112 protein-coding genes, 1 tRNA gene and 4 pseudogenes are annotated in these 108,270 nt (G+C 63.1%); 60 read left to right on the top strand and 57 right to left on the bottom strand.

What is annotated here, in order from left to right:
* Positions 1 to 233 precede the first annotated feature (233 nt).
* The 3 genes from NKI24_RS19265 to lepA all read right to left on the bottom strand — a co-directional run bounded on the left by NKI24_RS19265 (position 234) and on the right by lepA (position 3,461).
* On the bottom strand, positions 234 to 605 hold the full coding sequence (locus tag NKI24_RS19265) for a hypothetical protein (protein ID WP_352747438.1): 372 nt from the start codon (positions 603 to 605) through the stop codon (positions 234 to 236).
* 279 nt (positions 606 to 884) lie between these two features.
* Positions 885 to 1,397: a hypothetical protein gene (locus NKI24_RS19260; RefSeq protein ID WP_352747427.1), complete on the bottom strand. Its 513-nt coding sequence runs from the start codon at positions 1,395 to 1,397 to the stop codon at positions 885 to 887.
* 258 nt (positions 1,398 to 1,655) lie between these two features.
* The gene (gene lepA, locus NKI24_RS19255; protein WP_352747425.1) at positions 1,656 to 3,461 is read right to left on the bottom strand and encodes a translation elongation factor 4; all 1,806 of its coding nucleotides are present in this window, start codon (positions 3,459 to 3,461) and stop codon (positions 1,656 to 1,658) included.
* A 158-nt stretch (positions 3,462 to 3,619) separates the two neighbouring features.
* On the opposite strand from lepA, the gene NKI24_RS19250 reads away from it, so the two are divergent.
* The 4 genes from NKI24_RS19250 to msrA all read left to right on the top strand — a co-directional run bounded on the left by NKI24_RS19250 (position 3,620) and on the right by msrA (position 6,824).
* Positions 3,620 to 4,684, top strand: coding sequence for a TadE/TadG family type IV pilus assembly protein (locus tag NKI24_RS19250; RefSeq protein ID WP_352745615.1), 1,065 nt, complete (start codon positions 3,620 to 3,622; stop codon positions 4,682 to 4,684).
* A gap of 213 nt (positions 4,685 to 4,897) precedes the next feature.
* The gene (locus NKI24_RS19245) at positions 4,898 to 5,608 is read left to right on the top strand and encodes a DUF1223 domain-containing protein (RefSeq protein ID WP_352747422.1); all 711 of its coding nucleotides are present in this window, start codon (positions 4,898 to 4,900) and stop codon (positions 5,606 to 5,608) included.
* A 76-nt stretch (positions 5,609 to 5,684) separates the two neighbouring features.
* A complete protein-coding gene (locus NKI24_RS19240; RefSeq protein WP_352747420.1) occupies positions 5,685 to 6,020 on the top strand; it encodes a hypothetical protein in 336 nt (111 codons plus the stop codon).
* 75 nt (positions 6,021 to 6,095) lie between these two features.
* Positions 6,096 to 6,824 carry a peptide-methionine (S)-S-oxide reductase MsrA gene (gene msrA / locus NKI24_RS19235; RefSeq protein ID WP_352745607.1) on the top strand — a complete coding sequence of 243 codons (729 nt, stop codon included), beginning with the start codon at positions 6,096 to 6,098 and terminating at the stop codon, positions 6,822 to 6,824.
* A 199-nt stretch (positions 6,825 to 7,023) separates the two neighbouring features.
* Here the strand turns inward: msrA and NKI24_RS19230 are convergent, their stop codons facing one another.
* The 3 genes from NKI24_RS19230 to NKI24_RS19220 all read right to left on the bottom strand — a co-directional run bounded on the left by NKI24_RS19230 (position 7,024) and on the right by NKI24_RS19220 (position 12,035).
* Positions 7,024 to 9,558, bottom strand: coding sequence for a mechanosensitive ion channel family protein (locus tag NKI24_RS19230; RefSeq protein WP_352747417.1), 2,535 nt, complete (start codon positions 9,556 to 9,558; stop codon positions 7,024 to 7,026).
* Between the two features lie 102 nt (positions 9,559 to 9,660).
* Positions 9,661 to 10,665 (bottom strand): cytochrome d ubiquinol oxidase subunit II, encoded by a 1,005-nt coding sequence (locus NKI24_RS19225; RefSeq protein WP_352451842.1) that lies wholly within the window; start codon positions 10,663 to 10,665, stop codon positions 9,661 to 9,663.
* Positions 10,662 to 12,035 (bottom strand): cytochrome ubiquinol oxidase subunit I, encoded by a 1,374-nt coding sequence (locus tag NKI24_RS19220; RefSeq protein WP_352451843.1) that lies wholly within the window; start codon positions 12,033 to 12,035, stop codon positions 10,662 to 10,664. Before NKI24_RS19220 ends, NKI24_RS19225 begins: the two co-directional genes overlap by 4 nt.
* A gap of 263 nt (positions 12,036 to 12,298) precedes the next feature.
* Between NKI24_RS19220 and NKI24_RS19215 the strand changes: the two genes are divergently transcribed.
* The 4 genes from NKI24_RS19215 (at position 12,299) to NKI24_RS19200 (ending at position 15,340) form a co-directional block, all read left to right on the top strand.
* On the top strand, positions 12,299 to 13,225 hold the full coding sequence (locus NKI24_RS19215) for an ABC transporter ATP-binding protein (RefSeq protein ID WP_352451844.1): 927 nt from the start codon (positions 12,299 to 12,301) through the stop codon (positions 13,223 to 13,225).
* Between the two features lie 14 nt (positions 13,226 to 13,239).
* Complete coding sequence (locus tag NKI24_RS19210) at positions 13,240 to 14,001, top strand: ABC transporter permease (protein ID WP_352451914.1); 762 nt, start codon at positions 13,240 to 13,242, stop codon at positions 13,999 to 14,001.
* Positions 14,002 to 14,171: 170 nt separating this feature from the next.
* On the top strand, positions 14,172 to 14,663 hold the full coding sequence (locus NKI24_RS19205; protein WP_352451845.1) for a MarR family winged helix-turn-helix transcriptional regulator: 492 nt from the start codon (positions 14,172 to 14,174) through the stop codon (positions 14,661 to 14,663).
* The gene (locus NKI24_RS19200; protein WP_352451846.1) at positions 14,660 to 15,340 is read left to right on the top strand and encodes a GNAT family N-acetyltransferase; all 681 of its coding nucleotides are present in this window, start codon (positions 14,660 to 14,662) and stop codon (positions 15,338 to 15,340) included. The genes NKI24_RS19205 and NKI24_RS19200 overlap by 4 nt, the downstream gene beginning before the upstream one ends.
* Positions 15,341 to 15,441: 101 nt before the next feature.
* On the opposite strand, the gene NKI24_RS19195 is transcribed toward NKI24_RS19200, so the two are convergent.
* Entirely contained in the window at positions 15,442 to 17,433 is a 1,992-nt protein-coding gene (locus NKI24_RS19195) for a PhoX family protein (RefSeq protein ID WP_352702101.1), read from the bottom strand.
* A gap of 200 nt (positions 17,434 to 17,633) precedes the next feature.
* Between NKI24_RS19195 and NKI24_RS19190 the strand changes: the two genes are divergently transcribed.
* From NKI24_RS19190 to NKI24_RS19180, 3 genes and pseudogenes are all read left to right on the top strand, one after another.
* A complete protein-coding gene (locus NKI24_RS19190; RefSeq protein ID WP_023679017.1) occupies positions 17,634 to 17,972 on the top strand; it encodes a hypothetical protein in 339 nt (112 codons plus the stop codon).
* Between the two features lie 14 nt (positions 17,973 to 17,986).
* Positions 17,987 to 18,688: a phosphatase PAP2 family protein gene (locus NKI24_RS19185; RefSeq protein WP_352451848.1), complete on the top strand. Its 702-nt coding sequence runs from the start codon at positions 17,987 to 17,989 to the stop codon at positions 18,686 to 18,688.
* A 259-nt stretch (positions 18,689 to 18,947) separates the two neighbouring features.
* Positions 18,948 to 19,172: pseudogene (locus tag NKI24_RS19180) on the top strand (sodium-independent anion transporter); the annotation flags it as partial.
* Positions 19,173 to 19,208: 36 nt separating this feature from the next.
* On the opposite strand, the gene NKI24_RS19175 reads toward NKI24_RS19180, so the two are convergent.
* Positions 19,209 to 20,069, bottom strand: a complete 861-nt coding sequence (locus NKI24_RS19175) for an SMP-30/gluconolactonase/LRE family protein (RefSeq protein WP_352451849.1) — start codon at positions 20,067 to 20,069, stop codon at positions 19,209 to 19,211.
* 115 nt (positions 20,070 to 20,184) lie between these two features.
* Here NKI24_RS19175 and NKI24_RS19170 point away from each other — a divergent pair, with 115 nt between their 5' ends.
* Positions 20,185 to 20,988, top strand: coding sequence for a helix-turn-helix domain-containing protein (locus NKI24_RS19170; RefSeq protein ID WP_352451850.1), 804 nt, complete (start codon positions 20,185 to 20,187; stop codon positions 20,986 to 20,988).
* A gap of 98 nt (positions 20,989 to 21,086) precedes the next feature.
* On the opposite strand, the pseudogene NKI24_RS19165 reads toward NKI24_RS19170, so the two are convergent.
* From NKI24_RS19165 to NKI24_RS19155, 3 genes and pseudogenes are all read right to left on the bottom strand, one after another.
* Positions 21,087 to 21,883, bottom strand: a pseudogene (locus NKI24_RS19165) (C40 family peptidase).
* A 41-nt stretch (positions 21,884 to 21,924) separates the two neighbouring features.
* Positions 21,925 to 22,866 (bottom strand): CHAD domain-containing protein, encoded by a 942-nt coding sequence (locus NKI24_RS19160; RefSeq protein WP_352747409.1) that lies wholly within the window; start codon positions 22,864 to 22,866, stop codon positions 21,925 to 21,927.
* Complete coding sequence (locus tag NKI24_RS19155) at positions 22,863 to 23,336, bottom strand: CYTH domain-containing protein (protein ID WP_023679010.1); 474 nt, start codon at positions 23,334 to 23,336, stop codon at positions 22,863 to 22,865. The genes NKI24_RS19160 and NKI24_RS19155 overlap by 4 nt, the downstream gene beginning before the upstream one ends.
* 88 nt (positions 23,337 to 23,424) lie before the next feature.
* Between NKI24_RS19155 and NKI24_RS19150 the strand changes: the two genes are divergently transcribed.
* The 4 genes from NKI24_RS19150 to NKI24_RS19135 are packed head-to-tail and all read left to right on the top strand — an operon-like array spanning position 23,425 to position 27,153.
* The gene (locus tag NKI24_RS19150; RefSeq protein WP_352451915.1) at positions 23,425 to 24,141 is read left to right on the top strand and encodes a CerR family C-terminal domain-containing protein; all 717 of its coding nucleotides are present in this window, start codon (positions 23,425 to 23,427) and stop codon (positions 24,139 to 24,141) included.
* Positions 24,138 to 25,091 carry an HlyD family secretion protein gene (locus NKI24_RS19145; RefSeq protein ID WP_352747406.1) on the top strand — a complete coding sequence of 318 codons (954 nt, stop codon included), beginning with the start codon at positions 24,138 to 24,140 and terminating at the stop codon, positions 25,089 to 25,091. The genes NKI24_RS19150 and NKI24_RS19145 overlap by 4 nt, the downstream gene beginning before the upstream one ends.
* A complete protein-coding gene (locus tag NKI24_RS19140; RefSeq protein ID WP_023679007.1) occupies positions 25,088 to 26,008 on the top strand; it encodes an ABC transporter ATP-binding protein in 921 nt (306 codons plus the stop codon). The genes NKI24_RS19145 and NKI24_RS19140 overlap by 4 nt, the downstream gene beginning before the upstream one ends.
* Before the next feature lie 8 nt (positions 26,009 to 26,016).
* The gene (locus NKI24_RS19135; RefSeq protein ID WP_352747435.1) at positions 26,017 to 27,153 is read left to right on the top strand and encodes an ABC transporter permease; all 1,137 of its coding nucleotides are present in this window, start codon (positions 26,017 to 26,019) and stop codon (positions 27,151 to 27,153) included.
* A 36-nt stretch (positions 27,154 to 27,189) separates the two neighbouring features.
* Here NKI24_RS19135 and NKI24_RS19130 read toward each other — a convergent pair whose 3' ends face one another.
* The 3 genes from NKI24_RS19130 to NKI24_RS19120 all read right to left on the bottom strand — a co-directional run bounded on the left by NKI24_RS19130 (position 27,190) and on the right by NKI24_RS19120 (position 29,437).
* The gene (locus NKI24_RS19130; protein ID WP_352747404.1) at positions 27,190 to 27,843 is read right to left on the bottom strand and encodes a glutathione S-transferase family protein; all 654 of its coding nucleotides are present in this window, start codon (positions 27,841 to 27,843) and stop codon (positions 27,190 to 27,192) included.
* A 92-nt stretch (positions 27,844 to 27,935) separates the two neighbouring features.
* The gene (locus NKI24_RS19125) at positions 27,936 to 28,913 is read right to left on the bottom strand and encodes a threonine/serine dehydratase family protein (RefSeq protein WP_352747401.1); all 978 of its coding nucleotides are present in this window, start codon (positions 28,911 to 28,913) and stop codon (positions 27,936 to 27,938) included.
* 206 nt (positions 28,914 to 29,119) lie between these two features.
* Complete coding sequence (locus tag NKI24_RS19120; protein WP_352747398.1) at positions 29,120 to 29,437, bottom strand: hypothetical protein; 318 nt, start codon at positions 29,435 to 29,437, stop codon at positions 29,120 to 29,122.
* 181 nt (positions 29,438 to 29,618) lie between these two features.
* Between NKI24_RS19120 and mbfA the strand changes: the two genes are divergently transcribed.
* Positions 29,619 to 30,602 carry an iron exporter MbfA gene (gene mbfA / locus NKI24_RS19115; protein WP_352451856.1) on the top strand — a complete coding sequence of 328 codons (984 nt, stop codon included), beginning with the start codon at positions 29,619 to 29,621 and terminating at the stop codon, positions 30,600 to 30,602.
* A 6-nt stretch (positions 30,603 to 30,608) separates the two neighbouring features.
* Here mbfA and NKI24_RS19110 read toward each other — a convergent pair whose 3' ends face one another.
* The 3 genes from NKI24_RS19110 to NKI24_RS19100 all read right to left on the bottom strand — a co-directional run bounded on the left by NKI24_RS19110 (position 30,609) and on the right by NKI24_RS19100 (position 31,595).
* A complete protein-coding gene (locus NKI24_RS19110) occupies positions 30,609 to 30,953 on the bottom strand; it encodes an antibiotic biosynthesis monooxygenase family protein (RefSeq protein ID WP_352747395.1) in 345 nt (114 codons plus the stop codon).
* Positions 30,950 to 31,282 carry an NIPSNAP family protein gene (locus NKI24_RS19105; RefSeq protein ID WP_352747392.1) on the bottom strand — a complete coding sequence of 111 codons (333 nt, stop codon included), beginning with the start codon at positions 31,280 to 31,282 and terminating at the stop codon, positions 30,950 to 30,952. Before NKI24_RS19105 ends, NKI24_RS19110 begins: the two co-directional genes overlap by 4 nt.
* Before the next feature lie 97 nt (positions 31,283 to 31,379).
* A complete protein-coding gene (locus tag NKI24_RS19100) occupies positions 31,380 to 31,595 on the bottom strand; it encodes a DUF1127 domain-containing protein (RefSeq protein WP_352747390.1) in 216 nt (71 codons plus the stop codon).
* A 69-nt stretch (positions 31,596 to 31,664) separates the two neighbouring features.
* Between NKI24_RS19100 and NKI24_RS19095 the strand changes: the two genes are divergently transcribed.
* Entirely contained in the window at positions 31,665 to 32,339 is a 675-nt protein-coding gene (locus tag NKI24_RS19095; RefSeq protein WP_352747387.1) for an ArsR/SmtB family transcription factor, read from the top strand.
* Positions 32,340 to 32,458: 119 nt separating this feature from the next.
* Here NKI24_RS19095 and ligD read toward each other — a convergent pair whose 3' ends face one another.
* The 3 genes from ligD to NKI24_RS19080 form a co-directional block, all read right to left on the bottom strand.
* Positions 32,459 to 34,960 carry a DNA ligase D gene (ligD, locus tag NKI24_RS19090; RefSeq protein WP_352451861.1) on the bottom strand — a complete coding sequence of 834 codons (2,502 nt, stop codon included), beginning with the start codon at positions 34,958 to 34,960 and terminating at the stop codon, positions 32,459 to 32,461.
* Positions 34,961 to 34,969: 9 nt separating this feature from the next.
* Complete coding sequence (gene ku, locus NKI24_RS19085) at positions 34,970 to 35,821, bottom strand: non-homologous end joining protein Ku (RefSeq protein WP_352451862.1); 852 nt, start codon at positions 35,819 to 35,821, stop codon at positions 34,970 to 34,972.
* Between the two features lie 137 nt (positions 35,822 to 35,958).
* Entirely contained in the window at positions 35,959 to 36,465 is a 507-nt protein-coding gene (locus tag NKI24_RS19080) for a YciE/YciF ferroxidase family protein (RefSeq protein WP_352451918.1), read from the bottom strand.
* Positions 36,466 to 36,872: 407 nt separating this feature from the next.
* On the opposite strand from NKI24_RS19080, the gene NKI24_RS19075 reads away from it, so the two are divergent.
* From NKI24_RS19075 to NKI24_RS19055, 5 genes and pseudogenes are all read left to right on the top strand, one after another.
* Positions 36,873 to 37,019, top strand: a complete 147-nt coding sequence (locus NKI24_RS19075; protein WP_023678994.1) for a hypothetical protein — start codon at positions 36,873 to 36,875, stop codon at positions 37,017 to 37,019.
* 257 nt (positions 37,020 to 37,276) lie between these two features.
* A complete protein-coding gene (locus tag NKI24_RS19070) occupies positions 37,277 to 37,657 on the top strand; it encodes a thiol-disulfide oxidoreductase DCC family protein (protein ID WP_245274773.1) in 381 nt (126 codons plus the stop codon).
* A 49-nt stretch (positions 37,658 to 37,706) separates the two neighbouring features.
* Positions 37,707 to 38,462, top strand: a complete 756-nt coding sequence (locus NKI24_RS19065; RefSeq protein ID WP_352747383.1) for a saccharopine dehydrogenase NADP-binding domain-containing protein — start codon at positions 37,707 to 37,709, stop codon at positions 38,460 to 38,462.
* Positions 38,420 to 39,268, top strand: coding sequence for a DUF4166 domain-containing protein (locus NKI24_RS19060; RefSeq protein ID WP_352747381.1), 849 nt, complete (start codon positions 38,420 to 38,422; stop codon positions 39,266 to 39,268). Before NKI24_RS19065 ends, NKI24_RS19060 begins: the two co-directional genes overlap by 43 nt.
* Positions 39,232 to 39,309, top strand: a pseudogene (locus tag NKI24_RS19055) (hypothetical protein); the annotation flags it as partial. The gene NKI24_RS19060 and the pseudogene NKI24_RS19055, both read left to right, overlap by 37 nt.
* A 20-nt stretch (positions 39,310 to 39,329) precedes the next feature.
* Here the strand turns inward: NKI24_RS19055 and NKI24_RS19050 are convergent.
* The 3 genes from NKI24_RS19050 to NKI24_RS19040 form a co-directional block, all read right to left on the bottom strand.
* Positions 39,330 to 39,713: a DUF1850 domain-containing protein gene (locus NKI24_RS19050; RefSeq protein ID WP_352451865.1), complete on the bottom strand. Its 384-nt coding sequence runs from the start codon at positions 39,711 to 39,713 to the stop codon at positions 39,330 to 39,332.
* The gene (locus NKI24_RS19045) at positions 39,710 to 41,806 is read right to left on the bottom strand and encodes a TRAP transporter permease (RefSeq protein ID WP_352451866.1); all 2,097 of its coding nucleotides are present in this window, start codon (positions 41,804 to 41,806) and stop codon (positions 39,710 to 39,712) included. Before NKI24_RS19045 ends, NKI24_RS19050 begins: the two co-directional genes overlap by 4 nt.
* Positions 41,807 to 41,967: 161 nt before the next feature.
* Positions 41,968 to 42,927 carry a TAXI family TRAP transporter solute-binding subunit gene (locus NKI24_RS19040; RefSeq protein WP_023678990.1) on the bottom strand — a complete coding sequence of 320 codons (960 nt, stop codon included), beginning with the start codon at positions 42,925 to 42,927 and terminating at the stop codon, positions 41,968 to 41,970.
* A gap of 259 nt (positions 42,928 to 43,186) precedes the next feature.
* Between NKI24_RS19040 and NKI24_RS19035 the strand changes: the two genes are divergently transcribed.
* Together NKI24_RS19035 and NKI24_RS19030 are read left to right on the top strand one after the other, a co-directional pair.
* Positions 43,187 to 43,555: a YciI family protein gene (locus NKI24_RS19035; RefSeq protein ID WP_023678989.1), complete on the top strand. Its 369-nt coding sequence runs from the start codon at positions 43,187 to 43,189 to the stop codon at positions 43,553 to 43,555.
* A gap of 7 nt (positions 43,556 to 43,562) precedes the next feature.
* Positions 43,563 to 44,819 carry an RNA polymerase sigma factor gene (locus NKI24_RS19030; protein WP_352747432.1) on the top strand — a complete coding sequence of 419 codons (1,257 nt, stop codon included), beginning with the start codon at positions 43,563 to 43,565 and terminating at the stop codon, positions 44,817 to 44,819.
* A gap of 15 nt (positions 44,820 to 44,834) precedes the next feature.
* Here NKI24_RS19030 and NKI24_RS19025 read toward each other — a convergent pair whose 3' ends face one another.
* From NKI24_RS19025 to hrcA, 6 genes are all read right to left on the bottom strand, one after another.
* Positions 44,835 to 45,458, bottom strand: coding sequence for a glutathione S-transferase family protein (locus tag NKI24_RS19025; RefSeq protein ID WP_352747377.1), 624 nt, complete (start codon positions 45,456 to 45,458; stop codon positions 44,835 to 44,837).
* Positions 45,459 to 45,592: 134 nt separating this feature from the next.
* On the bottom strand, positions 45,593 to 46,573 hold the full coding sequence (cysK, locus tag NKI24_RS19020) for a cysteine synthase A (RefSeq protein ID WP_352747375.1): 981 nt from the start codon (positions 46,571 to 46,573) through the stop codon (positions 45,593 to 45,595).
* Between the two features lie 165 nt (positions 46,574 to 46,738).
* A complete protein-coding gene (locus NKI24_RS19015) occupies positions 46,739 to 47,356 on the bottom strand; it encodes a LysE family translocator (RefSeq protein ID WP_352614746.1) in 618 nt (205 codons plus the stop codon).
* An 87-nt stretch (positions 47,357 to 47,443) separates the two neighbouring features.
* A complete protein-coding gene (locus NKI24_RS19010; RefSeq protein WP_352747371.1) occupies positions 47,444 to 48,799 on the bottom strand; it encodes a PQQ-dependent sugar dehydrogenase in 1,356 nt (451 codons plus the stop codon).
* Positions 48,800 to 48,899: 100 nt separating this feature from the next.
* On the bottom strand, positions 48,900 to 49,097 hold the full coding sequence (locus NKI24_RS19005) for a hypothetical protein (protein ID WP_023678983.1): 198 nt from the start codon (positions 49,095 to 49,097) through the stop codon (positions 48,900 to 48,902).
* A gap of 36 nt (positions 49,098 to 49,133) precedes the next feature.
* A complete protein-coding gene (gene hrcA, locus NKI24_RS19000; RefSeq protein ID WP_502893799.1) occupies positions 49,134 to 50,246 on the bottom strand; it encodes a heat-inducible transcriptional repressor HrcA in 1,113 nt (370 codons plus the stop codon).
* A 146-nt stretch (positions 50,247 to 50,392) separates the two neighbouring features.
* Here hrcA and rph point away from each other — a divergent pair, with 146 nt between their 5' ends.
* From rph to NKI24_RS18975, 5 genes and pseudogenes are all read left to right on the top strand, one after another.
* The gene (gene rph, locus NKI24_RS18995; RefSeq protein WP_023678981.1) at positions 50,393 to 51,109 is read left to right on the top strand and encodes a ribonuclease PH; all 717 of its coding nucleotides are present in this window, start codon (positions 50,393 to 50,395) and stop codon (positions 51,107 to 51,109) included.
* Positions 51,110 to 51,141: 32 nt separating this feature from the next.
* Positions 51,142 to 51,552 carry a VOC family protein gene (locus tag NKI24_RS18990; RefSeq protein WP_023678980.1) on the top strand — a complete coding sequence of 137 codons (411 nt, stop codon included), beginning with the start codon at positions 51,142 to 51,144 and terminating at the stop codon, positions 51,550 to 51,552.
* Positions 51,552 to 52,214, top strand: coding sequence for an RdgB/HAM1 family non-canonical purine NTP pyrophosphatase (gene rdgB, locus NKI24_RS18985; RefSeq protein ID WP_352683697.1), 663 nt, complete (start codon positions 51,552 to 51,554; stop codon positions 52,212 to 52,214). Before NKI24_RS18990 ends, rdgB begins: the two co-directional genes overlap by 1 nt.
* Positions 52,211 to 53,374 carry a radical SAM family heme chaperone HemW gene (gene hemW / locus NKI24_RS18980; RefSeq protein ID WP_352683698.1) on the top strand — a complete coding sequence of 388 codons (1,164 nt, stop codon included), beginning with the start codon at positions 52,211 to 52,213 and terminating at the stop codon, positions 53,372 to 53,374. The genes rdgB and hemW overlap by 4 nt, the downstream gene beginning before the upstream one ends.
* A gap of 4 nt (positions 53,375 to 53,378) precedes the next feature.
* Positions 53,379 to 53,694, top strand: a pseudogene (locus NKI24_RS18975) (low molecular weight protein tyrosine phosphatase family protein).
* A gap of 263 nt (positions 53,695 to 53,957) precedes the next feature.
* Here the strand turns inward: NKI24_RS18975 and NKI24_RS18970 are convergent.
* On the bottom strand, positions 53,958 to 54,143 hold the full coding sequence (locus NKI24_RS18970; protein ID WP_352747366.1) for a hypothetical protein: 186 nt from the start codon (positions 54,141 to 54,143) through the stop codon (positions 53,958 to 53,960).
* A gap of 175 nt (positions 54,144 to 54,318) precedes the next feature.
* On the opposite strand from NKI24_RS18970, the gene rsmI reads away from it, so the two are divergent.
* The 4 genes from rsmI to NKI24_RS18950 all read left to right on the top strand — a co-directional run bounded on the left by rsmI (position 54,319) and on the right by NKI24_RS18950 (position 57,096).
* On the top strand, positions 54,319 to 55,245 hold the full coding sequence (rsmI, locus tag NKI24_RS18965) for a 16S rRNA (cytidine(1402)-2'-O)-methyltransferase (protein ID WP_352747363.1): 927 nt from the start codon (positions 54,319 to 54,321) through the stop codon (positions 55,243 to 55,245).
* Positions 55,238 to 55,615 carry a YraN family protein gene (locus NKI24_RS18960; RefSeq protein WP_352683706.1) on the top strand — a complete coding sequence of 126 codons (378 nt, stop codon included), beginning with the start codon at positions 55,238 to 55,240 and terminating at the stop codon, positions 55,613 to 55,615. The genes rsmI and NKI24_RS18960 overlap by 8 nt, the downstream gene beginning before the upstream one ends.
* Before the next feature lie 204 nt (positions 55,616 to 55,819).
* Positions 55,820 to 56,776 (top strand): complex I NDUFA9 subunit family protein, encoded by a 957-nt coding sequence (locus tag NKI24_RS18955; RefSeq protein ID WP_352747359.1) that lies wholly within the window; start codon positions 55,820 to 55,822, stop codon positions 56,774 to 56,776.
* An 83-nt stretch (positions 56,777 to 56,859) separates the two neighbouring features.
* Entirely contained in the window at positions 56,860 to 57,096 is a 237-nt protein-coding gene (locus NKI24_RS18950) for a metallothionein (RefSeq protein ID WP_352747356.1), read from the top strand.
* 307 nt (positions 57,097 to 57,403) lie between these two features.
* Here NKI24_RS18950 and NKI24_RS18945 read toward each other — a convergent pair whose 3' ends face one another.
* Both NKI24_RS18945 and NKI24_RS18940 read right to left on the bottom strand, forming a co-directional pair.
* On the bottom strand, positions 57,404 to 58,654 hold the full coding sequence (locus NKI24_RS18945) for a flavin-containing monooxygenase (RefSeq protein WP_352747353.1): 1,251 nt from the start codon (positions 58,652 to 58,654) through the stop codon (positions 57,404 to 57,406).
* A 94-nt stretch (positions 58,655 to 58,748) separates the two neighbouring features.
* Positions 58,749 to 59,555, bottom strand: coding sequence for an undecaprenyl-diphosphate phosphatase (locus NKI24_RS18940; protein WP_023678969.1), 807 nt, complete (start codon positions 59,553 to 59,555; stop codon positions 58,749 to 58,751).
* A gap of 162 nt (positions 59,556 to 59,717) precedes the next feature.
* Between NKI24_RS18940 and NKI24_RS18935 the strand changes: the two genes are divergently transcribed.
* The 9 genes from NKI24_RS18935 to NKI24_RS18895 all read left to right on the top strand — a co-directional run bounded on the left by NKI24_RS18935 (position 59,718) and on the right by NKI24_RS18895 (position 68,401).
* The gene (locus NKI24_RS18935; protein ID WP_023678968.1) at positions 59,718 to 60,410 is read left to right on the top strand and encodes a glutathione S-transferase family protein; all 693 of its coding nucleotides are present in this window, start codon (positions 59,718 to 59,720) and stop codon (positions 60,408 to 60,410) included.
* Positions 60,391 to 61,551: a tRNA epoxyqueuosine(34) reductase QueG gene (gene queG / locus NKI24_RS18930; protein WP_352747350.1), complete on the top strand. Its 1,161-nt coding sequence runs from the start codon at positions 60,391 to 60,393 to the stop codon at positions 61,549 to 61,551. The genes NKI24_RS18935 and queG overlap by 20 nt, the downstream gene beginning before the upstream one ends.
* Complete coding sequence (locus NKI24_RS18925; protein ID WP_352458449.1) at positions 61,548 to 62,456, top strand: SDR family oxidoreductase; 909 nt, start codon at positions 61,548 to 61,550, stop codon at positions 62,454 to 62,456. The genes queG and NKI24_RS18925 overlap by 4 nt, the downstream gene beginning before the upstream one ends.
* A 56-nt stretch (positions 62,457 to 62,512) precedes the next feature.
* Positions 62,513 to 63,607 (top strand): penicillin-insensitive murein endopeptidase, encoded by a 1,095-nt coding sequence (mepA, locus tag NKI24_RS18920; protein ID WP_502901473.1) that lies wholly within the window; start codon positions 62,513 to 62,515, stop codon positions 63,605 to 63,607.
* 121 nt (positions 63,608 to 63,728) lie between these two features.
* On the top strand, positions 63,729 to 64,754 hold the full coding sequence (locus tag NKI24_RS18915; protein ID WP_352451886.1) for a glucokinase: 1,026 nt from the start codon (positions 63,729 to 63,731) through the stop codon (positions 64,752 to 64,754).
* A 119-nt stretch (positions 64,755 to 64,873) separates the two neighbouring features.
* Positions 64,874 to 66,733: an ABC transporter ATP-binding protein gene (locus tag NKI24_RS18910; RefSeq protein WP_352451887.1), complete on the top strand. Its 1,860-nt coding sequence runs from the start codon at positions 64,874 to 64,876 to the stop codon at positions 66,731 to 66,733.
* A complete protein-coding gene (gene dapB, locus NKI24_RS18905; RefSeq protein WP_023678962.1) occupies positions 66,730 to 67,563 on the top strand; it encodes a 4-hydroxy-tetrahydrodipicolinate reductase in 834 nt (277 codons plus the stop codon). Before NKI24_RS18910 ends, dapB begins: the two co-directional genes overlap by 4 nt.
* Before the next feature lie 59 nt (positions 67,564 to 67,622).
* On the top strand, positions 67,623 to 68,243 hold the full coding sequence (locus NKI24_RS18900; protein WP_352451888.1) for a 2,3-bisphosphoglycerate-dependent phosphoglycerate mutase: 621 nt from the start codon (positions 67,623 to 67,625) through the stop codon (positions 68,241 to 68,243).
* Between the two features lie 73 nt (positions 68,244 to 68,316).
* A tRNA-Leu gene (locus NKI24_RS18895) sits at positions 68,317 to 68,401 on the top strand.
* Positions 68,402 to 68,534: 133 nt separating this feature from the next.
* Here the strand turns inward: NKI24_RS18895 and NKI24_RS18890 are convergent.
* The 8 genes from NKI24_RS18890 to NKI24_RS18855 all read right to left on the bottom strand — a co-directional run bounded on the left by NKI24_RS18890 (position 68,535) and on the right by NKI24_RS18855 (position 75,911).
* Positions 68,535 to 69,710, bottom strand: coding sequence for a hypothetical protein (locus NKI24_RS18890; protein WP_352451889.1), 1,176 nt, complete (start codon positions 69,708 to 69,710; stop codon positions 68,535 to 68,537).
* 276 nt (positions 69,711 to 69,986) lie between these two features.
* Positions 69,987 to 70,424, bottom strand: coding sequence for a DUF4087 domain-containing protein (locus tag NKI24_RS18885; RefSeq protein ID WP_352451890.1), 438 nt, complete (start codon positions 70,422 to 70,424; stop codon positions 69,987 to 69,989).
* Positions 70,425 to 70,447: 23 nt separating this feature from the next.
* Positions 70,448 to 70,885, bottom strand: a complete 438-nt coding sequence (locus NKI24_RS18880) for a hypothetical protein (RefSeq protein WP_352747342.1) — start codon at positions 70,883 to 70,885, stop codon at positions 70,448 to 70,450.
* Between the two features lie 170 nt (positions 70,886 to 71,055).
* The gene (locus NKI24_RS18875) at positions 71,056 to 71,463 is read right to left on the bottom strand and encodes a lysozyme inhibitor LprI family protein (RefSeq protein WP_352451892.1); all 408 of its coding nucleotides are present in this window, start codon (positions 71,461 to 71,463) and stop codon (positions 71,056 to 71,058) included.
* A 105-nt stretch (positions 71,464 to 71,568) separates the two neighbouring features.
* Entirely contained in the window at positions 71,569 to 73,881 is a 2,313-nt protein-coding gene (locus tag NKI24_RS18870) for a lysozyme inhibitor LprI family protein (protein ID WP_352747339.1), read from the bottom strand.
* A gap of 38 nt (positions 73,882 to 73,919) precedes the next feature.
* Positions 73,920 to 74,915, bottom strand: a complete 996-nt coding sequence (locus NKI24_RS18865; protein ID WP_352451895.1) for a PDZ domain-containing protein — start codon at positions 74,913 to 74,915, stop codon at positions 73,920 to 73,922.
* Positions 74,916 to 75,029: 114 nt separating this feature from the next.
* Positions 75,030 to 75,470, bottom strand: a complete 441-nt coding sequence (locus NKI24_RS18860; RefSeq protein ID WP_352747335.1) for a hypothetical protein — start codon at positions 75,468 to 75,470, stop codon at positions 75,030 to 75,032.
* Between the two features lie 33 nt (positions 75,471 to 75,503).
* The gene (locus tag NKI24_RS18855) at positions 75,504 to 75,911 is read right to left on the bottom strand and encodes a hypothetical protein (protein WP_352451897.1); all 408 of its coding nucleotides are present in this window, start codon (positions 75,909 to 75,911) and stop codon (positions 75,504 to 75,506) included.
* 887 nt (positions 75,912 to 76,798) lie between these two features.
* On the opposite strand from NKI24_RS18855, the gene NKI24_RS18850 reads away from it, so the two are divergent.
* Genes NKI24_RS18850 through NKI24_RS18840 form a run of 3 tightly spaced genes read left to right on the top strand, consistent with a single transcriptional unit; the run spans position 76,799 to position 78,814 of the window.
* Positions 76,799 to 77,770, top strand: coding sequence for an ABC transporter substrate-binding protein (locus tag NKI24_RS18850; RefSeq protein ID WP_352451898.1), 972 nt, complete (start codon positions 76,799 to 76,801; stop codon positions 77,768 to 77,770).
* A complete protein-coding gene (locus tag NKI24_RS18845) occupies positions 77,767 to 78,459 on the top strand; it encodes a L,D-transpeptidase (RefSeq protein ID WP_352451899.1) in 693 nt (230 codons plus the stop codon). Before NKI24_RS18850 ends, NKI24_RS18845 begins: the two co-directional genes overlap by 4 nt.
* Positions 78,460 to 78,484: 25 nt before the next feature.
* Positions 78,485 to 78,814, top strand: coding sequence for a hypothetical protein (locus NKI24_RS18840; protein WP_352458185.1), 330 nt, complete (start codon positions 78,485 to 78,487; stop codon positions 78,812 to 78,814).
* A 122-nt stretch (positions 78,815 to 78,936) separates the two neighbouring features.
* Here the strand turns inward: NKI24_RS18840 and NKI24_RS18835 are convergent, their stop codons facing one another.
* Positions 78,937 to 80,967: a transcriptional regulator gene (locus NKI24_RS18835; RefSeq protein ID WP_352451901.1), complete on the bottom strand. Its 2,031-nt coding sequence runs from the start codon at positions 80,965 to 80,967 to the stop codon at positions 78,937 to 78,939.
* A gap of 213 nt (positions 80,968 to 81,180) precedes the next feature.
* Here NKI24_RS18835 and NKI24_RS18830 point away from each other — a divergent pair, with 213 nt between their 5' ends.
* Both NKI24_RS18830 and NKI24_RS18825 read left to right on the top strand, forming a co-directional pair.
* Positions 81,181 to 82,266, top strand: coding sequence for a PLP-dependent cysteine synthase family protein (locus tag NKI24_RS18830; RefSeq protein WP_352747330.1), 1,086 nt, complete (start codon positions 81,181 to 81,183; stop codon positions 82,264 to 82,266).
* Positions 82,267 to 82,291: 25 nt separating this feature from the next.
* A complete protein-coding gene (locus NKI24_RS18825) occupies positions 82,292 to 83,824 on the top strand; it encodes a pyridoxal phosphate-dependent decarboxylase family protein (RefSeq protein ID WP_352747327.1) in 1,533 nt (510 codons plus the stop codon).
* Between the two features lie 139 nt (positions 83,825 to 83,963).
* Here the strand turns inward: NKI24_RS18825 and NKI24_RS18820 are convergent, their stop codons facing one another.
* From NKI24_RS18820 to NKI24_RS18790, 7 genes are all read right to left on the bottom strand, one after another.
* The gene (locus tag NKI24_RS18820) at positions 83,964 to 85,604 is read right to left on the bottom strand and encodes an ABC transporter substrate-binding protein (RefSeq protein ID WP_352745508.1); all 1,641 of its coding nucleotides are present in this window, start codon (positions 85,602 to 85,604) and stop codon (positions 83,964 to 83,966) included.
* Between the two features lie 321 nt (positions 85,605 to 85,925).
* Positions 85,926 to 86,918, bottom strand: a complete 993-nt coding sequence (locus NKI24_RS18815; RefSeq protein WP_352747323.1) for an alpha/beta hydrolase — start codon at positions 86,916 to 86,918, stop codon at positions 85,926 to 85,928.
* 16 nt (positions 86,919 to 86,934) lie between these two features.
* Positions 86,935 to 87,612 carry an isochorismatase family protein gene (locus tag NKI24_RS18810; RefSeq protein WP_023678943.1) on the bottom strand — a complete coding sequence of 226 codons (678 nt, stop codon included), beginning with the start codon at positions 87,610 to 87,612 and terminating at the stop codon, positions 86,935 to 86,937.
* A 20-nt stretch (positions 87,613 to 87,632) separates the two neighbouring features.
* Entirely contained in the window at positions 87,633 to 88,937 is a 1,305-nt protein-coding gene (locus tag NKI24_RS18805; protein ID WP_352747320.1) for a M24 family metallopeptidase, read from the bottom strand.
* Between the two features lie 294 nt (positions 88,938 to 89,231).
* On the bottom strand, positions 89,232 to 90,209 hold the full coding sequence (locus NKI24_RS18800) for a GlxA family transcriptional regulator (RefSeq protein WP_352747317.1): 978 nt from the start codon (positions 90,207 to 90,209) through the stop codon (positions 89,232 to 89,234).
* A 187-nt stretch (positions 90,210 to 90,396) separates the two neighbouring features.
* Positions 90,397 to 91,578: a cystathionine gamma-synthase gene (locus NKI24_RS18795; RefSeq protein WP_352747314.1), complete on the bottom strand. Its 1,182-nt coding sequence runs from the start codon at positions 91,576 to 91,578 to the stop codon at positions 90,397 to 90,399.
* Positions 91,575 to 92,999 carry a pyridoxal-phosphate dependent enzyme gene (locus NKI24_RS18790; protein ID WP_352747311.1) on the bottom strand — a complete coding sequence of 475 codons (1,425 nt, stop codon included), beginning with the start codon at positions 92,997 to 92,999 and terminating at the stop codon, positions 91,575 to 91,577. The genes NKI24_RS18795 and NKI24_RS18790 overlap by 4 nt, the downstream gene beginning before the upstream one ends.
* A gap of 269 nt (positions 93,000 to 93,268) precedes the next feature.
* On the opposite strand from NKI24_RS18790, the gene NKI24_RS18785 reads away from it, so the two are divergent.
* On the top strand, positions 93,269 to 93,598 hold the full coding sequence (locus tag NKI24_RS18785; protein ID WP_023675896.1) for a hypothetical protein: 330 nt from the start codon (positions 93,269 to 93,271) through the stop codon (positions 93,596 to 93,598).
* Complete coding sequence (locus NKI24_RS18780; RefSeq protein ID WP_352453659.1) at positions 93,595 to 94,242, top strand: cysteine hydrolase family protein; 648 nt, start codon at positions 93,595 to 93,597, stop codon at positions 94,240 to 94,242. The genes NKI24_RS18785 and NKI24_RS18780 overlap by 4 nt, the downstream gene beginning before the upstream one ends.
* Before the next feature lie 117 nt (positions 94,243 to 94,359).
* On the opposite strand, the gene NKI24_RS18775 is transcribed toward NKI24_RS18780, so the two are convergent.
* The 4 genes from NKI24_RS18775 to NKI24_RS18760 all read right to left on the bottom strand — a co-directional run bounded on the left by NKI24_RS18775 (position 94,360) and on the right by NKI24_RS18760 (position 97,380).
* Positions 94,360 to 94,713, bottom strand: coding sequence for a winged helix-turn-helix transcriptional regulator (locus NKI24_RS18775; RefSeq protein WP_352453658.1), 354 nt, complete (start codon positions 94,711 to 94,713; stop codon positions 94,360 to 94,362).
* A gap of 335 nt (positions 94,714 to 95,048) precedes the next feature.
* Positions 95,049 to 96,395, bottom strand: coding sequence for an FAD/NAD(P)-binding protein (locus tag NKI24_RS18770; protein ID WP_352453657.1), 1,347 nt, complete (start codon positions 96,393 to 96,395; stop codon positions 95,049 to 95,051).
* Positions 96,396 to 96,444: 49 nt separating this feature from the next.
* Entirely contained in the window at positions 96,445 to 96,897 is a 453-nt protein-coding gene (locus NKI24_RS18765; protein ID WP_352453656.1) for an RrF2 family transcriptional regulator, read from the bottom strand.
* A 147-nt stretch (positions 96,898 to 97,044) separates the two neighbouring features.
* Entirely contained in the window at positions 97,045 to 97,380 is a 336-nt protein-coding gene (locus tag NKI24_RS18760) for a hypothetical protein (RefSeq protein WP_352747307.1), read from the bottom strand.
* Positions 97,381 to 97,577: 197 nt separating this feature from the next.
* Here NKI24_RS18760 and tauA point away from each other — a divergent pair, with 197 nt between their 5' ends.
* The 4 genes from tauA (at position 97,578) to NKI24_RS18740 (ending at position 100,544) form a co-directional block, all read left to right on the top strand.
* Entirely contained in the window at positions 97,578 to 98,591 is a 1,014-nt protein-coding gene (gene tauA, locus NKI24_RS18755) for a taurine ABC transporter substrate-binding protein (RefSeq protein WP_352747305.1), read from the top strand.
* 108 nt (positions 98,592 to 98,699) lie between these two features.
* Positions 98,700 to 99,473, top strand: a complete 774-nt coding sequence (locus tag NKI24_RS18750; RefSeq protein WP_352453653.1) for a taurine ABC transporter ATP-binding protein — start codon at positions 98,700 to 98,702, stop codon at positions 99,471 to 99,473.
* Entirely contained in the window at positions 99,470 to 100,336 is an 867-nt protein-coding gene (locus NKI24_RS18745; RefSeq protein WP_352453652.1) for an ABC transporter permease subunit, read from the top strand. Before NKI24_RS18750 ends, NKI24_RS18745 begins: the two co-directional genes overlap by 4 nt.
* Positions 100,337 to 100,355: 19 nt before the next feature.
* A complete protein-coding gene (locus tag NKI24_RS18740) occupies positions 100,356 to 100,544 on the top strand; it encodes a hypothetical protein (protein ID WP_352453651.1) in 189 nt (62 codons plus the stop codon).
* A gap of 59 nt (positions 100,545 to 100,603) precedes the next feature.
* On the opposite strand, the gene NKI24_RS18735 is transcribed toward NKI24_RS18740, so the two are convergent.
* Positions 100,604 to 100,789, bottom strand: a complete 186-nt coding sequence (locus NKI24_RS18735; protein ID WP_352453650.1) for a hypothetical protein — start codon at positions 100,787 to 100,789, stop codon at positions 100,604 to 100,606.
* A 307-nt stretch (positions 100,790 to 101,096) separates the two neighbouring features.
* Here NKI24_RS18735 and NKI24_RS18730 point away from each other — a divergent pair, with 307 nt between their 5' ends.
* The 3 genes from NKI24_RS18730 (at position 101,097) to NKI24_RS18720 (ending at position 103,818) form a co-directional block, all read left to right on the top strand.
* Positions 101,097 to 101,456, top strand: a complete 360-nt coding sequence (locus NKI24_RS18730) for a septal ring lytic transglycosylase RlpA family protein (RefSeq protein WP_352453649.1) — start codon at positions 101,097 to 101,099, stop codon at positions 101,454 to 101,456.
* Between the two features lie 255 nt (positions 101,457 to 101,711).
* Positions 101,712 to 102,989: a polyhydroxyalkanoate depolymerase gene (locus tag NKI24_RS18725; protein WP_352453648.1), complete on the top strand. Its 1,278-nt coding sequence runs from the start codon at positions 101,712 to 101,714 to the stop codon at positions 102,987 to 102,989.
* A 211-nt stretch (positions 102,990 to 103,200) separates the two neighbouring features.
* Positions 103,201 to 103,818, top strand: a complete 618-nt coding sequence (locus NKI24_RS18720; protein WP_352453647.1) for a transglutaminase-like cysteine peptidase — start codon at positions 103,201 to 103,203, stop codon at positions 103,816 to 103,818.
* 9 nt (positions 103,819 to 103,827) lie between these two features.
* Here the strand turns inward: NKI24_RS18720 and NKI24_RS18715 are convergent, their stop codons facing one another.
* From NKI24_RS18715 to NKI24_RS18700, 4 genes are read right to left on the bottom strand one after another with little or no spacing between them, the layout of a single operon-like run.
* Positions 103,828 to 104,196: a helix-turn-helix domain-containing protein gene (locus NKI24_RS18715; RefSeq protein WP_352453646.1), complete on the bottom strand. Its 369-nt coding sequence runs from the start codon at positions 104,194 to 104,196 to the stop codon at positions 103,828 to 103,830.
* Positions 104,197 to 104,249: 53 nt separating this feature from the next.
* Positions 104,250 to 104,783, bottom strand: coding sequence for a Smr/MutS family protein (locus NKI24_RS18710; protein WP_352453645.1), 534 nt, complete (start codon positions 104,781 to 104,783; stop codon positions 104,250 to 104,252).
* Positions 104,780 to 105,886, bottom strand: coding sequence for a murein transglycosylase A (mltA, locus tag NKI24_RS18705; RefSeq protein ID WP_352453644.1), 1,107 nt, complete (start codon positions 105,884 to 105,886; stop codon positions 104,780 to 104,782). The genes NKI24_RS18710 and mltA overlap by 4 nt, the downstream gene beginning before the upstream one ends.
* A gap of 23 nt (positions 105,887 to 105,909) precedes the next feature.
* Positions 105,910 to 106,617, bottom strand: coding sequence for a Tim44/TimA family putative adaptor protein (locus NKI24_RS18700; protein ID WP_352747429.1), 708 nt, complete (start codon positions 106,615 to 106,617; stop codon positions 105,910 to 105,912).
* 199 nt (positions 106,618 to 106,816) lie between these two features.
* Here NKI24_RS18700 and NKI24_RS18695 point away from each other — a divergent pair, with 199 nt between their 5' ends.
* The 3 genes from NKI24_RS18695 to NKI24_RS18685 form a co-directional block, all read left to right on the top strand.
* Positions 106,817 to 107,308 carry an FxsA family protein gene (locus NKI24_RS18695; protein ID WP_023675916.1) on the top strand — a complete coding sequence of 164 codons (492 nt, stop codon included), beginning with the start codon at positions 106,817 to 106,819 and terminating at the stop codon, positions 107,306 to 107,308.
* Between the two features lie 113 nt (positions 107,309 to 107,421).
* A complete protein-coding gene (gene secB / locus NKI24_RS18690) occupies positions 107,422 to 107,925 on the top strand; it encodes a protein-export chaperone SecB (RefSeq protein ID WP_352453643.1) in 504 nt (167 codons plus the stop codon).
* A 103-nt stretch (positions 107,926 to 108,028) separates the two neighbouring features.
* On the top strand, positions 108,029 to 108,270 hold a 242-nt coding region (locus tag NKI24_RS18685; RefSeq protein ID WP_352747299.1), incomplete at its 3' end, for a hypothetical protein.

Here is a 108,270-nt window from a genome sequence, read left to right as displayed (position 1 = left end):
TCCCATCAGCCATCGCATCAAGAAATGCGCCTGGAACGACGACTATCTCATCAATGCCATCACTCATATGCGATAGCCCTGCCCTCGAGGGGGAGATGGTCGCGCAGCGGCCAGAGGGGGTCGGCACGACCGGACTCGGCCTACTGCTGCAGAACAGGTTGGCGCTCTATGCGCGGCGACCCCCTCTGTCGCCTTTGGCGACATCTCCCCCTCAAGGGGGGAGATCTGCCACGTCACGGAACCAGATGGATTTCCTCGGTCTCGCCGCCACTGCAGGTGTAGCAGCAATCGTCGCACTTTTCCGTATTGCCGGGGCCGACGCCCCAATAGGTGTTCTCGTCGCCGTCGACCCAGGCGCCGTAGCAGATCGATTCGCCGTCACTGCAGGACAGCGGGATCGCCTTGGTCTCGCCGTCGTTGAGATAGTAATCCTGATTGTTGCCCGGCCAGACATGATCGCGGTCCTGGCTGTAGAGCTCGACGCGCATGGCGTTCGGATGGCTGTTCTTGATCTCGAAAGTGACATCGCCGGCATGCGCGACGGGCGCAAATAGTGCGGCAAGGCAAAGCGCCGCGACGGCGCGGCGCGCGAAAGCATAGGACAACATTGCAATTCCCCCCGGAATGAAGCGGCCTGCCCGGCCGCGAGGGGGAACATGGCATGGCGGCGGGATGGGTGGAAGGGGGTGCGCCATTTGCACATCGCGAAAGCGCAGCGTTGCCAAGGAAGACCCCTCTCCGGTTTGCTTCGCAAACCACCTCTCCCCACTTCGTGGGGCGAGGAAATGCCAATCGCCGAAGCCTCACAAGACCTGGGTTCCTCGCCCCCACAAAGTGGGAGAGGTGGCCGCGAAGCGGCCGGAGAGGGGGCGGTCCGACCGGGCTCAACGCCCGGGCTTCAACAGCGTCCAGATCCAGCCGATGAATGTGAGCACCAGGAACGGATAGCCGGCGGCGGGCAAAGGCGACGAGGTGGGCAGCAAGGGCGCACTCCAGAGGATCATGCCTGCCGACACGACAAACAGCACGGCGGCGACGAGAGCGGTCAGCCGCATCCATAGCGCGAAGGTTTTCGGCGCGCTGACCATGACCAGCGCCGCCGCCCAAAGCGAGATACCGCCGACATAGGAGGGCACGCTGGCCTCAAGCCCCGCCGCATTGCCGGAGAGCAGCAGGCTTTCGCCGGCGAGAAAGGTCAAAAATCCAGCCGCCACCCAGTCATTGCCCTGGCGCTGATATTTCATCGTCAGCAGCGCGGTCGCCACCACGAGCGCCACGCCGTCGATCGTCCAGAGCGTTTCACGAAGGGCGGCGCTCGCCACGAAGGTGCCGGCGAGTCCGAAAGCGCCGCCGATGGCGAGGCCGATCGCGGCGACGAGGTCCAGAGTGGAGCGCATGTGATGTCTCCCCCGAAGCCGCAAGGATACTTCAAGGCGGGACATTCTCCAATGATGGTCCGCTGTCCTGAAGGGTCGCAATGGCCGGCGCGTATCCAGCTAGCTGACCTGTCGCAGGCTTCTGCCCAATCTCCACTATGCAGCTTCAGCGCCGCGCTGGCGGGGGGCCCGCTGCCTCCGGCAGATCCCCCGCTTTCGAAGCCTGCCATCGATTCACTGGATCGATGGCCTGGCGCGCTGGGCGCGCCAACCGGCTTCTCAATCCCCCATCTTCAGCGCCTGGATAAACGCCTCCTGCGGGATATCCACCTTGCCGAACTGCCGCATCCGCTTCTTGCCCTCTTTCTGCTTGTCGAGCAGCTTGCGTTTGCGTGAGACGTCGCCGCCGTAGCATTTGGCGGTGACGTCCTTGCGCAGCGCCGAGATGGTCTCGCGGGCGATGACCTTGCCGCCGATCGCCGCCTGGATCGGGATCTTGAACAGATGATGCGGGATCAGCTCCTTCAGCTTCTCGCACATCTGGCGGCCGCGCTTTTCCGCCGCCGTACGGTGGACCAGCATCGACAGCGCATCGACCGGCTCTTCGTTGACCAGGATCGACATCTTGACCAGGTCGCCTTCCTTGTAGTCGGTCAAATGATAGTCGAACGAGGCGTAGCCCTTGGAGATCGACTTCAGCCGGTCGTAGAAGTCGAAGACCACCTCGTTGAGCGGCAGATCGTAGATCAGCATGGCGCGCTTGCCGACATAGGACAGGTCGGCCTGGATGCCGCGCCGGTCCTGGCAGAGTTTCAGGATGCCGCCGAGATAGTCGTCGGGGGTGAGGATGGTGGCGCGGATCCATGGCTCCTCGATGGCCTCGATCTTGACCACGTCGGGCATGTCGGCCGGGTTGTGCAGTTCCTTGACCGAGCCGTCGTTCAACAGCAGGCGGTAGACGACGCTGGGCGCGGTGGCGATGAGGTCGAGATTGAACTCGCGCTCCAGCCGCTCCTGGATGATTTCAAGATGCAGCAGGCCGAGGAAGCCGCAGCGATAGCCGAAGCCAAGTGCGGCACTGGTTTCCATTTCAAAGGAGAAGGAGGCGTCGTTGAGGCGCAGCTTGCCGACGGCGGCGCGCAGATCCTCGAAGTCGGCGGCGTCGACCGGGAACAGGCCGCAGAACACCACCGGCTGCGCCGGCTTGAAGCCGGGCAGGGCTTGTGCCGTCGGGCGCTTGTCCTCGGTGATGGTGTCGCCGACGCGAGTGTCGGCGACTTCTTTGATCGAGCCGGTGAAGAAACCGAACTCGCCGGGGCCGAGCTCGTCGACATTGATGCGGGCAGGCGTAAAGACGCCGGTGCGCTCGACCAGGTACCTGGCGCCAGTGCCCATCATGCGGATGGTCTGGCCCTTCTTCAGCACGCCGTCGATGATGCGGACCAGCACGATGACGCCGAGATAGGCGTCGTACCAGCTGTCGACCAGCATCGCCTTCAGCGGGGCCGTGATGTCGCCCTCGCGCGGCGGCGGCAGATCGTTGACGATCGCTTCCAGCACGTCGGGAATGCCTAGCCCGGTCTTGGCCGAGATCAGCACGGCGTTGGAGGCGTCGATGCCGATCACCTCCTCGACCTGTTCGCGGATGCGCTCGGGCTCGGCGGCGGGCAGGTCGACCTTGTTCAGCACCACGACGATCTCATGGTTGTTGTCGATCGCCTGGTAGACATTGGCCAGCGTCTGCGCCTCGACGCCTTGCGAGGCGTCGACGACCAGCAGTGAACCTTCGCAGGCAGCGAGCGAGCGCGACACTTCATAGGCGAAGTCGACATGGCCGGGCGTGTCGATCAGGTTGAGGATATAATCCTGGCCATTGTTGGCGTGGTACTTCAGCCGCACCGTCTGCGCCTTGATGGTGATGCCGCGCTCGCGCTCGATGTCCATCGAGTCCAGCACCTGCTCCTTCATGTCGCGCAGCTCCAGCCCGCCGGTCGACTGGATCAGCCGGTCGGCAAGCGTGGATTTGCCATGGTCGATATGGGCAACGATGGAGAAGTTGCGGATGTTTTTGATCGGCGTGGTCATGCGGCGCGCTTTAGCAGGGGCACGCTACATCGGCAAGCGGCGGGGCGCGGGTGCGGCGGCGGGGCGGCAAAGTCGTTAAACTTTGATCCATGAGATTAGAGCATAGTTCGCGCCCGGCGTGATAGCCCACCGGTCTATCGCCGTTCGGGGGGATCGGAATGCCGTTGTCAGCACGCAAATTTCTCAAATCGGTGAGCGGCTCGTTCGCGCCATTGCTCGCCATCATGCTTATCCCGATGGTTGCCGCATTGGGTTTTTCCATCGACTATACCTCTGCGGTTTCAACCAGGGTATCGATGCAGAACGCCCTCGATGCAGCGTCGCTGTCGATCACGACGCTTGCGACGGACACCTCACTGGCGGACCGCCAGGTAAAACTGCAGGAGGCATACCTGGCCAATGGCGGGCAAGGCACGGCCAAGCTCGACAGCTTCGTCGTCGCCACCGACGGCGCCGCCAGCATCAAGGCTTCGGCCGGCTTTGCCATGCCGACGAATTTCATGCAGATCGCCAGGATCAACACGGTGCAGGTCGGCGTTGCGTCGGCAGTGACAAAGCGGCCGGCATTGGTGCAAGCCACGTTCAAGGTGACCAAGATCTCGGGCTGGTGGGGCAAGACAATGACGCTCTACGGCACCAAATTCGGGGACACGGTGGCCAACAAGCTGATGAAGATCACCTACACATACAACGGTTATGGCGATCCGAAAGGCTATGGCACGGCGACCGTCTCCACCATCAACGGAGCGACGATCACTATGGTCCAACAGCAGGTGTGTACGACCACCACGGTGCTCAGCTTCTACGGCTTGCCTAGCACCACGATCGTCCAGACCGACTCATACGGCAGGAAATACGCGACCACCTGTGTCAACACAATGTATCCCGCGACCGGTGCCGGCGCGGTGATCGACGTCAGCCAGATGGACCAGCTATATCTGCAGATGGATGTCCCGTCAGGCAATCCAACGGTGCTCAAGTCGAACGATCCGGCAACATCGAACCGCCTCTACGCGAACGGCGTCGAGATCGCCAGTGGCCAAACGGTCGATATCTTCACGCTGGTGCCGTGCGGCCAGACCAGCACACAAGCGTGGGAAGACGGGGGATCGTCGGTGCCGACATCTCCGACCATCACCGATTCCAACGCCGACTTTTTCTACACAGTAACCGGCAAGTGCGCCTTCAATCAGCGGGCATCGGAAACGCTGTTGACACAATAGGCCGCCGCAGCTGAGTGCGAGGGCAAGTCGCCCGCTTAGGCTGCAGTCCATCACACCGCCGCCCCGGTCACACCGGGTGGCGTGTTGGTTGCGAGCGACCGTCTTCCCTTCGCCCCCTGTGGGAGAGCTGCGAACGATCACGAAGCGGTGATGCTGTAACGAACCGTGTGTCGGCGGCGAAGTGTGGACATGGAACCGCACAGGAGAACAGCGATGACCGGATCGGAACGAAGCACAGCCCTGATGGGGCTCGCCGCGGCACTGTTTTCCGCGACTGTGCTGTCGGCAACCAGCGCGGCCGCCGGCCAGACGATGACCGTCGTAGAGCTGTTCACCAGCCAGGGCTGCTCGTCCTGTCCGCCGGCCAACGCCAATCTGATCAAGGTCAAGGACCCGCCCGGCGTGCTGGCGCTGTCCTTCAACGTCACCTACTGGGACTATCTCGGCTGGAAGGACACATTCGGCAAAGAAGAATTCACGCAGCGCCAGGTCCGCTATGAACCGTCGCTCGGCCGTTCCGGCCCGTTCACGCCGCAAGTGGTGGTCAACGGCAGGGCCGATGCCGTCGGCGCCAGGCCGGGCGAGATCGAGCAGCTGATTTCGAGCGGCGGCCACGATGACGGACCTTCGTTGTCGCTCGCCGGCGGGAAGGTCAGCATCGGCGCCGGTCCGGTGCCCGGCGGCAGGGCCGACGTCTGGCTGGTGCGTTATGGCAAGGGCGTCGTCGAGGTGCCGGTGGCGCGCGGCGAAAACACCGGCCGCACGCTGCCGCACGCCAATGTCGTGCATTCGCTGACCAGGCTGGGCAGTTGGACCGGCGACGCCACCGCACTGCCGCTGCCGGCGGCGACGGGCGGCCTCAGCACAGCGGTGCTGGTGCAGGTGCCGGGCGGCGGGCCGATCCTTGCTGCCGCTACGAACTAGAAACCCTGCCGAAATTTTCACAACGCGCAGCGGCGTCGCCGCATGCAGTCAACCTGCCAAACCCAAGGAGATCATCATGACCAATCGTTTGACCAATCGCCCGACTCTGGCGGCACTCGCCTTCGCACTTTGCTCGACGGCGCTGTTCGCAGGAGGCACGGCGCGGGCCGAAGATGCGATGAAGCCGGCGATGGCGACAAACGCCATGAAGCCGGCAACGGGCGCCATGAAGCCGGCAACGGATGCCATGAAGCCGGCCGGCGCCATGGCGGCTGACGCGATGGCCACGACTGCGATGAAGGCGGGCGATCCGATGAAGGCCGACTGCATGAACAAGGCCGATGCCGAGACGGACGCCATGAAGAAGGCAGAGGCGACCAAGGCCTGCGATGCCATGGCTCCGGCCAAATAGGCGATGCGCACAGCAATGTGAGAGCCCGGCGGACCTATCCGTCGTATAATCCACCACCATCATGGGAGATCAGACATGACCGGAGCCCTGAAACGATCGTCGATTTTCGCAAAGGCAGCGCTTGCCGCGCTCATCCTCACGGCCGCCGCGGCCGTGTTCTGGCAGACGCCGGCAGTTTCGGCCGAAGACGCGGTGGTGATCCCGCCGCCGGCAATGGACGAGAAGGCCACCGCCGGCACCGAAAAGGCGGTCTTTGCCGGCGGCTGCTTCTGGGGCGTGCAAGGCGTGTTCCAGCACGTCAAGGGCGTCACCAGCGCCGTTTCCGGCTATGCCGGCGGCGACAAGGACACGGCCGTCTATGAAATGGTCGGCACCAGCCGGACGGGCCATGCCGAATCCGTCGAGATCACCTACGAGCCGTCCGAGGTGACCTACGGCCAGCTGCTGCAGGTGTATTTCTCGGTGGCGCACAACCCGACGCAACTGAACTACCAGGGTCCGGACAGCGGCACCCAGTACCGTTCGACGATCTTTGCCGAAAACGACGCACAGAAAAAGATCGCCGAAAGCTACATCGCCCAGCTCGACAAGGCCAAGGTGTTTCCCAAGCCGATCGTGACGACGCTGGAGACCGGCAAGACCTTCTATCCGGCCGAGGACTATCACCAGGACTTTCTGACGCTCAACCCGACCTATCCCTATATCGTCTACAACGATCTGCCCAAGGTCGAGAATCTGAAGCGGCTCTTCCCCAACCTCTACCGCGAAAAGCCGGTACTGGTGCTGGCCGCCAGCAAGAGCTGAGTTTTGCGGCGGGGCTTGCTGATCTCCCCCCTTGAGGGGGAGATGGCCGGCAGGCCAGAGGGGGTCGGTTCGGTTGGCGCGACGCGGTCCGGCATATCGAGGAAGACGAAGCTGGCACTCCACACGCGGCGACCTCCTCTGTCGCTTTCAGCGACATCTCCCCCTCAAGGGGGGAGATCAGCAGTTTCCGCGCTTCGCACTACTCCCCCTTTTTCCAGGGCAGGCTCCAGCGCACCTTCTCCAGCGTCGCCTTTGCCTCGGCCGAGTCCGGGTCGGGCTCTGTCTCGCGATAATGCGCCGAGCCCTCAGGCGGGTAGGCAAGTGTGTTGTTGAGGGCGAATTTGTCGATCTGGCTGAAGTCGGGGAAAGGCAGGTTTTCCGTCTCGCGCCAATCGCTGACCCTTTTCTCCGCGGCGATGCGTTTTTCGTCGTCGACCGGAAGGTCGGTGGCTCTGTATTCCAGTGACGAAGGGAAGGCGAACTGCGCGCCGGCATCATCCATGATGTTGATCATGGACAACAGGATGTCCTCGCGGATGGCTTGAAAATCGGCCACGTCGGCGGTTTTGATATAAGTGAACACGTCGATATCGAGCGAATAGGCGCCGAAGCCGACAAAGCGCACGCGGCACGGCTCGTCGATAACGCGCGGATGGGCGATCAGCAGCTTGCGCAGCTCGGCCAGGACGTAACGTAGCTGATCGGGCGTCGTCTCGTAGCGCAGCTGCAGCGTCGCCGCGAACCGGGTGCGGTCGCGATGGGCGTAGTTCTCGATCTGCATGCCGGCGAAATCCGAGTTCGGCACCGAGATGATCGTGCGGTCGAGCGACCGGATGCGCGTCGAGCGCATGCCGATATGCTCGATCGTGCCGGACTGGTCGCCGAACTTGCAGAAGTCGCCGACGCTGACCGGCCGGTCGGCATAAAGCGTCAGGCCGGAGAGGAAGTTCTGCAGCGTCGGCTGCGCGGCCAGCGCCACCGCCAGACCGCCGATGCCGAGACCGGCAATGACGCCTTCGTAGGGGATGGCGAGCACTTCGGCCAGCAGCAGGAAGGCGACGACCAGCACGGCGACGCGCGCCACGCCGGTGGACAGCGAAATCAGCGTGTCGTGATAGCCGGGCACCTGCCACAGTCCACGGTAATGGTCGGCGACCTTGCCGATCAGGTGCCAGACCACCGGCACGGCGCCAATCACGACCAGGCTCCAGGCGATTGCCTTGACCGGGGCGGCGACCACTTGCGGCAGACCGAGCGGGCGCAGCGTCAACAGCAGGAAGAAGCCAAGCACGATCGAGCGCACCGCCCATTCGACAATGCGGAAGAAGGCCGGGCTGTCCGTCCTTCGCACAAGCAAGGAAATCAGCGCATTGGCGATGAAGCCGAAGAGGATGCCGGCCAGTGCGGCAAGGCCGAGCATCAACCATTGCCAGCGCTCCATCGGGCCGGCGCGGGTAAGCAGGCCGGGGCTGATCTCGCGGGCGAGGCCACGGGCGATGAAGAACGGGTCGGTGCTGGCGAAGGCGGCGAATTCCGGCGCCACCGGCACGTCTTCGACATCGGCGTAGAGCGCGCGGATGTGGGCGAGCGTCTCGGGCGTGAACTGCCAGATCTTGCCCTTCTCAGTCTCGACCGGGCCGATGACGATGTTGCCGGCGGGATGCTCGAAATAGACGAAGGGGGTGTTGCTCTTCGGATCGTCGGGGATCTCCTGCCAATAGACGTAGCCGATGCGGTCGATGACCTTTTTGAGATAGCGCTCGAGCAGGAACGCCTCGTCGCCACGCACCGCCTGACTGTAGTTGCGCAGGTCGAGCGCCGCCTGTGCCGGATCGCCGGCTTCGGTGAGGCCGCTCAACAGTACCTTGAACGTGTCGCGCGGCGAGGCGAGCCTGCTCGGATCGTCGACCATGTCGACGGCTTCGCCACGCGCTTCCTGGAATTCGGCGAGCTTGGCCTGGAGCTGGCCAAGTGGCGGCCCGACGATGAACCAGTCGCCATTCTTGCGGCGAAAAGTGACGGCGAAGGAGACCCTGGTGCCGTATTGCGGCAGCGTCGCCGTCACCTCGTCGCCGGAAATCGCATCATGCGGCAGGCTCCACAGACGGAACGTCGCGTTGTCGATGACGGTGAACAGAAGCTTGGTGTAATCGGGCATGTTGAGGCCGCCGCGGTCGGCCTCGGTGACGTCGACGAGACCCGCTGCCAGACCGGCAAGACCCATGCCGCCGCCGGTGGCGCGCGGCACGTTGTCGGCGCCGCTCTCGTTCATCGTCTGCAGGAACGAGCGCATGGTGCTCATCGGGCTCGACTGGTCGACGCGGACGTCCTCGACGGCGCTGACGCGCACGCCTGTCCACCATTCGGCGGTGGCGGCATCGAAGCGGCCCATGAAGCTGCCGCCGTCGGGCGATTGGACGAAGGTGAAGGCGCCCTGGCGGTCGCCTTCGAACCAGTGGCCGACAAGCTTGTCGCCTTCGGCCTTGGCCTCGATACGGCCGTTATAAAGCGGGTACATGCCCTTTACGTCAGTGCCCGTCTGCTCGAACTTGATCTGGGCGCCGCCGCCGCGCCACTTCGTGTCCCACACGCCCGTCCAGTTGGCCGCGTCCTGGGCATGCGCCTGCGGCATGGCCGGCAGCAGGCCGGCAAGCGCGAGTGCGCCGATCAGCGCGACCGTCCGGATCAGCAAAAGCAGCAGCCGATCCTCTCCTGCCGCAGAAAAGGGGTTCATTCTATTGCCCTTCTTCTTGCCGGCGATTCTGCTGGGCCGGCCAGAGAAGGTTATTCCGCTTGAAGATGAATATTCTGTTTCAGGCTGCGACGGCGATGCCGGTCAGTCATAGGTCAGATCCGTCGCCTTGCCGGCGAACACCCGGTAGGCAAAGAACGAATAGAAGATGATGATCGGCAGCACGACGACCGTCCCGACCAGGATGACGGCCAGGCTTTCGGGTGCCGAAGCAGCCTGCCAGATGGTCAGCCGGTCGGGCACCACGAAGGGGTAGAACGACCAGGCGAGGCCGGCAAAGCCGAGCGTGAAGATCGCGGCCAATGTCAGGAACGGGAGCAGCGCGTGGCGGTCGTCGGGTTTCGGCAGATGGAAGGTCTGGCGCCACAACCACAGGAACAGCACTGCCGACAGGGTCGGCAGCGGCGACAAATAGAGCATGGCCGGCCAGACGAACCATTTGTCGAAGATGCGCGCGCTGGCAAAGGGCGTGGCCAGCGATACCGCGACCATGCCGAGCGCGGTCAGCACCAACGCCGTGCGCAGCCACAGCACCGCCTTCTTCTGCAGATCGCCTTCGGTCTTGTAGATGACCCAGGCCGCGCCCATCGCCGCGTAGGCCGCGGCAAGGCAGAGCGCCACCAGCGCGCCGAAAGCGACGCCGCCAGGGCCGACGTCGAGGCCGAGCACATAGACGCCGAGCATATAACCTTGCGCCAGCGAAGCGATGACCGAGCCGAGGAAGAAGATGCGGTTCCAGCGGTGCTTCCTGCCGGCCGGCACCTTGGCGCGGAAATCGAAGGCGACGCCGCGCAGGATCAAGCCGACCAGCAGCACGAAGACCGGAATGTAGAGCGCCGTCAGGATGGTGCCGTGCGCCAATGGGAAGGCGACCAGCAGCAAGCCGACCGCCAGCACCAGCCAGGTCTCGTTGGCGTCCCAGAACGGGCCGATGGCGGCGATCATCGTATCCTGCTCGGTTTCTTCGGCCGCGGCGAACAGGATGCCGATGCCGAGATCGAAGCCGTCGAGGATGACGTAGATCAGGATAGCGAGGCCCATCAGGCCGGCGAAGATCAGAGGCAGCAGGGTCGGCCAGTCGACGCTCATGATGTTTCTCCTGGTTGCGCAACCGGCTGCGACAGCGGCCTGTTCATGACGCCCGGCAGCGGCGAGGTGTCACCATCCTTCGCCGCCTTCAATGCCAGATGCACCAACACGCCGAGATAGGCGATCAAGAGCAGCACATAGAGGATGAGATAGACCGCGAGCGACAGCGCGACATGGCTGCCGGCGACCGGCCCGACAGCATCGGCGGTACGCAGCACGCCGGTGACCAGCCAGGGCTGGCGGCCGATCTCGGTGGTGTACCAGCCGGCCAGCGTCGCCAGCCAGCCGGACAGCGCCATCGGCACCATGACGAGCGCCAGCGGCTTGGGCAGGCCGTGGCGGCGCTTGAGGAAGAAGGCCGCCGACCAAGAGACGGCGAGCATCAGGAGGCCGGTGCCGACCATGATGCGAAAGCCCCAGAACACCGGAAATACCGGGGGATGGTTGCCGGCATAATCGTTCAGCCCCGGCACGATGCCGCCGGCGCTGTGCCTGAGGATGAGGCTGGCGCCATCGGGAATGGTGAGCTCGAACCTGTTCTCCTTGGCCGCTTCATCGGGAACCGCAAACAGCACCAGCGGCACGTTGGGACCGGTGTTCCAGTTGGCCTCCATCGCGGCGATCTTCTGCGGCTGGTGTTCCAGCGTGTTGAGGCCGTGCTGGTCGCCGGCAAAGATCTGGATCGGGATCAGGATCGCGGCGGTGAAGACGCCGGTGCGCAGCGCCTTCCACATCGATTCCGAGCGATCGCCGTAGAGATAGCGCAGCGCCGACAGGCCGGCGACCAGGAACGAGACGGTCAGGCCCGAAGCAAGCAGCATATGGACGAGCCGGTAGGGCATGGACGGATTGAAGACAACTGCCCACCAGTCGGTGGCGTGCGCTACACCATCGCGCATCTCGAAGCCGGCCGGCGTCTGCATCCACGAATTGAGTGCGATGATCCAGAAGGCGGACAAGGTGGTGCCGCCGGCCACCAGCACCGTCGCCAGTGTATGGACGCGGTTCGAGACACGGCGGAAGCCGAAAAGCATGATGCCGAGGAACGCCGCCTCGAGGAAGAAGGCGGTCAGGATCTCGTAGGCCAGCAGCGGGCCGGCAATGTTGCCGACCGTCTCCATATAGCCCGGCCAGTTGGTGCCGAACTGAAAACTCATGGTGACGCCGGAAACCACGCCCATGGCGAAGGACAGCGCGAATACCTTAACCCAGGTGAAATAAGCGCGCATCCAGGCGGAATCGTTTGTCGCGTTGTAGCGGAGCTTGAAGAACAGCAGCACCCAGCCGAGCGCGATGGTGATCGCCGGGAACAGGATGTGGAACGAGATGTTCGCGCCGAACTGTATGCGCGACAGAATGAGCGGGTCCATGGCGGCTCCGGCTGCTGCTTGTTTGTTGAAGGATAGGCTTGATGCACCGGACGGTCAAAGCGGCGTCCCGCCGCGAGGCGGAACGCCGCAGTGCGGTTAATCTGCTTTTACGTGGAATTTGGCTGGACGACCGGGCAGGTGTTGCCTATTCCGGCGAACCTCGATGGTCCAGAACTGTCAGGAGCGCCATTGACATCCGGATTTGCGAACCGACATTCAGCGGACTAAATCAACAACTCTGTTTCAAGCAGTCGTTTTCAGCCATGCAGCCGATCATCTCGATTTCCGGGCTCACCAAGACCTACGCCACCGGCTTCAAGGCGCTGAAGGAGATCAATCTCGACATCGTGCGCGGCGAGATCTTTGCGCTGCTCGGGCCGAATGGCGCCGGCAAGACAACGCTGATCTCGATCGTCTGCGGCATCGTCAACCGCTCGTCGGGTTCCGTCACCGTCGACGGCCATGACATCAACCGCGACTACCGCGCCGCGCGCAGTCTGATCGGGCTGGTGCCGCAGGAACTGACCATCGACGCCTTCGAGAGCGTGTGGGCGACGGTCAACTACAGCCGCGGCCTGTTCGGCAAGCCGGCGGACAAGGCGTTCGTCGAAAAGGTGCTGCGCGACCTGTCGCTCTGGGACAAGAAGGACGCCAAGGCGATCACGCTGTCCGGCGGCATGAAGCGCCGGCTGATGATTGCCAAGGCGCTGTCGCACGAGCCGCGCATCCTGTTCCTCGACGAACCGACGGCAGGCGTCGATGTCGAGCTGCGCCAGGACATGTGGGCGATGGTGCGCCGGCTGCGCGAAGACGGCGTCACCATCATCCTGACCACGCATTACATCGAAGAAGCCGAGGCGATGGCCGACCGCGTCGGCGTCATCAACCGCGGCGAGATCGTGCTGGTGGAGGACAAGGCCGAGCTGATGCGCAAGCTTGGCCGCAAACGGCTTGTGCTGGAACTGCGCAGTCCCCTGGCCACCGTTCCCGATACTTTTTCGCACTACGCGCTGGAGCTTTCGCCGGATGGCGGACAGCTGACCTATACTTATGACAACCAGAGCGAACGGCCGGGCGTCGCCTCGCTGATCCGCGAGCTCGAGGCGGCCGGCATCCAGTTCCGCGACATCGATACGGAAAACAGCTCGCTCGAGGAGATCTTCGTCAATCTGGTGAGGAAACCGGCATGAACCCGCGCGCGGCCATGAATCTTCATGCGGTATGGGCGATCTATCGGGTGGAGATGGCGCGCGCCCTTCGCACTGTGCTGCAGAGCATCGTTTCGCCGGTCATTTCGACGTCGCTCTATTTCGTCGTCTTCGGTTCGGCCATCGGCTCGCGCATCACCGAGATCGACGGCATCAGCTACGGCGCCTTCATCGTACCGGGGCTGATCATGCTGTCGCTGCTGACGCAATCGATCTCCAACGCCTCTTTCGCCATCTATTTTCCGAAATTCGTCGGCTCGATCTACGAATTGCTGTCCGCGCCGGTGTCCTATCTGGAGATCGTCATCGCCTATGTCGGGGGCGCGGCGACAAAGTCGATCGTGCTTGGCCTGATCATCCTGGCGACGGCCTCGCTGTTCGTGCCGCTGACGATCGAGCATCCGTTCTGGATGCTCGCCTTCCTGGTGCTGACGGCGGTGACCTTCAGCCTGTTCGGCTTTATCATCGGCATCTGGGCGAAGAGCTTCGAGCAGCTGCAGCTCGTGCCGCTGCTGATCATCACGCCGCTGACCTTCCTCGGCGGCAGCTTCTATTCGATCAACATGCTGCCCGGCATCTGGCGCACGGTGACGCTGTTCAACCCGGTGGTCTACCTGGTCAGTGGGTTCCGCTGGAGCTTCTACGGCAAGTCCGATGTTTCAGTCGGCGTCAGCCTCGGCATGACGGTGGTCTTCCTGCTCATCTGCATAGCGATCGTCGCCTGGATCTTCAGGACCGGCTACCGGCTGCGCAACTGATCGAACGGGCCTCGTCCAGGCGAAGCAGCCTTATCGATCGACCTTTCCTTGCCGAAGGCGACATAGGCCTGCGCACGATGCCTGGAACTCGCGCTTGAACGCCTCGATCTTGCTTTTCATGCATTGTTATATATCATGTTATCGATGTTCACGGGGATGAAAATTGACCTATGGAAGACGTCATACGATCGCTTGGCTTCCTGTGCCTGGGCAGCAGGCTGAAGCGTATAGGCGAGCAACTGCAAGCGGAGGCGCAGCGCCTGCTCGACAGGCTGGATGTCCCGGTTCAGGCGAGCCAATACCCGCTGCTGGCCGCGCTCGACAGGCTGGGCCCACTGCCGGTCGGGGAACTGGCGCAATCCCTTGGGATCGCGCAGCCGGGTGTGACGCGAACCGTCTCGCTTCTGGCCGGATTGGGATTGCTCGAGGTCAGTCCGTCGAACGATGACCAGCGGCGCAGGATCGTCTCGCTTACTCGGGACGGCCGGCGGCTGGTCGATGTCGCAAAGCGCGACGTCTGGCCTTGCATCGAGAACGTGGTCGCGGATTTGTGCGCAGGTTTTTCGGGGCCGCTTCTTGAGCAGCTGGCTGCCATCGAGGACGGCCTCGCCGCTGCCCCTCTCGACCGTCGTGTAAATAAGCCTGAGGGTGCCGCGCAATGAGACATCTGCTCGACCGCCCTATCTGGAGCGCGCTTCAGACGCGACATCGGGCCTTCGCGGAGGGTGACAACCTCGCCATGCGATATCGGCCGTCGATCGTCCCTTTCGCCGCCACTGGCGCGGACGACCCGGAAAGCCTGCGGGCGCTCGAAAACCTTGTCTCCCCGGGCGAGAGTGTGATCCTGCTTCAAGCGGACGCGATTGCTCTGCCCACGGGGCTTTCCGCGACTTCGACCGCAGCCGGGGTTCAGATGATCGCCGAGCAGCCATTGCAGATCGTCTCCGACCCGCGCGTGCATCGTCTGACCCGAGACGATGCTGCTGAGATGCTCGCCCTGGCATTGCTCACCAAGCCTGGCCCATTCACGCTCGAAGCCTTGAGCCTGGGCGATTTTTGGGGTGTGAAAATCGAGGGCAGGCTTGCGGCAATGGCCGGCGAGCGCATGAAGCAACCTGGTTATACCGAACTCAGCGGGGTGTGCTCACATCCGGAATTTCGCGGCGGTGGCCTAGGAAAGCTGCTGTCCCTATTCGTGGCAAACCGGATAGTGGCGCGCGGCGAAGTTCCCTATCTCCACGCCTATGCCAGCAACGCCGCGGCCATAGCGTTATACGAGTCCATCGGCTTCAGGTTGCGAAGCACAATGAATGTGGCCGTGGTTCAGCGCACCGAATGATTAGTCGGCGCATGATGCGCAGCATGGATTCATCCCGTATCGGAAGGAAGGATTTCGTACGGCCGAAATCCTTCCTTGAGACTGCAAGATCTTGCTGCGTGTCAGACCGCGATCTTGCCGCCGCCTTGCCTGGTGATGGCAACGACCGCCGGGCGCACCGGCATGTCCGGCTTGAAGTCGGGCCAGCGCGTCGACAAATCCTCATAATAGGACGGACGGCCGAAAGCCTCCCAGTCCTCGCCGCCGTCGCCCGGATGCTGGACGGCAACGAAGGCGGTCTGGTCGTCCGGCGCAAACAGGGGACCGCACATTTCGGCGCCGATCGGCACGCGGAAGAACAGCTTTGATGTCGCCCGTGCCGTCCCTTCCGTATCGACAGCCCACAGACCGTCGGTGCGGCCGGTGGCTTTCGGGCCCTGGCCGTCGGTGGCGACCCAGAGGCGGCCGGCCGAATCTACCGTGCAATTGTCCGGCATGCCGAACCAGCCATTGGCGGTGGTTGCGGTCGAGAAGGTGGCGCCGACGTCGGCCACAGCGGGATCGCCGCATTTCAGCAGGATTTCCCACCTACCCTTTGTCGCGGTGAAATCACCGCCGTCCTCGACGATCTCGATGATGTGGCCAAAGGCGTTCTCGGCACGCGGGTTGGCGGCGTCGACCTGGTCGGCCTTGCGCTTCGAATTGTTGGTCAGCATGACGTAGACCTTGCCGTTGGTGGCATTGGGCTGGATGTCTTCCGGGCGGTCCATCTTGGTGGCGCCGAGCAGGTCGGCGGCGCGGCGCGTCTCGATCAGCACGTCGGCCTGGCTGTCGAAGCCGTTCTCCGCCGTCAGCGGCCCCTGGCCGAAGACGATCGGCAGCCACTCGACCGAACCGTCGTCGGCAAACTTGGCGACATGCAAGGTGCCGTCGTCGAGCAAATCCATGTTGGCGGCGCGGTCGTCCGGATCGAACTTGCCTGTGGTGACGAACTTATAGACATAATCGAAGCGCTCGTCGTCGCCGAGATAGAAGACGACACGGCCATCCTTGGCGACGATCGATTCGGCGCCCTCATGCTTGAAGCGCCCCATCGCGGTGCGCTTCCTCGGCGCCGAAGTCGGATCCTGGACGTCGACCTCGACGATCCAGCCGAAGCGGTTCGGCTCGTTCGGCTCCTTGCCGATATCGAAACGGTCGTAATGCGCTGCCCATTCATAGGCACCTTCGGGAATGCCGAGGCGCTTGTAATTGGCGGCTTCCTTATGCCCCTGCGGCAGCTCGCCCGAGAAATAGCCGTGGATGTTCTCCTCGGCCATGACATAGGTGCCCCATGGCGTGACGCCGCCGGCGCAATTGTTGATGGTGCCGATGACTTTCGTGCCGGTCGGATCGGCGCTGGTCTTGACGCGGTCGTGGCCGGCGACCGGGCCGGAGAGCGCGATCTCGGTGTTGGAGGTGATGCGGCGGTTGAGCTTGCCGTCGCGAACGACCTGCCATTTGCCTGATACCTTGCGTATCTCGACGATAGTGCCGCCATGCGCCGTCATCTCGACGTCGACTTGTTCCTTGCTGAGGGGCGCCTGCTTGGCCTTGCCGTCGATGATGGTGACGAGGCCCGGAAACATCAGGTGCGGATTGGTGTATTCGTGGTTGACCACCAGCAGGCCGTGCTCGGCCGAGCCGTCGATCGGGATATAGCCGACATAGTCGTTGTTGTAGCCGAATTGTCTGGCCTGGGCTTCCGCCGACTGTTTTGTCGGATCGAATTCCGGCGAATCGGCGAACAGCGGATCGCCCCAGCGCAGCAGTACATCGGCGTCATAGCCGGGTGCGACGTGATGCTTGTCGTCGATGCCGGCCTCGAGCTCGTCAAAAGCGAAGGCGGAGCCTTCGGCGGCGCGGGCATTGTCGGCGGTGATCAGCGCCAGCGGGCTGACGGTAGCGGCTATGGCCGAGACGGCAAGCGAACCCTTGAGGAAGCCGCGGCGTGAGAACCGCGCGGCGATGATCTCACCCATGGTGCGGTTGTCGGTGGGATTGGCTCCTGGCCCATCGTTTTCCTCGAGCAGGCTGGTGCGGAAATGGGCGTCAGGGGTGCGATGTTCGGTCATAGGGCCTGCCTCTGGCTGGATGGATTGCTGGAGCGTGTTGCCTGGCCAATCCGGTATTACCGGCAGGTCACAGTTTGATGACATGCCGGCTAATTGCCACCTGCGATTTCGTATCCAACATCGGCCCCGCTTGACCGCGACCGGCGCTTCGGAAACAAGAGCTGCGGCAGGCGGTAGGGACCGCATCGGGAGGAACAAAAGTGAGTTTCTGGGGACTTGGGCAGCTCTGCGTTTCGACGGTGATCTTCCTGCTGGCGGCGATGGCCGCAAAACAGTGGGGGCTGGCGCCGAGCCTCGGCAAGATTGTGCTGACGTTGGCGCTCTATTCGCTGGGCAATCTGATCATGCTGAGGCTGATCCGTGAATTCGGCATGTCGGTGTCGTTCAGCCTGTCGGCGGTGATCCAGCTGGTGTCGGTGAATGTGGTGGCGCTGGTCTTCTTCGGCGAGCGCGTCAATGCCTTGCAGGCAACCGGCATCGTGCTTGCCATCGCAGCTGTGGCGCTGATCACGCTCGGGCCCTATCTGCAAAGGCTGTAACTGCGATCGGGCCGATGAAGAAGATTGCAAGCAGGCTGCCCAACTGGCTGGAGTTCCCGGTTCTGCTGGCCGGGCTGGTCATTGCCGGCGGGCTGTGGGGGTTCGAGGAGCTGATGGAGCTGGCGCGGGCGACCACGCCGCATGCCTTCGACACCGAAATCCTGCTTGCCTTCCGCAAGGCCGGCCAGCCCGACAATCCGATCGGACCGGCGTGGCTGGAAGGGGCGATGCGCGACATCACCAGCCTCGGCAGCGCCAGCGTACTGCTGCTGATCACGGCAGCAATGATCGTCTATCTGCTTCTTATCCGCAGGCCAGGCGCGGCGCTTCTCATGTTCGTCGCGGTAGCGGGCGGCCAGCTCCTGTCAAGCGTGCTGAAATTCGATATCGACCGGCCGCGCCCCGATCTGGTCTCGCATCTCGCCGATGTGGCATCGCTTTCGTTTCCGAGCGGCCACGCCATGCTGTCGGCGGTGACGTATTTGACGCTGGGCAGCATGGCGGCGCGGGTTTTGCCCGGGCGCACAACGAAGATCTATGTACTCGGGCTGGCGGTGCTGACGACAGTGGTGGTCGGCATCAGCCGCATCTATCTCGGCGTCCACTGGCCGTCCGACGTATTGGCCGGCTGGTGCGCCGGCTTTGCCTGGGCGATGCTGTGCTGGCTTGCGGCACGGTTCCTGCAGCGATGGCTTGGGCGGGCCGACGGCACCTGACTCAAATCAGCCTGTTGATCAGGCCATGACCGCAGCCTGCCAGCAGGAAAACCATCGACAGCAAGGCTGTCGAGGTTGCCAACGCTTTGAATATCTTCACCCGCTCATCCTTTTGAAGTCGTGCCTGTGAAATCGGGATCGCAGTGGATGTCCCGCCAAACGATGCCGAGGTTTGTAGCATCACAGTGCATCGGCTGGCAAAGAGTGCTGCATGTTTGGAGGCAGACCATCAATCCTTGGTGCAGGAAGACGTCGCCGACCGCGCCAGCGCAGGAACTTCATCCTCGACTGTTCGGCGATGCCGTTCTTCGATTCAACGGCGGCCAATGTCATCGAGGGTGCGGCCCACAAGGCGAGCCGCGCCGGCGTTCGCTTCATTATATCAGGCGCTTCGCCGCAGATACGCCGCATGCTGATCAACCACGGCGTCAAGCGGCCGCTGGTGACTTATACCGCCTCGATCACGGATCGCGGGCGCAGCTGAAGAAAGCCGCGCCCGCCGCCTGAGCCGATGGCTGGCTTAGTCGAGGCCCAATGCCGCGATCTCGCCGTCGTTCATCAGCGGCACGAAGATTGTCGACTTGCCGTCGGTGCCGATGTCGGCGCTGCCCGGCTTGAACGTCGCAACCGCTTGCGGCGTGCCGCCGGCTTTGTAGCGGTAGAGCGTGCCGGTCATATACGCGGTGGCGTAGATGCTGCCGCCGATGGCAACGACGCCATCGAGGTTGGCAAATTTTTCCGCGCCGGGCAGTGGCGAAACGGCCTTGGTGGCAAGATCGACCGAGAGCAGGCCGCCCGGCTCCGCGGTGCTGAAGTCGGGCTTGATGCCCTTGCCCCAGGAAGCGACGATCAGTCGGCCGCCATCGGCGAAGATGCCATTCGGCGAAGCAAGCGCCGCATCCCTGACGAACAGTTCGGGCCGGTCGCCGTCGATGCGATAGATCGTATCGGCAAGCATATCCGTGACATAGATCTTGCCGGACGCGTCGGCGGTCACGTCGTTGAGGAAGACCGCGTTCGGCACGTCGATCGTCGATGTTAGCTTGCCGCTTGCGAGATCGACGACGCGCACATGGGTGAGGTCGGCGACGTAGAGTTTGCCGCCGACAATCGCCATGCCCTTGGGCGCGTCCATGCCGTCGGTCCAGTGTTGCGTGACTAGCTTGCCGTCCATCGACAGGATCGACAGATAGCCGTTGCCGTCGGCTTCGCCGGGATTGCCGACGATGTTCGAGACGACAACGCGCTGGCCGGCGGCGTCGAACAGCGCCGATTCAGGCTGCTCGAGGCCGCCGGTGCGCCAGAGTTCAGCGGCCTGAACTGCCGGCGCGGCCGCGATGCCGACCAGGGCGAGAAGTATCGAGGTGAAGAGGCTCTTCATGGCTAGTCTCCTGTAATGGACTGGCGGAGAGCTAGGCCTTTCGATACTTTTCGGGAAGAGCTATCAGGACTAGTACCGAAGGCTGATACCAAATCGTGCAAAAGAGGTGCATCCCATGAACGGCCTGATCTTCGAAGCGCTGAAGCGGACGCTTAAGGCAAAGGGCATCACCTATCGCGTCCTTGCCGAGCGGATGGGTGTTTCCGAGCCGACGGTGAAGCGCATCTTCCACGAGCGCAACTGCAAGCTCGACCGGCTGATGGAGATCTGCACTGCCGCCGGCGTAGAGTTGGAGAACGTGCTCGGCTCTATGAACAGAGGACCAGGACCCGCCAACCAGATCGCGCCGGAGATCGAGCGCAAGCTCGCCGGGCGGCCGGCACTGCTGTTCGTCTTTGTCATGCTTTCCGAGAAATTCACGCCCGAAGGCATCATGCGCTCACAAGGGCTGAGCGAGGCTTCGATGTTCCTCTATCTGCGCGAGCTCGAGGAACTCGGCCTGGTCGCGCTCGGTCGCGGCCTGTCGGCAAGGCTGCTGATCGAGGCGCCGATCCAGTGGAATTTCGAGGGGCCATTGCGGCCGCTGTTCGAGACGACCAACAAGAATTTCATCGGCTGGGCCATCACCCATCTTGAGCGCGAGTCGACGTTCGTCAGCTTCTCCAGGCGGATGCGGCCGGAAACGGCGGAAATGGTCAGGCGCGAGGCGGAGGAATTGGCGGAGCGCGCCAAATTGCTTGCTCATCACGACCAGCACACGACGCCTGAAGACCGACTGGTCGGCTACAAATGGACGTTTGCGTTCGGCGCAACGCCGTTCCCGGTGATCATGCCGATCGGGCCGCATCCGCGCGACGCAGGCGCACGGACCGACGATCGAGTTGCGGCTGCCGCAAACGGACGACGTCTGCCGGCCTAGGTCAAAATGCAGAACGACCGAGTCCGGGCTGTTGGCGGCAGCCAGTCTGACTGAGCTTCTTACCCCTGAGTATCGGCCGCAAACACAAGATCGAGCGGCTATTCGGCGGTCTTGTTCGCCACCTTGTCATCCCAGACCATCTGCCGGTAGTCGAAGCCGTATTCCAGCGTCGGCTTGACAATACGGAAATAGGGCGACAGGTCGAAATCGCGCGGCGTGTAGAGCGAGTGATGGCGGATGTGCAGGATTTCCCTGCGCGAATAGCTCGACTGGGCCGAGGCACGGCCAGGCGCCCGGGTAATCTCCGGCAGGATCGGGTAGCGGATCAGGCCATACGCCTCGGCGATCAGCGACGAGCAGATGGCGCGCGTCGGGTCGCCGGAACCGAAAGCCAGCATGCGGCGGCGCCAGCGCACCGGCACCGGCGGCGTCGGCAAGAAGTAGCGCAGCATGTCGAATATGTTCTTGAGATCGTATCTGAAACCGAGCCTGCCGATCATGAACGCGACGACCGCTTCGCGGTCATCCGGAGCCAGGCCACTCGCACGGCAGATGCGGGTGTTGTAGCTGCGATAGCGCGACAGCGGCACGGCGATGCAGCCATCGCCGAGCGTGACCTCGATCAGGCGCCGCCGCTCCGATCCGTCCTCCGGCTCCGGTAATGCATCGCCGACATAGAAGGCGGCATGCGACCAGGTCGACTGGGTGAGGTATTTGATCGCCGCCGAGATCTTCTGGTTGCCTTCGATGAGCAGGATGTCGCCGGGCTCGAGCGTGCGGCGCAACGTTTCGGCGTCCGACGGCGTGTAAGGCTAGTAGCCGGACGATTCCTCCTGCAGCCGGCCGGCAAGCCAGCGGCCAGTCGGTCCAGAAGCGTGTCGCCGGGCTCGGTCATGCCAGACGGCGATTACCACAAGGCGGCAAGTTAGACCATGATCAGCCCACGCCAGGCGTGCCGGCGTCTTGGTGCGCAACTGTGAGATCTTCGCGCGCCTTACGGGCGAGCTTCCTCGTCGAGCGCTTCGGGCTGTCGCCGAAAAGCTCGACCGCCTCGGCGAGGCAGGTCTTTTTCAGGCTCTTTTCCGAACGCTTCAGCAGCTTGGCAAGCAACCGCGTCTCTTCAGCAGGACCGAGCGGCTGGTCCTCGGCATCTAGAAGCGCGCGCATGACGAACACATCGTGCAGCTCGCCAAGCCGCTCGCCCAACTCGTTGACGGCCTTGCGCCGCGTCTTGATCGGCGTCGGCCACAGCCTGCCGAGCAGCGACAGGTGCATGCCATGCGTCTTGGCCGCCTTGCGCAGATCGTGAAAGTCATCGGCTTCGCCGCGCGAAGCCGCCTTGTCCAGCGCTTTCCTGGCGCGGCGCAAAGTGGTGCGCGCGCCTTCGGCGAGCACGTCGGCAGCCTGCTCCGGCTGGTCGGGCAGAGCGAGCTTGTCGATCCGGGCGACACCTTCCTCGCAAACGGAAATCGCCGCGCCTATCGCAGCATCGAGGCCTGCTCCGCCATGCAGTTCATGCTGGCGCGCGACGAGCCTGTCACGCACGGCACCGAGGCCATCGCCGGCACTTTGCTCGGAAAAGCTTGCCGCCAGCCGGTCGATTGTTTCCACCAGTGCGGTCGCCTCGCGCGAGCCGGCAAGCAGGGCCGCCACCTGGCGGTAGCACTGATTCTCCGTCACGCAGAATGTTTCGTCTCCGGAACGGACAAGGCGCAGCAAGGCGCGGACGTTCTTCAGCCGTTTGCGGCATTTGTGCAGCCCCTGTTCGGGCCTGTCACGCGCGGCGTCCAGATGGACAAGCGCCTTGCCGATCTCCTCGGCGAGGATGCGCCTGACCTCTCCGGTCAGCGACATGCGCGGATCGATACGAAAGCTCATGCGACGATCTCCGGAATCCCCCCAAGGGCGAGCGACGCGTTGTAAAATCTTGGCTCGCCGGTGACTTCACGGCCGAGCCAATGTGGCAGCATTTCGTCCTGTACATCATCCGGCGTCTCGAGCTCGGCGATCACCAACCCCGCAAGCGTCCCGCCGAAGACATCGACTTCGTAGCGATAGCCGCGGTGTCTAACATGGTGGCGTGTCTTCTCGATGACATGTCCGATGGCAAAGGCCTGCATCTCCTGCGCCTCCGCCAAAGGTACCGGATATTCGAATTCATCGCGCTCGCGTGCCTGGCTGCCGAACTTGAGCGTCAGCTTGGCGGCCGCATCGTTGCTGATGCGCACACGCACCGTGCGGCTGGGTTCGGCGACTAGATAGAATTGACGGATATGAATGTCCGCCTCGACCATTGCCCGCCATTCCTCACCTGAGACCAGGAACTTACGCTCGATTTCCTTGCCCATGGCCAGGCACTAAAGCGCGCACGGCCAGAGTTGGCAAGCCGCTTGACCGCACTTGACTTTAATCATTCGATTGATTAAATTGTTGACCATGATCAAATCGCCCAGCGCCAGCGGCCTTCCTCATGAGGCGCCCAAGACCGCCGCGGATGTGACGCGGACGGCACTCGTGCGCGCGGCGCTGAAGCTGTTCGGACGCCAGGGTTTCGACGGCACGTCAACGCGCCAGATCGCGGCCGAGGCCAAGGCCAATATCGGCTCGATCGCCTATCATTTCGGCGGCAAGGAAGGGCTCCGCAACGCGGCGGCCGACTACATCGTCGACACCATCCAGATCGTTGCCGGCCAAGCGATCGGCAATCTGCAAGCGCCGGCCGCGGCATTGGCGGACACCGAGGCCGCGCGGGCGCATTTGGCCGTCGCACTGGAGCGGATGGTCGCCTTCATCGCGGCAAGGCCGGAAGCCGGCGAGATTGTACAGTTCGTCCTGCGTGAGCTGTCGCATCCAACCGCCGCGCTCGACCGTATCTATGATGGCGTGTTCGAACCGGCGCATCACCGACTCTGCCTGATCTGGGAACAGGCGACGGGCGAGCCGGCCGAGAGCGAGCGCACAAAACTCACTGTGTTCACGCTGATTGGCCAGGTCGTCTATTTCCGCATCGGCCGCGAGGCGGTTATGCGCCGGATGGGCTGGCGCGAGATCGGCAATGACGAGGCCGGAAAGATCGCGGCGGTGGTGACGGATAATCTCAGCGCGATTTTGGCTCGGCGCGATTTGGCTGCCCGAAAGGATCGTGGATCATGAGCCTGCTCTGTTCTTTGCCGCTTGCCGCCCAGGTTTTCAGCGCCTGCGCGCCGGCAGCACCGCTCGCCGTCGGCTACGTCGAGGGCGATTATGTCCTGCTGGCGCCGATCGAGGTGGCGCAGGTCGAGACGATTGCGGTCAAGCGCGGCGACCGCGTCGCGCCCGGCACGCCGGTGGTGACGCTGGAAAACGCCGACGCCAAGATCGCCATCGCACAAGCCGAGGCGGCCCTTGCGCAGGCCCAGGCGCAACTTGCCGACCTGCAGGTCGGCAAGCGGCCGGAAGAGATTGCGGTGCTCAAGGCGCAGGTGGACATGGCCAAGGCGCAAGCCGCCGACGCCAAACGCCGTTACATCCGCGCCAGCGATCTGTTCAAACGCGGCACCGGCACACAGGCCGACTACGACACGGCTTCCGCGACGCTGGAGACGGCCAACGCGCAGGTCGGCCAGGCGGAGGCCAATCTCGCCGTCGGTGGCCTGCCGGCACGGCCGGAGACGATCAAGGCCGCCGACAATCAGGTCAGGCAGGCGCAGTCGGCGCTGGAGCAAGCGCAATGGCGGCTGTCGAAGCGCGTGCTGACGGCGCCCTCGCCCGGCCGGGTCAACGATGTCATCCGCTATCCCGGCGACACGGCCGGGCCGACCGCGCCGGTCATCTCCATACTGCCGGATGGCGCGGTGAAGCTCAGCGTCTATGTGCCGGAAAGCGCGTTCTCCTCGGTCGATGTCGGCACGCTGCTCAACGTCCATTGCGACGGTTGCGGATCGGGCGTGAAGGCTCGCGTCAGCTACGTGTCGCCGGATCCGGAATTCACGCCGCCGGTGATCTACTCGCTCGAGACCCGGCAAAAGCTGGTCTATCTGGTCGAAGCGCGGCCGGAGGGCGACGCCAGCGCATTGCAGCCCGGGCAGATCGTCGACGTCGATCTGGCGGACATCGGAAAATGAACGTCATCGACGTGCACGGCCTGGTCAAGCGCTTCGGCGACAAGACCGTCGTCGACCATGTGACTATGGCTGTGGCCGAGGGCGAGATCGTCGGCTTCCTCGGGCCGAACGGCTCGGGCAAGACGACGACCATCCGCATCATGTGCGGCTTGCTGACGCCGGATGAGGGCGAAGGCACGGTTCTGGGCTTCGACATCCGCACCGACAGCCTGCGGATCAAACGCGAAGTCGGCTACATGACGCAGAGATTCTCGTTCTACGAAGATCTGACGATCGGCGAGAATCTCGAATTCGTGGCACGGTTGTACCGGCTGAAGCCGCTCGACGAGCACGTGGCTAAGACGCTTGAGGAGCTCGGCCTGACATCGCGCAGGAACCAGTTGGCCGGTACCCTGTCCGGCGGCTGGAAGCAGCGGCTGGCGCTGGCCGCCTGCATCATGCACAAGCCGAAACTGCTGCTGCTCGATGAACCGACGGCGGGCGTCGACCCGAAGGCCAGACGCGAATTCTGGGACGAGATCCACCGGCTGGCGAGCGGCGGCCTGACCGTGCTGGTCTCCACCCACTACATGGACGAAGCCGAGCGCTGCCACCGCATCAGCTACATCTCCTACGGCAAGATGCTGGCCACCGGCACGGTCGAGGACGTGGTGAGGAATGCCGGGTTGACCACCTTCGTCCTGCAAGGGCCGCGGCTCGATCAGGTCGCTGCCGCACTTCATGGCCGCCCCGGCGTCGACCAGGTGGCGCCGTTCGGCGCGACGCTGCATGTCGTCGGCTCCGACAGGACGGCACTTCAGGCAGCGCTCGCCGATGTCGAGAAAGAGCACGAGGGCGTTACGGTGACGCCCGGCGAGACCAGCCTGGAAGATGTGTTCATCCAGTTCATGTCCGGTTCGAAGGACAACATGGGATGAAAAATGGGATAGACAGCATCTTTTCGTTCGCCAGGCTAGGCGCGCTGCTGATCAAGGAGTTCATCCAGATGCGGCGCGACCGCATCACCTTCGCCATGATGCTCGGCGTACCGCTGATGCAGCTGGTGCTGTTCGGCTATGCCATCAACAACGATCCGAAGAGCCTGCCGGCAGCGCTGGTGACGATGAGCAGCGATCCTTACACGCGGGCCATGGTTTCGGCGCTGCAGACCACCGGCTATTACCGCTTCGACCATGTTGCGCAAAGTGCCGCCGAAGCCGAATTCCTGATGGCGCGCGGCGACGTCGCCTTCGTCGTCACCATTCCCGCCGATTTTGCCCGACGGGTCGAGCGCGGCGACAGCCCGCAGATCCTGATCGAGGCGGATGCGACCGACCCGGCCGTCGCCAGCGGCGCCATCTCGACGCTCGGCACCGTCGCCAACCAGGCGCTGCTCAGGGCACGCGGCATGCAGGAAACGGCGGCCGAGGCTGCCCGGGGCCAGCTCCAGGTGGTGGTGCACCGGCGCTACAATCCGGAAGCCGTCTCGCAATACAACATCGTGCCCGGCCTGCTCGGCGTCATCCTGCAGATGACGATGGTGATGATGACCTCGATCGCGCTGACACGCGAGACCGAGCGCGGCACGATGGAGAACCTTCTGGCGATGCCGTCAAGCCCGCTCGAGATCATGCTGGGCAAGGTGCTGCCCTATCTGGCGGTAGGCGCCGTGCAGGTGCTGGTGGTGCTGGCAGCCTCGAAGCTTCTGTTTGCCATACCCTTCACCGGATCTATGTCGCTGCTGTTGACGGCGGTCCTGATCTTCGTCTTGGCGCTGGTGCTGCTCGGCTACACGATCTCGACGATCGCCCGCACGCAGATGCAGGCCCTGCAGCTCACCTTCTTCTTCTTCCTGCCGTCGATCATGCTGTCCGGCTTCATGTTCCCCTATCGCGGCATGCCGGACTGGGCGCAGGTTTTCGGCGAAGTGCTGCCGCTGACGCATTTCCTGCGCATTATCCGCGCGGTGATGCTGAAGGGCGCCGAACTGCCGGCGGTGGCAACGGAGATCGGCTGGCTGGTGGTGTTCGTGGCGCTGTTCGCCGGCATTGCGCTGGTGCGGTTCCGCCGGACGCTGGATTAGGGTCGAACTCGATCCGCTTGTGCAAAAGATCGAGATTCACACGGACTTGGCCTGGCCCGGGACCGGTGTCAATTCAGGCGCATTGAGCCCTTCGAAGGGATCGCGCCAGGCGTCGATTTCTTCGAGTTGAAGATACCAGCGACTGACAGAGGGATAGTCATCGAGCGGCAATCGGGCGACATCGTTGAAGGGCAGAAACGTCGCCATTCGAAAGTCGGCGTAGGAAACCGAATTGCCGACCAGCCAGTCGCGCTCAGAAAGCTCGGCATCAAGTATTGCAGCGGCGGTACTGAAGTCCCTCAGGCCCTCCTCAACCCGCGCCTGATCTATCGGGCCGAGCCCATAGCGCTGTTTGGTCCCGCGTTCGAAATGCACGACATCGCAGGCTCTTGCGAAGTTCTCTTTCCCCCAACTCAGCCATCGGATCATCTCGGGCTCGTCGTCGCCGGCGCGCCAGAAATCCGAATGCATATCGCGCGAAAGCCGACAGGCTATGGCGTCGGCCTCCCAGAGGCTTTTTCCCGAACCTATAAGGATGGGCAATGAAAGATTTGGATTGAGCGGCCGAAATCGCTCGGCCTGGCCCGGAGCGAAGGGAGAGGCGAATTCAAACTCGACCTTGGCGTTGAGATACCGTGCCACCGCGACCGCGAGGCGAGGATTGGGATTGCGGCTGAAGAACAGTTTCATTGATCTCAGTCTTTGAAGCGTACCGGTTCGACCGGGTACAACGGACGCTTGAGCACCTCGAATCGGCACATGAGCTGGAACTGGTTGCTATCCTAGCCGGCAGCAATGATCTCGGCATAGGTGCTGAGATCGACATTGCCGCCGGAGAGCACCACGGCAATGGATTTCCCGGCAAGGTCGATCTCGCCTGACGACAGCGCGGCCAAGCCGACGCAACCGCCAGGTTCGACGACCAGCTTCAAGCAAGCCATCGCATCGCGCATCGCCTGTGCCACCGCCTTGTCGGAAACGGCGATGGCGCCCGCGAGATTCTTGCGGTTGATCTCGAAAGTGATCGCACCCGGCTCGGCGACGAGAAGGGCATCGCAGATCGAGGTGGGGCCGGGCGCGTTCGACACCCTGGCGCCTTTGATCAGCGAACGGCGTGTGTCGTCGAAATGCTCGGGTTCCACGGCCCAGACGGCGGTGCCCGGCGAGGCGTCCTTGACCGCGATCGAAATGCCGCTGCTCAACCCGCCGCCGCCGCAGGGAACCACTACCGCATCGAGGCTGACGCCAAGCGCTCTTGCTTGGCGCATCAATTCGAGGCCGATCGTGCCCTGGCCGGCGATGATAGCCGGATCGTCGTAGGGCGGCACCAGGACCATGCCGTTTTCCACGTAAGAACGGACGACGGCAGTGCGATCGTCGCGGACCCGGTCGAAGGTGATCACTTCGGCGCCCATCTTCCTGACATTGCCGACCTTCATCGCCGGCGCGTCGGTAGGCATGGCGATTACGGCCTTGACGCCGAACATCGCCGCCGCGGCGGCGACGCCTTGCGCGTGATTACCCGACGAGAAGGCGACGACGCCGCGGGCGCGTTCTTCCGCCGAGAGCGAGGAGAGCTTGTTGTATGCACCGCGGAACTTGAACGAGCCGGTGCGCTGCAACGTCTCGGGCTTGAACAGGATCCTGGCGCCGAAGCGCTTGTTCAACTCCGGCGATTCGATCAGCGGCGTTTCGACGATCAGTCCGGACAATCGCGCTGCTGCGCTGTGAATATCGGCGATGCCGGGAGGGGTGGTCATGGCTAGGGTCCTGCAAGAGATGAGACCGCCTATGCTGCATGGAAAGGGAGGCGGCGCACCAATGAAAAAATGTGACCGTTACAATTCGTCCTTGGAGGCAGGAGAGTGGGGCGTGACTGTCCCCACCGCCTCCTCGGCCCTCTGCCATGCATTCGTCGCTTCAGTCGACAAATCGTTGTCGATTGACCGGCATAGCCTGCCGCTCCTCACCCCAACAGCGTCTTTTGCCGTTTGGGGCCGCCCATCTTGCGCCAGGTGTTGAAGCGGTGGGTGGCGGCGGCGAAGGAGATCTTCATCTGTTGGGCGACCGAATAGCGCGACTTGCCCTCGTCGAACAGCCGATAGCAGCACTCGACGCCCTCCTCGGTCAACTTGCCGTCGGGAGCCTTGTTGTGCGGATTGGCGGGATCAAATTTTTCGACCTGCTGCTCGACTAGGCCTTTCAGGCGCTGCAGATCCGCCACAATATTAGCGATAAGGTCGAGAACCGGTTTGGGATCAAACAGCTGCTGTTTTTCCGGCATCTGCGGCGTTCCTTTTTCTTGGTTGAGATTCGGTTATATAAGTGAACGTTTGCCGATAGCAACGGCGATGTGTTCGGAATTTTGAAGCCTGTACCTTTTGAGCATGAGTGGAGCGCACACGATTGACCGGCGACGTGCGAGGTCATAGTTTAGAACTATTCTAAACTAGGGTGAATTTCTCATGCTTTCCCGCGTTTTCGGCTTCGGCCGCCGTCCCTTTGAATCGCTCTCGGAACAGGAGATCCTGGCGCTCGCCATCTCCTCCGAGGAGGATGACGGGCGCATCTATCGCGCCTATGCCGACGGGCTGGCGGAGAGCTTTCCGCAATCGGCCAAGGTGTTCGAGGAGATGGCGGAGGAGGAGGACGGCCATCGCGATTCGCTGATCGAGCTTTACCGCAAGCGTTTCGGCGAGCGCATACCGCTGATCCGGCGCGAACATGTGAAGGGCTATTACGAACGCAAGCCGGACTGGCTGGTGAGGCCGCTCGGCATCGATCATGTGCGCAGCCAAGCCGAGGCCATGGAGCGGCAGGCCTACCTGTTCTATATCGAGGCGGCCAAACGCACAGGCGATGCGTCGACGCGAAAGCTGCTCGACGACCTGGCGATCGCAGAACAGGGCCACGAGACACTGGCGCAGCGGCTGGAGCAAAAGCATGTGCCGGGCGCGGTCAAGGACGAAGAAACAGCAGCCGAGCAGCGCCAGTTCATCCTGACCTATGTCCAACCGGGGCTGGCCGGGCTGATGGATGGCTCCGTGTCGACGCTGGCGCCGATCTTTGCCGCCGCCTTTGCCACGCATGATACGTTCCAGACCTTTCTGGTCGGGCTTGCCGCCTCGATCGGCGCTGGCATCTCGATGGGTTTCACCGAGGTGGCTTCCGACGACGGCAAATTATCGGGCCGCGGCTCGCCGGCAAAACGCGGGCTGACCGTCGGCGTCATGACGACGCTGGGCGGGCTCGGCCATGCGCTGCCCTATCTAATCCCGCTTTTTTGGACGGCGACCATTGTCGCCGCCGTGGTGGTTTTTTTCGAGCTGTGGGCGATCGCCTTCGTGCAGAACCGCTACATGCAGACGCCATTCTGGCGCGCCGCCTTCCAGGTGGTGCTGGGTGGCGCGCTGGTGTTTGCGGCAGGGGTGCTGATCGGGAATGCCTAACAGTCCTTAACCATTTACCGCCTGGCTGTCCTGAGGCGCCTCGGCGCGTTCGGTCAGGCCGTAATCGCGCACGACATGGGCGATGCGTAAACGATAGTCCGCAAAGATACCGCCGCGCCCGGCCTTCTGCGCCTGCCGATGTTCCTGCGTGTTGCGCCAGGCCTTCACCGCGTCCTCGTCGCGCCAGAAGGACAGCGACAGGATGTGGTTCGGATCGGCAAGGCTCTGGAAGCGCTCGATCGACAGGAAACCGTCGATGCCGTCGAGCAGTGGGCGCAGGTCGGCGGCGATGCCGAGATAGGCATCGCGCTTGCCCGCCGCCGGCTCGACCTCGAAGATGACGGCGATCATGGCTTCACCAAAGGAGCATGCGGCCCGGAGGCCAGCTTGAGGAAGATGCGGTCCTCCTTCAGGATGAATTTTTTCCGCCGGGCGAACTCGTAATTCGCCTTGCCGGCGGGATCGGCGGCGAGCCGGGCGCGGTAGGCTTCGTAGGCCGCAAGACTGTCGATGTTGTAGGCGGCATAAGCCGTGGTGGCCGAGCCTTCGTGCGGCGCGAAATAGCCGATCAGATCGGCGCCGCAGCGCGGGATCGCCTGCCCCCAATTGCGTGCATATTCCTCGAACGCCGCCTTGCCGAACGGATCGATCTCGTAGTGGATGAAGCAGGTGATGGTCATTTTCGCCTCCTTAGCGGTGGATGTTTTCTGGCGGTCACAGTTCGAGCCGGGTCGAAACGTTCCGAAGATCGATATGCTAGGCAAATTCGCTGGCCGGTCAGGTTTGCCAGAAGGATTTCGCGCACTCGCGGCGGACGTCTTCGGGTGTCAGGCCAAGGTCACGCAGCAGATGATCGTCGATCTCGGCGAGGTCGAGACGCTGCAAATGACGGTCGGACCACCGCTTCAGGAGCCGCAGCCGCAAGCGGCGCAAGACAATGAACGGGAACGGCCGGCGAGCAGGCGCGGCGCTGAGAATGGTCCTTGCAGGCATCGTTGTCTCCTTGATTTGCATCGAGACTAATGCTTTATCTGACGAGGATGCTTCGATGAGGAACGAACTATGCGCGAAGGACCTGACATAGCCCGCATTGCCAGCCTGGTGGGCGATCCGGCGCGGGCAAACATGCTGTCCGCACTGATGGGCGGCACGGCACTGACGGCGAGCGAACTGGCACTCGAAGCCGGGGTGTCGCTTCCGACAGCGAGCTCGCATCTGTCGAAGCTGATGGAAGGCGGGCTGCTGACACTGGCGAGCCAGGGGCGGCACCGCTATTACGGCCTCGCAGGCCCGCAGGTGGCGGGAATGATCGAAGCCATCACCGGCGTTGCCGCTGCGGTCGGACCGCAGAGGGTGCGACCCGGCCCTCGCGACGCGGCCATGCGCGTGGCGCGGGTCTGCTACGATCACCTCGCCGGCGAGCAGGCGGTGGCGATGCTGGACCGTCTTGTGGCTCGACAAGTGCTCCTGCGCGACGACGAGGTGATCCAGCTTGGGCCGTCGGCCGCCTCGCATTTCGCCGCGATCGGGATCGACATCCATACCAAAGCGCGGCGACCGGTGTGCCGCGTCTGCCTCGACTGGAGCGTGCGGCGTTCGCATCTTGCCGGCGCGCTGGGCGCCGCCATTCTCGACAAGGTCCTCGCCGAGAAATGGGCACGGCGCGAGAAGGACAGTCGTGCCGTGATCTTTTCACCGGTAGGCAAGCAAGCCTTCGAGAAGACGTTTCTCGCCTGACGGCGTGCTTCGATGCGCTAGAACGGTTCGTCGTTTCACGGAAACGCCGAACCGCTGTATCTTTTTGTTTTGAAGCATGTCGTTGTCGCAAACCGCTGCACATTTTTGCGCGACATGCATTAGCCGCGCTTGAGCGGCTTGGCCTGCTTGAAAAAATCCGCCCAGGGATCGGCTTGCCCGAGCCGCTTCAGCGTCGTCTTGTCGCCGATCGGAAAGGCGTTCGGCGGCAATCCGGCCTCGATTTCCGCCCAGGTCACTGGCATCGATATCGTGGCGCCTTTTTTGGCGCGCGACGAATAAGGCGCAACCGTGGTGGCGCCGCGGCCGTTGCGCAGATAATCGACGAAAATCTTGCCGGTGCGCGCCCTCTTCGACAGCGTCGCCGTGTAGCGGTCGGGCGCGGCCTGTTCGAGCGCTCGGGCGAACTCATGGGCGAAGCCTTTGACCTCGTCCCAATCCGCCGACGGCTTCAGCGGCACGACGACATGATAGCCCTTGCCACCTGACGTCTTGACGAAATTCGGCAGGGACAGTTCGTCGAGCCGGCCGCGGATATCGAGCGCCGCCGCGCGCACCGCCTTCACGTCGACGCCCTCGTCCGGATCAAGATCGAAGATGATCTGGTCGGGTTTTTCCAGATCGTTGGTGGTCGAGCCCCAGATGTGGATCTCGACGACGCCCAGTTGCACCAGCGCCGCGACGCCGTCGAAATCGCGGACGAACAGGATTTCCTCGCCGTCCGTCGGATCCTTCATCACAGCTATTTTTTCACTCATGCCCGCTGAGGCATGCTTCTGGAAAAACCGTGGGCCGCCAACGCCGTCCGGCGCCCGCACGAGGCTGAGCGGCCGGTTGATGATGAATTGCTTCATGCGCGGCCAGACCAGTGCGTAATGGTCGACTAGATCCTGCTTTGACACCTCCTCCTGCGGCCACAGAAGCTTGTCCGGGCGAGACAGCGTAACCGACGTTTTCGCCGTCCCGGCGGGTTTGGCGGGCTTTGCCTTGGGCTGCTCTGCCGGAGCTGAGCGTGCTTTCGGTTTCTCCTGCACGACTTCCTCCGCCGGCTTGTCCTCGCGCAATCCCTGGAACGACGCGTGGCGTATTATACGGTCCGACGTCCAACTGCGAAACTCCACTTCGCCGACAAGTTCGGGCTTGACCCAGACCAGCCCCTTGCCCCTTGGCACCGCCCTGTCGAAGGGCGAGGACGTCGTCTTTAGCGCATCAAGCCTCTTCTTCAACTCGTTGGTGCTTTTGGCCGTGAAGCCGGTGCCGACGCGGCCGGCATAGCGCAGCTTGCCGCCCTCGTGATAGCCGACCAGCAGCGAGCGCAGGCCGCGCCCGGTCTTGTCCGACGGCATATAGCCGCCGATGACGAATTCCTGGCGCGCCGTGCATTTCGACTTCACCCACGAGGGAACACGACCGCTGCGGTAGGGCGCATCGGCACGCTTGGAGACGACGCCTTCGAGCCCCAGCCGGCAAGCATGCTCCAGCATGATCTTGCCGGGCTCGGCAAAGTGGTCGCTGAAGCGCACAGCCTGATCCTCGGCCTGTCCGGCGAGCAAAGTGCGCAGCCTTTCCTTGCGCTCGACCAGCGGCTCGGAACGGATATCCTCACCGTTGAGACGCAACAGGTCGAAAACGTAGTAGATGAAACGATCCGTGCGGCCCGCCGACAGATCTTGCTGCAGCAGCGAGAATGACGACACGCCATTATCCGCCAGCACGACGATTTCGCCGTCGATGATGGCGTCGGTGCATTTCAGGCCGCCAAGTGCGGCGACAATCGCGCCACCGAATTTGTCGGTCCAGTCGAGGCCGGTGCGCGTCAAAAGCCGCACCTCGGTACCGGCAAGCTGCGCCTGCATGCGATAGCCGTCGAACTTCACCTCATGCAGCCAGTCCTTGCCGGGCGGCGCGTCCCGCTCCAGCGTTGCGAGCGCCGGTTCGATGAATTCGAGCCGCCTTGCCGCGACTGCCTTCTTGCCGGTAGCCGGCCTGTCGGACTGCCAGACGCTTGGCTTCTTGCCGTCGGCGGTCTTGCCTTGGCCGACCTCCTCGATGGTCAGGCCGGATTTCACCGATTGCGGCGCCTCCTGCAAAATGTCCTCGCCCGGACGCGCGGCGGCATCGTCGGATTTGATCAGCAACCAGTTGTCACGCTTTTCGCCCGGACGCGGCTTCAGCCGCACCAGATGCCATGCGCCATGCAATTTGTGGCCATGCAGTTCGAAACTGATATGGCCTTTCTTCATCGCCTTTGCCGGGTCGCCATCGGGGACCCAAGTTCCCTCATCCCAGACAATGACCGAGCCGCCGCCATATTGGTCCTTCGGGATGGTGCCTTCAAACGGCGCATAGTCGATCGGGTGGTTCTCGACATGCACGGCGAGCCGCTTTTCGTGCGGGTCGAGGCTCGGGCCTCGCGTCACCGCCCAGCTCCACAGCACGCCGCCGTGCTCGAGACGAAGGTCGTAGTGAAGCCTGGTGGCGGCATGCTTGTGGATGACGAAGATGCCACCCGGCACGGCTTTCTTGCCGCGCGAAACCTTGCCGGCTGGTTCGGCCGTCTTCTTGAAATTGCGCTTGGCGTGATACTGCTCGAGGCCGGCCATGGGCGGATCCTAAGCAGATTTGCGCCGGGCGGCTTTGGACTTGGCGCCTTTTGCCGGGCGTCCGGTCTTTGCCGGCGCACCGGCTTCCGACGAAAGGCTCTTCTTCAGCGCATCGAAGAGGTTGACGACGTTGGAGGGCCGTGGTTCCGCCTTGGTCTTCGGTGCCTTCTTGCCGGCCTTCTTGGCGCGGACCAGCTCCATCAGGGCGCTTTCGTATTTGTCCTCGAATTCGGAAGGATCGAACTTCGCCTGTTTCTCATCGACGATGTGTTCGGCCAGCCTGATCATCTCGGCGTCGGTCTTCACCGGCTTGATGTCGCCGAACACCATCTCGGGCCTGCGAACCGTATCGCCATAGCGCAGGGTCGTCAGCAGCAGACCCTTGCCCAACGGCTCGATGACCACCGGACGTTCGCGGCGATAGAGCACAATGCGGGCTAGCCCCGCCGTCTTCTTGGCGGCCATGGCGTCGCGGATGACGGCGAAGGCCTCTTCCGAGACCTCGTCCGCAGGCGTCACATAATAGGGCGCATCGAGATAGATCTGCTGGATCGAGGATTTTTCGATGAAACCATCGAGGCTCATCGTATGCGAGGATTCGATCTGCACGGCTTCGATCTCCTCCTCCTCGATTTGGACGAAGTCGCCGTCGCCGATCTCGTAGCCCTTGATCTCGTCGCCTTCATCGAGCGGCTTGCCGCTTGCCGAATCGACATAGACGCGCTTGACGGTATTGCCGGTCTTGCGGTTGAGCACGCGGAACGAGACTTTCTCGGCCTGGGTGACGACATTGGTCAGTTCGACGGCGCAAGTGACCAGCGAAAGCTTGAGATACCCTCTCCAGGCGGGTCGCGGCGCCATGACAAACTCCCTGCGCGACAATGTTCAACCGATAACGGCGTTTCAACCGAGAACGGCCAAAGTCCGTTCCGGTTCCGGCGGCGCAAAAGGCAAGTCCGAGCTTTCAACCCAGCCTTGCCTTGTTCTCGCTCGCTGCCCTACTCGGCGGCTTGCAGGTTGACCTTGCTTTCCGCTATTTCGGTAAGCTTGCGGTCGGTTGCCTGCTCCTCCTTGAGGTTGTTGGCCAACACATTGGCGCAGTCGCTGCGGCCCAGTTGCTTGGCCCAAGCAATCAGGGTGCCGTAACGGGTCATCTCATAATGCTCGACCGCCTGGGCGGAGGCGATCAGCGCAGCGTCGAGGACCTCCTTGTCGGCGATGTCGCCGCTGACGTCGTCGGCTTCTTCGAGAATGCCGTCGATGGCCGGGCAGTCGACCTGCTTGGCCTTCACGCCGTGCAGTTCGAACACCTGCTCGACACGCTGGATATGACCCTTGGTCTGAGCGAGATGTTTCTCAAAGCCGGCTTTCAGCTGCGCATCACTCGCCTTGTCGATCATCTTCGGCAGCGATTTCTCGATCTGTTTTTCAGCGTAATAGATGTCGCGCAGCGTGTGCACGAAGAGGTCGTCGAGGGTTTTGATATCCTTCGAAAAGAAACCCATGGCCTTTGCCTTTCCATTGCTCTTGCAGTTTCGGATTTTTTTGGCTGCGGCCCACCCGAGCACCACAGCCTGCGGCGCCGGTTCGTCCCGGCACTGGGAATCAACGTGCGGCTGACGGGCCGGTTCCTGGTTTTCCGGCCGCGTGCACGGAAATTTCGCGGTCCGGCAAAACCTGAAACAAAACCGCGCCTCTGCGACATTCAGGCGAAACATATGTGATGCAAAAGTCACACTGGACGAAATGCCGCCGGACTGCATGGAAACACCGCGAATCAGCCGCATTCCAGCCATGAACAAAGGCATTTTCGACCAGAGATTAACATCGCGTTCACCGACTATTCACGCCTGGACGCTATGATCCCCGCAATTCGGAAGGGACATCCGAAACGGGACAGGGACCGAGTAAAATGAGCTTCTGGAATCAAATCGCCGGCTATGCCGCCGCCATCCGCGAATTCGTCGCGCCGACCTATCGGCCTGAGCGCTATTATATGCGCGGCCCAGGCCCCGCCTGCGCGCGCCGTGGCAACACGCTTGGGATCAGCGTGCGCTGATGATGAGCATGGAGAGCCGTCACGACAGCCGAATCTGCCGGCCCGACGCCGACAATCGGTCAACGACCTATCGCGCCGAGCGGCCTGCGCTGACCGACAGACGGCGTGCGACAACGCCAAGCCTCTAGCATTCCGGGCTTTGATCCAGCCGCCGGCAGGCCTAGTGTCGCCTGACACCAGCTGCCGGGCGTCACGTGATCGTCAAGCCGAACCATTCTCCTGAGCCGCCAGAATTCGAATCAAGTCGCCCGTTGATCGTGTTCGACGGTATTTGCGTGTTGTGCTCGGGCTTTGTGCGCATGGTGGTGAAGCTCGACCGCAAGGGCCGCTTCCATTTCGTAACGGCGCAGTCGCCCTTCGGCGAGATGCTGTTCAAGAAATACGGGCTGCGGACGGATCGCTACGAGACCAATCTCGTCATCGTCGATGGCGCGGCTTTCACCCGCCTGGACAGTTTCGTTGCCGTCATGGCCGAACTCGGCTGGCCGTGGCGGGCGGCGCGGATCCTGCTGCTGTTGCCGCGCCCGCTTCGCGACTGGCTCTACGACCGTATCGCAAAGAACCGCTACGCCCTGTTCGGCAAGAAGGACAATTGCGAAATCCCTTCCGCCGAGGTGAGGGCAAGATTGATCGGTTAGGTTCGTTGCCGTGGCCGGGAGCGGGCGGGGCATTTTGGGGGAACTGCGGATGAAGGTTCTTGTCGTCGGCGGCTACGGCACCTTTGGCGGTCGCACCGTCGAGCTTTTGGAGGGCGAGCCGCATCTGATCCTCTTTGTCGCCGGGCGCTCGCTCGCCAAGGCTGACGCGTATTGCAAGAAGCGCGCCCCGACAGCAGCCCAGCTGGTGCCGGCACTGTTCGACCGTGACGGCGATCTCGCCGCGCAACTCGCTGCATTTGAGCCTGATATTGTAGTCGACGCGAGCGGTCCGTTCCAGGCCTATGGCGAGGGACGCTATCGCCTGATCGAGGCCTGCATCGCCCGGCGCATCAACTATCTCGATCTAGCCGACGGCTCGGATTTCGTCGCCGGTGTCTCTGCGTTCGACGAGGCGGCGCGAAACGCCGGCGTCTTCGTGCTGTCCGGCGTCTCGAGCTTTCCGGTGCTGACGGCGGCGGTGGTGCGTCGCCTGTCTTCGGACCTGACGCGGGTCGACGGCATTCGCGGCGGCATCGCGCCTTCGCCCTTTGCCGGCGTCGGCGGGAACGTCATCCGGGCTATCGGCCGGTGCGGCTTGTTCGCAATGGCCGTCCCGAACAAGGCCGTCCGTTTACCGGGCAGCTGCGCTACACTATCGCGCCGCCGGGCCGGCTGCCGCTTCGAAACACGCTGTTTTCTCTGGTCGACGTTCCGGACCTGCGCGCCTTGGCCGCGCTTTGGCCGGAGGCGAGGACCATCTGGATGGGCGCCGGGCCGGTTCCCGAAATGCTGCACCGCGCCCTGATCGGCCTCGCCTGGCTGGTGCGCACCGGATTGATCGGTTCGCTTTCGCCGCTGGCGCTGCTGATGCATCAGGCAACGAACCGGCTGCGCTGGGGCGAGCATCGCGGCGGCATGTTCGTCGAGGTGGAGGGATCGGGCCGGGCGGGCGCCATCGTCAAGCGCTCGTGGCATCTCTTGGCCGAGGGCAATGACGGGCCGCTGATCCCGTCGATGGCGGTCGAAGCACTGGCCCGCAAAGCGCTGGCCGGACATCAGCCCGCGCCGGGCGCACGGGCGGGGGTGCGCGATTTGGAGCTCCGGGATTATGAAGCCCTGTTCGCCGGGCGGACAATCTACACCGGCTTCAGGAACGGGGCGGCGGACGAGGACAAGCCGCTTTATGCCGAGCTGCTCGGTGCCGCCTGGCAAGGCCTTCCCGAGGCAATTAGGTCAATGCATGACCGTACGATCACGGCCGCAGGCCGCGCGCGCGTCGAACGCGGGCGCAATGTTCTTGGCCGGCTAATGGCCTGGACGGTCGGCTTCCCCGGGGCAAGCGAGGACATCCCGGTTCATGTCCGCTTCGACACCGACAAGGACGGCGAGACCTGGACCCGGACATTCGGCAAGCACAGTTTTTCGAGCCTACAGTCCGCAGGCCGGGGTCGATCGCAGCGCTTGCTGTGCGAACGCTTCGGCCCGCTGACCTTCGCGATGGCGCTGGTTGCCGATGACGGCCGGCTGGCGCTGGTCTTGCGCCGCTGGAGTTTTTTTGGCCTGCCGCTTCCGATGTGGCTCGGTCCACGCTCGACTTCCTACGAATCGTGAAGGATGGCCGCTTCCGCTTCCATGTCGAGATCTCGCATCCGCTTGCCGGCATGATCGCCCGCTACCGCGGCTGGCTGGAGCCCTCCGGCCCGCACGGCTCCAGCGAGATCGTGCCGCCTGCCAGCTTGGCCAGTTCGCGACAGTCCTGCGCCGTGCACAGCGTCCAGCCCTGACCCGTGGCGCCCGAGGCGGCGAGCGCGAGGCGCCGCTGTGGCCCGACCTTGGGCGCATAGACCCACCAGCCGTTTCTCAGCACCGAGCCTTGCGGCGGCTCCATCCCGGCGCCCGATCCCTTGATGCGGGCCTCGACCAGCTGCAGGCCGGACGGCAGCACCTTCCAGTCTTCCTGCCACTGGGTCTTCTCCACCGAATGCACCCAGGAGAGCGTGAAGGCAGCGACCGCGAGCGTCACCGTCTTGCCGGCCGCGACGATGCAGAGGCTCATGCTGAATTAGCCAGCGAAGCCTGCCGCGCGCGCCAGCAGTGCCAGCCGATCCAGGCTAGGGACAGCGCCCAGCCCGCCTCGTCGGTGAGCGGCAGCGCCGCAACCAGCAGCACGCCGGCGGCGAAGGCGACGAGGCGTTCCCACCAGGCCATGCGCCGGTCGAGAAATCCGACCGCCGCGGCGCCCCACAGGACGATACCCATGCAGGCTTTGATGACGATATAGGCGACCTCGACGGGATAGCCGAACTGGGCGGCGATCGGGCCGGGGTCCTGCAGCATCAGCGCCGGGGTATAGACCGCCATGAACGGCACAACGAAGCCAGCAATGGCAAGCTTGGTGGCCTGGATGCCGATCTTGAGGCCGCTTTCCTTGGCCATGGGTGCGGCGGCGAAGGCGGCCAGCGCCACAGGCGGGGTGAGATCGGCCATGATGCCGAAATAGAAGACGAACATATGGCTGACCACCAACGGCACGCCGAGCGACAGCAGCGCTGGCCCGGCCAGCGACGAAGTGATGATGTAGTTGGGAATGGTCGGTATGCCCATGCCGAGCACCAGGCAGGTGAGCATGGTCAAAAGCAGCGACAGGAACAGATTGTTCTCGCCGATCGAGATGATCCAGCCGATGAAGGTCGAGGCGATGCCGGTAAGCGTCAACGTGCCGATGACGATGCCGACAATGGCGCAGGCAATGCCGACCGGCAGCGCGTTCTTTGCTCCTTCGGCAAGGGAATCCACGCATATGCGCAGCGTCTCGCGCCCGCCCTTGAAGGTGAGGCAGGCGGCGACCAGCACGGCGATGACTAGGCTGAGGATGTTGACGCCGAATTTCATGAAGGAAGCCGCGGCAAGCCCGAGCGCCAGCCAGAAGACGATGCGGAAGGCGAGCGGCCCGATCGATGCTGCCAGCGGCGTGCCGAGGATAAGCACAATGGTCAACGCCAGGCCCATGGTGCCGGCGAACACCGGTGTGTAGCCGGCAAACAGCAGGTAGATCAGTGCTGCGAGAGGCAGTACCAGCGGCCAATGTTGTCTCACCGCATCCCACGGATTGGGCAGGTCAGCCTTGGCCATGCCGTGCAGGCCGGCCTTGCCGGCTTCCAGGTGCACCTGCCAGAAACAGGCGCCGAAATAGAGCAGCGCCGGAATGATCGCCGCCTTGACCACCGCGGCATAGGGGATGTTCAGGGTCTCGGCCATGATAAAGGCAACCGCTCCCATCACCGGCGGCATGATCTGGCCGCCCATCGACGAGGTCGCCTCGACGGCGCCGGCGAAGGCCGAGCGGAAACCGAAGCGCTTCATCAGCGGGATGGTGAACTGGCCGCTGGCCACCACATTGGCGACGCCGGAGCCGGAAATGGTGCCCATCAGCGCCGAGGACAGCACGCAGACTTGCGCCGGGCCGCCGCGCCATGAGCCGACCAGGCCAAGCGCAAAATCGTTGAACAGCGCGATCATGCCGGCGCGCTCAAGAAAGGCGGCGAAAACGACGAAGATGAAGATGTAGGCGGCCGAGACATAGATCGGCGTGCCGTAGATGCCTTCGGTGCCATAGGCGAAGGTGTCGACGAGCTGGGCGAAATCATAACCGCGATGGATGAACGGCGGCGGCAGATGATTGCCGGCAAATGCGTAGGCGAGAAAGATAAAGGCAATGACGGCAAGCGGCAGCCCCATTAACCGCCGCGCCGCCTCGAAGACCAGCACGACCAGCACCGCGCCGACGATCAGGTCAGGCGTGGTGAGAAAGCCGGAGCGGCGGATGAGGTCGGCATAGAACACCCAATTGTACAGACCGGTGGCGAAACCAAGCAGGCCGAGCGTCCAGAACACTGCTTTCGCCGGGACGCTTTTGGCGCGCAGATTGGCGATTAGGGCAAAGCCGAGCAGCAGCAGGAAGCCGACATGCATGGCGCGTATGACCTGGCTCGGCAGGCTGCCATAGGCGGCGATGTAGATTTGGAAGATGGAGAAGGCGATGGCGATAAAAAAAGCCGCCTTGCCGGCGATGCCTTCGCCGAAGCCAGGCGGCAATCCTTCGACAGGAGCTTCCGCTGTGGGGGAAAGAACGGTCGGGATTACGGTCATTAGCGGGGTTCCTGGCGGGGCGGTCCCCTCCTCGAGGGGAGGGTGCCGAGCGAAGCGAGGCGGGTGGGGTCGGTGCGGCAGTGCGCGGCCTCAACCGACCCTACCCGTCCATTCGCCTTCGGCAGCTGTTCACCTTCTCCTCAAGGGGGAGGGATGGCTCCTTACTTCACCAATCCCTTTTCCTTGTAATACCTCTCGGCGCCTGGATGCAGCGGCACCGGCATGCCGTCGAGCGCCTTGGCCGGGTCGATCGCCTTGGCGGCGGCGTGGGCAGCGGTGAGCTGGTCGAGATGCTCGAACAGCAGTTTCGTCATCTGGTAGGCGGTCTCGTCGGAGACATCGGCGCTGGTGATCAGGAAATTGCCGACGGCGGCGGTCGCAACATCCTCGGTCTGGCCCTCGTAGGTGCCCTTGGGGATGACCACGGAAAGATAGGGCGAGCCGATCTTGGCGACGTCCTCCGCCGGCACGGCAACGATGTTTACCGGCACTGAGGTGGCGAGGTCACGGATCGACGCGACCCCAAGGCCAGCCGACTGCAGCGTGGCGTCGAGCTGGCGGTTCTTGATCAGCTCCACCGATTCGGCGAAGGGCAGATATTCGATCCGCCCGAGGTCTTCGTATTTCAGCCCGGCAGCGGCAAATATCGTGCGGGCGTTGAGCTCGGTGCCTGAGGCCGGCGCGCCGACCGAAAGGCTCTTGCCCTTGAGATCGGCGAGCGTCTTGATGCCGGATTCCTTGCTGGCGACGATCTGGATGTAATTGGGATAGATGGCGGCAATGCCGCGCAGCTTGTCGAGCTTGCCTGGGAAGCCTGCTTCGGTGTTGCCTTCGGCGGCCAGCTTGACGGAATCGCCGAGCGCAAAGGCGATCTCGCCCTTGCCCTGCTGCAGCAGGTTGAGGTTTTCGACCGACGCTTTCGTCGCCTGCACCTGGGTGCGCGCGCCTTCGATGCCCTTGCCGTAGATTTCCGACAGCGCGACGCCGAGCGGATAGTAGACGCCGGACGTGCCGCCAGTCAGCACGTTGATGAATTCCTGCGCCTTGACCGATACCGCGCCAAGGCCAAGCGACAGCGCCAGCACACCGGCCGCAATAAATTTCGTCCTGAAATTGAGCATGCGATTTCCTCCCTGAAAATTCGTCGCCGTGCCCTCCTCGGCGGCATGAAGCGAAGCGAGTGTAGACAGCGGGCGGGAAATGCCAACCTGCAATAGCAGCAAATTAGACGAACGGCTAAGCAGTGCCGCAACACGTTGGCGCTTGCGCGAGGTCGCATCGCGGCAGAAAGATTTTTCCAGCGCTTGTCGAAATCCGGCAGGGCCGGGCGACATACGTCCGGCTCGCAACGATGCGGCCTTCGAGAAACGGGAGAAGACCATGCGATACATGCTTTTGATCTATGGAAACGAAGCGGGGATGGCAGCCGCGCCAGCAGATGCGGTGACACAGATGTCGAGCGCGTACGTCGCCTACACCGAAGCGCTGAAGAAATCCGGCGCCTGGCTTGGCGGTGACCGGTTGAAGCCGACGCAATCCGCTACTTCGGTACGGATGGCCAATGGCAAGACCAACGTGCTCGACGGCCCCTATGCTGACACCAAGGAGCAGCTTGCCGGCTTCTATATGATCGAAGCGGAGGACGTCGACGCCGCCATTGCCTGGGCGGCGCGCTGCCCGGGCGCCAGCACCGGCACGGTAGAGGTGCGGCCGATCTGGGAAATGACGGAGTACTTATCTGAGAAATGACCATGTGATAGACGGTCGCCCGGAGATGGCGCGGGCGGCGGCGGAAGCGGCCGCCCGGCAAAGCTACGGCAAACTGGTCGCCTATCTCGCCGCGCGCACGCGCGACGTGGCCGGTGCCGAGGACGCCTTGGCCGATGCCTTTGCAGCGGCGCTCGAGCGTTGGCCACAGGCGGGCGTGCCCGACAAGCCGGAAGCCTGGCTGCTGGCGGTGGCGCGCAGGCGCCGCGTCGACGCAATCCGGCGGCGCCTGACCAGCGAGGCGGGCCGCGACCACCTCAGGCTGATCGCCGAGGAGATGGAGGCACGCATAGCCGACGAAGACCTGCCGGACGAGCGGCTCAGGCTGATGTTTGCCTGCGCCCATCCGGCTATCGAGGCCGGCGTACGAGCGCCGCTGATCCTGCAGACCGTCCTTGGCTTCGACGCAGCGACCATCGCCTCGGCTTTTCTTGTCTCGCCAGCCACGATGAGCCAGCGCCTGGTGCGCGCCAAGACCCGCATCCGCGAGACCGGCATTCCGTTCCGCGTCCCGGAGAGGGCCGAACTCGGCGAGCGGCTGGGCACCGTTCTGGAAGCGATCTACGCGGCGTTTGCCGAAGGCTGGTCCGACCCGGCCGGCACCGAAACGCTGCGCCGTAATCTCGCGACCGAAGGCATCTGGCTCGGCCGTCTGATCGCCTCGCTGATGCCGGATGAGCCGGAAGCACTCGGCCTGCTGGCGCTGATGCTGTTCGCCGAGGCGCGGCGTGCAGCCCGGCGCAATGCGGCGGGTGACTATGTGCCGCTGGCCGAGCAGGATCTTGCATTGTGGGACGACACCCTGATCGATGAAGCGGAGGCGCTGCTCGGGCGCGCGGCCGCCGAGGGTGTTGTCGGCCGCTACCAGCTCGAGGCCGCCGTGCAATCCGCCCATACGACACGGCGGCTGACCGGTTGCACCGACTGGGTCGCGATCAAGGAGCTCTACGACGCGCTGTCGGTGATTGCCGGCTCGCCGGTGGTGTCGATCAACCGTGCGGTGGCGATTGCCGAGGCCGAAGGTGCTTCAGCAGGATTGGGCGCGCTTGATCAACTCAGCTGCGACAAGCGGCTGTATGACTATCAACCTTACTGGGCCGCCCGCGCGGGCCTGCTGGCCAGACTCGGCAAAGTTCCGCAAGCGAGCGAGGCCTATGACCGGGCTATCGGCCTCGAACGCGATCCGGCCGTGCGCCGGTTCCTGCAGGAACGACGGGCATGGCTCGGCCACGCGGAAAGACACTGAGACAAGGCGGAGTGCTTAGGCCGGCCACATGTCGTGGGAAGCATTCAGCCTCTTTATCACCCGATGTTCCCGCAAATTGGCCCACAGGCGTTCGATATTCGGCCAAGCGGTTGGAACCTTCGCGACCTCCGGATGCCAGGCCACCAACATGACGAGATAGACGTCGGCCAGCGAGAGCCGGTCGCCGGCCAGCCAGTCATGGCCTGCGAGGGCGGCATCGAGAATGGCGAAGCTGCGATCCATTTCCGAGACCGCCGCCTGTTTGACAGCGTCCACGCCGCGGGGATCGGTCGTGTAGCGATGAGCGTAGAAGAACCGCAGGTCAGCCGAATAGATGACGGAGGACATGAAAAACATCCAGCGCAGGAAGTCGGCACGGTCAGCCGAACTTGCTGCGGGCGCCAGTCCTGCTTCCGGGTGGCGCTCGGCCAGCAGGATGCAGATCGCCGCCGATTCGGTCATCGAGCGTCCGTCCGGCAAGACCAGGACCGGTACCTGGTTCAAGGGGCTGATATCTAAAAAGGCCTGGTTGGGTCGGCCTTTTGGAACATCGATCTGGTCGAAAGGCACACCCGCCAAAGCGAGCGCCGCCTCGATGACAAAGCCGCCGGTATTGGCACGCGTATAGAGCTTGTACATGAACTCCTCCACCTGCCGGGCAGCGACGATTTGATACGGAAGGGACCCGCCGCTCCAGCGAACGATGTCGCTACAGGTATTTTCAGCGGCCCGCCGGAGGGCAGCGCGAAGGGATCGCTACTCGTGTCCAGACCCTAAGTCCCCAACCCCTCGAACAGGATCGTCGAGAGATAGCGCTCGGCGAAGGAGGGGATGACGACGACGAGGTTCTTGCCCTTGTTCTCGGGCCGCGAGCCGACGACGATCGCTGCTTGCAGGGCGGCACCCGACGAGATGCCGACCGGCACACCTTCGAGCCGAGCGACGAGCCGTGCATTGGCAACCGAATCCTCGTTCGAGACCTTGACGATCTCGTCGTAGATCGTCGTATCGAGGATTTTTGGCGCGAAGCCGGCGCCAATGCCCTGGATCTTGTGCGGGCCTGGCTGACCGCCCGACAGCACCGGCGAGGCTTCCGGTTCGACCGCGACGACATGCACCGAGGGCTTGCGCTTCTTCAGCACCTGGCCGACGCCGGTGATGGTGCCGCCGGTTCCGATGCCGGCAACGAAGATATCGACTTCCCCATGGGTGTCGTTCCAGATTTCCTCGGCCGTGGTGCGGCGATGGATTTCCGGATTGGCCGGGTTTTCGAATTGCTGCGGAATGACAGCGTCGGGCAGCGTTGCCGCCAGCTCGTCCGCCTTGGCGATGGCGCCCTTCATGCCTTTCGGCCCTTCGGTCAGCACCAGTTCGGCACCGAGCAGAGCCAGCATCTTGCGGCGTTCGACGGACATGGTTTCCGGCATGGTCAGGATCAGCTTGTAGCCCTTGGCAGCGGCGGCAAAGGCGAGTGCGATGCCGGTATTGCCCGAGGTCGGCTCGATGAGGGTGGTCTTGCCGGGCGTAATCCTGCCCGAAGCCTCCAATGCCTCGATCATCGACACGCCGATGCGGTCCTTGACCGAGGCGATCGGGTTGAAGAATTCGAGCTTGGCCAGCAGATTGGCGACGATACCCTTCTCCCTGGCGAATTTATCAAGCCGCACCAGCGGCGTGTCGCCGATCGTCTCGGTGATCGAATTGTAGATGCGGCCGCGGCCGGGCACGTGTGTGGGGGTGGCGGGCTTGTTCATTGATTTCCTCCCAGAGGTAAAGCGGCAAGAGTCGCGCGGGCATAGGATAGAGCCATCCACCGCGCAAGATAGGCTGTCGATCGAAAAATATCCGAGTGAAGTTCGTGCTGAGTACCCCCGCCTTTGCAAGGCGTGGCAATCCTTGGGCGGATTGGCGAAAGAGATCTATTGGCGGGCGGCAATTGCCGCCGCCGCGCCGACCATAAAGCCGGCGGCGGTGCGGTTGAGTGCCCTCAGCGCCCGCGGCGACTTCAGGAACCAGCGCGCCTTGGCCGCCAGCGCCAGATAGGGCACCAGCACGACGAGCAGGACGACGATGGTGAGCGCGACGAGGATGCCGTAATCGGCCAGCGTGATCGTCTTCAGATCGACGATGGTCGGGGTGATGGCAAGATAGAAGATCATCGTCTTCGGATTGCCGAGCGTGACGGCAAGGCCGGCTACAAAGCTGGATGCCAAGCCGCCCTTGCCTTTCTTCGCCTCCACCGTTTCGGGCGTGATGCCGCTCGTCCAGAAACGCCAGCCAAGAAAGGCGAGGTAGGCGACGCCCAGCCATTTGATGGCCAGGAAGACCATGCCGAAAGTCTGTGCGACGAAAGCCAGGCCGAGCACCACGGCAGTGAGATAGGTCAGGTCGCCGAGCATCAGCCCGAACGACATGGCCAGCGACGAGTGGAAGCCGGAACCCAGAGCACGCGCAACAAGCGCGGTGACGCCTGGGCCGGGGATGGCCGCGGCGATGCCGAGGGCAGCACTATAGGCGAGGAACCCGGTGAGTGTCATGATTGGCGCTTGTCGCACAATGTTGAAGTTGGGTGAATTCCCTCGGGCCGGATTCGATTGCGCCAGCGCAGCAGGCGACACCGCCGTTCAGGAGCGGCCGTCTTCGTAGGTAACGCGCCAGATGGTGCCGTTACCGTCCTCTGTGACGATCAGGGAGCCGTCCTTGGCCATCGCGACACCGACCGGGCGGCCCCAGACGGCGTCGTTCGAGATGACGAAGCCGGTCATGAAGTCCTCATATTCGCCTGTCGGCTTGCCATCCCTGAATTTGAGCCTCACCACCTTGTAACCGGTCCTGGCGCCACGGTTCCACGAACCATGCATGGCGACGAAGGCGTCACCCTGATAATCCGCCGGGAAGTTCTTGCCGTCGTAGAAGGCTATATTCATCGGCGCCGAATGCGCCTGCATCAATACATCGGGGACAGTGGCCTTGCCGGCGAGGTCTGGCCGCTCGCCCTGATGGCGCGGATCCTCGTTATTGCCGATGTAGTACCAAGGCCAACCATAGAATCCGCCGTCCTTGACCGCCGTTGCAAATTCGAACGGCACATTGTCGCCGAGTTCGTCGCGCTCATTGACGACGCACCACAATGCGCCGGTGGCGGGCTGCACGGTCATGCCCGTACAGTTGCGCAGGCCAGTGGCGACAGTTCGGGGATTTTTCCCATCCGGGTCAAAGGCGAGCACATCGGCACGGCCGTCCTCGGAGCCCCAGGCCGCCCCGAGCGGCTTTGATTTGGCCCAGGCGTCGAGGCCGCTATCCGGCTCCTTGCCTATATCCTCGGCGACGTTCGAGGCGGAGCCAACCGACAAATAAAGCGTTTTGCCGTCCTGCGAGAAGGCGATGTCGCGGGTCGTGTGACCACCCGACGGGATTTGGGCGACAATGGTTTCTGGTTTGCCGGATGTCTTCAGGTCGCCATCGCGATAGGGGAAGCGGACGATGCTGTCGCTGTTCGCGACATAAACCCATTGCGGTTTGTCTCCTGGCGGATAGAAGGCGATGCCGTAGGGATAATTGAGCCCCTTGGCGAAGATCGCTTTCTCGATGGGCCTGGCGCTGCCCTCGGCGAGACGATAGACGCGTATTTGGTCGGCATGGCTGTTGGCAACAAACAGGTCGCCATTCGGAGCGACGCGCACGACACGTGGATTGACGATGCCGGATGCGATCATTTCAGCCGAAAAGCCCGACGGCAATTCTGGCTTGGCGCTTTCGGGCCGTTCCGCCACGCCGGCGCCGTTCGAAGCGGATTGGGCGGGGTCGGCTGCCGGCATGTCTCGCGGCCCAATCAGGCGTCGGACGCCAGGCCTGTCGGCGTGCCAATCGCCAAACGCGGCTTCGCCTTTGAGCACATTCTGGTCCGCCTGCTGGGCGGCTGCCGGTGTCGCAACAAGGAGGGCAGCGGCCAAGGCCGCAAAGCCGCCAGATCGGATCATCAACGTCCTCCGGGATTCGCCTCGAACAGGGGCAAACGGCATCAGGTATTGATCGTTCCAAGCGGCCGTCCAGCACACGAGGATTTGAAGCCGAACCCGTTCAGTTGCCAGAGGCGTAAAAGTCGTCGTCGAGGCGCTTTTCCAGCGCGACCAGATCGGCCGGCAGCGGTAAACCCATCGCCCGCATCTCTTGCAGCTTCTCGCGCAACTGCTCTTGTACCTCGTGCTGATCCTCTGGCTGGTTGATCATTTCTTCGAGCAGCAGACTGATCTGGGCCTTGAACGATTCCAGCGCCATTCTTTTCTCCTCCTTGCGGCAGGCCCGCGGCGGCTCCTAGCTCAGCATGCGCGAAATCAGCTGCGCCGTATAGTCGACCATCGGTACTATGCGCGCATAATTCAGCCGCGTCGGCCCGATGACGCCGAGCGCACCGACGACACGCGCGTCCTTGTCGCGATAGGGTGCCACCACCAGCGAGGAGCCAGACAGCGAAAACAGCTTGTTTTCCGAACCGATGAATATGCGCACGCCTGGGCCTGCCTCGGCGAGGTCGAGAAGCTGGATCAGCCCATCCTGCGTCTCCAGATCCTCAAACAGATGCCGCAGCAATTCTATGTCGGCCTGGGCAGTGACGTTTTCCAGGAGATTGGCGCGACCGCGCACGATAAGCCGCCCAGGCACGCCGCTTTCAGCGCCTGCCCAGACCGCCAGGCCCTTCTCGACCAGATCCTGCGACAGCGTGTCGAGGGCCGCCCTGGTCTCTTCCTTGATGCGGGCGATCTCGACCCGCGCCTCGGCCAGGGTGCGACCGCGGATATGGGCGTTGAGGAAGTTAGAGGCTTCGTGCAATTGCGAGATGGTGATGCCGGCGGGCAGATCGATGACGCGATTTTCGACGTCGCCGTTCTGCGAGACCAGCACGGCCAGCGCCTTGGTCGGCTCGAGCTGGATGAATTCGATGTGCTTAAGCGCCGCCTCATTCTTGGCGGCGAGCACGAGGCCGGCGCCGCGCGACATGCCGGACAGCATCTGGCTGGCCTCGGTCAGCATATGCTCCAGCGTCGCGCCCGAGCCGGAGGCGCGCACCTGGGCCTCGATGGTGCGGCGCTCCTCGTCGGAGAGGTCACCAAGTTCCATGAAAGCATCGACGAAGAAGCGCAGGCCTGCCTGAGTCGGCAGCCGGCCAGCCGAAATGTGCGGCGCATAGATCAGGCCGAGATGCTCAAGGTCGCTCATCACGTTGCGGATGGTGGCCGGCGACAGCGACGACGGCAGGATGCGCGACAGGCTGCGCGAACCGACCGGCTCGCCATCCCTCAAATAGGAATCGACGATGCGCCGGAAGATGTCGCGCGAACGCATGTCGAGCGATTGAAGCGCGGGCGATTGCAGCGCGTGCGACGGGAGCACGTGCGACTGCAAACCGGGATCGACTGCCTTTGTCATTTCGAGCCAAAAACCTCCGCCCCGAAGATATAGACTTCCGCGGTGTCGGCGCAACCGGTCCATTTTCCTTTGCGCCTCACGCCCCGTGCGGCTACAAGCCGGCCAAGATTCCCCGGCCAAGATTCCGAAGAAAGAAAGAAGCCTGAATGCGCCCTTCCAAACGCCAATTCGACGAAATGCGCCCCATCTCCTTCGAGCGCGGCGTCTCCAAGCATGCGGAAGGCTCGTGCCTGGTGAAGTTCGGCGACACGCATGTGCTGTGTACGGCCAGCCTGGAGGAAAAGGTGCCGGGCTGGATGCGCAACTCCGGCAAGGGCTGGGTGACGGCGGAATACGGCATGCTGCCGCGTTCGACCGGCGAGCGCATGCGCCGCGAGGCTTCGGCCGGCAAACAAGGCGGCCGCACGCTGGAAATCCAGCGGCTGATCGGCCGCTCCCTGCGCGCCGTGGTCGATCTGCAGGCGCTCGGCGAGCAGCAGATCACCGTCGACTGCGACGTGATCCAGGCCGACGGCGGCACGCGCACCGCTTCGATCACCGGCGGCTGGGTGGCGCTCTACGACTGCCTGCGCTGGATGGAAACCCGCCAGATGGCGAGCCTGGGCAAGGTGCTGAAGGATCACGTTGCGGCGATCTCCTGCGGCATCCATGATGGCCAGCCGGTCATCGACCTCGACTATATCGAGGATTCCTCGGCCGGCACCGACGCCAATTTCGTCATGACCGGCAAGGGCGGCATCGTCGAGATCCAAGGCACGGCCGAGGGCGAGCCGTTCTCGGAAGAGCAGTTCGCGGCGCTGATGGGGCTCGCCAAGAAAGGTATTCAGCGCCTGGTCAGCTTGCAGCAAATGGCGGTGGCTTAGCTGCGGTCAATATTGATGAGATTGGCGATCCTGTGACTCCTTCTGCAATCCTGGAATCAGCACTCTACGTGACGGACCTTGCTGCCGCGGAACGGTTCTATTCGGGCGTGCTCGGGCTCGATCTGCTCGGCAAGGTCGATGGCAGGCATCTCTTCTTCCGCTGCGGCGACAGCGTGCTGCTTATGTTCAATGCCGAGGCGACCAAAGTGCCGCCGCCGGCCGACGCCAAGCTCAAAGTACCGCCGCATGGCGCGGTCGGCCAGGGCCATCTTTGCTTCGCCGCAAGCGCGGATGAAATCCCACGCTGGAAAGCGCATCTTGAGGCGAAGAAAATCGCCATCGAAAGCGAGTTCGAATGGCCGCAGGGCGGCCGCTCGATCTATATTCGCGACCCGTCGGGCAATTCGATCGAATTCGCCGAGCCAAGAATCTGGGGCATCTGATGCATTCGCCAACTGTTCATTCGCTTGACGGGCACAAGATCGTCGTCGCCAGCCATAACGCCGGTAAATTGCGGGAATTCGCCGATCTGATGGCGCCATTCGGCATAGAAGCGAAGTCTGCAAAGGAATACGGCTTGCCGGAGCCGGACGAGACCGGCACCACTTTCGAGCAGAACGCCCTCATAAAAGCCTTGGCCGCCGCCAAGGCCACTGGATTGCCGGCGCTGTCGGACGATTCCGGCCTGTGTGTCGATGCGCTCGACGGCGCACCCGGCGTCTACACCGCCAACTGGGCCGAGACGCCGGACGGCTCCCGCGACTTCGGCATGGCCATGCAGCGCACGGAAGTGGCCTTGCAAGAAGTTGGCGCGATCACGCCTGCCCAGCGCAAGGGCCGCTTTGTCGCGGTCATCTGCCTGGCCTTCCCCGATGGCCAGGCGGAATATTTTCGCGGTGAGGTCGAGGGCACGCTGGTATGGCCGCCGCGCGGCGAGCTCGGCTTCGGCTACGATCCGGTGTTCTTGCCCGATGGGTTCGAAAAGACCTTCGGCGAGATGAGCGCGGAGGAAAAGCATGGCTGGAAGCCCGGCCAGCCAACCGCATTGTCGCACCGTGCCCGCGCCTTCCAGAAATTCGCGCAAGCCCGATTGGCCGGCGCATGACCATGCTGCTCGACCGCAGCCCCGGTTTCGGCGTCTATGTCCACTGGCCATTCTGCGCGGCCAAATGCCCCTATTGCGACTTCAACAGCCATGTCCGCCACCAGCCGGTCGACCAGGAGCGTTTTGCCCGCGCCTTCGAGACCGAGCTGGCGACGATGCGCGGCCGCACTGGGCCGCGCGAGGTGACCAGTATCTTTCTTGGCGGCGGCACGCCATCGCTGATGAAACCGCAGACCGTGGCGGCGGTGCTGGATGCAGTGGCGAAGAACTGGACGGTGCCTGATGGCATCGAGGTGACGCTGGAGGCCAATCCCTCCTCCGTTGAGGCCGAGCGCTTTCGCGGCTATCGCGCGGCCGGCGTCAACCGGGTATCGCTTGGCGTGCAGGCGCTGCACGACAAGGATCTGCGCTTCCTCGGCCGTTTGCACAATGTCGATGAGGCACTGCATGCGATCGGCCTGGCGCGCGAGATATTCCCACGGCTGTCGTTCGACCTGATCTACGCGCGGCCCGGTCAGACGCCGGAAGCGTGGCAGGCGGAGCTCGAGCAGGCGATCGGCCACGCCGCAGACCATCTGTCGCTCTATCAACTGACCATCGAGGAAGGCACGCCGTTCCATGCACTGCATGCGGCAAGGAAATTCATCATTCCAGACAATGAGCTTGCCGCCGATCTCTACGCGTTGACGCAGGAGATCACCACCGCGCGCGGACTGCCGGCCTACGAGATTTCCAACCACGCCAGGCCCGGCGCCGAAAGCCGGCACAATCTCACCTACTGGCGTTATGGCGAATATGTCGGCGTCGGTCCCGGCGCGCATGGCCGGTTCGTCGAAAATGGCCGCCGCGTGGTGACGATCGCCGAGAAAATGCCGGAGACCTGGGCCAATCTGGTCGAGGCCAAGGGCCATGGCATTACCGGCGGCGAGGTCCTGACGCGGTCGGAAGAGGCCGACGAGTTCCTGCTGATGGGGCTGAGGCTGGCGGAAGGCATCGACCTTTCCCGCTACGAGGCATTTTCAGGGCGCGGCCTGTCGACGGCACGGCTGTCGGTGCTGCAGGACGAAGGCCTGGTGGCGCCGATCGGCAATGCCCGCCTGCGCGCCACGCCGGCCGGCATGATCGTGCTCGATGCGGTCGTGGCGGATTTGGCCAGATAGCACGTTGAAGAACGTTCTCTTCGTCTGCAGCCAGAATCGCTTGCGCAGCCCGACGGCGGAGCAGGTGTTTTCCAAGCGGCGGGACATCGAGGTCGCTTCGGCCGGCACTAATCACGATGCCGACATTCCGTTGACGCATGAACTCGTCGCCTGGGCCGACATCATCTTCGTGATGGAAAAAACGCACCGCGCCAAACTGCAGCAGAAATTCAAGACAAGCCTGAAAAAGGCTCTGCCTCGATATTCCCGACGACTATGCATTCATGGACCCGGCTCTGGTGGGCCTGCTGGAGGCGCGTGTCTCGAAGTATCTGGGTTGAATGATACATCGCGGAGCATTCGCAACCGCGCTTCGAGAACTGTCTCGACCGATCGCTAAGGTTTGCGGGGTCAAGCCTCGTGCTTGTGGCGGTGTTTGGCGCGATCTTTTTCGCTGGTCTCTCCGGAACGGGCCGGCTTGATCTCGCTTTTGTCGCGTGAGGCGTGGTGCTGGTCGTCTGTGGAATGTGACGCTGCGCCATCGCGGGCGCTTTTTGTTTCGAGGCGGGTGATGAAAATGTCGAAGCGATTGGGCATCGTCCGGTCAGTGCTCCATCGTGCGGTCGGTTTCGTTTGCGGGCTTGCTCTCTGCCGATCGCTGGCGTGCAAGCGGCTTCTTGGCTCTGCCATCTGCGGCTTCGGCAGGCCGGCTCTTGTCGCATGGCGCGGCGAAGCGTTTGCGGCCGGCATAGTAGGGTTCGAAAACGTCCTGTATCGTCAGGCTGTTCATCCTGCTCCTCCCGAGATCAGGGGTAAAATTCGCCGGCAACGGTTTCGTTCCCTACTGTGGCAAAGGCATGGCGGCCGGTTCACGTCGGCATCCCTTTGGAACCAAGGCCTTTGCAACCCAGGCTTTTGCAACCAAGCGTGAGCCGTGCCAAACAGGGTCGAACGGAGTTGTGCAGGTGACCGGCGAATCGGCCAAACGCAGTTATGTGGTCGGGCAGACCGAAATCGCCGCCCGGCCGCTCGAGCCGGCGCTCTACCTGGTGGCGACGCCTATCGGCAATCTCGCCGACATCACGCTGCGCGCGCTGGAAACGCTCGCCGCCGCCGATATCGTCGCTTGCGAGGACACACGTGTCAGCCGCGTGCTGCTCGACCGCTACGGCATCCGCCGCCGCACCACCGCCTACCACGAGCACAATGCCGGCGAGGCCGGACCGAAGCTGATCGCGGCGCTGCTGGCCGGCCAAAGCGTAGCTCTGATCTCGGATGCCGGCACGCCGCTCATCTCCGACCCCGGCTACCGGCTGGTCGGTGAGGCGCTGGAACGCGGCATTCGTGTCGTGCCGATCCCCGGACCGTCGGCGCCACTTGCCGCTTTGACGGCATCTGGCCTGCCTTCGGACGCCTTTCTGTTTGCCGGCTTCCTGCCGGTGAAGACCGGGCAGCGGGTGACGCGGCTGGAAGCGCTGAAGGCGGTGCCGGCAACGCTGATCTTCTTCGAATCGCCGCGCCGGCTGGCCGAGACGCTCAGTGCCATGGTCGAGGTGCTGGGCGGTGCCCGCAAGGCGGCGATCGGCCGCGAGCTGACCAAGACTTTCGAGGAGATGCGGACCGGCACCCTGCAATCGCTCGCCAGCCATTATGCGGGAGCCGATACGCCCAAGGGTGAAATCGTCATCTGCGTCGGCCCGGCCGATGCGGTCGCTGATGAGCCAGAAGACATCGACCGGCTGCTGCTTTCGCTCGCCGCCGAGATGCCGGCCTCCAAGGCAGCGGCGGAAGCCGCCAAGATGACGGGTGGCCAGAAGCAGGCGCTCTATCGTCGGCTGCTCGACCTCAAGAATGCCGGAAGAGACGGGGCCGGCGGAGACGGCGATGGCTGAACGGCCGAGCGCCGGCCGGCAAAAGGCCTACCGGCGCGGCCATCACGGCGAATGGCTGGCGGCGGCGGCGCTGATGCTGAAAGGCTACCGGATTCTGGCCCGCCGCCACCGCACCAGGTTCGGCGAAATAGACCTGATCGCGCGGCGCGGCGATCTGGTGCTGATCGTCGAGGTCAAGGCGCGCCGCACGCTGATGGAGGCAATGGAAGCCGTCGGCCGTGAATCGGAGCGCCGCATCGAAGGCGCCGCCGATTTCTGGCTGTCGCGCCAATCCGACTACGGAAAATTATCGGTGCGCTTCGACATGGTGGCAGTACTGCCGTGGCGCTGGCCGGTGCATGTCGAGAATGTGTTTTACGGGCGAAACTAGGCCATTCTCGAAGTGGGGCCGTTTTGCTGCGCCTGCGGTTCAGATCATGGTTTGCCGATCTGTCAAGCATCCGCCCAGCGCTGACTGGAACAAAAGCGTTCCTGCGTTGTTCCTCAATCGTCCTGATGTTCGACGGGCTGGTTCAAATGCCGGCCAGGGCAGTCCTCGTGGCAGCTATGCGAGGACAAAGGGATGGCGAGGCAAATGGATTCCGACGATCTCAACCCGGAACGGATCGTCACCGTGTTCGGCGGAACTGGCTTTCTCGGGCGCAGGATCGTGAAGCGGCTCCTGGAAAGAGGTTTCACGGTGCGCGCCGCATCTCGCCATCCGGCTCGCGTGGCCCTGGTCTTTTCCTCGATTACAAGGATGCCCGAAGCAGTCGAGGCGGATATATTGGATGCGTCCTCGATCGGGTCGGCCATTACCGGATCACAGGCGGTCGTGAATGCTGTCAGTCTTTACGTCGAGCACGGCGTCCAGACCTTTGAACGCGTGCATGTGAAAGCCGCGGCCGATCTCGCTGCCGCGTCGCGCGACCGCGCGATCGACCAGTTCGTCCAGATTTCAGGGATCGGCTCCGATCCTCAATCGGTTTCGAATTACATAAGGGCGCGTGGGCGCGGAGAAGGTGCCGTGGAAAGCGCATTTCCCGGCGCTTTCATTGTGCGTCCCGCCGTCATGACGGGACCTGACGACGCTTTCCTCACGACCATTGTGAGGATGATACGCCTCCTGCCGGTCTATCCGCTGTTCGGCGATGGTGGCACACGGCTTCAGCCGGTCTATGTGGCAGACGTCGCAGAAGCAGTGAGCCGGCTGATCGACGGGCGAACCCAGGGTTCATCCATATTCGAATTCGGTGGCCCGCGTATCTATACCTATAAGGAACTGCTTCAGGAGATCGCCCGACAGCTCGATATGCACGTCAAGCTGATGCCGGTGCCGTTTGCGGTATGGAACGCCTTGGCTGGCGTCGCGGAACTCCTCCCGGCTGCCCCCATAACGCGCAACCAGATCGATCTTATGCGTCAGGACAATGTGGCAGCAATCGACGCGCCTGGCCTGAAGGAACTCGACATCGAGCCGCGGGATATTGACGAGGTGATCCGCGTGATCGAACAGCGCCGTGGCGTAGGCTCGCTCTCGTCTCCGGCTTAGGACGGCCCCCTGATCCTGGCGGGAACCTATCGCCGCGCGACAGGTTGGTCGAGCTTGAAGCCAGTGAAAGAAGGAAAAGAACTATGGCCAGATGCGATCAATGCGGGAATGACTACGACAAGGCTTTCAACGTGACGATGGCCGAGGAGACCTACACATTCGACAGCTTCGAATGCGCGGTCCAGAAACTTGCTCCGATATGTCCGCATTGCGGATGCCGGATCATCGGACATGGCGTCGAACAGGATGACATCATCTACTGCTGCGCACATTGCGCCGCGGAGGAAGGCGCGAGCGCGCTGACCGATCGTGCGCCTTGACGCACCTCCTTTGGCGTCTCCAGGTCGACCATTCCGAACGACTGCGCTGGCTCATCCCATATGGCCAGTGCTGTCAGCACGACGACGACCAGCCGAGGTCAAGGCCGCCGCACGCTGATGGAGGCAATGGATGCAGTCGGCCGCGAATCGGAGCCCCGTATCGAAGGTGCCCGCGATTTCTGGCTGTCGCACCAATGGACTACGGAAAATTGTCGGTGCGCTTCGACAAAAGGCAGCGTGCGTCGTCTTGATCGCGCCAGAGCTGTCATGTTCTTGCACGTTCAAGAACCCGCGTTCGACGGCTCGTTTAGACGCCGTTCCGTGGCAAGTCGGCTCCCGCTTGGACAAGTCGCTCCACGACGGCGGCCGCCTCCTCTGGAATGGCCGGTATGGTGCCCGACTTCCGCGTCGATCCGAAATCGAGGCCGGCGAAAAAGAGACCTGGAATAGCGCTGACGCCGTCCTCGTGGACGGGCTGGCCGGCTGCATCGAGCGCGCCGGGGAGCCGGACCCATGAGAAATCGCCGGTGAAGCCCGTGCACCAGATCACTGATCTGATGCCGCTTGCCGTCCAGTCGAGGGAGCGGATCGGAGGATCGGGCAAGCGCGGGTCAACCGTCTCGGCCGGATCATCCTCGGCCAGTGGCGCATCGAGGCCGGCGCGCTCAATGTACCCGTCGACCAGGCGCTTGGCATTCGCGGAGACTTCGTCGGCAAATCGCATATGGTCGTCGAGCTCGTCGCCGAAGACGAGGTTGCCGTTCTCCACACCCCTGAAGCGGCCGAGCAGCACCACGCCCTGCGCGCTCAGCGATTGCAGGCTGATCGTATGGGTCGCGCCGACCAGCGCGCGGGCCTGCAGCTTGCCGGAGGGGAGGACGAGTTCCTTGCGCGGAACGTCGAGAAAACCGGACAGCGTCAGCCATTTAAGTATGTTGCCCCCGCGGTAGCGCCGCACCCAACGGCCGTTGCGGCTGGTCGCCAAAAAGACCACACGTCCTGCCAACGCCAGATCCTCGGCGATCTGGCCGCCCGACTGGCCGCTGCCGACCACCAGCACCGCGCCACTCTCGAACTCGGCCGGGTTGCGATAAGCCGAGGAATCGACTTGGCCAATTGCGGTTGGCAAATCCGCCGACCCTGCTGGCCGGACCTGCCGATTCTGGTCGCCGGTGGCGATCACCACGTTGCGCGCCAGAAATGCCCGGTCCGTCGTGGTGATGCGAAAGATCCCGTCGTCTCTCGTCAGCTCTTGCACCGGAGTTTGGGTGCTTACCGGCAGGCGGTGCCGGTCGGCATAGCCTTCGAGATACGCGACAAATTCGTGGTGGCTTATCGCGCCCCACGGCTCGGGCCCCTCGTAGGAATCACCGGGTAAGATGGAGCGAATGGTCGGCGAATTCAGTCGAAACGAGTTCCACCGCTGCGTTCGCCACGTCTCGCCGATCCGGCCTCGATCGAGCACACGGTGGTCGCGGTCCTGCCGTTTCAAGAAGTAACTGACGCCGAGTCCCGCCGGACCGGCGCCAATAACGAGGGCGTCAAGAACTTCGCTCATGCATTCCCCCTGCCAACCATACGTCCACAAGATCGTATGGCTCGGCTTCGGGCAAGAATAGAGTTCCGGCTGGGATTGCGCTATCCGCGCCGGCTCACCCCCAGATTGCCAGCCCCGCCAGCCCGACGATGCCGACGACCAGCCGCCACCAGCCGAACAGCGCGTAGCCATGGCGCGAGACGTAGTCGAGCAGGAAGCGGACGACGATTAGCGCGGTGACGAAGGCGGCAACGAAGCCGACGGCGATGATGGGCAAGTCGGCGCTGCTTAGCACATTGCGGTTCTTGAACAGGTCGAAGGCGAAGGCGCCGACCATCGTCGGGATGGCAAGGAAGAAGGAGAATTCCGCCGCCGCCCGCTTGTCGACGCCGAGCAGCAGCGCGCCGACGATGGTCGAGCCCGAGCGTGACGTGCCGGGGATTAGCGACAAGCACTGAAACAGCCCGATCTGCAGATAAAGTCTGGTCGGAAACCGCTCGACATCGTGGTAATACGGCTTCGGCTTCATGCGATCGACCAGCAGCAGGATGACACCGCCGATGATCAGCATGATGCAGATCAGCCGCGGCGATTCGAACAGCACCGTCTTGATGAAATCATGCGCCAGTGCGCCGATAATGGCCGCCGGCAGGAATGCGATGAGAATGCCAAGGACGAAATGCCGCGTCAGCCGATCGTAGGGCAGCTCGAGCAGCATCTTCCAGAGACGGCGGAAATAGACGCTGAGGATCGCCAATATGGCGCCGAGCTGGATCAGGATTTCGAAGGCCTTTCCGGTCGAATGAAAACCGAGGAAATGGCCGGCGAGCAGGATATGACCGGTCGAAGACACCGGAATAAACTCGGTCAGGCCCTCGAGCAGGCCGAGCAGCAGCGCTTCGACGACGGTCTGGCTTTCCATGGCAACCTCGGCGTTGGAGTGAGGGCTTGAGAAAAGGGCTTGCTTGTCATGGCGCGGAACTCCCCCTATAGGTCGCAGCACCCTGACAGCCCGCTGAATCGGGCGGCCAAGACTTACCGGCGCAGCCGGCGATTTGCCAGTGCGCTCTATTATCGCGGGACCATGCTGACGCTTTTCCACCATCCGATGTTCGCCAGCTGCCGCTTCGTTCGCCTCGCCTTTGGCGAGTATGGCGAGGAACTGGCGCTGATCGAAGAGAAGCCGTGGACGCGGCGCAAGGAGTTCCTGGCGTTGAACCCGGCCGGCACGCTGCCGATCCTGCTCGCCGAAGGCGACGTGCCGATCGTCGGCGCAGTGGTCATTGCCGAATATCTCGACGAGACGCGCGGCGTACTCAAGCGCGACAAGCGGCTGTTCGCCGAGGATCCGATGGAGCGCGCCGAAATCCGCCGGCTGACCGACTGGTACCTCAACAAGGCGGAAAGCGAGGTTACCCGGCATCTGGTGCGCGAACGCGTTCTGAAGCCGGTCATGCCGGAAACGGCAGGCGGCGGATCGCCCGATTCGGCGGCGATCCGCGCCGCCCGCGCCAATATCCGCCAGCACATGAAATACACCAACTGGCTGGCCGGCACCCGTCATTGGCTGGCCGGCAACAAGGTCACCTATGCCGATCTCGCGGCGGCGGCGGCACTGTCGGTGCTCGATTATCTCGGCGAGATCGACTGGCGCGAACACAGCGCCGCGCGCGAATGGTATACAAGGGTGAAATCACGGCCTTCGTTCCGGCCGCTTCTGTCCGACCGGGTGCGCGGCCTGTCGCCGGTGTCACATTATGCGGACCTCGATTTCTGATACGGCAAAGCTGCGCGCGCTGATCGACCGCGAGGCGCGGAACGCCGGCTTCGACGCCGTTGCCGTCACCACGCCCGATGCGATTCCGCAGGCGCCGGAACGGCTGGCCGAATTCGTTGCCGACGGTTTTCACGGCTCGATGGGCTGGATTGCCGAAACGCTCGAGCGGCGAGGCAAACCGACGACGCTTTGGCCAGAGGTCCGCTCGATCATCGTGCTGGCGATGAATTACGGCCCCGACCACGACCCACGCGACATCCTGACAAAGCGCGACCGCGGCGCGATCTCGGCCTATGCGCAGAACCGCGACTATCATGACGTGATGAAAGGCCGGCTGAAGGAGATCGCCGGCAAGATCGTGGCGCGCGCCGGCGGGGACGTGAAAGTGTTTGTCGACACCGCGCCGGTGATGGAAAAGCCGCTGGCCGAGGCGGCCGGCCTCGGCTGGCAAGGCAAGCACACCAACCTGGTCAGCCGAACGCATGGCTCCTGGCTGTTCCTCGGCACCATCTTCACGACGGCCGAACTGGTGCCGGACGCGCCTGAGGACGACCATTGCGGCTCCTGCCGGGCCTGCCTCGACGTTTGCCCGACGGATGCCTTTCCGGCGCCTTACCGGCTCGATGCGCGGCGCTGCATTTCATACCTCACCATCGAAAACAAAGGACCGATCCCGCATGAGTTCCGGGAAAAGATCGGCAATCGCATCTATGGCTGCGACGACTGCCTGGCCGCCTGCCCGTGGAACAAGTTCGCCCAAGCCGCTTCGGAGGCAAAGCTTGCCGCCCGCGCGGACTTGCGCGAACCGCCGATCGCCGAGCTGCTGCGCCTCGACGACGCTGCCTTCCGCGTGCTTTTTTCGGGCTCGCCGGTCAAGCGCATCGGCCGCGCCCGTTTTATCCGCAACGTGCTGATCGCCGCTGGCAATTCCCAGGATTTGTCGCTTGCGGGCGCCGTCCGCGCGCTGCTCGACGACGCCTCGCCCCTGGTTCGCGGAGCTGCGGTATGGGCGCTGTCGCGGCTGGTGCCGAATCGGGAGTTTGCCGAGCGTGCAGCCGCCGCATTGCAAGCAGAAGATGACGAGGCGGTGAGAGGCGAATGGCTTCTGGCCCTGCCAAAGCCGATCGAGGCACATACATGACCAAACAGCAGATTTTCATCTTCGGCGCCGGTTATTCGGGCAAGGCCTTTGCCCGCGCCAACAAGGATGCCGACACAGCGATCTTCGGTACAACACGGTCGCTGGAAAAATTCGCGGCGCTGCGGCAAGCCGGTATCGTGCCGCTGCGTTTCGATGGCACGCTGACCTCCGAAATCGGCGATGCGCTTGGGAAGACAACCCATCTCGTCGTCTCGGTCGCGCCGGACGAGGCCGGCGACCCGGTGCTGGGTGCGGCTCGCGAGGTGGTCACGGCCAACATGCCGGAGCTCGAATGGATCGCCTATCTCTCGACCGTCGGCGTCTATGGCGACCATGGCGGAAATTGGGTGGATGAGGCCGCCGAATGCCGGCCAGTATCGAAGCGATCAGCGATGAGGGTTGCCGCCGAGCAGGACTGGCTGAAACTGGGCCACGACACCGGCCGGCCGGTGGCGATCCTGCGGCTTTCCGGCATTTATGGGCCAGGCCGCAACGCCTTGGTCAATCTGGAAAACGGCACCGCCCGCCGGCTGGTCAAGCCGGGCCAGGTGTTCAACCGCATCCATTGCGACGACATTGCCGGCGCGCTCTGGCATCTGGCCGAAGGCAATCGCGGCGGCATCTTCAACGTCACCGACGACCTGCCGGCGCCGCCGCAGGACGTCGTCGCCTATGCCGCCCGATTGATGGGCATTGAGCCGCCGCCCGAAATTCCGTTCGAGACCGCCCAACTTTCGCCCATGGCGCGGTCCTTCTACGGCGAGAACAAGCGTGTCGCCAACGCGGCGATCAAGGCGGCCGGCTTTGGGTTTCGCTTCCCCGACTACCGTTCGGCGCTCGACGCCATGTGGGCGAGCGGCGACTGGCGCGACGGCGAGGCGCGCAGCCCGATGAAACGGTCATGATCGATACGTTGCGCGGGGCGTGGTATGATGCGGTTCAAATCGCGGAGGGGTCCAGCTTGGGGAAGACGTTAAAGCGAGCCTTGCCCGGCAAAACACTGCTGCTTTCGGCAGCACTGGCCGTCACCAGCTTGACAGCGCCGGCAACGCAGACGGCGGGCGCCGAGGAACGGGCAAAAGACCTGTTTGGCGCCAAAAGGCTGCCGGCGGTCGCAGCAGCGCAATCGATCGGCTTCTACTCCAAAGGCTGTTTTTCCGGCGGCGTCGCCCTGCCCATGGACGGCCGGCACTGGGAGGTGATGCGACCGTCGCGCAATCGCCGCTGGGGCCATCCGGCAATGATCGCGCTGATCGAGAAACTGTCGCGCGACGCCGCTGCCGACGGCTGGCCGGGCCTGTTGATCGGCGACATTTCGCAGCCGCGCGGCGGGCCGATGCTGACCGGCCATGCCTCGCACCAGATCGGCCTCGACGCCGACATCTGGCTGACGCCGATGCCCGACCGCAAGCTCTCGGCCGAAGAGCGCGAAAACATCAGCGCTACCTTGATGGTCGATGAAAAAACCCATCTGGTGAAGGACGGCCTGTGGACGCCGATGCACACGCGGCTGTTGAAGCGTGCCGCGAGCTATCCCGAAGTCGAGCGCATCCTGGTCAATCCAGGGATCAAGAAGAAGCTCTGCGACACGGTCAAAGGCGACCGCGGCTGGTTGCGCAAGGTCAGGCCGTTCTGGGGCCACGACTATCACTTCCACATTCGCATCGGCTGCCAGGCTGGATCACCCGACTGCAAGGCGCAGGAAGCGACGGCGCCGGGCGATGGCTGCGACCAGGCGCTGGCCTGGTGGTTCACCGAGGGGCCGTGGCGCCCCAACAAGAACCCGGACAAGCCGAAGGCACGCGACGTGATGACGATGGCGAACCTGCCCAGACAATGCCAGTTCGTGCTCGACGCGCCGGCTCCGCCCTCGGCCGAAGCAGTCACCTACTATGGTGACGGCGTACCGATCGCAGCAGAACCCGCTCTCGCGGCAGAGTCTTCGCCGCCGCCGACGGTCGCAGCCGGCGCGGCAGCGCTTCCGGCCTCGGCGAACGCCTTTGTGGCGACCCCCGAGATCGGCATTCCGCTGCCGCGGCCACGACCGGGGCACTGATGCGGGCAGCGTGTTTGCTGTCTGCATCCGTGCATCTCCACTTCGAAAACCGATTTCCCTTTTTGCGGTCATGCGCTAGTCAACGAGAGAACGGCGATACGCGTCGGGAACGGACGAGAGCATGCCAGGCGTAAGCGACGACGACACTCTGTTGCGATTTCCGATCCTGATCGGCGACATAGGCGGCACCAATGCGCGCTTCTCGATTGTGCTCGACGCAAATTCCGAGGCCGGCGAGCCGACGATCGTCCAGACCGCCAACTTCAATACGATAGACGAGGCGATCCAGTCGGCCGTGCTCGACCGCTCGTCGGTCCGGCCGAATTCAGCTGTGCTGGCGGTAGCCGGTCCTGTCGAAAGCGACGAGATCCCGCTTACCAATTGCCCATGGATCGTCAAGCCGAGACAGATGTTCGCCAGTCTCGGTCTCAGCGACGTCGTGGTGCTCAACGACTTCGAGGCGCAGGCGCTGGCTGTCGTCGCGCTCGGCGAAGAGCATATGGAAAAGATCGGCGGCGACGAGCCGGAACCGAATTCCGGGCGGGTGGTACTCGGCCCGGGAACCGGGCTCGGTGTCGCCGGGCTGGTTTATGCGCTGCATCACTGGATACCGGTACCCGGCGAGGGCGGCCATATGGATATCGGGCCGCGCTCGCCGCGCGATTTCCAGGTGTTTCCGCATATCGAGAAGCTCGAGGGCCGCATCTCCGGCGAACAGATCCTGTCCGGGCGCGGCCTGGTCAATGCCTACCGGGCGGTGGCCAAGGCGGACGGCAAGCCGTCGCCCTTTACAACGCCTGCCGAGGTCACCGCCGCGGCGCTGGCAAAGAACGATCCGGTGGCCGAAGAGGCGCTGTCGATCTTCGTCACTTGCCTGGGGCGCACCGCCGGCGATCTCGCTCTAGTGTTCATGAGCCGCGGCGGCGTGTTTCTCACCGGCGGCATCGCGCAAAAAATCCTGCCGGCACTACGCACCGGCAATTTCCGCGCCGCCTTCGAGGACAAGGCGCCGCACAGCGCCCTGATGCGCAGCATGCCGGTCTATGTCATCACCCATCCGCTGGCGGCGCTTTTAGGGCTGGCCGCCTATGCCAGAAATCCGTCGCTGTTCGGCGTGCAGACGGCGGGGCGGCGCTGGCGGGTCTAGGACACAAGCTGCGCCGCGACGAAGTTTCGCCGTCCCCGGCCATAGGCAAGCCGCCATCGGGGCGTTAAGAGGTTGCCGAATTGCAGCCCGGCCGAACCGAAACCACAAAGCGCTCCAACTTGACACTTCCAGCACCAACCAAAGGGAAAGTCCGTCCCAGCGAGATCGTGGCGGTGATCCGCCGCATCATCGCCGAAAACAGCCGCGATTATCGCTGGTATTATGTTCTTGCCGTGCTGTGCCTGGTGACGATCGCGGCGACGACCGCCTTCACCGCCTGGATCATGAAGGATGTCGTCGACCAGATCTTCTATAAGCAGCGCGGCGATCTTATCGCGCTGATCAGCGTGTCGATCCTGGCCGCCTTCATGCTGCGCGGGCTGGCCAGCTACGGCCAGGCAGTGACGCTGGCCAAGATCGGCAACAATCTGGTGGCGCGCTACCAGCGCCGCATCTTCGACCATCTAATGAAGCTCGGCGTCGGCTTCTTCAACGACACCCGCTCGGGCCGGCTCGCCGCGCAGATCAACGAGAACGTCAACGGCATCCGCGATCTCCTGTCGATGACGCTGACATCGCTGGCGCGCGACGCCGTGTCGCTTGTCGCGCTGGTCGGCGTCATGATCTGGCAGGACCCGGTGCTCTCGGCGATGTCGCTGCTGATCGGGCCGCCCTTGATCTACAGTGTGACCTATCTGATGCGTCGGGTGCGTCGCATCACGCGTGAATCGGTGCAGATCAACTCGCGGCTGATCGGCGCCATGCAGGAAGCGACGCAAGGCATCGCTATCGTCAAGGCCTTCACCTTGGAAGACGAGCTGTCGCGCCGCATCGGCGGCCTCGTCGCCGGCGCCGAGCAGCGGGCAAACAAGATCGCCCGCGTCTCGGAACGGCTGACGCCGATCTCCGACATGCTGGCCGGCTTCGCCGTCGCCGGCGTCATCGCCTATTCCGGCTACCGGGCGACCGTCGGCGGCCAGCCGCCGGGCGCCGTCGTTGCCTTCCTCACCGCCCTGCTGCTTGCCTATGATCCGGCCAGGCGGCTGGCGCGCATGCAGGTCGGTATGGAAAAGTCGCTGGTCAATGCGCGCATGATCTACGAGCTTCTCGACCTTGAGCCGCAGCAGGGTGACGTGCCAGGAGCCGCCGAGGCGAAATTCACCTCTGGCGAAGTGCGCTTCAACAACGTGTCCTTCCGCTATGTCGAAGGGGCGCCGGTCCTGCAGGATCTGAGCTTTGTCGCCGCCGCCGGCAAGGTGACCGCCATCGTCGGAGCCTCGGGCGCCGGCAAGACGACGCTGGTTGCGCTGCTGCAGCGCTTCCACGATGTCGAGTCGGGCAGCATCGAAATCGACGGCCAGGACATTTCAAAGGTCACCAAGCATTCGCTGCGCGGCTCGATCGCCTATGTCTCGCAGCAGCCCTATCTGTTCGAAGGCACCATCCGCGACAACATCCGGTACGGCAGGCTGAGCGCCACCGACGCAGAGATTGAACGCGCCGCCCAACAGGCCGCGGCACACGATTTCATTCGCCAGCAGCCGCAAGGCTACGACACGCCCGTCGGCGAGAACGGCGTGACGCTGTCGGGTGGCCAGCGCCAACGCGTATCGATTGCCCGCGCTATCGTTCGGCAGGCGCCGATCCTGCTGCTCGATGAAGCCACCTCGGCGCTCGACAACGAGGCCGAGGCCCGCGTCCAGGAAGCGCTGACCCATGTCATGGAAGGGCGCACTACCATTGTCATCGCGCACCGGCTGTCGACGGTGGTCAATGCCGACCATATCATCGTGCTGGAGCAGGGCCGGCTGGTCGAACAGGGCACGCATGCCTCGCTGATGGCCGACCCGCACAGCGTCTATGCGCGGTTCCATCGGGTGCAAGGCAGGAAAGGGCTGGGGCTTGTCGACGACGGCAAGCCAATCCAGACTGCGGCGCAAAATGTCCGCGCGAAAAAGGCGGCCGGGAGACATTCATGAGCGACACGCCGACCGTTAGTGAAATGGGCCTGGTGGTGGTGGGCGCGGCCGGCCGCATGGGCCAGGCGCTGATCCGCGCCATCCACACGATTCCGGGCGCCCGCGTCGCCGGCGCCATCGAGCGGGCCGGTTCGCCCCATATCGGCAAGGATGCCGGCGAGCTGGCCGGCGTCGGCAGGCTCGAGGTGGCGATCGGCGACGATCCGCTGCCGGCCTTCGCCAAGGCCGACGGCGTGCTCGATTTCACCACGCCGGCGGCGACCGTCGAATTCGCCGGCTACGCGGCGCAGGCGCGCATCGCCCATATCATCGGCACCACCGGCTGCTCGGCTGAAGACAATGCCAGGATCGCGGCGGCGGCGCGGCACGCGACGGTGGTCAAGTCAGGCAATATGAGCCTCGGCGTCAATCTGCTGGCGGTGCTGGTTGAGCAGGCGGCGCGCGCGCTCGATGCCGACGATTTCGACATCGAGATCCTGGAAATGCACCACCGGCACAAGGTCGATGCGCCGTCGGGCACGGCGCTGCTGCTCGGCGAGGCCGCCGCTGCCGGGCGCGGCGTAGCACTTGCCGGCAACGATGTTCGCGTGCGCGACGGCCATACCGGCGTGCGCAAGGCAGGCTCGATCGGTTTCGCCAGCTTGCGTGGCGGCTCGGTGGTCGGCGACCACAGTGTGGTGCTGGCCGGTACCGGCGAGCGCATCACGCTTGCCCATCATGCCGAGGACCGGGCGATCTTTGCCCGCGGCGCGGTCAAGGCAGCCCTGTGGGCGCGCGGCCGCAAGCCGGGCCTCTATTCGATGCGGGACGTGCTCGGCCTGACAAGCTGATCCACAGATTTGGCTGATCCACAAGATTTGGCTGATCCACAAGATTTGAAGGAGCAAATATGTCGAGAACTCTCGTGCTCGTGCGCCACGGCCAGAGCGAATGGAACCTGAAGAACCTATTTACCGGCTGGCGCGACGTCGACCTGACCGAACTGGGTCATGCCGAGGCCAAGGCGGCCGGCGCCAAGCTCAGGGCGCGCGGCATGAAATTCGACATCGCCTTCACGTCGTCGCTGATCCGGGCGCAGAAGACCTGCCAGCATATTCTCGACGCCGTTGGCCAGAGCGATCTCGAGACCATTCGCGACCAGGCGCTGAACGAGCGCGACTATGGCGATCTCTCCGGCCTCAACAAGGATGATGCGCGCAAGAAATGGGGCGAGGAGCAGGTGCATGTCTGGCGCCGCTCCTATGACGTGCCGCCGCCCGGCGGTGAAAGCCTGAAGGACACCGGCGCGCGCGTCTGGCCCTATTACCTGCACGATCTGCAACCGCATGTGCTGCGCGGCGGCACCGTGCTGGTGGCGGCGCACGGCAATTCGCTGCGCGCGCTGATCATGGCGCTGGACGGCAAATCGGGCGAGGAGATCGTCAAGCTCGAGCTCGGCACCGGCGTGCCGATCATCTACACGCTCAACGCCGATTCCACGGTGGCGTCGAAGGAAGTGCTGGAGCATTGAGCCGGAGAAGGAACGCGGCTTTCAAAAAAGCGCGTTGACACTCATCCCTCGCCCGCTTAATGAGCGCGCACCAGCCCAGATGGCGGAATTGGTAGACGCGCACGGTTCAGGTCCGTGTTCCGCAAGGAGTGGAGGTTCGAGTCCTCTTCTGGGCACCAAATTCCCGTTTCGGACCGTCCAAGTAGGTCCGTAAGCGCTAAAAAAGCCCGGTTTTCCGGGCTTTTTTGTTGTTTCGTGGCCTTTTTGGGGTCCGGCCGGGTGAAGTGCTGCCCTTGCTGTTAAACGTGCCGGCTAGCGACAACAGACATTGCGGACGTAAGTGTTGCCATAAGTGACGTAGGCGTCGTCGGGGATCGCCCCGTTTTCCTTCATCGCCTTGGCTAGGTCCTTAGCGGCATCCTGGGCATAGGTGCCGCGTAGCGTAATGGCGAACCACCCGTTGGTGGCGAGGTAGGCGACAAGCGGGATTGATGCCGATCGCACATAGGCCTCCGTATCGGCGAGATTGTCGAAGCTCTTGACCTGGATATGACGCTGTCCGAAGGGGCCGCTCTCATACTGGTCGACGTAGACCCAGGTGTCATGCATGTAGCCGACCTGACCGCCTGCACGGACACGGTACCATCGCTCGACATTACCCAAGATTACGACTGCGCTGCCGTTTCGCACATTTGCGAGCGTGGCGGATCTTACCTCTGGGAGCGCCTTTAAAGGCGCCGCGTCCTGGGAGCGGAGAATACGGCCCGAGCGGGCTTGGGGAATAACGAGTGAAGGATTCGTGGAAGCAGGTGGCAAAGAGGCGACAGGCGGTTGTAACGGCGCTTGCTGGGAGGATGGCGTCGAGGATGGTGCCTGGCTTGCGACCTGCGGCCAGCTCGCTTCGGGTTCCAAGGTAACGACCTTGTACTTCGCCATCTCGCTCCTAGAAAGATAACGTATGTCGTCACTGTCATATTGCAGCGAAAGCTGAAGCAGAGCGGGGTCCACGCCCATTTCGATCATGTAGGTGATGATGTCGGCGGTCATCTGCTGGATGCCGGAAACGGCGTCCTTGCTGTTTACGGGAATGTCGCCACTGAATGAGGATCTATGGACGCCGATGGAACCCGGCTCGGCAAAGCGCACAACGCCACCAAGGAACGCCAGGGAACAGGCCGAAGCACACTCGACAGCCCTGAATTGAGCCGTGCTGAGGCGGAGCCTGCGAATAAGGCGGCCAAGCTCCATAGCCTTCTGGATATTGCCGCCGGGGGACTGGAAGGTGACAGCGACTGATGCATTGGACCGTGCCAGTGCCTCGAAGACCGATAGGTCGTCCTGATACGAGAAATCACCCGACACGAGGATATACTGGAATCCGGAGTCGGTCTGCCCGGCTTGAAACTGCAAACCGGCATGGGCCACCGGAGCGCCCAGCAGCATCGATGCAACAAACAACAGGACGCGAACGAAAGAGATGCGAGACATGGCCCATAATACCCCCAAGTAGCCTAGCTTCGGCGCACGACACTGTCGAATCCTCGTTGCAGATTTGGTGAGAGCAACTTCAAGTTTTGCCTTGGTCGGGACCACTAGTAAGGCGCGCCCGCCATCACCCCAGCCAATCCGCCTGGCGCCTTGCCGAAACAGGCCTCGGCGTCGGGCTCGAAACGGAAGAGTTGATGAAATCGTCGGCGCAGTAGTTCGGCAGCGTCTTGCTCAGCGAGGCGCCATTTGCTGACTGCGACTGGTTCCTGGTTATGCTTATCCGTCGGGGTTAGGCAGCGATCTGTCGTTGCGACAGCGCAGCAGCGGAAGGATTTGGCCCGAGATCACTCTGGTGATCTTCTGTTGCTTGGCGTTGGTTACGACGTTCATGCACGCACATCCGTAGCCGTGACCCGAACCAGGCACATTGGTCTCGACGAATTGCCGCTCGTCAAAGGCCGGCACATTGTCGATGCCTTTGGGATCCGGGCGTCCCTGCATCTGGATCCACCAATCCCCGTCACTGTCGGTCAGGACGAGGTTGCCGGGTGTCGGGCTGGAGTACCAGCCACAACGGCGCTCGGCATAGGCGGCGGCAGACAAGGACATGATGGTCAGGCAGAAACAGATTGCGAACAATGGACGCATGAGAATCTTCACCTCCCTTGAGCAAAGCAGGTAATGCCGCCGATAATCTGCGTTGACGCCGGTCACGAGGCGGCATGATTTTGTTAGCCTTATGGCCTCAACTTCGTGTCCACATTTTCTTCGATCAATCCGCAATGAAGCGTCACAGGCTTCCTTTGGACATCGCTTAGTGGACCGTCGATGAAATCGCAGTTGAGCAGATTGTCCGGGCTGCTCTTGCGCGCCGACGCAACGTTGACGTTGACCTTGGCCGGCCCGGCAAGCCAGTCGAGACGCTTCGCGTCGACCTTTGCGCCGCTGACGTGGGCGTGGCCCGCTGTACCCGGTATCTCCACCTCTTCGTCCTGCGGCGTGAGATCGATCTGGCCGATTTCGTTTACGCGCTTCGCGGCGCTCCGCTTCGGGTCGCCGTAATAGGAGGCGAAGACAACGATCCCCTCCTTTTCAGCCGCGAGCTTGGCAGCTGCCTTTTTGGAAAGCGTGACGTTGACGTCGAAGCTCATGTCAGCCTGGGCTGTTGCCGGCACGACACATGCCAACAGTACAGGATGCCGCAATCGTCATTGCGAGTGACGATTTATAGGGTTTCACGATCCGCCTCCTTCAAGTCTCTGATGCCCCTCGCATCCTTTCATGTCTGGCGGCGACGTCACGCTCGCCGCCGGCTTCATCGTGATCCGATCAGCTGTGGCATGTGTCAGTTCGCGGCCGGAACAGGGCAGCTCATGTCGCCTTCCTGGCATTTCAGATAGCCTTCGAAACCTTTGACACGGGATTGTGTCAGGCCGTCCATGCACTGCGCGATGAGCATTGGCATCATGCTTCCTCCGGCCGCGCCTGCGGTCTGGAAACTGCACTCCGCGTCGCGAAACTTGCCCCAATCCCGCTGTGCCTGAACAAGAAGCTTCTTGGTATCCGTATCGTCCTTCAGGCGGGTTTCGATCTGCTTGTAAAGCTCATTGAGCTTCTTGTCGGATTTCTGGAACTCGGCACCGAAGCACTGGTTCATGGTGGCCTGATCCTTGGCCTCGGCGCACTTGTCCTTGGCAAGGGCGAATGTCGGCGCAGCCAGAACCACGGCAGCAGTCAGTATCGCTATTTTCATCGATTTCCCTTTCCCGTTGCAGTCAAGCTCTTAAGTTGCTCAGCCCCGCCCTATGTTCTCTTCAGCTATCCGTCATTGCCACGGTCGGCCGTGCCCATGGCCTGATTATCTGGTTTTCATTGGATCAGCTTTGCCACCTTCGGCGACCGTGACGTTGCCGACCTTTCCTGAGCCGGTCAGCGTGCCGCCCTCCTTGACCATGACTTTGCCGGAGACCTCTCCGTCAACGACAAGCAGTCCCGAGACGGAAACGTCACCAGTCAACAATCCGGTCACGCGCAACTCCGCCCCAGACGCCACTTCGGTCATGCCTGAATATTTGTTCTTTCCGCTCAGCGTCAGCTTGCCACCGGCGACAACGAGGCCGCCGCTGTCGCCGGCGTCATCATAGTTCGCGATGGTTCCATCAAATTGCCCGTCGGCTTCTGTCAGGATCAATCTGCCCGCACCCAGATAGACCTCGCCTTTACCGGTAAGGGTGCGAATGGCCGTATCGTTCAGGGAGTGCGCCACTCCCCAGGGCTTCAGGTGGTTTCCTTTCTGGTCGAGGTTGAGCACACCGTCGACCATGACGCGCGATGAATGCTCGATGCTGGCCGGACCGGCCAGGGTAAGATACCCATCGGCCGCGATATGGGTTGTGCCGGTATAAGTATTGGCCCCGGTCATGCGCACGTCCGCGTCCTTCTCGATCGTGAAGTCGCCGGCGCCGGAGACGATGCCGGCCAGTCCGAGCCATCCGTTGCTTCCAGCATCGCTGGTCGCGCGATTCAACTGCACTTGATCCTTGGCAGCCGCGTCTGTCGTAAAGTTAGCAGCGCTGACAAAATAGGGTGAATATGCGGTCGTCCTGTTTTCCAGATCATTCATTATGGAATTGGACTCGAAGAATGGCAGACCGAGAATGAGACCGCCGACTTTCATCTCATCGCTTTGGCGGAGAATGTCGACATCATCATATTCACGGTTATTTATACCATCATCGAATCCAAAAAACTTGAAGTCGACTATCTCATCACCGAATTCAGCAATATTAAGTCCTCTCGACTGAAGCTTACTCAAACTAGATTCTGTTGTAATATAAATGAAGCTTGTCGTTCCTGTATCCAATAAAACAGGTCCACTGAAATCAACCGATTGCTTCTTTCCCTTATGATCAAAGGAAATTTTATAACGGTAAGACCCTTCGTACTGACTGGATGCATTCGCGCCTGATCGCGGGAATCGTCTCTGGAGGAATTCGTAATCCAGTTCGCCCCACGGTATCAGGGCCGTAAACTGGGATCTCAGACTGGGGGACAAATTCAGCGTCAGGCAGGGAGCGCAGCCCGGTGTCGTCCTCTTTCCAAGATTTGCATTGGCGGAGACCACATAGCCGCTTTGCGTCTGACTGCCAGGAGCGGCGGTCTGGTCCCCCTTATCGATAAAATCGCCGGCTCCAAAGACGCCGTAAAACGGCGCCTCGTTACCGGGTTCGCCATTCTTCATGCTCTTGCGCGCATCAAGATCCGCATAAACCGGCGTATCGCCATGGTGGCCCACGGGCTTTTGCGTCACATTCGCATCCTCGAAGTCGCCGAAATCCTTGGTGAAGACGTAATCCACCACCCGACCTACGCTAAAGCCGCCGTCAAAGGTTACGGCAGGCTCTGAGGGATCATCTGGATCGTAATACGACAGGCTGTTGACCCGGGCCTGTTGTACCCAACCTCCATAGGTGCCGTTTCCATAGGGGTACATTTCGGGCTTGCTGCCGCGCACCGGCTCTACGCCAGGGACACTCGAATCGATCTCAGCGTTGAACTCATCCGACCCGGTGTCGAATTCGAACAGACGAGGCTTGGCACCATTGATGCCCAACGCAATCCCGAGTTTATGGTAGATGACTTCATCGCTGCCGGTTCCGAGGTGCCCAACAACATGTTGCAATGGAATGGGTATCGGGTCGGCAGCCTGGGCAAGGCCGGTCTGGCCGTTCTCCTCGGCCACGGCAGGTACGGCATGTGATGTGTTCGCTGCCGGAACGGGGCAGCTCGCATCGCCTTCCCTGCATTCCAGGTAACCCTCGAAATCTTTGACACGGGATTGCGTCAGGCCGTCCATGCACTCCGCGATGAGCGTTGGAATTGCGCTTTCTCCGGCCGCTCCTGCGGTCTGGAAACTGCACTCTGCGTCGCGAAATTTGACCCAATCCCGCTGTGCTTGAACGAGAAGCGTCCTGATATCCGCGTCGTCGTTCAGCCGGGTTTCGATCTGCTTGTAAAGCTCGTTGAGCTTCCTGTCGGATTTCCTGGACGCGGCATCGGCGCACTCGTTCGGGGTGGACTGATCCTTGGCGGCGTCATTGCACTTGTCCTGGGCAAATGCGAAAGCCGGCATGGCCAGAACGATGGCAGCGGTCAGCATCGCGGTTTTCATCGATGTCCTCGGTCTAGAACTGCCGGCACGGTCGGCCGCTAATTGGCATCGTCATCGTCCGATCCGTCAGCGTCGTTACTGTCATCCGACGCATCGTCATTACTGTCGGTGCTGTTTTCGTCTTCACCATCTGCCGACGGGTCGTCATCGTCATTCTGATCGCTGGAATCGTCCTGATCATCGGAATCATTGTTGTCAGTGCTGTCATCCGACGCATCGTCATCCGTGCTACCGTCGTCGGTGTCGGTGCTGTTCTTGTCATCATCACCGTCTGTTGAGTTTTCATCGTCGTTCTGATCGCTCGAATCGTCCTGATCGGAACTGTTGTCGTCGGTACTGTCGGCCGGGCTATTGTCGTCAGTGTCGGTGCTGGTATCGTCGTCGTCAGCATCGGGAGAAGACACATTTGCGTCCGGATTGGCGTCGCCAGGCTGCGAGTCGTCCTCGCGATAGCTCGTGTCATTGAGGCCCGTCTCCATCTCGTCGTCATACTCATCGACGATCTGTGTCCACTCCTCTCGATTGTCGACGCTCGTCCATTGCGAGATATTGTTGACCGAGATGTTGGTGTTGAAGTTGTTGACGGTGATGTTGGTGTTGACCTCGACGACATCTGCGACTTCTGTCCCGCGGTTCACGCCAAACAGGAAACTGGTGGCACTCGCGGCAAGGGCGGCCCAAACGAGTCTGTCGACATCAAGCGGCGTCGAAATCGGTTGATGCCGCACTGTGGCAAGCACGTCACCCGGTCGGATGCCTTGCCGCGCGGCAACCCCATGGGGTGCAACGGCCAAGACATACACCCCGCGAAGCTTGGGCGGGATCTGGTAGCGGTGCCGAGAGGCGTGATTGATCGGTATCAGAACCGCATCAAGAGCCCGGGAGACGTAGGGTTTCGGCAGATCATACTTGCTGGCATACGCAACATTGATCGTGTGCGGGACAGCTACACTCACAACAGCCGTCATTTTCACTGAAGTTGCCAATGCGCGGGCGAACTGCATTATCAGTCTGGATTTTCGAACGGTTTGCATTTTGCACGTCCTGCAGCTGATGATTGGAGTCGATCTCAGAGCCCCCGGCGCCGCGGAGCGCTCACCAATCATTCTCCCCCTGCACCAACGGTCAGCGGCAATTTCCAGCGATCATCACCGTCGTTCCGTAACTTCCTCGGCAAAACACTTTGCCAGGTCTTGCGGCGCTCCGAGCTTCTTCGCCCAGGACACCAGTTCAGGTTTCTCCGACGGATCGGCATAGCCGCCCCATACGTCGCGAAACTGCTTCTTTCCGTCGACTATCTGGAAGAACATCACGCCGTCGTCGCTCACCGGCGTGGAGACGTAGGCGGCGCTCCAGCTGCCGCTCTCCATGATCGAGAAGAACTTTGCCTGAGCGGGCTTGAACTTATTGGTCATCGCCGAGACGACGAGAGGGGCATATTCCTGCTTGCGCGCCTTCGTCACTTCGACCTTTATACCGTCACAGGCGTTATTCGCAGCGAAAGCGGACGTCAGCGCCATTCCCAACCCCGCAAGGCCGACCATAACGATTTTGGCATGTCGCCGGACCAGGCCGCTGAATTCAGACATGATTGGCTTTCTCCTTGTTCGCCCCCGAGTCCCTTAATCGGAATCGTCATCGTCCGATGAACTGTCGTCGTTCGATGAACTGTCATCGTCCGGTGTATCGACCTCGCAGCCGATGCCGCGGCAGCCTTGGTAGTTGCCTTGCGTATCGAAGTTGGGATTGCCTTCTCTGTCGTACTGCAGCCTGTCGTCGATACTTTGATCCCCGTCATCAGGATCGTCGACTTTACATCCGAGCCCATGGCAGCCGATGTAACGGCCCCTGGTATCGAAGTTGGGATTGCCGTTCCTGTCGAACTGCGGCCGGTCGTCTATCTTCCGGCTCCCTTTATGGGACCGATCAACCAGGCAGCCCTTTCCGCGACAACCATCGTAGTCGTCGGTGGTACAACCGACGATCGCCATCAAAGCAGTGGCCAAGGCCGCACAGATTACGAGTTTCATGATTCATTCCTCCGACTGGCTGGCGGCGGACATCGTCCATATCGGAAGGCCATTGCAGGCGGCGATCCTCGCTTTTGCCGCGACGGCTGGCGCCAATCGGAGGAGGGCAAAGCTTCGCCGGCCATCAAACGAGAGCCAGGATGTGGGCGATGCATTCGACGACTTAGCCGACGGTTGCCGTAATCTCTTGTGGGAGGGAACGCTCCCAGCGGGGGCCGCCGCATTAGCGACTGTCAACATTCCTCTCCCTGCTTAGTGCCCCTTCCGCCCAAGCATGTTTCAACGATCCGCTGACGCGGCTGTGCTTCCAAGAAATGCATCCGAGTCAGCCTATGACAAGGACAAATCCCAATATCGCAGGATTGAATTTTGCAAATGCTTAATAATTCGGAATCAGCACGGACTATCTTAGCAGATACTGAAATGTGATCAGTAGCAAGATTCCGGAATGCTTCCTTAGTTTTGCTCTCATTAAGCCGAGTTAGTGCAAGTAATATTCTATGTTGTTTTGAATTTTGCGCCCAGCTCTACAAAAAAGGCGCGACGATACCACATCTTATACGATCGCCATAATCGCGATCTATTGTGGTATTTTTTCGAACCCAGCCAACCGTTGCGAGGGCCGAAAGAAACGCGCCCCTTTGCCCGACTTTTCAACGCTGCGGCGTGCCAAATAGGGGCGCAGTGGGGGCGCCGCGGCCGCGTTGTGAGCATCTTCCCAGTCGGATTGTCATCGGGTAGCGTGCAGGGGCGGCACGTGAAGGCGCTCTCTTTGGCGAACGCACTGCCGCAGCTTCAGCAGTTGCCCGTCAGAAGATGGGTCCGGTGCTTGCCGCGACAGATTGTTCCCGTCCCGGTTCATTTCAGCACCGAAGCGAGGGGAAGAGATGCACAACCGATTTCGGCAGTGCCTGCGGAAAGTGTCGCTGGCGGCATTGACGATGCTGGCGCTAAACATCCCGATCCACGCGGCTGATCTCGTCATTGCAAAGCCGAACTGGCCGTCGGGCCAGGCGACGGCAAATATCCTCAAGGTCAGCCTGAAGGAAAATTTCGGGCTCGATGCCGACGTGCGCGAGATGGGGACGCTTATTGCCTTTGCCGGTCTCAATTCGGGTGAGGTGGATATTCATCCCGAAATCTGGCTGCCCAATCTGGACAATCTGGTGAAGAAGTATGTGGACGGGGCCGGCACGGTGGCCATCAGCCCTATCGGTGTGCCGGCATGGCAAGGCATATGCGCGACGCGTGAGGCAGCCGACAAATTTGGAATTCACGACGTTTCCGATCTCAGCGATACGAAGAAAACGGCCGCGTTGGATACCGATGGCGACGGACGCGGCGAACTCTGGATCGGCGCTGAGGGTTGGTCCTCAACCGCTATCGAGCGCGTCCGCGCCAACAGCTATGGTTATGCCAAGACAATGACCTTGCTGGAGACGCCGGAGGATGCCGGAATGGCGGCTGTCGATGCCGCCGTCGCCACGGATCATCCGATGGTGTTTGCCTGCTACGCGCCGCACTATGTATTTGAGCTGCACGACATTGTCCGCCTTACCGAGCCGCCCTTCGACCCGGCAAAGTGGAAGATCGTGCTGCCGTCAGAAGATCCGCTCTGGGTCTCGAAGTCCAGCGCGCCGGTGGCATGGGATACCGCACATTTTCATATCGCCTACGCCACCTCGCTGCGCAAAAAATATCCGAAGGTTGTGGCGTTCCTGGAACGGGTCGACCTGAGGCCCGAGGAAATCACCAAGATGAGTTATGCGCTCCAGGTAGAGCGTCAGGATCCTTACGAATACGCCAAACAATGGGTTGCCGCACAAGGCGCACGGGTGCACGGGTGGGCAAATCCATGAGCGGAAATCCTATGTTCGCGGAACGCGGCACCGTCCGGCGGCGCTCCCTCACGGCAGTCGTCGCCGCGGCGTTCGGTCTTGTCGCGGTGGCGGCGCTGGCTGCGGGAACACAGGTTTTCGACCCGAAAAGCCACAAATGGGTGGACTACGATCGCACCAAGGCGCGCAAATACTATGCCGCGCATAATGAGGTGCCCGAGGCATTTCGTCCGCAGATGGTCAAATTCCGCACCGCGGAAGTGCCAGGCACGATCATCATCGATGGCAACCAGCACTTTCTCTATCTTGTGCAGCCGGGTCAGCGGGCGATGCGCTATGGTATCGGCGTGGGCCGGGAAGGGTTTGGCTGGGCCGGCATCGTGCGCGTCGGCCGCATGGCGGAGTGGCCGACCTGGACACCTCCGGCCGAAATGGTCGCTCGCGATCCGAAGGCGGTGAAATACGCCGGAGGCATGGACGGAGGGCCCGACAACCCGCTCGGCGCGAGGGCGCTCTATCTCTATGAGCGCGACCAGGACACGATCTACCGGATACACGGCACCCCGGAGCCCTGGACGATCGGGCTCGACGTGTCGTCGGGGTGCATCCGTATGAGGAACGACGACATCGTCGATCTCGCGTCCCGCGTCAAGGTTGGAGCCAAGGTTATCATTCTCATGCAGGGGGCGGCACTTTACAAGGGTGTGTGAAGCGGCATTCGGAGAGGGACAAGCAATGTCGGCAAAAGATGCAGTGAGAACTTCGATCCTGGTGACGGCAATCGGATTCCTGGCTGGAGCCGTTAGCGCTTGTGTCAGCACGCCACCGCCGCCGCCTCAGGACCAGATGTCCAGGACCAAGGTCGAGACGGCCCCGGCGGACCTTCAACTGCTTTGCGCCAATGCGGTCGCCAAGGCGAGCGGTGTCGACAGCACGAAGATACTTCCGGTTTCATCGAGCAAGCTCGATTCCAAGACCTATCAGGTCGAACTCGATGCCAGTGGCAAGAAGACAAGCTGCCTCGTGGATACCGACGGCAACGTCAAATCGGTTGAGCCCGTCTGATCCGCTCTGGTCGACGAATTCGCAACCAACCTGACGATGCGCCATGGCTGCAGACATGACGATGTTTGGGGCGGCCAGCCGCGATGAGCGGTTTGGAGAGCCTGGCAAACCGCGCGCCTGCCTCACCCCAGCCCGATCCGCTTGGCGCCTTGCCGGAACAGCGCCTCGGCGTCCGGCTCGAAACGGAACGTGCCGATGAAATCGTCGGCGCAGTAGTTCGGCAGCATCTTGCGCAGCGCAGCGGCGAAACTTCGTGCCTCGTCCAGCCGCCCCGCCAGCGCAAGGCAATGCGCGGCAATCGCGAGGATGATGGCGTGGGCGTTGGGACGCGCGGCTGCTTTCAGCGCCCATTCGGCGGCTTCGTCGAACTGGCCGAGCCGGACATGCGACATCGCCCTGGCGCCCAACATACCGAACAGCAGCGGATCGAAGGGGCTCAGATGCCTGGAATGGTCGGATGAGCCGATCGCAGCCTGCGGGTCGCCGGACTGCGAATGGACGAAAGATAACGCATAGTGGCCGAGCGCGAAATTCGGGCTGAGGTCTACGGCGCGTTCCAGCTCGATGAGGGAGCCGTCCTGCTCGCCGCGCAGCCACAGCGCCCGCCCCATGGCCCAGTGAGCGGCCGGATTGTGATCGTCGACGAGCAGGCTCTGGCCGGCTGCCTCGAAGGCCAGGGCGCTTTCGTGATCGCGGTCGCCCCAGCGCTGGAAGGCATTTTGCCAATGGGTGAAGGAGAGGCCGGCATAGGCGCGGGCGAACGTCGGATCGAGCTTCAAGGCTATGTCGAAGAAATGCCGGGCCTGCTCGTTTTCCGCGCGGGTGAAGCGATACATGTGCCAGAGACCGCGGTGGTAGGCTTCCCAGGCGTTCAGCGAATTGGGCGCCTTCAACATGGCGCGGTTGCGCTCGACCGTCTCGATCTCGGCCGAGATCGACGAGACGATGCTGTTGCCGATGTCGTCGAGCACGGCAAAGATGTCGTTCGGCTTGCGCTCGAACGTCTCGGCCCAGACGATCCTGGCCGTGCGCACTTCGACCAGCTCGACCGCGACGGTGACGCGGCCGGCCTGGCTGCGTACCGTGCCGGTGGCGACATAATCGACATTGAGCCGACGGCCGGCATCCTCCGGCCCAATGTTTTTTTCGGCGAGCGCAAACACCGAACCGCGCGCGATGACGAAGAAATCCCTGAGCTTGGCCAGGCGGGTGATGGTATCGTGGGTCAGGCCATCGGCGATGCCTCCGCGTGGACCGCCGTCAGCCGTCTCTTCGGCAAACGGCATCACCGCAAGCGAAGCCTTCTGCGATGCAGCAGTGTCGGAATTGGGAAGCACAATTGACGCGTGAGGGGCCGCGGGTACGAGTGACGGTCGCGCCCAGAGCGTAGCGGCAGGTCGTTCGTTGCGGATCGTGCGCCATGCCTCACGAACGGGTCCGAAATCCAGATCCTCCGAAGCAAACAGCTGCGCTGCGGAAGCGAGATGTTCCTCGCACGCGTCAAACTGGCCGCGCTGCGCCAGCCCTTTCAGAAGAGCCACATGCGCGCGCCCGTCGAACGGAGCGAGTTCCAGCCATTTGTCCAGATGCGAAGACATTCTGTCGGCATCCACCGGAAGCTTGTTGACGAGATGTTCCAGGATTGCGGCGTGCCAAGAGCCGAAGCGGCGGCGCTGAGCGATCAGCCAGCTGTTGAAATGCGGGCTGCGGTCGATCTCCAGCCCATCGAGAAAGTCGCCGGCGAACATTCCGGAAAGAGCCTGCAGCCGCTCTAGACCGAGCGTCTCAACGCCCTTGGCGGCGGCCGAGGCTATGTCGACAGCGTCGACGGAAGCACCTCTCAGATCAAGCGCGATCGTGTCGCCTGGTGTCTCGACCCTGCGACGATGCGGTTCATCGAGGATGCCTCTAAGCTTGCTCAGGCACCAGCGAAGCTCGCCGCGCGGGTCGTTCGGCACATCCCACAAAAGCTCGCAGAGGCGGCTGCGGCCGACCGGATGCGGCGCCAGCGCCAGATAGGCGAGCAGCGCACACAGCTTGCGCGATTTTGGGAGCTGGATGATGATGCCGTTGCGTGCGATCGTCAGGGGTCCGAGCAGACGCACGGAAAAGCCGGCCACCTCGCCGCCGAGGCTCGATCGGGTGGATTCCACGTAAGTTTCCACGCCTGCTCCCACGCTGGCCAGTCGGCCTTTGTTTTATCACCAAACGCGACACGGTGCATCCGGCAGCGAATTCCCGCTCCGGATGCCGCCATTGCCGGAGGCAAATGTAGCGCGGCAAGGTCTCGAAACCTCGCCGCCCAAGCCACCGGTCTGTAACCGGCCCGTGACGACAAGAGACAACGACAAAGCGAGGAGATCGACATGTTGCATCAACAGAAAATCAGAACCACCGCCGGGCGCGGCCGTCTGTTTGACAGCGTTCTCGACACGGTCGGCGATACGCCGGTGATCCGCATCAATAATCTCGGACCGGACCATGCCACGATCTATGTGAAGGCCGAGTTCTTCAATCCCGCCGCCTCGGTGAAGGACCGGCTGGCGCTCAACATCATCGAGGAAGGCGAGCGCAGCGGCGCTCTAAAGCCTGGCCAGACCGTGGTCGAGGCGACCAGCGGCAACACCGGCATCGGCCTTGCCATGGTCTGCGCCCAGAAGGGCTATCCGCTGGTGGTGACGATGGCCGACAGCTTTTCTATCGAACGCCGCAAGCTGATGCGCATGCTGGGCGCCAAGGTGGTGCTGACGCCGCGCGCCCAGAAGGGTTTCGGCATGTACAAGAAGGCGGTGGAGCTCGCCGAAGCCAATGGCTGGTTCCTGGCCCGCCAGTTCGAAACCAAGGCCAACGCCGCCATTCACGAAGCGACGACGGCGCGCGAGATCATCAACGATTTCGCCGGCTCGCGGCTCGACTGCTTCGTCACCGGCTACGGCACGGGCGGCACCGTCGCCGGCGTCGGACGCGTGCTGCGCCGCGAGCGGCCGGAGACCCGGATCGTGCTCGCCGAACCGGCCAATGCGCAGCTTATCGGCAGCGGCAAGCCGCAGCAGCGCGGCACCGGCGGCGCGCCTGCCGCCAGCCATCCGGCGTTCGAGCCGCATCCGATCCAGGGCTGGACGCCCGACTTCATTCCGGACGTGCTGCAGGAGGCGATAGACGCAAGCCTCTATGACGAGGTGGTGCCGATTGCCGGGCCCGAGGGCATGAAATGGGCCAAGGCGCTGGCGCAGAAGGAAGGGATTTTCACCGGCATCTCCGGCGGAGCGACCTTCGCGGTGGCGCGGCAGATCGCGGAAAAGGCGGCACCCGGCTCGGTGATCCTGTGCATGCTGCCCGATACCGGCGAACGCTACATGACGACACCGCTGTTCGACGGCATCGAGGCGGAGATGGACGCCGAGGAGACTGCGCTTTCGCAGTCGACGCCCGGCTGCCAGTTTCCGGCGTGACGGCGGCACATCGGGAGCGGGCTGCATGGACACGAAGCCTGGACTGGCCGTCACGGCCACCGAGGAAACGCTTGACCCCTCGAACTGGGCCGACGTGCAGGCCCTGTCGCATCGGATCGTCGACGATGCCGTCGCTTACCTGCGCGATGTCAGAGAGCGTCCGGTGTGGCAGGAGATGCCGGTTGATGTGAGGACCTTCTTCACATCGCCGCTGCCGCGTTCGCCGGCGCCGCTGGCAGAAATCTATGGCGACGTCACCAGGAGTTTGATGCCCTATCCGATGGGCAACGTCCATCCGCGCTTCTGGTCCTGGTATATGGGCTCGAGCAATTTCACCGGCGCGCTCGGCGATTTCCTGGCGGCGCTCCAGGGCTCCAACCTCGGCGGCGGCAACCATGCCGCCGCGCTGATGGACAACCAGGTCGTCGACTGGTGCAAGCAGATGATGGGCTTTCCGCAATCGGCCAGCGGCACGCTGGTCAGCGGCGGCTCGATGGCCAACATCATCGGGCTGACCGTGGCGCGCAACGCCATGGCCGGCATCGACATACGCGAGCACGGCGTTGCCGGCATCGACAAGCCGCTGCGTTTCTACGGCTCCGACCAGCTTCACTCCTGTCACCGCAAGGCGATGGAAGTGCTCGGCCTCGGCAACCGGGCGCTGCGTCGCATCCCGAGCGATGCCGGGCTGCGGATCGACATCGCTGCGTTACGGGCGGCGATCGCCGAGGACCGCGACGCCGGCTTCAAGCCAGCCTGCGTAATCGGTACGGCCGGCACGGTGAACACCGGCGCAATCGACGATCTGCAAGCGCTGGCTGATCTGGCGGCAAAAGAGGATCTGTGGTTTCACGTCGATGGCTGCATCGGCGCTTTGCTTGCGATTGCGCCGGACAATTCGCATCGCGTTGCCGGCATCGAGCACGCCCACTCGATCGCGCTCGATCCGCATAAATGGCTGCACGCGCCATTCGAGGTCGGCTGCGCGCTGATCCGGGATGCCACCGTGCATCGCGGCACGTTCGCGGTGACGCCGGAATATCTGGAATCGACGCCGCGCGGCCTGGCCTCCGGCCAATGGCTGCACGATTACGGCCTGCAGACGACGCGCGGCTTTCGCGCTCTGAAGGTGTGGATGGCGTTGCGAGAGCACGGCATCGAAAAGTTCGGCCGGCTGATCGACCAGAACATCGCGCAAGGGCATTATCTCGGCGCGCTGATCGCGGCCGAACCGGCACTCGAACTGGTAGCGCCGGTGAGCATCAACATCGTCTGCTTTCGCTACCGCGCGGACGGACTGGGCGGGGAGCGCCTGAAAGCGCTCAATACCGAGATCATGCTGAGGCTGCAGGAAGAAGGCATCGCCGCCATTTCCGACACGACGGTGCATGGCCAGCATAGCCTCAGGGTGGCGATCAACAACCACCGCACCCGGCGCGACGATCTGGACCTGCTGGTGCGGGAAACGGTGCGGCTTGGACTGGAGATTTCAAGGCCTGGCGTGGCTCTTCCTTCTTCCCTTCTTGTGGGAGAAGGTGGACGCGAAGCGGCCGGATGAGAGGCGTTCCAGCTTGATACTGACGGCACTCCGTCCGCACCCCTCAACCGTCTTGGCGCTGCGCGCCAATCCACCTTCTCCCACAAGGGGAGAAGGAAGAAGGAGCGGCGCTGGCCCCGACAATTGGTCGTCTGCAAGGCTACGCCTCGAGCCAAACCTTCTCGAAGTGCTGCTCGAGCGACTGGTGCTGCTCGCAGCCATGCACGCCCTTGCGGTAGGTGCGGTAGACCGAGCGCCAGTAGGGCTGGATGATGATGCCGGAATCGCGCAGATTCTGCTCGATCTTGGCCATGAGCTCCTTGCGGGCGCCGGGATCGGGCATCGCCAGCGCCTTGTCGAGCAGACTGTCGAATTCTGGATCGGCGTAGGCGCTCTCGTTCCATGCGGCGCCAGACTTATAAGCGAGCGCCAGCACCTGGACGCCGAGCGGCCGGCCGAGCCACTCCGTGCAGGAGAAAGGATATTTGCTCCAGTCGTTCCAGAAGGTCGCGGCCGGCAGCACGGTGCGCTTGATCTTCAGCCCGGCCTCGCGCATCTGCGCGGCGATGGCGTCGCCGGTGCTCTTCTGCCAGTCGACGTCGACGGAGATGAGTTCGTATTCGTGGTCGGCCTTGCCGGCCTCGGCGAGCAGGGCCTTGGCTTGATCAATGTTGCGGACGGCCGGGCCGATATCGGCATATTCGGGATGCATCGGCCCGACATGATGGTTCTCGGCAGGCTTGCCGCGGTTGTCCATGCCGATCTTCAGCACGGCGGCGTTGTCGACGGCGAGCTGGGCGGCGCGGCGCACCTTGATGTCGTCATAGGGCGGATTGCCGATATTGAACCGCGCGACGATGGTCGAGCCGGTGGCAATTTCCGAATTGCTCAGGCCCATGGAGTCGGTCTGCGCAACCGTGTCGGAGGCGGTTTCGTGGTCGGTGTCGATCTCGCCCGATTCGAAGGCCGACAGCATCGCATTGGGGTCGGAGCCGTAGTCCACCCATTTGATGCCGTCGAGGTAGAACTCGCCCTTCCACCATGGCTTGTCTTTGCGGCGGACTTCGGCGCCGACCTCGGCGTCCCATGCCACGAGTTCGCAAGGCCCGGTGGTGATCGCCAATGCCTTCAGCGGATCGCCGTCGCCTTCATAGCTGCGGTGCATGATCAGCGCCGGGTAGTCGGCCATGCCGGCGATCAGCGAAATGTCGGGCTTGGGCAAATTGAGCCGCACGGTGACGTCGTCGACGCGTTCGATGCCGCCGTCGACGGCTTTCTTGGTGTCGGCGTTGACCAGCGCGCCCATGCGCGCGGCGACCGAATTGCCGGCGACGGACGCATCGCACCAGCGCGTCAGATTGTGGATCACGTCGTCGGCGTTGAAGGTGTCGCCGTTCGACCAGGTGATGCCCTTGCGGACATGCAGCGTCAGCACGCGGGCGTCGTCGCTGGTTTCCCAGCTCTCGAGCAGCCATGGCTCGAAGGTGAAGTCGCGCTTCCAGCGCACCAAATATTCGTTGCACTGGCGGGCGACGTTGGACATCTCGACGCCGTCGAAGGTGCGCGGATCCTTCCAGCCCTTGACGTTCATGGCGACACGCAAGATGCCGCCGCGCTTCGGCTCCTCGGCCCTGGCCGGTGACGGCGCAAGCCCGCCGAGCGCCAGCGCGCCGGTAGCGCTGACGCCGAGCGCAGCCATGGTGGCGAGATATTCGCGCCGGTTCATCTGGCGTTTCTTGAAGCCATCGGCGACGGGCTCGGCCTGCGGATGCAGTTTTCGATCGGTCAGCATGAACTTCATTGTCGTCATTCCCCTGTTGTTGGGCACCTCTGCCGATCGCCAAACGCGGGGGACGGATGCGATCGCCGGAGCGCCATTGCCTCGGGGATGATAGGGCGAGCTCCCGTGGGGGAGTTGTTCGGACTTCCGCAGTTCTTGTGCGCTATTCCGCAAACGGAAGGTCCCCCTCACCCGGATTGCCAACCGAATTACGAAGAGCAATTCGGGGCAATCCGACCTCTCCCCCGGGGGAGAGGAGGTCGCCAGCGTTGATGCCAGCCTCTTCTCCCCAGCGGGGAGAAGGTGGACGCGAAGCGGCCGGATAAGGGGGCCTTCGCAACCTCAGTAAGGCCAGTCGCCTTTGCCGAGCGCGGCGATGGCCGCAACGATGCGGGCGAAGGCTTCGCCGGCGCGCGGCACGGTCTTGCGGGCGCGTAGAAAGCCATGCACGAGGCGCGGCTCCTCATGCCACCAGGCGCGACCGCCGGCGGCCAGGATGCGGTCGCGATAGGACTCGCCTTCCGAGGACAGCGGGTCGCATTGCGCGGTGACGATGACCGTCGGCGGCAGCCCGGAGAAGTCGGTATCGCTGAGCGGCGAAAAGGTCGGGTCGTCTTGCGACTGTCCCTTCGCCGACCGGATCTGGCGATAGAACTCGATGTCGCGCAACGTCAGCAGCGGCGCTTCGGCGTGCTTGACATAGGAGCCGGCGCTCTCTTTGCCAACTGGTTCCGGGCCGCCGAGCTCGGCATAGATCAGCACCTGGCCGATCGCATGGCGAGGATGGCGGTGTGTCGCCTGTGCCACCGCAGCGGCCAGATTGCCGCCGGCGCTTTCGCCGCAGAGCACTATCGGCAGGCCGGCCGTCGCCGCCGCCCATTCGAATACGGCCAGCGCATCGTCGAAGGCGGCCGGATGCAGATGCTCGGGCGCCAGCCGGTAATCGGCGGACAGCACGGCAAAGCCGGTGCCGGCGCAGATCTCGGCGCAGATGTCGTCATGGCTGTCGAGCCCGCCAAGGACGAAGCCGCCGCCGTGATAATAGACAACCATCGCCTGCGGCGCCGTGCCCGCCATCTGGTAACGCCGGACCGGGATCGCACGGTCGCCGGCAGGAACCGCGCTGTCGCTGGCCTTGACGCCGGGTGGGTAGGGCTCGCGAAACATCCGGCACATGGCATCATAGACCGCCCGCTGCCTGTCGATCGGCATGTAGACGATTTCGGGCGGATACCACTCGTTGACCCGATCGATATAGGCCCACAGCTCCGGATCGAGCAGCGTTTGGTATTTTCCGCGCCCTCTCGTTCCGGGTCGCTCGGCCTCAGTGATCATCGCTGCGCGATCCCGCTCAGAGCTCGGCGTAGAGCCGGGCAGCATTTTCATAGCTGAAGCGCAGCGGCACCGAGCCCTCGACCTGCCAGGCTTCGACCGTCTCGCCTGCCAGCAGCCGGCAGGCGCCGTCGGTGGTGGTGACGGCACCGCCATAGAGCCGGTTGGCAAGGTTGAGGATGGCCGTCTGGTGCATCGCCGTGCTGCCGCTGCCGCAGGCATCCTTGACCAGCAGCACTCGAAACCCGAGCGCCACCGCATCCTTGACGGTGGCATCGATGCAGGCCTCGGTCCAGACGCCGGCAACGACCAGCCACTCGATGCCGTCGGCCTTCAGCCGCTCGGCGGCAGGCCCCGCGCGGAAGGCGCTGGCATCGGTCTTGACCAGCATCATCTCGCCTGTCGCCGGGCCCACTTCCGCGCAGATCGCAGTCAGCGGATCGTCCTTGTCGGAAAACGCCGACTTGCCGCTGGCCTCGACCGGGTGGAACGGCCGCGCCGTGGCGAGATCGACGATATAGGCCCAGTGGTAAAGGGGCACATTGTTGGCCCGCGCCGCCTCCTGCAGCCGCTGGACGTTGGCGAGGATGTCGCCATAGCCTTCGACCAGATAGCGCTTGTCCCGCCGATGCTCCTCCTGGAGATCGATGAACACCGCCGCCACCTTGCCGCGCTTGATCGAGATCGGGCTTTTCATGCAAAACTGCCTGTCAACACTCAAACCTGCCTGTCAAGGAACTCGTCCTCATAAGGGAAGCGCGACAGAAGCTCGGTGCCGGTCTCGGTGATCAGGATCTCGTCCTCCAGCTTGACGCCCTCGCGGCCGCCCTTCTCGCCGATATAGCTTTCGACGCTGACCACCATGCCGGGCACGATGACACCGTCGCGGCCATAGGTCTCGTAGTCCATGGCATGCGCGATGAACGGCGTCTCGCCATGCATGCCGACGCCGTGCATGACCGAGGTGTAGCGCTGGTCGACGAAGCGGTCGGGAATTTTCCAGGCCTTTTCGGCAATCTCGCGAAATGCCATGCCCGGCTTGACGACCCCGATATTGTGCTGAACCTGGTCGTGCGCCATCTTGTAGAGCGACTTCTGGTAATCCGTCGGCCTGCCCGGGCCGCAGCGGAAGGTACGCGAGAAATCCGAATAATAGCCGTAGCAGCCGATCGTATCGGTATCGAGCGCCAAGAGTTCGCCCGGCCTGATCTTGCGGCCGCTCGCTTCGTTGAACCAAGGATTGGTGCGCTGGCCCGAGGTCAGCAAACGGGTTTCGATGAACTCGCCGCCTTGGCGGATCACCTCGCCATACATGATGGCGAACAGGTCGTTTTCGGAAACGCCGGGCTTGATCGCCTCGCGCACGGCATAGACGGCGGCCTCGGCGCCAGCCATCGACACCTGCAGGCATTTTACTTCCTCGGGCGTCTTGACCGCGCGCACCGCCAAAATCTCGCCCTGGCAATCCCGCACCTCGCAGCCGCGCTTTTCCAAGGCCAGTGCCTGCAGATGGCTGCAGCGGTCGAGCCCGAGCTTCATCGAGCCGCCGCCATGCGCCTTGAGCAATTCGGCGACCTCATCGGCGAACGGGCCGGCGGTCTCGTCGTCGCGGCCTGACACCGATGACCAGACCAGCTTGGACGGACGCGCCTCGTCGATCGTGTCGAGCACCATCGAGACATGGTAGCTCTGCGGATATTCGAACAACACGATCGGCCCTTCGGTGGCGATGAAGAAGTAGCGCGTCGAGTTGCGCAGGAAATAGCCGAACATGTTGCGCGAGCCGGTGGCGTAGCGCTGGTTGTAGGGGTCGAACAAAACGACGCCGCCATAGCCGGCCTCGCGCATCCAGGCGCGCAGCCTGGCCAGCCGGCCCTTGCGCAGCGCGCCGGCGTCGATGAAGGACGGCTCGGTGTCCGACAGCCACATGCCGCCGGCCGGATCCGCCGCCGCCGGATGGCGCATGCGATCCCTAAAGTCGACATCCTCAGTGCTGTCAGGGTCAAAAACGACGATGCTCATGGGTGCCTCCTGGAAGCGGCGAGGATGGGCCATGCGCCGCGTAGAGGCTGTGCGAGATACCGCAGATGTTGTGCGAAATACCGCTTGAAGTCGTTCCGTAGCGTTCTACGGCGCCCCCCTCTGTCCCTGCCGGACATCTCCCCCTCAAGGGGGGAGATCGGCTCGTCATCGCCGCTTTCGTGAATTTCCACCGTCGCAGGAGGAGCGGAGCATCGAAGCTGCCAATCTCCCCCCTCGTGGGGGAGATGTCCGGCAGGGCAGAGGGGGGCGCTGTCCCGCCAACATCCGAAATACCTAATGCCTCCGCATCACCTTCGGCGCATGGCCATGCTCCTCCCGAAACGCCCGCGCAAAGCTCGACATTGAGGCAAAGCCGCAGGCCAGCGCGACGTCGCGCACCATCAGCGTCGAATGCGCCAGGAGGTCGGCGGCGCGTTTCAGCCTGAGGCGGCGGTAATAGCCGTTGGGCGAGATGCTGAGCTCGGAGCGAAAATTGCGTTCGAGCTTGTCGGAGGAGACGCCAAGCCTATTCGCCAACTCCGCCATGCCGAGCCGCTCCTCCACCGCATCCTCCATGATGGCGATGGCCGACAGCACCAGTTCGTTCTGCACGCCGGTCCGCAGCCTGAGCGGCATCAGCTTGCGGTCGACGCTGGAGCGTAGCGGGCTGTGCACAAACCATTCGGCGACGCCGGCCGCGAGTTCGGCGCCATAATCGCTGGTGATGATCTCCAGCATCATGTCGAGGCTGCCGACGCCACCGGCCGAAGTGAAGCGCTTGCGGTCGATGACATAGAGATCGCGCCTCAGCTCGATATCCGGAAACGCTTCGGTGAAGGCAGCCTGGCTGGTCCAGTGCAAGGTGCAGGCATGACCGTCGAGCAGGCCGGCCCGAGCCAGGAAGAAGGCGGCATCCGCCACCGCGCCGATATGGGCGCCGTCGCGCAGGCTCCTGCGGATCCAGCTCACCGCATCGTGCGCGACGAGATGATCGGCATCGCCGCCCGAGCAGACGACGACGCGATCGACCTTCGGCGCGTCATGGGCGGCAAAGCCGGGCTGGATGATGACGCCGTTCGAGGCCTCCACCGGGCCTTCGGCGGCGCCGACGATGATCCAGCGGTACCAATCCCGCTTGGCCAGCACGTTCGCCGCGCGCAGCGGCTCGATCACCGAGCTGAACGCCATCATCGGAAAGCCTGGGAAGACCAGGATGGCGAAGGTGAGCGGGGTGTCGCCTGCCGTCGGTTGGTTGCGTTGTCGGTTGTTCATAGCTTATGGAGCCAGAAGGATCGGGACGCTACAATTCAGGCAGATGCGCCCTGGGTCAACGGAATAGCGTGCAAGCTTGGGGGTGCGACGCAGAACAATTGCCGCTTGTCGGCGATCCCTCACGCCCCCCTCTGTCCTGCCGGACATCTCCCCCACAAGGGGTCCCGCCGACGTCTCGCTATCCGGCTCAACTGGCCAGCGCCTGATCCAGATCCGCGATCAGATCGTCGCCGTCCTCGATCCCGGCCGACAACCGCACCAGCGAATCCGAAATCCCGATCTCGGCGCGTTTTTTCGCCGGGATCGAGCCGTGCGTCATCAGCGCTGGGTGCTCGATCAGGCTTTCGACGCCGCCGAGGCTTTCGGCCAGCGTGAACAGTTGCGTATGTTCGAGGAAGCGTTTGGTGCCGGCGAGGTCGCGGTCGAGCTCGACCGTGATCATGCCGCCGAAGGCGTGCATCTGCCGCCTGGCGATGGCGTGCTGCGGGTGGCTGGGCAGGCCGGGATAGATGACACGGCGGATGTCGGGACGGCTTTCCAGCCAGTGCGCGATCTTCTGGCCGTTCGACGAATGACGCTCCATCCTCAGCGCCAGCGTCTTCAGTCCGCGCAGCGCCAGGAAACTGTCGAACGGCCCTGAAATGGCGCCGATCGCGTTCTGCAGGAATTTCAGCCGGTCGGCGAGATCCTTGTTGTCGCCGATCACGGCGACGCCGCCGACCATGTCGGAATGGCCGTTGAGGTATTTCGTCGTCGAATGGACCACGATGTCGATGCCGAGCTCCAGCGGCCGCTGCAGATAGGGGCTGCAGAAAGTGTTGTCGGCGACTGAGAGCACGCCTTTGCGCCTGGCAAGTGCTGCGACGCCTTCGAGGTCGACGACACGCAGCAGCGGGTTGGTCGGCGTCTCGACCCAGAGCATTTTGGTTTCCGGGCGGATCGTCGCCTCGACCGCGGCAAGGTCGGTGAAGTCGACGAAGTCGACCTGCAAATTGGCCGAGCGCTTGCGCACCCGTTCCAGCAGCCGGAACGTGCCGCCATAGATGTCGTCGGTCGCGACGATATGCGCGCCTGAATCGAGCAATTCGAAAATGGTTGCGATCGCCGCCAGCCCCGAAGCGAAGGCGAAGGCGGCGGTGCCGCTTTCGAGGTCGGCCACCGCGCGCTCGAAGGCGAAGCGGGTCGGGTTCTGGCTGCGGGCATATTCAAAGCCCTTGTGCACGCCCGGGCTCTGCTGACCGTAGGTCGAAGTTGCATAGATCGGTACCATCACCGCGCCCGTCGTCGGGTCGTGGCTCTGGCCGCCATGGATGGTGCGCGTCGAAAAGGCGAGGCGGTTTTTGCCCGATACGGTGGCTTTGACGGTCATCGGGCGCGCCTCAGATGGTTGATCAGGTCGATGCGTGTTATCAGGCCGATGAATTCGTCGCCGTCGAAGACGATGGCGACCTCGTTGCGATCGAAGACCGGCAGCAACGCGTCCAGCGTCTGGCTGGCTTGCAGCGTGTGCAGGGTAGAGGTCATAGCCGTACTGACCGGGGCCTTGAAGCGGTCCCAGCGGCTGTCATAGGGGCCTTCGACCTTGGCGAGGATATCGCTTTCGTCGATGATGCCGACGAGCTTGCCCTCGTCCAGCACCGGCAGCTGCGAGACATCCGATCGGCGCATGCGGCCATAGGCGTTGAGCAGGCTTTCGTCCGGGCCGACGGACACGACATCGCCGGTGCGGAGCGTGCGCATGACCAGGTCGCGCAGATCGCCATGCTGCTCCTGCTCGGCCAGGCCCTGCTCGACCAGCCAGAAATCGTCGAAGACTTTCGACAGGTACTTGTTGCCGCTGTCGCAGACGAAGGTAACGACGCGCATCGGCACGGTCTGCTCGCGGCAATAGCGGAGCGCTGCCGAAAGCAGCGTACCGGACGACGAGCCGGCGAGAATGCCTTCCTTCGAAAGTAGGTCGCGCACCGCAAGCATGCTCTGCTTGTCGGGGATGGAATAGGCCTTCCTGACCAGCGACAGATCGGCATTGGGCGGCACGAAATCCTCGCCGATGCCTTCGACGGTCCAGCTTCCGGCCTCTACCATCTTGCCGGTCTTGATCAACGGTGCCAGCACCGAGCCGACCGGATCGGCCAAAATCATCTCGGTCTTCGGCGAGACTTTCGCAAAATAGCGGCCAAGCCCGGTCAGCGTGCCGCCGGAGCCGACGCCGACGACCACCGCATCGACATCGCCTCCGAGCTGTTGAAAGATTTCCGGCCCGGTCGAGGTTTCGTGGGCCAGCGGATTGGCCGGGTTGGCAAACTGGTTGGCGTAGAAGGCGCCGGGCAACTCGGCGGCGATCTTTTCGGCCATGTCCTGATAATATTCGGCATGGCCCTTGCCGACATCGGAACGCGTCATGCGCACTTCCGCGCCGAGCGCCCGCAGATGCTGGATTTTTTCGCGCGACATCTTGTCGGGCACGACGAGGATGATGCGGTAGCCCTTGGGGATGCCGACCTGGGCGAGACCAAGACCGGTATTGCCGGCGGTCGCCTCCACGATCGTCCCGCCGCGTTTCAGTTTGCCCTGTTTTTCGGCGGCGGCAATCATCGACAGCGCGATGCGGTCCTTGATCGAGCCGCCGGGATTCTGGCTTTCGAGCTTGATGAACAGCCGGCACTTGCCGATGTCGAATTTGGTCAGCTCGACGACCGGTGTCTGCCCGATCAGGTCGAGAACCGAGGCATAGGGCGGGCGCAGGCGGGACGATGCATCGTCCGGTGCCACGATCTTGTGCTTGCTCATGTCAGATGCTCCGTTGCCAGAATGAGCAACCGCCCTGGAAGACGGCAACCTACCGTCTTTTCCAGCCGTTTGCCGTTGGAAAGAAGATAGATCGTGCCAATCCGGCGGCCAGCAGGGGAATGGAATTTCGCGAAAGCTTCGCCGGCCTGCAGGCAGGGCAAAAGATTTGCAGAACCTGCCTGGGACTAAACGCACCATCTCGTTCGTTGCCGCCGCCGATTCCGCCATGCTACCCGGCGTTGGGCGAACAGCAATGCAGGGAACGGCCGATGAAGATTCTTGCCTATGACAATTTCAGGCCCGGCGTCACGCTCGACGATTTGCGGCCTTATCTGCGCGACGAAGTTTCGAATGTCTGGCGGCTCTGGAAGGCGGGGATCGTGCGCGAGAATTATGCGCGCGGCGATATTGGCGGCGTCATCATCGTCTTCGAGCTCGACAGCGTCGCGGAAGCGCGGCGCTACACCGAGGACTTCCCGCTGTCCAAGGCCGGGCTGCTGGAATGGCACTTCATCGCCTTCGACGCGCCATTGCCGCTGGAATTCCTGTTCGATCCGACGGTCGATATCGCCAAGCCATGGGACCGGACTGCGGCATGATCCGGGCGAGCGACGGGATCGAAATCCCGGCCAGCCTGGCTGAGTGGTGCGATCCGCGCCGCACGGCGCTGGTGGTCTACGACATGCAGGTCGGCATCTGCCGCCAGGTGGCCGGCGCCGCGACCATCGTCGAGCGTACCGGCACGGTGCTGGAAGCGGCGCGCATGGCCGGAATGCGGGTGGCGTTCACGCGCCATCTGTCGCTGCCGCGCAAATGGATGGGCGCGACGCAGCTGCGCACCGCCATGGCCTGGCAGCGGCGCGACAGCCCCGACACGGTCGAGCCGTGGTTCCCGCGCGATGCCGAAGCGACGCGGATCGTGCCCGAGCTGGAACCCCGCGATGACGAGGCGGTGTTCGACAAGCTCACGATGTCGGCCTTCGATTCCACCGCGCTCGGCTTTGCCTTGCGCGATTGCGGCGTGCGCACGATAGCGCTCGCTGGCATCGCCATGGAGATCGGCATCGAGCCGACCGTTCGCCAGGCGACCGACAATGGCTTCGTCGCTATGGTAATCGAGGACGCCTGTGGCTTCGGGAACCGCGAAGCGCGCGCCCGCTCGATGGCGACGCTACGCTTCCTCGGCGAAGCCGTCGTCACTGACGTCGCAAGCTTCTGCAGCGCGCTTGCCGGTGCGGGTTGAGGGCAGTCGGCTTGCCGGCGCGACCCACCGTTTCACGGGAACGCCGAACCGCTCTATGCCTTTGTTTTCAGGCAATTGCAGATGGAAAAACCGCTCCGCGCTTTTCCCGGAATTGATCTAGGTGGTGGCTGCGCCATCGGTGCGAAAACGCACGCCCTCGGCGCGGCCATGCACGCTGCCCCAGTCATAGAGTGCCTGGAGCGCAGCGGCGAGATCACCGCCGCGACCGGTCAAGGCGTAGCGCCCCTTGCCGTCGGGCGACGTCTCGAGCGTGACGAAGCCGATCTCGACAAGCTCGGCCAGGCGCTGCGTCAGCATCTTGTCCGAGAGCGAGGGGATCAGCCGGCGCAGGTCGGAATAGCGCATCGGCTGTTCCTTGATGCGCGCCAGGATCACCGTCTTCCATTTGCCGCCGAGCGCGTCGAGCGCGAACTCGACCGGACAGCCGTAGAGTCTTCCGCGTTGGGTCATGCGCCATGGTAGGCAAGGCACGGTGACGACGGAAGCAGAATTTGCCCGGTCATCTGGCCAGGGTCGCGGCTCACGGCCTGGCCGTCTACAAAATCCATGGAGGAGAACGAAGATGAGCGTCCGCGACACCGATCCGGTCAATGCGAGACAGCCGAAACGTGTGGCGTCATCGCCAACCCGGCTGTCTCGACCACCACGGGCTGGACGGTCGGCTTCTGGTGGAGCGAGCTCCCGCACCCCTGGTTCGCCTTCACCGAACGCGGCTATGCGGTCGAGATCTTTTCACCCGACGGCAGCGGTCTTGCATCCGAGATCGCGTCAAGACAGAGGCGGCCTCATCCGAGCAAGCGCTTGCTCAGCCGCGCGCACTGCACGCGAATATCGGGAATGGCGTCGATTTCGAAGAAGGTGCCGCGCGTCAGTGGCCCGACGGCGAGGATCTTGGCGGATACCGTGCCGTCGCCGGCGATGACCTCGCAGTTCGCGGTCACGTCGAGGCCGAGGCGCAGCGGATCCGGCCGTGCCAGCCCACGCTCGACCAGCGACCGCACCACGCTGTTCGAGGTGGTCGAGATGTCCCTGGCGATGCCTGTGCAATCATAGATGCGAGCAAAGTCGAACCTTTCGAGGTGCTGCGTGTGGCGCGACTGGACCTGTACGCTGAAACCGTCGCCGGCGGCGATCTCGACGACGCGCCCGGCGACAAGGCGGATGCGGCCCGCTTGCACCGCCTCGGCAACGCGGGCGTAGACTTCCGGCGCCATGCGATGGCGGTGGATGTCCCACCAGGCCTTGGTGTGCTCGACGAAGCGGCGCTTGGCCGAGGACGGCCAGTTCTGCCAGATCATCTGGTTGAAGGGTCTCAGACCGTCGACGACGTCGCGCCAGTCGATGCCGGCCTTCTGGTTTTCCCGGATCAGGTCGCGGAACCAGCCGACGAAATAGGAAAGCTGGGTGCCGAGCGGAATGTCGGCAACGTCGAGCTTGATCGGATTGCCCTTGCGATGCGGCGAAGGCAGCAGGCCGCGCCGAGACACCGCGACGATCGCGCCGCGGTGGCCGCGCTGCTCGAGCGACAGGAAGGCATCGACCATGCTCAAGCCCGTGCCCAGCACCAGGACTCGGGCTTCGGGGTCGAGCGCAGTGTCCGCCTCGGATCCCATCCTGATCGCATGCCCCTGCCCCGCCCCCGGCTCTTCGTCGTGGCCGGTGGCGAGCACGGCAAGATGCGCAACCACGCTGGTGCCGTTGGCCAGCGCCACTTCGACACCTGACGCGGTCGGCGAGATCGACAGGCTCTCCTCGCGGATCAGGCGCAGCCGGCCCGTCTGCTGCTCACGCGCCTCGAGCTCGTCGAGCAACTCCTTGAGATAGCGGGCGTAGACGCTGCGCGGCGCATAGACCGGCGCCTGTTCCGGCGTTGCCAGGCCGCGTTCAAGCAGCCAGCGCGAGAAATTGCCGGGATCGTCGGCATAGGCGCTCATGCCCGACGCGCTGACATTCAGCACATGCGCCGACAGCAGGGTTGAATAGGCCATGCCTTGCCCAAAATGCGGGCGTTTTTCGATCAGGCTGACACGTAGATCGGGATTGGGCGACTTCAGCAGATGCGCGGCAAGCACGACGCCGCTGGCACCGCCGCCGACAATGATGATCGAACTTGGCGTAGCGCGCCCGGTCATACGCAAACCAGCTGTCCTGGCGATCGTCGCCAGCTCAGGAGAGATTGGTTCAGGCCTGGATTTTCAATGCCGCCGAAAAATCCTCGTCGCCGGCGATGTCGCGCATTTCGGCGAGGCTGCGCTGGTCCAGCACCTCGGCGATGGCCTGCCGGACCTCGAGCATCAGGTGTCGGACTTGGCATGTCGCCTCGTTGCAGTCTTCGCAGCGCTGATACTGGGTGCGGCTGGCGCAAGGAATGGGGGCAAGCGGTCCGTCGAGCACGCGCACGACGTGGCCGACCTTGATCTCGTCCGCCGGGCGTGCCAGCCGGTAGCCGCCCTCCTTGCCCTTGCGGCTCTGAACGAAACCGGCATTGCGCAATTCGCCAAGAATGGCATCGAGGAACTTCTTCGGAATATTGTTTCCTGTGGCGATGTCGTTGACGAAGGCGAGCTTTCCAACCGGCAGGCGCGCCAGATGGACGAGCGCCTTGAGGCCGTATTTACCTTTTTTCGTGAGCATAACCCGCACGTTTCTCTGTCATGCGATGACGCAAGGCCACCGGTTGCGAAACGCCTGGCGTGCCTCCCCGCCGCGTCCAAGCTGTCACTACAGATAAATTCTAGTGACATGATATACAAGCCGAGAAACGTTGATTTTGCTTCGTTTTCACGCCGCAATGGCCATTTTGGCCGGCGGGGCTTGTGCTCTTGGAAGCACAGAAGCCGCCGCGAATGGCGCACCGGCAAACGGGCCGGCGGCAGGAATGTCCCGATCGGCGAGAATACCGACAGCAGCTTCTGCCCCTGAATTTGAAGGCCAAAGCATGCCGCGCGCGGCAACAAGGAGGGTGGCGTCGCTCATCGTCCTCTCCAATCCTTCAATGTCGATAAGGATACTAGACTTAACCGCGAACACAGGGAACTTGATTCCAATTTCCTGGCCATCCACAGCATGGATTTGCCGATGCAGGGGCGAAAACGGGAAAATCGTTGTTGCGCGCATGGACGACGTGGAAGAGGTTCCCGGGCAAGGACGATGGTTCTCACCCGGGCCATCACCCAGAAGCGCGGGAACTGCCATAGCCAGATGACTTTTTCTAACAAGACCGCACCGATTGGAAGGATTTAACTCTACAAGAACGATAGAGTTAGATGACTATGAAACGCAATCCGGGTTTTTCTCGTTTCCAGGAGCCTTTCATGTCCACCATTTCGCGACGTATCGTTCTCTTGTCCTCGGCGGCTCTGGCGGGCGCCGCCTTCCTCGGCCCGGCCGATGCGCGGGACCTCAAGATCACTATCGGCTACCAGACGGTGGTCGAACCCTCGAAGGTGCCGCAGGCCGACGGCGCCTATGAGAGCGCGACCAAGGCGACAATCGACTGGCGGAAATTCGATTCCGGCGCCGACGTGATCGCGGCGATCGCTTCCGGTTCGGTCGACATCGGTTATGTCGGCTCGAGCCCGCTGGCGGCGGCGGCGAGCCGCGAGCTTCCAATCCAGACAATCTTCGTTGTCGGGCTGATCGGCGAATCCGAGGCCCTTGTCGCCCGCAACGGCGCCGGCATCGAGAAGGCCGCCGACCTTGCCGGCAAGAAGGTGGCGGTGCCCTTCGTTTCGACGACGCATTACAGCCTGCTTGCCGCGCTGAAGCATGAGGGTGTCGACCCGAAGTCGGTCGATATTCTCAATCTGCGGCCACCGGAGATCGCGGCGGCATGGGCGCGAGGCGACATCGACGCCGCCTATGTATGGGATCCGGCACTCGGCCAGATCAAGACGACGGGCAAGGTCGTGCTGGATTCCTCCCAGGTCGCCGCCTGGGGCGCGCCGACCTTCGACGCCTGGATCGTGCGCACCGACTTCGCCGAAAGGAACCCGGAAGCGGTGCGCGACTTCGTCAAAGTAACGGGCGCAGCCTATGCCGAGTTCCTGGCCAAGCCGGACGCCTGGTCGGTGACGTCGCCGCAAGCGGCGAAGATCGCCACGATCACCGGCGCCAAGCTGGAGGACGTGCCGCAACTATTGAGGGGCTATGTCTTCCCGACGCTCGAGGAGCAAGCCTCGGACAAGTTCCTCGGTGGCGGCACGGTCAAGGCGGTCGAGGCGACATCGGCCTTCCTCAAGGAGCAGGGCAAGATCGACGCCGTGCTGCCGGATTATTCGGAATACGTGTCGTCGAAATATGTCAGCGAAGCGCTTGCCTCGAACTGACGCCAACGCGCGCGGTTCTCCTTCCCTGACGCCGCGTGCTCCCTGCCCCGAACCGCTTGCGAGGAGCGGCTTCGGGGCAGACAGATTCGGAATATCGGCGAGGTTCCCATGACGCATCTCGTGCTCGACAAGGTCTCGGTCCACTATGACGGTCAGCCGGCGCCGGCGGTCGAAAATGTGTCGATTGAGATCGCCAAGGATGACTTCGTCGTCCTGGTCGGCCGCTCCGGCTGCGGCAAGACGTCGTTGCTCAATGTCGCTGCGGGCCTGGTCCAGCCTGTGCGCGGACGCGCCACGATTGGCGGCAGGCCGATCACGGCGCCAAGCTCTGAGCGCGCCGTCGTGTTCCAGAACGACGCGCTGTTTCCGTGGCTGACCGCGCGGGAAAATGTCGCCTTTGCGCTCAGGCTGCGCGGTGTCAGGGCGGCTGAACGGGCGCGGCGCGCCGACAAGCTTCTGGCGCTGGTGAAGCTCGACGGCGCCGGCGACAAGCGCATTTGGGAGCTTTCCGGCGGCATGCGCCAGCGGGTCGGCCTGGCCCGGGCGCTGGCGGCCGAGCCGCAATTCCTGCTGCTCGACGAGCCGCTGGGCGCGCTCGATGCGCTGACACGCGAACGCATGCAGACAACGCTGCTCGATCTGTGGACGGCAAGCCAGGTCGGCGTGCTGATGGTCACGCACGGCATCGAGGAAGCCCTGGTGCTGGCAACCCGTATCATTGTGCTCGCTCCCGGCCCTGGCCGGGTGGTGTGGAGCTTCGAGACCGGCTTCAGCCGGCGCTATGCAGCCGGCGAGGCCATTCGCAGCATCAAGGCCGATCCCGCCTTCGCCGCGGCGCGCGGCGAGCTGACCGACGCGATCTTCGAAGGGGAGGCAGCATGACCATTACCTCCTATACCGAGCGGCCGCAGCGCTCCAAGGTCGACGACGGAGGCGACGCGCTGTCGGTGCCATGGTCGCGGCCGCGGCCGAGACGCAGCCGCGTTTCGGCCCGCGTGGTTAGCGCGATCACCATTCTGATGATGCTGGCGGCGTGGACGGTATCGGCCCGCCTGCAATTGGTGTCGCCGGTTTTCCTGCCGTCGCCCGTGGCAGTCTGGAACAAATTTGCCGTCGTCGCCCGTGACGGCTTTGTCGACGCGACGCTGCTCCAGCATATCGCCGCCAGCGTGTGGCGGGTGTTTGCGGCGTTGATCATCGCCCTTGTCATCGGCGTTCCCATCGGCCTGGCTATCGGCATCAGCACGATCGGGCGCGGCATCTTCGATCCGCTGCTCGAATTCCTGCGGCCGATCCCGCCGCTCGCCTATCTGCCGCTGATCATTATCTGGTTCGGCATTGGCGAGCCGTCCAAGATCCTGGTGATTGCCCTTGCCATGCTGGCGCCGGTTGCGCTGTCGACGGCATCGGGTGTTCGCGGCGTCTCGCAGGAGCGCATCAATGCAGCGCGCTCGCTTGGCGCCACGCAGCGCCAGGTGATCAGGCACGTCATCCTGCCCAGCGCGCTGCCCTCGATCCTGACCGGTCTGCGCATCGCGCTCGGCGCCGGCTGGTCGACGCTGGTTGCCGCCGAACTGGTGGCAGCGACGCGCGGGCTCGGATTCATGATCCAGTCCGCTGCCCAGTTCCTCGTCACCGACGTGGTGGTGATGGGCATACTGGTGATCGCGGCCATTGCCTTCGTGCTCGAATTCATCATCCGCAGGATCGAGCGGGTGCTCGTCCCGTGGGCGGGGCGGGAGTAACCGGACCGGAGACGTGACGATGCCCCATTCCACCGCTGTACTGTTTGCGCATTTCGGCCATTGGCTCCGCCTGATCAAGGCCGGAGACAAACAGCCGCCTGACGGCGAACGCAAAACGCCGACGCCGGTCCAGCTGGATGCCGAGCGCAACCGCCTGCCACCGCGCGACGAAAGTTTCTACTGGGGCTGGCAATACTGGTCGCGGTGACCGGGCTGCCACGGTCCGCTGTGTGCTGCTCTGAAGGGAGCTTGAGCATGGACGCCTGCTCAACCACGCGAGCGGTTCGCCCAGGCCAGGCCGCCCAGGCCGACCAGCACCGTCACGATGCCGGCATAGAGCCATTGCGACTGGCCGGTCATGAAGCTGCCCTGGACCCAACCGATGCCTTGCAATGACCACAGCACGCCGATGGCGAGCACAATCAAGGCCAGCAGATTTTTGATCAATCTCATCGTTGCAAACTCCTTTTCAAAGTCGATCGCCAGCCGTGCCCTCGTACCGGTGGAAGAGCGAAAAGAAGCGGCCCGATCACGTCATCTTCTACTTAGATGCTAACCTCTGATCTTGCGCAACACATGCGGCGATCGGAGCAAAGATCATCAAGGAAGCTGTGCCGCTCTGCGGGAAATCTCTGACAAATTGTTTCGCACCGACTCCAAACGTGTAACATTGTCATGGAACCGACAGATCATTGCCGCATTTGCTGCCTCATTCGCCCCTAACCGCTGCGGGTCTGTCAACGGAGCCAGTCCCCAACACATGAACAAAAGCAACCGGACCGCGCTTGTCGCGGCCACTATCGCGGCTGGCCTGATGGTCGGCGCATCCAGTGCCAGCGCCGCCGCTCAGTGCGGCCGTGCCTCCTGGTACTCACTGCATTCCAGAACCGCTTCCGGCGAACGCATGAACCCGTCGGCGCTGACCGCAGCGCATCGCAGCCTGCCGTTCGGCACCAAGCTGAAGGTGACCAACCGCAACAATGGCCGCAGCGTCGTCGTGCGTATAAACGACCGCGGCCCGTTTATCAGGGGCCGGATGCTCGATCTGTCGAAGGGCGCCGCCAGCCAGCTTGGCTTCATCAGCTCGGGTCACACCGCTGTCTGCATGGCACGGGTCTAACGGCCGCCACGGCCGGACACCGCCTCCGACGCTCGTCCCCAATAGCCGTGCTGCTTGCCAGGCCTTCGCAGGTGCACATTGAGCCGGCTGTTGCCGTTCCAGGCGGATTCTCAACGCCTTGGACGAAAGAACGAGCATAAATCACGCAAGTTGACGTATTGCATCGCAGCAGATTGTTGCTAACTTCCCCGCAAGGCATTCAAGGCTCGGCGCTGCTCGTCGGCCCTTCGATCGCAGTCGGCAGCGGGGTTCTCGATGTTCTACCAGCTCTACGAACTGAACCACGCAGCTTTGCAGCCGGCCCGCCTCTATGCCGATGCGATGCGCCTGTTCTACTCCAATCCGCTCAATCCGGTTTCACACACGTCCTGGGGCCGCTCGGTTGCGGCAACGGCCGAACTGTTCGAGCGCACGACGCGCCGCTACGGCAAGCCGCAATTCGGCCTGACCAAAACCGTGGTCGACTGGAAAACCGTCGAGGTCAGCGAACGCACCGTCTGGTCGCGGCCGTTCTGCAACCTGGTCCGTTTCGAGCGGGCGGTTCCGGCCGGGCGCCGGCCGGATCCGAAGCTGTTGATCGTCGCGCCGATGTCGGGCCACTACGCGACGCTGCTGCGCGGCACGGTAGAGGCGATGCTGCCCTATGCCGACGTGCATATCACCGACTGGGTCGACGCCCGCATGGTGCCGCTGGCCGACGGCAGCTTCGATCTTGACGACTATATCGACTACATCGTCGACATGCTGCATGCGCTAGGCCCCGACACCCATGTGATGGCGGTGTGCCAGCCTTCGGTGCCGGTGCTGGCGGCGGCGGCACTGATGGAAGCCAAGGGTGATCCGTTCGTGCCCTCGACGATGACGCTGATGGGCGGGCCGATCGACACGCGCCGCAATCCGACGGCTGTCAATCTGCTGGCGCAGGAAAAGGGCATCGACTGGTTCCGCGACAACGTCATCATGCGCGCGCCCTGGCCGGTGCCGGGCTTCGGCCGCGAGGTCTATCCTGGCTTCCTGCAGCTTTCGGGGTTCATGAGCATGAACCTCGACCGCCACATCATCGCCCACAAGGACTTCTTCATGCATCTGGTGAAGCATGACGGCGACAATGCCGAGAAGCACCGCGAGTTCTACGACGAATATCTGGCGGTGATGGATCTGACGGCGGAATTCTACCTGCAGACCGTCGACACCGTGTTTGTCCGCCAGGCCTTGCCCAAGGGCAAAATGACGCATCGCGGCGTGGCGGTCGACCCTTCGGCGATCCGCAATGTCGCCCTGTTCACGGTCGAGGGCGAGAACGACGACATCTCCGGCCTTGGCCAGACCAAGGCGGCGCACGACCTGTGCATCAACATCCCGGCCGACAGGCACGCCCATTACATGCAGCCGGCGGTCGGCCATTATGGGGTGTTCAACGGCTCGCGCTTCCGCTCCGAAATCGTGCCGCGCATCGTCGATTTCATTACCAGCTACGGCCGTCAGAATCGGGTTGCGGTGAAGCCCAAGCTGGTCAGGACCGGCAAGAAATAGGCGACCAGTGATGATGCCCGTCAATCCGCATCAGGTCGGTCAATGCCAAAATCATCGGTCGGCGGGGCCGTGCGGCCGTCGACCTGTTGCACAATAGTCGCGTTGGCGCCACGCGGGTAACCATGCCGCAAAAATCAATCCATCCTCATAATTGACACGGGCTGTAAATACCCCTTAACGTTTCGTTAACAACAAGGGACAAGCGGGGACAATGATTTCCTCACCAATGGCGAGAACGCTGCGCCTGTGCGCGCTGGCCGGACTTACTGTGGCGGCAGGTTGGGCCGGTTCGGCCTCGGCAGCCAGCCCGATGATAACAGGTGGCCCGACCTCGCAGCCGATCGGCCATTATGATTTCTGCAAGAGCTACGCGTCCGAATGCTCGATCCGCCCGAAGGATCTGTCGCCCGCCAGCCTGACCGGCTCGCTGTGGCGCAAGCTGCTCAGCGTCACGGCAAAGGTCAACGCCGCCGTCAAGCCGGAGAGCGACTTCGACATCTACGGCAAGGACGAGGTCTGGGCCTATCCCGACAAGGGTGTCGGCGACTGCGAGGACTATGTCCTGGAAAAGCGCCGTGAGCTGAACCGGCTTGGCGTCTCGTTTGCCGATCTGCTGATGACCGTCGTGCGCAAGCCGGATGGCGAAGGCCACGCCGTGCTGACGGTGCGCACCGACAAGGGCGACTACATCCTTGACAATCTGACCGACCAGGTCCGTTCCTGGGACCAGACCGGCTATCGTTTCCTCAAGCGGCAGGCGATCGACAATACCGGCCGCTGGGTCTCGATCCGCGGCGGCCAGCAGGTGCTGGTCGGCTCGGTCCAGTAACCAAGCAACTCATTTCGGCCGTGCCAGCGCGGCGCGGATCGACGCAATGATGCGGCGAAGCTCGGCGTCGTCGAGCTTTTCAATGTTGTCGGCCAGGAGATTGGCAAGCTCGGTCGCCGCCGGGCTAAGGCCCGACGTGTCGAGCTTGACGCGCGGATGCGAGGTTTCAGCCAGCCGCGCCAGTTCCTCGGCGTCATCCCAAATGATGTTGAAATAGCCGATGATCTTCTGGATCAGCGTCCAGCTCGGCGCACCGCGGCGGCCATGTTCCAGCGCCGAGAGATAGGCTGCGCTGACGCCGATCGCCTTGGCCATGTCCTTCTGGCTGACGCCGCGCTCGTTTCGCAGCACGCGAAGCTTTTCGCCGAATGGGGTCACAAGCGCACCTTCATGGGTGCATCCTCATAGGTGCGTCCCTCATGGGCATGTCCTCATGAGCGCGCCCGCCGCAAGCGGATATAGAGCGCACCCGAGCCGCCATGTTTGCGGGCGGCATGGTCGTGGCTGGAGACGAGGGGCCGGAAGGCGGGTGTCGACAGCCATGACGGCACGGCGCGCCGCAAGACGCCATCGCCGCCCGACGAGGAACCCTTGCCGGTGATCACCAGGACATAGCGGATGCCGCCGGCATGCGCCCGGTGCAGAAAGGAAAACAGCAGCGAATAGGCTTCGTCCTGGGTCAGGCCATGCAGGTCGACGCGGCCTTCGATCGGCAGCCGGCCCTTCGACAGCTTGTCCAGCGTCGGTTCGTCGAGTGCGTGGGAGACATGCTGCGCCTTCTGCTTTGCGGCCGTGGCAGCATTGCCCGCGACCTGTGCCGGCGGCGGCTGCCTGGTCTCGTCGATCTCCGGCCCAACGTGCGGAATTTCGACGGCGGTTTTGCCCTTGAGCGGCTTTGCCGTGCGCGCCACCAGGTTCCACAGCACCCGGTCGTCCTCGCTCAGCCTGTCGATGCGCCGGGTCATCGGCCTGCTCCTGAAACCAGCGACCGGGGGATCAGCGCATAAAAATCTGCGGCGTTGCGGATAACGCCGGCGATCTCGCCGGCCGCATCGCCCGACCCGGCAAACAGATCACCGCGAGCCGGCCCGGTGATCGCCGAGCCGGTGTCCTGCGCGATCATCAGCCGCCGGAACGGTTTTCCGTCGAAGACGGTCAGCGACGGTGCATCGATATGGAAGGGCGTGCCGAACGTGTGCAGCAGCCGGTCGACGGCGATCGAGCGGCCGGGTGTCAGCGCCACCTTGGCGGCAGCGATCGGGCCGAGCTCTGGGTCGTCGACGCCCATCTCGCGGAAGAAAATGTAGGAGCGGTTGCGCCAAAGGATCTCGTCGACGCGTTCCGGATGCGCCTTGAACCAGGCACGGATCGACTGCATCGTCACTTTCTGCAGCGGGATCTCGCCTTCCTCGCTCAAGATCTTGCCCGGTCCGGTAAAGCGCTGGCCGGATTTGGCGGCATAGGTGATGCGGCGAAGCCTGCCGTCGGTCATCTTGAGCCGCGCCGCACCCTGCACGTGGATGAAGAAGGCGTCGACCTTATCGGCGAGCCAGGCGATTTCCAGCCTTTTTCCGGCAAGCGCGCCGCATTCGATCTCGCCGCGGTCGAAATATTCGACCGGGCCGTTCGGCGCCGCACGTGCGAAGGCGAGATAAGGATCCATGCCGGAAGGACGATTGCCGTCGTCGACGTCGACAAGATCGGCCGGGCGCGACAGCAACGGCACCGAAAACCGTTGCGTGCGTACCGGCGAGGCTTCGACCTCCGGCTCGTAAAAGCCGGTGACCAGGCCCGGACCACCATCTTCGGCATCGATACGGGCCGGCACGAAGTGGCGCTCGAAAAAGCTTCGGGCCTGCAACCGATTCGCCGGCGAAACGGTGCGCGCTTCGGCATAGGCGTCGGCAAAGCCATTGTAATCGACGCCGAGCGCGCCGGAGCGGTAGGGTTTGGTCAGGATATGAAAGGCCGAGCGGCGAAAGGCCTCAAAGGCAGGGAAATGGTCGTCCTCGCCCCAGCCCGGCAATTCGCCAAAGGATTTTTCGCTGAAGGCTCGAGAAAGCGACACGACAGCCTCCGCCGCCGTCCAGTTCAGTCTTCTTCTTCGGTGGCGACGAGCTTCCAGTTCGGATCGCGCGAGCGCGCGTCACGAGCGAAGGTCCAGACATCCTTGACCTCGGCGACGGTTTCGGGATCGCCGTCGATGACGGCGCCGGCCTTGTCGCGGGTCGCCGAAATCAGTTCGCTGACGATGCGCAGCGTGATGTGCGCCTCGCTGCCCTTCATCTCGGCCGAAACGATGTCGGCCTTGTCGATGCCGACGAAGGAGGACTGGATCTTTTCGGCTTTCGCCTCACGGTCGCCGATGGCCGCGACGAAGCCGTCATAGACCTCGCGCGACAAAAGGTTCTTCAGCGTTTTGCGGTCGCCATCGGCGTAGGCCATGACGATCATCTCGGAGGCCATCTTGGCGCCGGCGACGAAGGTCTTCGGATCGAAGGTCGGATCATTGTCCTTGATCGCCCGCAGGCCCCGGTTGAGATCGGTATCCGGCTTGGCAAAGGCATCGATCGCCACATAGGCATCGGCCGCCGGCTCTCCCGCCAGGCGCTTGCGCGGCAGCGAGACCACGTTCTCGGGTTTCTGGGCGGCATCCTTGTCGTTTTTGCGCGCTGCCGTATATGGATCGAAGGGTGGGCGCTCGTTGCCCGTGCGTCGGCCAAGCACGTTGCGCAGCTGGAAGAAGATCACCACCGCCGCAATCAGAAAGAAAATCGTGCCGAAGTCGAAGAAGCCCATATCTTGCGCCAATCAATCCCTGCTTTGGCCGGACCAGCGGCCAAGCAAGGGCCGCGATCACATAGCGTTCAGTATCCAAAGCATATAGAACGCATGGCGCAATCATTCAAATCAAAGGCAGCCATACCTATCTAACAGCTCTGGTGCCAGCGGCGATTGCTCGCCGGCCGGCAAAACATCGAAAACGATCGGTCAAGATTTGCGTATTTCGCTGCTTCCCCTGTTCATTCTCGCGCTTCCGCTGCTGGAGATAGCCGGTTTCGTTATTGTCGGCCGCCAGGTCGGCGCGCTGGCGACAGTCGGCTTGGTGCTGGCCTCGAGTGTCGCCGGCGCCCTGCTGCTGCGGCACCAGGGTTTTGGCGTGATGGCCAGGGTACGTGCCGAAATGGATGCCGGGCGTGATCCGAGCGGCCAGCTTGCGCATGGCGCCATGATCGTGCTGGCCGCGATCCTTTTGATCATCCCCGGCTTCATCTCGGATATTTTCGGCCTTCTGCTGTTCCTGCCGCCGGTGCGCGATCTTGCCTGGCGGATGCTGAAAGGCCGCATCGTGCTGGCAACCGATTTCAGCAGTGGTTTGCGGGCAAGGCAACGCGGCAAGACCATCGATCTCGACGACGGCGACTATTCGCGGGCCGACGACCATACGCGCGGACCGGGTTCTCCCTGGCGCCGCCTCAAGGACGAGTAGCTGCAAGGCAACCGGCGTCTTTTGCAAACTTGTCTTGTCGGGCCGGTCATGATAGCGAACGCCCGAATTTCAATCCGGTCAGCAACGCTGCCCAGGCAAAAGGACCACAGCTTATGGCCAGCAACGACGACGCGCCGACCGGCGCAGCCAACGGTAATGGAAATGCGGCGCAGCCTTCGCTCAACGTGCTTGCGCAATATGTGAAGGACCTGTCCTTCGAAAGCCCCGGCGCACCGAACTCGTTGCGCGGCCGCGACAAGGCTCCGGGCATCGCCATCAACGTCAACGTCAACGCCAATCCGCTTTCGGACAAGCAGTTCGACGTCAATTTGACGCTGAACGCCAAAGCGTCGTTCGACCAGGAAGTGCTGTTCAACGTCGAGCTGGTCTATGGCGGCGTCTTCTCCATCAGCGGCTTCCCGCAGGAGCACATGCTGCCGATCCTGTTCATCGAATGCCCGCGGCTGCTGTTCCCGTTCGCCCGGCAGATCATCGCCGAGGCAACACGCAATGGCGGCTTCCCGCCGCTGATGCTAGACCCGATCGATTTCGCGCAGATGTTCCAGCAGAAGTTGGCCGAAGACCAGGCTGCCGCCGCCAAGGTCAAGGTGAGCTGAGCGCGGCTGTCTCGCTAGCGTTTGGAAAAACCCGGCGCGAAGCCGGGTTTTTTATAATGATGTCCCGCCCGACAGGCTGAAGGCCAATCGGACGCAAGCGTCGATGGTTCTCTTCAGCGGCAAGTCGAATATCTTCGAGATTAGCCGAATATCACTGCGCCTTCGTCATCCCAGGGCGGAGCAGGAGCGAAGCGACGTCGCGGAGACCCTGGGATCCATGCCGTCACGTCAGCCGAAGAATACAGCGGCTCAGAACGGCGCTTGTATCCGCAACTGTGCCAGCTACCCTTCAGCCATGACCGGCTATACCTACATGACCGCGAGCCAGAAGCGCGGCACGATCTA

Source organism: Mesorhizobium sp. M0701 (assembly GCF_040320365.1).
GTDB lineage: Bacteria > Pseudomonadota > Alphaproteobacteria > Rhizobiales > Rhizobiaceae > Mesorhizobium.
This window is presented reverse-complemented; position numbering and strand designations above follow the sequence as displayed.

Excerpts from the sequence above, each read along its gene's own strand:
- NKI24_RS19260 (WP_352747427.1), bottom strand. The coding sequence starts at position 1,397 with ATGCGCTCCACTCTGGACCTCGTCGCCGCGATCGGCCTCGCCATCGGC.
- lepA (WP_352747425.1), bottom strand. The coding sequence starts at position 3,461 with ATGACCACGCCGATCAAAAACATCCGCAACTTCTCCATCGTTGCCCAT.
- NKI24_RS19250 (WP_352745615.1), top strand. The coding sequence starts at position 3,620 with ATGCCGTTGTCAGCACGCAAATTTCTCAAATCGGTGAGCGGCTCGTTC.
- NKI24_RS19245 (WP_352747422.1), top strand. The coding sequence starts at position 4,898 with ATGACCGGATCGGAACGAAGCACAGCCCTGATGGGGCTCGCCGCGGCA.
- NKI24_RS19240 (WP_352747420.1), top strand. The coding sequence starts at position 5,685 with ATGACCAATCGTTTGACCAATCGCCCGACTCTGGCGGCACTCGCCTTC.
- msrA (WP_352745607.1), top strand. The coding sequence starts at position 6,096 with ATGACCGGAGCCCTGAAACGATCGTCGATTTTCGCAAAGGCAGCGCTT.
- NKI24_RS19230 (WP_352747417.1), bottom strand. The coding sequence starts at position 9,558 with ATGAACCCCTTTTCTGCGGCAGGAGAGGATCGGCTGCTGCTTTTGCTG.
- NKI24_RS19225 (WP_352451842.1), bottom strand. The coding sequence starts at position 10,665 with ATGAGCGTCGACTGGCCGACCCTGCTGCCTCTGATCTTCGCCGGCCTG.
- NKI24_RS19220 (WP_352451843.1), bottom strand. The coding sequence starts at position 12,035 with ATGGACCCGCTCATTCTGTCGCGCATACAGTTCGGCGCGAACATCTCG.
- NKI24_RS19215 (WP_352451844.1), top strand. The coding sequence starts at position 12,299 with ATGCAGCCGATCATCTCGATTTCCGGGCTCACCAAGACCTACGCCACC.
- NKI24_RS19210 (WP_352451914.1), top strand. The coding sequence starts at position 13,240 with ATGAATCTTCATGCGGTATGGGCGATCTATCGGGTGGAGATGGCGCGC.
- NKI24_RS19205 (WP_352451845.1), top strand. The coding sequence starts at position 14,172 with ATGGAAGACGTCATACGATCGCTTGGCTTCCTGTGCCTGGGCAGCAGG.
- NKI24_RS19200 (WP_352451846.1), top strand. The coding sequence starts at position 14,660 with ATGAGACATCTGCTCGACCGCCCTATCTGGAGCGCGCTTCAGACGCGA.
- NKI24_RS19195 (WP_352702101.1), bottom strand. The coding sequence starts at position 17,433 with ATGACCGAACATCGCACCCCTGACGCCCATTTCCGCACCAGCCTGCTC.
- NKI24_RS19185 (WP_352451848.1), top strand. The coding sequence starts at position 17,987 with ATGAAGAAGATTGCAAGCAGGCTGCCCAACTGGCTGGAGTTCCCGGTT.
- NKI24_RS19175 (WP_352451849.1), bottom strand. The coding sequence starts at position 20,069 with ATGAAGAGCCTCTTCACCTCGATACTTCTCGCCCTGGTCGGCATCGCG.
- NKI24_RS19170 (WP_352451850.1), top strand. The coding sequence starts at position 20,185 with ATGAACGGCCTGATCTTCGAAGCGCTGAAGCGGACGCTTAAGGCAAAG.
- NKI24_RS19160 (WP_352747409.1), bottom strand. The coding sequence starts at position 22,866 with ATGAGCTTTCGTATCGATCCGCGCATGTCGCTGACCGGAGAGGTCAGG.
- NKI24_RS19155 (WP_023679010.1), bottom strand. The coding sequence starts at position 23,336 with ATGGGCAAGGAAATCGAGCGTAAGTTCCTGGTCTCAGGTGAGGAATGG.
- NKI24_RS19150 (WP_352451915.1), top strand. The coding sequence starts at position 23,425 with ATGATCAAATCGCCCAGCGCCAGCGGCCTTCCTCATGAGGCGCCCAAG.
- NKI24_RS19145 (WP_352747406.1), top strand. The coding sequence starts at position 24,138 with ATGAGCCTGCTCTGTTCTTTGCCGCTTGCCGCCCAGGTTTTCAGCGCC.
- NKI24_RS19140 (WP_023679007.1), top strand. The coding sequence starts at position 25,088 with ATGAACGTCATCGACGTGCACGGCCTGGTCAAGCGCTTCGGCGACAAG.
- NKI24_RS19130 (WP_352747404.1), bottom strand. The coding sequence starts at position 27,843 with ATGAAACTGTTCTTCAGCCGCAATCCCAATCCTCGCCTCGCGGTCGCG.
- NKI24_RS19125 (WP_352747401.1), bottom strand. The coding sequence starts at position 28,913 with ATGACCACCCCTCCCGGCATCGCCGATATTCACAGCGCAGCAGCGCGA.
- NKI24_RS19120 (WP_352747398.1), bottom strand. The coding sequence starts at position 29,437 with ATGCCGGAAAAACAGCAGCTGTTTGATCCCAAACCGGTTCTCGACCTT.
- mbfA (WP_352451856.1), top strand. The coding sequence starts at position 29,619 with ATGCTTTCCCGCGTTTTCGGCTTCGGCCGCCGTCCCTTTGAATCGCTC.
- NKI24_RS19110 (WP_352747395.1), bottom strand. The coding sequence starts at position 30,953 with ATGATCGCCGTCATCTTCGAGGTCGAGCCGGCGGCGGGCAAGCGCGAT.
- NKI24_RS19105 (WP_352747392.1), bottom strand. The coding sequence starts at position 31,282 with ATGACCATCACCTGCTTCATCCACTACGAGATCGATCCGTTCGGCAAG.
- NKI24_RS19100 (WP_352747390.1), bottom strand. The coding sequence starts at position 31,595 with ATGCCTGCAAGGACCATTCTCAGCGCCGCGCCTGCTCGCCGGCCGTTC.
- NKI24_RS19095 (WP_352747387.1), top strand. The coding sequence starts at position 31,665 with ATGCGCGAAGGACCTGACATAGCCCGCATTGCCAGCCTGGTGGGCGAT.
- ligD (WP_352451861.1), bottom strand. The coding sequence starts at position 34,960 with ATGGCCGGCCTCGAGCAGTATCACGCCAAGCGCAATTTCAAGAAGACG.
- ku (WP_352451862.1), bottom strand. The coding sequence starts at position 35,821 with ATGGCGCCGCGACCCGCCTGGAGAGGGTATCTCAAGCTTTCGCTGGTC.
- NKI24_RS19080 (WP_352451918.1), bottom strand. The coding sequence starts at position 36,465 with ATGGGTTTCTTTTCGAAGGATATCAAAACCCTCGACGACCTCTTCGTG.
- NKI24_RS19075 (WP_023678994.1), top strand. The coding sequence starts at position 36,873 with ATGAGCTTCTGGAATCAAATCGCCGGCTATGCCGCCGCCATCCGCGAA.
- NKI24_RS19065 (WP_352747383.1), top strand. The coding sequence starts at position 37,707 with ATGAAGGTTCTTGTCGTCGGCGGCTACGGCACCTTTGGCGGTCGCACC.
- NKI24_RS19060 (WP_352747381.1), top strand. The coding sequence starts at position 38,420 with ATGGGCGCCGGGCCGGTTCCCGAAATGCTGCACCGCGCCCTGATCGGC.
- NKI24_RS19050 (WP_352451865.1), bottom strand. The coding sequence starts at position 39,713 with ATGAGCCTCTGCATCGTCGCGGCCGGCAAGACGGTGACGCTCGCGGTC.
- NKI24_RS19045 (WP_352451866.1), bottom strand. The coding sequence starts at position 41,806 with ATGACCGTAATCCCGACCGTTCTTTCCCCCACAGCGGAAGCTCCTGTC.
- NKI24_RS19040 (WP_023678990.1), bottom strand. The coding sequence starts at position 42,927 with ATGCTCAATTTCAGGACGAAATTTATTGCGGCCGGTGTGCTGGCGCTG.
- NKI24_RS19035 (WP_023678989.1), top strand. The coding sequence starts at position 43,187 with ATGCGATACATGCTTTTGATCTATGGAAACGAAGCGGGGATGGCAGCC.
- NKI24_RS19025 (WP_352747377.1), bottom strand. The coding sequence starts at position 45,458 with ATGTACAAGCTCTATACGCGTGCCAATACCGGCGGCTTTGTCATCGAG.
- cysK (WP_352747375.1), bottom strand. The coding sequence starts at position 46,573 with ATGAACAAGCCCGCCACCCCCACACACGTGCCCGGCCGCGGCCGCATC.
- NKI24_RS19015 (WP_352614746.1), bottom strand. The coding sequence starts at position 47,356 with ATGACACTCACCGGGTTCCTCGCCTATAGTGCTGCCCTCGGCATCGCC.
- NKI24_RS19010 (WP_352747371.1), bottom strand. The coding sequence starts at position 48,799 with ATGATCCGATCTGGCGGCTTTGCGGCCTTGGCCGCTGCCCTCCTTGTT.
- NKI24_RS19005 (WP_023678983.1), bottom strand. The coding sequence starts at position 49,097 with ATGGCGCTGGAATCGTTCAAGGCCCAGATCAGTCTGCTGCTCGAAGAA.
- hrcA (WP_502893799.1), bottom strand. The coding sequence starts at position 50,246 with ATGACAAAGGCAGTCGATCCCGGTTTGCAGTCGCACGTGCTCCCGTCG.
- rph (WP_023678981.1), top strand. The coding sequence starts at position 50,393 with ATGCGCCCTTCCAAACGCCAATTCGACGAAATGCGCCCCATCTCCTTC.
- rdgB (WP_352683697.1), top strand. The coding sequence starts at position 51,552 with ATGCATTCGCCAACTGTTCATTCGCTTGACGGGCACAAGATCGTCGTC.
- hemW (WP_352683698.1), top strand. The coding sequence starts at position 52,211 with ATGACCATGCTGCTCGACCGCAGCCCCGGTTTCGGCGTCTATGTCCAC.
- NKI24_RS18970 (WP_352747366.1), bottom strand. The coding sequence starts at position 54,143 with ATGAACAGCCTGACGATACAGGACGTTTTCGAACCCTACTATGCCGGC.
- NKI24_RS18960 (WP_352683706.1), top strand. The coding sequence starts at position 55,238 with ATGGCTGAACGGCCGAGCGCCGGCCGGCAAAAGGCCTACCGGCGCGGC.
- NKI24_RS18955 (WP_352747359.1), top strand. The coding sequence starts at position 55,820 with ATGGATTCCGACGATCTCAACCCGGAACGGATCGTCACCGTGTTCGGC.
- NKI24_RS18950 (WP_352747356.1), top strand. The coding sequence starts at position 56,860 with ATGGCCAGATGCGATCAATGCGGGAATGACTACGACAAGGCTTTCAAC.
- NKI24_RS18945 (WP_352747353.1), bottom strand. The coding sequence starts at position 58,654 with ATGAGCGAAGTTCTTGACGCCCTCGTTATTGGCGCCGGTCCGGCGGGA.
- NKI24_RS18940 (WP_023678969.1), bottom strand. The coding sequence starts at position 59,555 with ATGGAAAGCCAGACCGTCGTCGAAGCGCTGCTGCTCGGCCTGCTCGAG.
- NKI24_RS18935 (WP_023678968.1), top strand. The coding sequence starts at position 59,718 with ATGCTGACGCTTTTCCACCATCCGATGTTCGCCAGCTGCCGCTTCGTT.
- queG (WP_352747350.1), top strand. The coding sequence starts at position 60,391 with ATGCGGACCTCGATTTCTGATACGGCAAAGCTGCGCGCGCTGATCGAC.
- NKI24_RS18925 (WP_352458449.1), top strand. The coding sequence starts at position 61,548 with ATGACCAAACAGCAGATTTTCATCTTCGGCGCCGGTTATTCGGGCAAG.
- NKI24_RS18915 (WP_352451886.1), top strand. The coding sequence starts at position 63,729 with ATGCCAGGCGTAAGCGACGACGACACTCTGTTGCGATTTCCGATCCTG.
- dapB (WP_023678962.1), top strand. The coding sequence starts at position 66,730 with ATGAGCGACACGCCGACCGTTAGTGAAATGGGCCTGGTGGTGGTGGGC.
- NKI24_RS18900 (WP_352451888.1), top strand. The coding sequence starts at position 67,623 with ATGTCGAGAACTCTCGTGCTCGTGCGCCACGGCCAGAGCGAATGGAAC.
- NKI24_RS18890 (WP_352451889.1), bottom strand. The coding sequence starts at position 69,710 with ATGTCTCGCATCTCTTTCGTTCGCGTCCTGTTGTTTGTTGCATCGATG.
- NKI24_RS18875 (WP_352451892.1), bottom strand. The coding sequence starts at position 71,463 with ATGAAAATAGCGATACTGACTGCTGCCGTGGTTCTGGCTGCGCCGACA.
- NKI24_RS18870 (WP_352747339.1), bottom strand. The coding sequence starts at position 73,881 with ATGAAAACCGCGATGCTGACCGCTGCCATCGTTCTGGCCATGCCGGCT.
- NKI24_RS18865 (WP_352451895.1), bottom strand. The coding sequence starts at position 74,915 with ATGCAAACCGTTCGAAAATCCAGACTGATAATGCAGTTCGCCCGCGCA.
- NKI24_RS18860 (WP_352747335.1), bottom strand. The coding sequence starts at position 75,470 with ATGTCTGAATTCAGCGGCCTGGTCCGGCGACATGCCAAAATCGTTATG.
- NKI24_RS18855 (WP_352451897.1), bottom strand. The coding sequence starts at position 75,911 with ATGAAACTCGTAATCTGTGCGGCCTTGGCCACTGCTTTGATGGCGATC.
- NKI24_RS18850 (WP_352451898.1), top strand. The coding sequence starts at position 76,799 with ATGCACAACCGATTTCGGCAGTGCCTGCGGAAAGTGTCGCTGGCGGCA.
- NKI24_RS18845 (WP_352451899.1), top strand. The coding sequence starts at position 77,767 with ATGAGCGGAAATCCTATGTTCGCGGAACGCGGCACCGTCCGGCGGCGC.
- NKI24_RS18840 (WP_352458185.1), top strand. The coding sequence starts at position 78,485 with ATGTCGGCAAAAGATGCAGTGAGAACTTCGATCCTGGTGACGGCAATC.
- NKI24_RS18830 (WP_352747330.1), top strand. The coding sequence starts at position 81,181 with ATGTTGCATCAACAGAAAATCAGAACCACCGCCGGGCGCGGCCGTCTG.
- NKI24_RS18825 (WP_352747327.1), top strand. The coding sequence starts at position 82,292 with ATGGACACGAAGCCTGGACTGGCCGTCACGGCCACCGAGGAAACGCTT.
- NKI24_RS18820 (WP_352745508.1), bottom strand. The coding sequence starts at position 85,604 with ATGAAGTTCATGCTGACCGATCGAAAACTGCATCCGCAGGCCGAGCCC.
- NKI24_RS18815 (WP_352747323.1), bottom strand. The coding sequence starts at position 86,918 with ATGATCACTGAGGCCGAGCGACCCGGAACGAGAGGGCGCGGAAAATAC.
- NKI24_RS18810 (WP_023678943.1), bottom strand. The coding sequence starts at position 87,612 with ATGAAAAGCCCGATCTCGATCAAGCGCGGCAAGGTGGCGGCGGTGTTC.
- NKI24_RS18805 (WP_352747320.1), bottom strand. The coding sequence starts at position 88,937 with ATGAGCATCGTCGTTTTTGACCCTGACAGCACTGAGGATGTCGACTTT.
- NKI24_RS18800 (WP_352747317.1), bottom strand. The coding sequence starts at position 90,209 with ATGAACAACCGACAACGCAACCAACCGACGGCAGGCGACACCCCGCTC.
- NKI24_RS18795 (WP_352747314.1), bottom strand. The coding sequence starts at position 91,578 with ATGACCGTCAAAGCCACCGTATCGGGCAAAAACCGCCTCGCCTTTTCG.
- NKI24_RS18790 (WP_352747311.1), bottom strand. The coding sequence starts at position 92,999 with ATGAGCAAGCACAAGATCGTGGCACCGGACGATGCATCGTCCCGCCTG.
- NKI24_RS18785 (WP_023675896.1), top strand. The coding sequence starts at position 93,269 with ATGAAGATTCTTGCCTATGACAATTTCAGGCCCGGCGTCACGCTCGAC.
- NKI24_RS18780 (WP_352453659.1), top strand. The coding sequence starts at position 93,595 with ATGATCCGGGCGAGCGACGGGATCGAAATCCCGGCCAGCCTGGCTGAG.
- NKI24_RS18775 (WP_352453658.1), bottom strand. The coding sequence starts at position 94,713 with ATGACCCAACGCGGAAGACTCTACGGCTGTCCGGTCGAGTTCGCGCTC.
- NKI24_RS18770 (WP_352453657.1), bottom strand. The coding sequence starts at position 96,395 with ATGACCGGGCGCGCTACGCCAAGTTCGATCATCATTGTCGGCGGCGGT.
- NKI24_RS18765 (WP_352453656.1), bottom strand. The coding sequence starts at position 96,897 with ATGCTCACGAAAAAAGGTAAATACGGCCTCAAGGCGCTCGTCCATCTG.
- NKI24_RS18760 (WP_352747307.1), bottom strand. The coding sequence starts at position 97,380 with ATGCGCGCAACAACGATTTTCCCGTTTTCGCCCCTGCATCGGCAAATC.
- tauA (WP_352747305.1), top strand. The coding sequence starts at position 97,578 with ATGTCCACCATTTCGCGACGTATCGTTCTCTTGTCCTCGGCGGCTCTG.
- NKI24_RS18750 (WP_352453653.1), top strand. The coding sequence starts at position 98,700 with ATGACGCATCTCGTGCTCGACAAGGTCTCGGTCCACTATGACGGTCAG.
- NKI24_RS18745 (WP_352453652.1), top strand. The coding sequence starts at position 99,470 with ATGACCATTACCTCCTATACCGAGCGGCCGCAGCGCTCCAAGGTCGAC.
- NKI24_RS18740 (WP_352453651.1), top strand. The coding sequence starts at position 100,356 with ATGCCCCATTCCACCGCTGTACTGTTTGCGCATTTCGGCCATTGGCTC.
- NKI24_RS18735 (WP_352453650.1), bottom strand. The coding sequence starts at position 100,789 with ATGAGATTGATCAAAAATCTGCTGGCCTTGATTGTGCTCGCCATCGGC.
- NKI24_RS18730 (WP_352453649.1), top strand. The coding sequence starts at position 101,097 with ATGAACAAAAGCAACCGGACCGCGCTTGTCGCGGCCACTATCGCGGCT.
- NKI24_RS18725 (WP_352453648.1), top strand. The coding sequence starts at position 101,712 with ATGTTCTACCAGCTCTACGAACTGAACCACGCAGCTTTGCAGCCGGCC.
- NKI24_RS18720 (WP_352453647.1), top strand. The coding sequence starts at position 103,201 with ATGATTTCCTCACCAATGGCGAGAACGCTGCGCCTGTGCGCGCTGGCC.
- NKI24_RS18710 (WP_352453645.1), bottom strand. The coding sequence starts at position 104,783 with ATGACCCGGCGCATCGACAGGCTGAGCGAGGACGACCGGGTGCTGTGG.
- NKI24_RS18700 (WP_352747429.1), bottom strand. The coding sequence starts at position 106,617 with ATGGGCTTCTTCGACTTCGGCACGATTTTCTTTCTGATTGCGGCGGTG.
- secB (WP_352453643.1), top strand. The coding sequence starts at position 107,422 with ATGGCCAGCAACGACGACGCGCCGACCGGCGCAGCCAACGGTAATGGA.